General features: G+C 32.6%; 97 protein-coding genes (1 of these 97 only partly in view). 51 read left to right on the forward strand and 46 right to left on the reverse strand.

Going from position 1 to position 115,343, the window contains the following annotated elements:
- Positions 1 to 119 precede the first annotated feature (119 nt).
- Genes IEV77_RS08320 through IEV77_RS08335 form a run of 4 tightly spaced genes read left to right on the forward strand, consistent with a single transcriptional unit; the run spans position 120 to position 5,641 of the window.
- Entirely contained in the window at positions 120 to 398 is a 279-nt protein-coding gene (locus tag IEV77_RS08320; RefSeq protein ID WP_188463731.1) for a DUF4834 family protein, read from the forward strand.
- Between the two features lie 29 nt (positions 399 to 427).
- The gene (locus tag IEV77_RS08325) at positions 428 to 2,866 is read left to right on the forward strand and encodes a YfhO family protein (RefSeq protein WP_188463733.1); all 2,439 of its coding nucleotides are present in this window, start codon (positions 428 to 430) and stop codon (positions 2,864 to 2,866) included.
- Positions 2,867 to 2,891: 25 nt separating this feature from the next.
- Positions 2,892 to 4,181 (forward strand): glycosyltransferase family 4 protein, encoded by a 1,290-nt coding sequence (locus tag IEV77_RS08330; RefSeq protein ID WP_188463735.1) that lies wholly within the window; start codon positions 2,892 to 2,894, stop codon positions 4,179 to 4,181.
- Positions 4,172 to 5,641, forward strand: coding sequence for a lipopolysaccharide biosynthesis protein (locus IEV77_RS08335; protein ID WP_188463737.1), 1,470 nt, complete (start codon positions 4,172 to 4,174; stop codon positions 5,639 to 5,641). Before IEV77_RS08330 ends, IEV77_RS08335 begins: the two co-directional genes overlap by 10 nt.
- A 94-nt stretch (positions 5,642 to 5,735) precedes the next feature.
- On the opposite strand, the gene IEV77_RS08340 is transcribed toward IEV77_RS08335, so the two are convergent.
- Positions 5,736 to 6,770 carry a hypothetical protein gene (locus IEV77_RS08340; RefSeq protein ID WP_188463739.1) on the reverse strand — a complete coding sequence of 345 codons (1,035 nt, stop codon included), beginning with the start codon at positions 6,768 to 6,770 and terminating at the stop codon, positions 5,736 to 5,738.
- 284 nt (positions 6,771 to 7,054) lie between these two features.
- On the opposite strand from IEV77_RS08340, the gene def reads away from it, so the two are divergent.
- Entirely contained in the window at positions 7,055 to 7,702 is a 648-nt protein-coding gene (gene def / locus IEV77_RS08345; protein WP_188463741.1) for a peptide deformylase, read from the forward strand.
- A 61-nt stretch (positions 7,703 to 7,763) separates the two neighbouring features.
- Positions 7,764 to 8,834: a DUF3667 domain-containing protein gene (locus IEV77_RS08350; RefSeq protein WP_188463743.1), complete on the forward strand. Its 1,071-nt coding sequence runs from the start codon at positions 7,764 to 7,766 to the stop codon at positions 8,832 to 8,834.
- On the opposite strand, the gene uvrA is transcribed toward IEV77_RS08350, so the two are convergent.
- Positions 8,831 to 11,614: an excinuclease ABC subunit UvrA gene (gene uvrA / locus IEV77_RS08355; protein WP_188463745.1), complete on the reverse strand. Its 2,784-nt coding sequence runs from the start codon at positions 11,612 to 11,614 to the stop codon at positions 8,831 to 8,833. The two genes, IEV77_RS08350 and uvrA, sit on opposite strands and share 4 nt — an antisense overlap.
- A gap of 235 nt (positions 11,615 to 11,849) precedes the next feature.
- Between uvrA and IEV77_RS08360 the strand changes: the two genes are divergently transcribed.
- Positions 11,850 to 12,434 (forward strand): RNA polymerase sigma factor, encoded by a 585-nt coding sequence (locus IEV77_RS08360; RefSeq protein ID WP_188463747.1) that lies wholly within the window; start codon positions 11,850 to 11,852, stop codon positions 12,432 to 12,434.
- Positions 12,435 to 12,916: 482 nt separating this feature from the next.
- Here the strand turns inward: IEV77_RS08360 and IEV77_RS08365 are convergent, their stop codons facing one another.
- Entirely contained in the window at positions 12,917 to 13,582 is a 666-nt protein-coding gene (locus IEV77_RS08365; protein WP_188463749.1) for an endonuclease III domain-containing protein, read from the reverse strand.
- Positions 13,583 to 13,624: 42 nt separating this feature from the next.
- Between IEV77_RS08365 and bcp the strand changes: the two genes are divergently transcribed.
- Positions 13,625 to 14,077 (forward strand): thioredoxin-dependent thiol peroxidase, encoded by a 453-nt coding sequence (gene bcp, locus IEV77_RS08370; protein WP_188463751.1) that lies wholly within the window; start codon positions 13,625 to 13,627, stop codon positions 14,075 to 14,077.
- Between the two features lie 51 nt (positions 14,078 to 14,128).
- Here bcp and IEV77_RS08375 read toward each other — a convergent pair whose 3' ends face one another.
- Complete coding sequence (locus IEV77_RS08375; RefSeq protein WP_188463753.1) at positions 14,129 to 15,580, reverse strand: TonB-dependent receptor; 1,452 nt, start codon at positions 15,578 to 15,580, stop codon at positions 14,129 to 14,131.
- Between the two features lie 91 nt (positions 15,581 to 15,671).
- On the opposite strand from IEV77_RS08375, the gene IEV77_RS08380 reads away from it, so the two are divergent.
- Positions 15,672 to 16,433, forward strand: coding sequence for an MBL fold metallo-hydrolase (locus IEV77_RS08380; RefSeq protein WP_188463755.1), 762 nt, complete (start codon positions 15,672 to 15,674; stop codon positions 16,431 to 16,433).
- Positions 16,433 to 16,936 (forward strand): hydrolase, encoded by a 504-nt coding sequence (locus tag IEV77_RS08385; protein WP_229736619.1) that lies wholly within the window; start codon positions 16,433 to 16,435, stop codon positions 16,934 to 16,936. The genes IEV77_RS08380 and IEV77_RS08385 overlap by 1 nt, the downstream gene beginning before the upstream one ends.
- On the opposite strand, the gene IEV77_RS08390 is transcribed toward IEV77_RS08385, so the two are convergent.
- From IEV77_RS08390 to IEV77_RS08435, 10 genes are all read right to left on the reverse strand, one after another.
- Positions 16,933 to 18,663 (reverse strand): hypothetical protein, encoded by a 1,731-nt coding sequence (locus IEV77_RS08390; protein WP_188463757.1) that lies wholly within the window; start codon positions 18,661 to 18,663, stop codon positions 16,933 to 16,935. The two genes, IEV77_RS08385 and IEV77_RS08390, sit on opposite strands and share 4 nt — an antisense overlap.
- 8 nt (positions 18,664 to 18,671) lie before the next feature.
- Entirely contained in the window at positions 18,672 to 19,871 is a 1,200-nt protein-coding gene (locus IEV77_RS08395) for a DUF4249 domain-containing protein (protein WP_188463759.1), read from the reverse strand.
- A 10-nt stretch (positions 19,872 to 19,881) separates the two neighbouring features.
- On the reverse strand, positions 19,882 to 21,084 hold the full coding sequence (locus IEV77_RS08400; RefSeq protein WP_188463761.1) for a DUF4249 domain-containing protein: 1,203 nt from the start codon (positions 21,082 to 21,084) through the stop codon (positions 19,882 to 19,884).
- A gap of 99 nt (positions 21,085 to 21,183) precedes the next feature.
- Complete coding sequence (locus IEV77_RS08405; protein WP_188463763.1) at positions 21,184 to 23,976, reverse strand: carboxypeptidase-like regulatory domain-containing protein; 2,793 nt, start codon at positions 23,974 to 23,976, stop codon at positions 21,184 to 21,186.
- A 12-nt stretch (positions 23,977 to 23,988) separates the two neighbouring features.
- Entirely contained in the window at positions 23,989 to 24,642 is a 654-nt protein-coding gene (locus tag IEV77_RS08410) for a hypothetical protein (protein ID WP_188463765.1), read from the reverse strand.
- A gap of 147 nt (positions 24,643 to 24,789) precedes the next feature.
- Entirely contained in the window at positions 24,790 to 25,431 is a 642-nt protein-coding gene (locus tag IEV77_RS08415; protein WP_229736620.1) for an alpha/beta hydrolase, read from the reverse strand.
- Positions 25,432 to 25,445: 14 nt separating this feature from the next.
- A complete protein-coding gene (locus IEV77_RS08420) occupies positions 25,446 to 25,772 on the reverse strand; it encodes a DUF4870 domain-containing protein (protein WP_188463767.1) in 327 nt (108 codons plus the stop codon).
- Positions 25,773 to 25,776: 4 nt separating this feature from the next.
- Entirely contained in the window at positions 25,777 to 27,030 is a 1,254-nt protein-coding gene (locus tag IEV77_RS08425; RefSeq protein ID WP_188463769.1) for a dihydroorotase, read from the reverse strand.
- A complete protein-coding gene (locus IEV77_RS08430; protein ID WP_188463771.1) occupies positions 27,027 to 28,955 on the reverse strand; it encodes a BatA domain-containing protein in 1,929 nt (642 codons plus the stop codon). Before IEV77_RS08430 ends, IEV77_RS08425 begins: the two co-directional genes overlap by 4 nt.
- Positions 28,956 to 29,162: 207 nt before the next feature.
- Positions 29,163 to 30,170, reverse strand: coding sequence for a glycosyltransferase family 2 protein (locus IEV77_RS08435; protein ID WP_188463773.1), 1,008 nt, complete (start codon positions 30,168 to 30,170; stop codon positions 29,163 to 29,165).
- Positions 30,171 to 30,418: 248 nt separating this feature from the next.
- Here IEV77_RS08435 and IEV77_RS08440 point away from each other — a divergent pair, with 248 nt between their 5' ends.
- The 6 genes from IEV77_RS08440 (at position 30,419) to IEV77_RS08465 (ending at position 38,089) form a co-directional block, all read left to right on the forward strand.
- Positions 30,419 to 30,874 (forward strand): hypothetical protein, encoded by a 456-nt coding sequence (locus IEV77_RS08440; RefSeq protein WP_188463775.1) that lies wholly within the window; start codon positions 30,419 to 30,421, stop codon positions 30,872 to 30,874.
- Between the two features lie 76 nt (positions 30,875 to 30,950).
- Positions 30,951 to 33,314, forward strand: a complete 2,364-nt coding sequence (locus IEV77_RS08445; protein WP_188463777.1) for a TonB-dependent receptor — start codon at positions 30,951 to 30,953, stop codon at positions 33,312 to 33,314.
- Between the two features lie 81 nt (positions 33,315 to 33,395).
- Positions 33,396 to 34,274, forward strand: coding sequence for a heme/hemin ABC transporter substrate-binding protein (locus IEV77_RS08450; RefSeq protein WP_188463779.1), 879 nt, complete (start codon positions 33,396 to 33,398; stop codon positions 34,272 to 34,274).
- The gene (locus IEV77_RS08455) at positions 34,258 to 35,292 is read left to right on the forward strand and encodes a FecCD family ABC transporter permease (protein ID WP_188463781.1); all 1,035 of its coding nucleotides are present in this window, start codon (positions 34,258 to 34,260) and stop codon (positions 35,290 to 35,292) included. Before IEV77_RS08450 ends, IEV77_RS08455 begins: the two co-directional genes overlap by 17 nt.
- Before the next feature lie 2 nt (positions 35,293 to 35,294).
- On the forward strand, positions 35,295 to 36,071 hold the full coding sequence (locus IEV77_RS08460) for a heme ABC transporter ATP-binding protein (RefSeq protein ID WP_188463783.1): 777 nt from the start codon (positions 35,295 to 35,297) through the stop codon (positions 36,069 to 36,071).
- 128 nt (positions 36,072 to 36,199) lie between these two features.
- Entirely contained in the window at positions 36,200 to 38,089 is a 1,890-nt protein-coding gene (locus IEV77_RS08465; protein WP_188463785.1) for a M61 family metallopeptidase, read from the forward strand.
- 87 nt (positions 38,090 to 38,176) lie between these two features.
- Here IEV77_RS08465 and IEV77_RS08470 read toward each other — a convergent pair whose 3' ends face one another.
- Both IEV77_RS08470 and IEV77_RS08475 read right to left on the reverse strand, forming a co-directional pair.
- Complete coding sequence (locus IEV77_RS08470) at positions 38,177 to 39,658, reverse strand: S10 family peptidase (RefSeq protein ID WP_188463787.1); 1,482 nt, start codon at positions 39,656 to 39,658, stop codon at positions 38,177 to 38,179.
- 59 nt (positions 39,659 to 39,717) lie between these two features.
- Complete coding sequence (locus IEV77_RS08475) at positions 39,718 to 40,482, reverse strand: TIGR02757 family protein (RefSeq protein ID WP_188463789.1); 765 nt, start codon at positions 40,480 to 40,482, stop codon at positions 39,718 to 39,720.
- 121 nt (positions 40,483 to 40,603) lie between these two features.
- On the opposite strand from IEV77_RS08475, the gene IEV77_RS08480 reads away from it, so the two are divergent.
- Complete coding sequence (locus IEV77_RS08480; RefSeq protein ID WP_188463791.1) at positions 40,604 to 43,633, forward strand: aminotransferase class III-fold pyridoxal phosphate-dependent enzyme; 3,030 nt, start codon at positions 40,604 to 40,606, stop codon at positions 43,631 to 43,633.
- On the opposite strand, the gene IEV77_RS08485 is transcribed toward IEV77_RS08480, so the two are convergent.
- From IEV77_RS08485 to IEV77_RS08495, 3 genes are read right to left on the reverse strand one after another with little or no spacing between them, the layout of a single operon-like run.
- Positions 43,630 to 45,297 carry a DUF8201 family protein gene (locus IEV77_RS08485; protein ID WP_188463793.1) on the reverse strand — a complete coding sequence of 556 codons (1,668 nt, stop codon included), beginning with the start codon at positions 45,295 to 45,297 and terminating at the stop codon, positions 43,630 to 43,632. The two genes, IEV77_RS08480 and IEV77_RS08485, sit on opposite strands and share 4 nt — an antisense overlap.
- A gap of 57 nt (positions 45,298 to 45,354) precedes the next feature.
- The gene (locus IEV77_RS08490) at positions 45,355 to 46,017 is read right to left on the reverse strand and encodes an ABC transporter ATP-binding protein (protein ID WP_188463795.1); all 663 of its coding nucleotides are present in this window, start codon (positions 46,015 to 46,017) and stop codon (positions 45,355 to 45,357) included.
- Positions 46,018 to 46,070: 53 nt separating this feature from the next.
- Positions 46,071 to 48,503 carry a DUF5916 domain-containing protein gene (locus IEV77_RS08495; protein WP_188463797.1) on the reverse strand — a complete coding sequence of 811 codons (2,433 nt, stop codon included), beginning with the start codon at positions 48,501 to 48,503 and terminating at the stop codon, positions 46,071 to 46,073.
- Between the two features lie 224 nt (positions 48,504 to 48,727).
- Between IEV77_RS08495 and IEV77_RS08500 the strand changes: the two genes are divergently transcribed.
- A complete protein-coding gene (locus IEV77_RS08500) occupies positions 48,728 to 49,021 on the forward strand; it encodes a hypothetical protein (protein ID WP_188463799.1) in 294 nt (97 codons plus the stop codon).
- A gap of 38 nt (positions 49,022 to 49,059) precedes the next feature.
- Here IEV77_RS08500 and IEV77_RS08505 read toward each other — a convergent pair whose 3' ends face one another.
- The 8 genes from IEV77_RS08505 to IEV77_RS08540 all read right to left on the reverse strand — a co-directional run bounded on the left by IEV77_RS08505 (position 49,060) and on the right by IEV77_RS08540 (position 56,861).
- On the reverse strand, positions 49,060 to 51,312 hold the full coding sequence (locus IEV77_RS08505) for a TonB-dependent receptor (protein WP_188463802.1): 2,253 nt from the start codon (positions 51,310 to 51,312) through the stop codon (positions 49,060 to 49,062).
- A gap of 50 nt (positions 51,313 to 51,362) precedes the next feature.
- Positions 51,363 to 51,701, reverse strand: a complete 339-nt coding sequence (locus IEV77_RS08510; protein ID WP_229736621.1) for a hypothetical protein — start codon at positions 51,699 to 51,701, stop codon at positions 51,363 to 51,365.
- Positions 51,701 to 52,195, reverse strand: coding sequence for a DUF6787 family protein (locus tag IEV77_RS08515; protein ID WP_188463804.1), 495 nt, complete (start codon positions 52,193 to 52,195; stop codon positions 51,701 to 51,703). The genes IEV77_RS08510 and IEV77_RS08515 overlap by 1 nt, the downstream gene beginning before the upstream one ends.
- Before the next feature lie 28 nt (positions 52,196 to 52,223).
- The gene (locus IEV77_RS08520) at positions 52,224 to 52,661 is read right to left on the reverse strand and encodes a DUF6146 family protein (RefSeq protein ID WP_188463806.1); all 438 of its coding nucleotides are present in this window, start codon (positions 52,659 to 52,661) and stop codon (positions 52,224 to 52,226) included.
- 117 nt (positions 52,662 to 52,778) lie between these two features.
- Positions 52,779 to 53,414, reverse strand: a complete 636-nt coding sequence (locus tag IEV77_RS08525) for a DUF937 domain-containing protein (protein WP_188463807.1) — start codon at positions 53,412 to 53,414, stop codon at positions 52,779 to 52,781.
- Positions 53,415 to 53,505: 91 nt separating this feature from the next.
- The gene (locus IEV77_RS08530; RefSeq protein ID WP_188463809.1) at positions 53,506 to 54,468 is read right to left on the reverse strand and encodes a D-2-hydroxyacid dehydrogenase; all 963 of its coding nucleotides are present in this window, start codon (positions 54,466 to 54,468) and stop codon (positions 53,506 to 53,508) included.
- A gap of 158 nt (positions 54,469 to 54,626) precedes the next feature.
- Positions 54,627 to 55,691 (reverse strand): 3-phosphoserine/phosphohydroxythreonine transaminase, encoded by a 1,065-nt coding sequence (serC, locus tag IEV77_RS08535; RefSeq protein ID WP_188463811.1) that lies wholly within the window; start codon positions 55,689 to 55,691, stop codon positions 54,627 to 54,629.
- A 111-nt stretch (positions 55,692 to 55,802) separates the two neighbouring features.
- Positions 55,803 to 56,861, reverse strand: coding sequence for an acyl-CoA reductase (locus IEV77_RS08540; protein WP_188463813.1), 1,059 nt, complete (start codon positions 56,859 to 56,861; stop codon positions 55,803 to 55,805).
- 167 nt (positions 56,862 to 57,028) lie between these two features.
- On the opposite strand from IEV77_RS08540, the gene IEV77_RS08545 reads away from it, so the two are divergent.
- The 8 genes from IEV77_RS08545 to IEV77_RS08580 all read left to right on the forward strand — a co-directional run bounded on the left by IEV77_RS08545 (position 57,029) and on the right by IEV77_RS08580 (position 63,310).
- Positions 57,029 to 57,382 (forward strand): 4Fe-4S dicluster domain-containing protein, encoded by a 354-nt coding sequence (locus tag IEV77_RS08545; RefSeq protein WP_188463815.1) that lies wholly within the window; start codon positions 57,029 to 57,031, stop codon positions 57,380 to 57,382.
- Between the two features lie 110 nt (positions 57,383 to 57,492).
- Positions 57,493 to 58,056 carry a hypothetical protein gene (locus IEV77_RS08550; protein WP_188463816.1) on the forward strand — a complete coding sequence of 188 codons (564 nt, stop codon included), beginning with the start codon at positions 57,493 to 57,495 and terminating at the stop codon, positions 58,054 to 58,056.
- Positions 58,053 to 58,496: a hypothetical protein gene (locus IEV77_RS08555; protein ID WP_188463818.1), complete on the forward strand. Its 444-nt coding sequence runs from the start codon at positions 58,053 to 58,055 to the stop codon at positions 58,494 to 58,496. The genes IEV77_RS08550 and IEV77_RS08555 overlap by 4 nt, the downstream gene beginning before the upstream one ends.
- Positions 58,497 to 58,583: 87 nt before the next feature.
- Positions 58,584 to 59,699, forward strand: coding sequence for a serine hydrolase domain-containing protein (locus IEV77_RS08560; RefSeq protein ID WP_229736622.1), 1,116 nt, complete (start codon positions 58,584 to 58,586; stop codon positions 59,697 to 59,699).
- Positions 59,700 to 59,861: 162 nt separating this feature from the next.
- On the forward strand, positions 59,862 to 60,944 hold the full coding sequence (locus tag IEV77_RS08565) for an endonuclease/exonuclease/phosphatase family protein (RefSeq protein WP_188463820.1): 1,083 nt from the start codon (positions 59,862 to 59,864) through the stop codon (positions 60,942 to 60,944).
- 8 nt (positions 60,945 to 60,952) lie between these two features.
- Positions 60,953 to 61,486, forward strand: a complete 534-nt coding sequence (locus IEV77_RS08570) for a GNAT family N-acetyltransferase (protein ID WP_188463822.1) — start codon at positions 60,953 to 60,955, stop codon at positions 61,484 to 61,486.
- A gap of 263 nt (positions 61,487 to 61,749) precedes the next feature.
- On the forward strand, positions 61,750 to 62,592 hold the full coding sequence (locus IEV77_RS08575; protein WP_188463824.1) for an aldo/keto reductase: 843 nt from the start codon (positions 61,750 to 61,752) through the stop codon (positions 62,590 to 62,592).
- Between the two features lie 142 nt (positions 62,593 to 62,734).
- The gene (locus IEV77_RS08580) at positions 62,735 to 63,310 is read left to right on the forward strand and encodes a DJ-1/PfpI family protein (protein ID WP_188463826.1); all 576 of its coding nucleotides are present in this window, start codon (positions 62,735 to 62,737) and stop codon (positions 63,308 to 63,310) included.
- Between the two features lie 110 nt (positions 63,311 to 63,420).
- Here the strand turns inward: IEV77_RS08580 and IEV77_RS08585 are convergent, their stop codons facing one another.
- Positions 63,421 to 64,491 carry a methyltransferase gene (locus IEV77_RS08585; protein WP_188463828.1) on the reverse strand — a complete coding sequence of 357 codons (1,071 nt, stop codon included), beginning with the start codon at positions 64,489 to 64,491 and terminating at the stop codon, positions 63,421 to 63,423.
- A gap of 394 nt (positions 64,492 to 64,885) precedes the next feature.
- On the opposite strand from IEV77_RS08585, the gene IEV77_RS08590 reads away from it, so the two are divergent.
- The 12 genes from IEV77_RS08590 (at position 64,886) to IEV77_RS08645 (ending at position 80,487) form a co-directional block, all read left to right on the forward strand.
- Positions 64,886 to 65,782 (forward strand): alpha/beta hydrolase, encoded by an 897-nt coding sequence (locus IEV77_RS08590; protein WP_188463830.1) that lies wholly within the window; start codon positions 64,886 to 64,888, stop codon positions 65,780 to 65,782.
- A 100-nt stretch (positions 65,783 to 65,882) separates the two neighbouring features.
- On the forward strand, positions 65,883 to 66,281 hold the full coding sequence (locus tag IEV77_RS08595; RefSeq protein ID WP_188463832.1) for a hypothetical protein: 399 nt from the start codon (positions 65,883 to 65,885) through the stop codon (positions 66,279 to 66,281).
- A gap of 154 nt (positions 66,282 to 66,435) precedes the next feature.
- Positions 66,436 to 66,888, forward strand: a complete 453-nt coding sequence (locus IEV77_RS08600; protein WP_188463834.1) for a DUF1569 domain-containing protein — start codon at positions 66,436 to 66,438, stop codon at positions 66,886 to 66,888.
- Between the two features lie 208 nt (positions 66,889 to 67,096).
- Positions 67,097 to 67,444 carry a hypothetical protein gene (locus tag IEV77_RS08605; protein WP_188463836.1) on the forward strand — a complete coding sequence of 116 codons (348 nt, stop codon included), beginning with the start codon at positions 67,097 to 67,099 and terminating at the stop codon, positions 67,442 to 67,444.
- Between the two features lie 485 nt (positions 67,445 to 67,929).
- Positions 67,930 to 68,691, forward strand: coding sequence for an acyl-[acyl-carrier-protein] thioesterase (locus tag IEV77_RS08610; protein WP_229736623.1), 762 nt, complete (start codon positions 67,930 to 67,932; stop codon positions 68,689 to 68,691).
- A 63-nt stretch (positions 68,692 to 68,754) separates the two neighbouring features.
- Complete coding sequence (locus IEV77_RS08615; protein WP_188463838.1) at positions 68,755 to 68,925, forward strand: hypothetical protein; 171 nt, start codon at positions 68,755 to 68,757, stop codon at positions 68,923 to 68,925.
- 218 nt (positions 68,926 to 69,143) lie between these two features.
- Positions 69,144 to 70,445 carry a LamG-like jellyroll fold domain-containing protein gene (locus IEV77_RS08620; RefSeq protein ID WP_188463839.1) on the forward strand — a complete coding sequence of 434 codons (1,302 nt, stop codon included), beginning with the start codon at positions 69,144 to 69,146 and terminating at the stop codon, positions 70,443 to 70,445.
- Between the two features lie 328 nt (positions 70,446 to 70,773).
- Positions 70,774 to 71,868, forward strand: a complete 1,095-nt coding sequence (gene ychF / locus IEV77_RS08625; protein WP_188463841.1) for a redox-regulated ATPase YchF — start codon at positions 70,774 to 70,776, stop codon at positions 71,866 to 71,868.
- Between the two features lie 474 nt (positions 71,869 to 72,342).
- Positions 72,343 to 74,202 (forward strand): DNA topoisomerase IV subunit B, encoded by a 1,860-nt coding sequence (locus IEV77_RS08630; protein WP_188463843.1) that lies wholly within the window; start codon positions 72,343 to 72,345, stop codon positions 74,200 to 74,202.
- Positions 74,199 to 74,681: a hypothetical protein gene (locus tag IEV77_RS08635; protein WP_188463845.1), complete on the forward strand. Its 483-nt coding sequence runs from the start codon at positions 74,199 to 74,201 to the stop codon at positions 74,679 to 74,681. The genes IEV77_RS08630 and IEV77_RS08635 overlap by 4 nt, the downstream gene beginning before the upstream one ends.
- Positions 74,681 to 77,344 carry a DNA gyrase/topoisomerase IV subunit A gene (locus tag IEV77_RS08640; RefSeq protein ID WP_188463846.1) on the forward strand — a complete coding sequence of 888 codons (2,664 nt, stop codon included), beginning with the start codon at positions 74,681 to 74,683 and terminating at the stop codon, positions 77,342 to 77,344. Before IEV77_RS08635 ends, IEV77_RS08640 begins: the two co-directional genes overlap by 1 nt.
- A 173-nt stretch (positions 77,345 to 77,517) precedes the next feature.
- Positions 77,518 to 80,487 (forward strand): T9SS type A sorting domain-containing protein, encoded by a 2,970-nt coding sequence (locus IEV77_RS08645; RefSeq protein WP_188463848.1) that lies wholly within the window; start codon positions 77,518 to 77,520, stop codon positions 80,485 to 80,487.
- Between the two features lie 73 nt (positions 80,488 to 80,560).
- On the opposite strand, the gene IEV77_RS08650 is transcribed toward IEV77_RS08645, so the two are convergent.
- Together IEV77_RS08650 and IEV77_RS08655 are read right to left on the reverse strand one after the other, a co-directional pair.
- The gene (locus tag IEV77_RS08650) at positions 80,561 to 81,358 is read right to left on the reverse strand and encodes a TerC family protein (protein WP_188463850.1); all 798 of its coding nucleotides are present in this window, start codon (positions 81,356 to 81,358) and stop codon (positions 80,561 to 80,563) included.
- 1 nt (position 81,359) lies between these two features.
- Positions 81,360 to 81,731, reverse strand: a complete 372-nt coding sequence (locus IEV77_RS08655; RefSeq protein WP_188463852.1) for a DNA topoisomerase IV — start codon at positions 81,729 to 81,731, stop codon at positions 81,360 to 81,362.
- A gap of 249 nt (positions 81,732 to 81,980) precedes the next feature.
- On the opposite strand from IEV77_RS08655, the gene IEV77_RS08660 reads away from it, so the two are divergent.
- From IEV77_RS08660 to IEV77_RS08670, 3 genes are all read left to right on the forward strand, one after another.
- A complete protein-coding gene (locus IEV77_RS08660) occupies positions 81,981 to 84,896 on the forward strand; it encodes a serine hydrolase domain-containing protein (protein ID WP_188463853.1) in 2,916 nt (971 codons plus the stop codon).
- Between the two features lie 73 nt (positions 84,897 to 84,969).
- Complete coding sequence (bshA, locus tag IEV77_RS08665; protein ID WP_188463855.1) at positions 84,970 to 86,109, forward strand: N-acetyl-alpha-D-glucosaminyl L-malate synthase BshA; 1,140 nt, start codon at positions 84,970 to 84,972, stop codon at positions 86,107 to 86,109.
- A gap of 51 nt (positions 86,110 to 86,160) precedes the next feature.
- Positions 86,161 to 87,564 carry a Gfo/Idh/MocA family protein gene (locus tag IEV77_RS08670; RefSeq protein WP_188463857.1) on the forward strand — a complete coding sequence of 468 codons (1,404 nt, stop codon included), beginning with the start codon at positions 86,161 to 86,163 and terminating at the stop codon, positions 87,562 to 87,564.
- Here the strand turns inward: IEV77_RS08670 and IEV77_RS08675 are convergent.
- The 3 genes from IEV77_RS08675 to IEV77_RS08685 form a co-directional block, all read right to left on the reverse strand.
- Positions 87,547 to 88,638, reverse strand: a complete 1,092-nt coding sequence (locus IEV77_RS08675) for a phosphotransferase enzyme family protein (RefSeq protein WP_229736624.1) — start codon at positions 88,636 to 88,638, stop codon at positions 87,547 to 87,549. The genes IEV77_RS08670 and IEV77_RS08675 overlap by 18 nt on opposite strands.
- Before the next feature lie 3 nt (positions 88,639 to 88,641).
- Positions 88,642 to 89,481: a sugar phosphate nucleotidyltransferase gene (locus IEV77_RS08680; protein ID WP_188463859.1), complete on the reverse strand. Its 840-nt coding sequence runs from the start codon at positions 89,479 to 89,481 to the stop codon at positions 88,642 to 88,644.
- Between the two features lie 64 nt (positions 89,482 to 89,545).
- Positions 89,546 to 90,037, reverse strand: coding sequence for a hypothetical protein (locus IEV77_RS08685; protein ID WP_188463861.1), 492 nt, complete (start codon positions 90,035 to 90,037; stop codon positions 89,546 to 89,548).
- A gap of 97 nt (positions 90,038 to 90,134) precedes the next feature.
- On the opposite strand from IEV77_RS08685, the gene IEV77_RS08690 reads away from it, so the two are divergent.
- Complete coding sequence (locus IEV77_RS08690) at positions 90,135 to 93,065, forward strand: FAD-binding and (Fe-S)-binding domain-containing protein (protein WP_188463863.1); 2,931 nt, start codon at positions 90,135 to 90,137, stop codon at positions 93,063 to 93,065.
- Here IEV77_RS08690 and IEV77_RS08695 read toward each other — a convergent pair.
- A complete protein-coding gene (locus IEV77_RS08695; RefSeq protein ID WP_188463865.1) occupies positions 93,062 to 93,904 on the reverse strand; it encodes a UDP-2,3-diacylglucosamine diphosphatase in 843 nt (280 codons plus the stop codon). The genes IEV77_RS08690 and IEV77_RS08695 overlap by 4 nt on opposite strands.
- Before the next feature lie 187 nt (positions 93,905 to 94,091).
- Between IEV77_RS08695 and aroC the strand changes: the two genes are divergently transcribed.
- The 3 genes from aroC to IEV77_RS08710 all read left to right on the forward strand — a co-directional run bounded on the left by aroC (position 94,092) and on the right by IEV77_RS08710 (position 97,527).
- A complete protein-coding gene (gene aroC, locus IEV77_RS08700) occupies positions 94,092 to 95,153 on the forward strand; it encodes a chorismate synthase (protein ID WP_188463867.1) in 1,062 nt (353 codons plus the stop codon).
- A 77-nt stretch (positions 95,154 to 95,230) separates the two neighbouring features.
- Positions 95,231 to 96,676 carry a dicarboxylate/amino acid:cation symporter gene (locus tag IEV77_RS08705; protein ID WP_188463869.1) on the forward strand — a complete coding sequence of 482 codons (1,446 nt, stop codon included), beginning with the start codon at positions 95,231 to 95,233 and terminating at the stop codon, positions 96,674 to 96,676.
- A gap of 14 nt (positions 96,677 to 96,690) precedes the next feature.
- The gene (locus tag IEV77_RS08710; protein WP_188463872.1) at positions 96,691 to 97,527 is read left to right on the forward strand and encodes a sulfurtransferase; all 837 of its coding nucleotides are present in this window, start codon (positions 96,691 to 96,693) and stop codon (positions 97,525 to 97,527) included.
- Positions 97,528 to 97,859: 332 nt separating this feature from the next.
- Here IEV77_RS08710 and IEV77_RS08715 read toward each other — a convergent pair whose 3' ends face one another.
- The 5 genes from IEV77_RS08715 to IEV77_RS08735 all read right to left on the reverse strand — a co-directional run bounded on the left by IEV77_RS08715 (position 97,860) and on the right by IEV77_RS08735 (position 103,077).
- A complete protein-coding gene (locus IEV77_RS08715) occupies positions 97,860 to 98,771 on the reverse strand; it encodes an EamA family transporter (protein WP_188463874.1) in 912 nt (303 codons plus the stop codon).
- Positions 98,772 to 98,982: 211 nt separating this feature from the next.
- Positions 98,983 to 99,663, reverse strand: coding sequence for a hypothetical protein (locus tag IEV77_RS08720; RefSeq protein WP_188463876.1), 681 nt, complete (start codon positions 99,661 to 99,663; stop codon positions 98,983 to 98,985).
- Between the two features lie 41 nt (positions 99,664 to 99,704).
- A complete protein-coding gene (locus IEV77_RS08725) occupies positions 99,705 to 100,445 on the reverse strand; it encodes a DUF3575 domain-containing protein (RefSeq protein ID WP_188463878.1) in 741 nt (246 codons plus the stop codon).
- A 42-nt stretch (positions 100,446 to 100,487) separates the two neighbouring features.
- Positions 100,488 to 100,907: a thiol-disulfide oxidoreductase DCC family protein gene (locus tag IEV77_RS08730; protein ID WP_188463880.1), complete on the reverse strand. Its 420-nt coding sequence runs from the start codon at positions 100,905 to 100,907 to the stop codon at positions 100,488 to 100,490.
- Between the two features lies 1 nt (position 100,908).
- Complete coding sequence (locus IEV77_RS08735; protein ID WP_188463882.1) at positions 100,909 to 103,077, reverse strand: endonuclease MutS2; 2,169 nt, start codon at positions 103,075 to 103,077, stop codon at positions 100,909 to 100,911.
- Between the two features lie 128 nt (positions 103,078 to 103,205).
- On the opposite strand from IEV77_RS08735, the gene IEV77_RS08740 reads away from it, so the two are divergent.
- Positions 103,206 to 104,168 (forward strand): alpha/beta fold hydrolase, encoded by a 963-nt coding sequence (locus IEV77_RS08740; RefSeq protein ID WP_188463884.1) that lies wholly within the window; start codon positions 103,206 to 103,208, stop codon positions 104,166 to 104,168.
- Between the two features lies 1 nt (position 104,169).
- On the opposite strand, the gene IEV77_RS08745 is transcribed toward IEV77_RS08740, so the two are convergent.
- Positions 104,170 to 105,663, reverse strand: coding sequence for a YfcC family protein (locus tag IEV77_RS08745; RefSeq protein ID WP_188463886.1), 1,494 nt, complete (start codon positions 105,661 to 105,663; stop codon positions 104,170 to 104,172).
- Between the two features lie 68 nt (positions 105,664 to 105,731).
- Here IEV77_RS08745 and IEV77_RS08750 point away from each other — a divergent pair, with 68 nt between their 5' ends.
- Positions 105,732 to 106,397: a uracil-DNA glycosylase gene (locus tag IEV77_RS08750; RefSeq protein WP_188463888.1), complete on the forward strand. Its 666-nt coding sequence runs from the start codon at positions 105,732 to 105,734 to the stop codon at positions 106,395 to 106,397.
- A 299-nt stretch (positions 106,398 to 106,696) separates the two neighbouring features.
- On the opposite strand, the gene IEV77_RS08755 is transcribed toward IEV77_RS08750, so the two are convergent.
- From IEV77_RS08755 to IEV77_RS08775, 5 genes are all read right to left on the reverse strand, one after another.
- Positions 106,697 to 107,551, reverse strand: coding sequence for a substrate-binding domain-containing protein (locus IEV77_RS08755; protein WP_188463890.1), 855 nt, complete (start codon positions 107,549 to 107,551; stop codon positions 106,697 to 106,699).
- A gap of 48 nt (positions 107,552 to 107,599) precedes the next feature.
- The gene (locus IEV77_RS08760) at positions 107,600 to 108,466 is read right to left on the reverse strand and encodes a nucleoside phosphorylase (protein ID WP_188463892.1); all 867 of its coding nucleotides are present in this window, start codon (positions 108,464 to 108,466) and stop codon (positions 107,600 to 107,602) included.
- Complete coding sequence (locus IEV77_RS08765; protein WP_188463894.1) at positions 108,456 to 109,397, reverse strand: DUF1835 domain-containing protein; 942 nt, start codon at positions 109,395 to 109,397, stop codon at positions 108,456 to 108,458. The genes IEV77_RS08760 and IEV77_RS08765 overlap by 11 nt, the downstream gene beginning before the upstream one ends.
- Positions 109,397 to 109,729 carry a translation initiation factor gene (locus IEV77_RS08770; RefSeq protein ID WP_188463896.1) on the reverse strand — a complete coding sequence of 111 codons (333 nt, stop codon included), beginning with the start codon at positions 109,727 to 109,729 and terminating at the stop codon, positions 109,397 to 109,399. Before IEV77_RS08770 ends, IEV77_RS08765 begins: the two co-directional genes overlap by 1 nt.
- Positions 109,730 to 109,807: 78 nt before the next feature.
- Complete coding sequence (locus tag IEV77_RS08775; protein ID WP_188463898.1) at positions 109,808 to 110,758, reverse strand: isopenicillin N synthase family dioxygenase; 951 nt, start codon at positions 110,756 to 110,758, stop codon at positions 109,808 to 109,810.
- Positions 110,759 to 110,881: 123 nt separating this feature from the next.
- On the opposite strand from IEV77_RS08775, the gene IEV77_RS08780 reads away from it, so the two are divergent.
- The 3 genes from IEV77_RS08780 to IEV77_RS08790 all read left to right on the forward strand — a co-directional run bounded on the left by IEV77_RS08780 (position 110,882) and on the right by IEV77_RS08790 (position 113,540).
- A complete protein-coding gene (locus IEV77_RS08780; RefSeq protein ID WP_188463900.1) occupies positions 110,882 to 112,888 on the forward strand; it encodes an alpha-ketoacid dehydrogenase subunit alpha/beta in 2,007 nt (668 codons plus the stop codon).
- 185 nt (positions 112,889 to 113,073) lie between these two features.
- Complete coding sequence (locus IEV77_RS08785; RefSeq protein WP_229736625.1) at positions 113,074 to 113,256, forward strand: hypothetical protein; 183 nt, start codon at positions 113,074 to 113,076, stop codon at positions 113,254 to 113,256.
- The gene (locus IEV77_RS08790) at positions 113,244 to 113,540 is read left to right on the forward strand and encodes a type II toxin-antitoxin system RelE/ParE family toxin (RefSeq protein ID WP_188463902.1); all 297 of its coding nucleotides are present in this window, start codon (positions 113,244 to 113,246) and stop codon (positions 113,538 to 113,540) included. The genes IEV77_RS08785 and IEV77_RS08790 overlap by 13 nt, the downstream gene beginning before the upstream one ends.
- 108 nt (positions 113,541 to 113,648) lie before the next feature.
- On the opposite strand, the gene IEV77_RS08795 is transcribed toward IEV77_RS08790, so the two are convergent.
- Entirely contained in the window at positions 113,649 to 114,962 is a 1,314-nt protein-coding gene (locus IEV77_RS08795) for a dipeptidase (RefSeq protein ID WP_188463904.1), read from the reverse strand.
- Positions 114,963 to 115,060: 98 nt separating this feature from the next.
- Here IEV77_RS08795 and IEV77_RS08800 point away from each other — a divergent pair, with 98 nt between their 5' ends.
- Positions 115,061 to 115,343, forward strand: the 5' portion of a protein-coding gene (locus IEV77_RS08800) for a 3D domain-containing protein (RefSeq protein WP_188463906.1). 137 nt of this gene lie beyond the right edge of the window; only the first 283 of its 420 coding nucleotides appear in the window; it begins with the start codon at positions 115,061 to 115,063; its stop codon lies beyond the right edge, outside the window.

Below are 115,343 nucleotides of genomic sequence, written 5' to 3' on the forward strand. Positions count from 1 at the left end.
AAACAATACTAAAATGTTACAGTTTAGTTTGAATCAAATATAAAGATTTTATATTTTTTTTAAGTAATTATTTCAGATTTTAAAAAAGGAGATTTGTATTTTTGTTTAAAATTATATTTATGCTAGAACATGCATCTATAACAGGCGTTTTAAGAGTCATTTTAATTATTCTATTAATTTATTATGGTTTTAAAATTCTTTCAAGAATTTTTGCACCTTTATTATTAAAATATGTTGCTAAAAAAGCTGAAGAGCGTTTTGGTGGTCAATTTGGGCAAAATCAGCAACCAAAAAAGGAACAGACTACAGAAGGAGAAGTAACCATAGATAAAGCTCCTGAAAGAACATCTTCAAATAAAAAGGTTGGAGAATATGTAGATTACGAAGAAATTGATTAATTTTCGCTTTCATTGTATAATCTATTTCCATGCCATTTTCAATTAAAAAATTTCTTCCTCATCTCCTAGTTTTATTAGGATTTGTAATTGTTTCTCTAGCTTATTTTAATCCTGTACTTCAAGGGAAATCTATTTATCAAAGCGACATTGTTCATTATATTGGCATGTCTAAGCAGCAAAAAGATTTTAAAGCGGCCACTGGAGAAGAAACTTATTGGACAAATAGTGCCTTTGGAGGCATGCCAACCTATCAACTTGGTGCACATTATCCAAATAACTTTATTAAAAAACTAGATTTAACACTTCGTTTTTTACCTAGACCAGCAGATTACCTATTTTTATATTTCTTAGGTTTTTACATCTTATTATTAGTTTTAAAAGTAGATTATAAACTCGCGGCCCTAGGAGCATTAGCCTTTGGGTTCTCTACCTATCTTATCATTATTCTAGGGGTTGGACACAATAGTAAGGCACACGCTATTGCTTATATGCCCTTAGTTTTAAGTGGAATTCTCTTGACTTTTAGAAAACGTTATATTTTTGGATTTTTACTCACGGCATTAGCTCTAGCCTTAGAATTAGTCGCCAATCATCCACAAATGACTTACTATTTAATGTTTTTAGTCATTATTTTAGGGATAGTATATTTAGTAGACGCATACAAAAAACAAGAATTTCCACATTTCTTTAAAGCCGTAGGAATTTTAGTTCTAGCCGTTGTTTTAGCTGTTGGACTAAATGCTACTGGATTTCTAGCTACTCAAGAATACGCTAAGGAAAGTACGCGTGGACAAAGCGAATTAACCATCAACCCGGATGGCTCTCCAAAAGAGATGACTACGGGTCTTGATAGAGAGTATATTACGGAATACAGTTATGGAATTCTTGAAACGTTTAATCTATACATTCCTAGGTTCTTAGGAGGAGGAAGTCATGAGGACGTTGGAAAAGAATCTGAATCATATCAATTCTTTTTAAAACAAGGTGTTCCTCCATTAGAAGCTATAGAATACACCAAACAAACGCCTACTTATTGGGGAGAGCAAACCATTGTGGAAGCTCCAGCTTATATAGGAGCTGTGGTGATTTTCTTGTTTGTTTTTGGATTGTTTTTAGTGAAGGGGCGCTTGAAATGGTGGCTTGTTGGTGGAAGTATATTGTCTCTAATTTTATCTTATGGAGACAGTCAGCCTTTTAAGTTTATAACGGATTTCTTTATAGATTATGTCCCATTTTATAACAAGTTTAGAGCAGTAAGCTCTACTCAAGTCATTCTGGAATTATGTATTCCGGTTTTAGCTATTTTCGGACTTGTTAGGTTGTTTAATGATTTTAATAAAGATGAAGAAAAGCTAAAAGCTTTAAAATTTACTGTGATGATTACTGCTGGATTAGCAGTTGTTTTCTTATTATTTAAATCGTCTCTTTTCAATTTTGTAGGTGGAAGTGATGGCTATTATCGTCAGAATTATGGACCCCAATTTATGGATGCCTTAATTGCCGATAGAAAGACCTTCTTTACTGAAGACACGTTTAGAACCCTAGTATTGGTACTACTATCTGCTGGAGCTATTTATTTGTTTTTGAAAAAGAAACTTTCAGAAACGAAGGTTATTATGGCTTTTGCTGTTTTAATTTTAATCGATTTGGTTGGTGTGGATAGACGCTATGTAAACAACGACAATTTTGTGTCATCCATTAAAATGAATAAACCATATCAGGCTACAGAATTAGATATAGCCATAATGAATGATCCTGAACATTTTAGGGTATTCGATTTGGTTTCTAGAGCTCCTGCAAAAGCCTCTTATTTTTATAATTCCTTAACAGGTTATCATGCGGCGAAATTGAAACGCTATGATGAGTTATACGATTTCTACATTTCCAAAAATAACATCAACGTGTTAAACATGTTGAATACCAAATATATCATTGCTGAAGATGAAGAAGGAAAACCATTTCCTTTTACAAATCCAGATGCAAATGGAAATGCATGGTTTGTGGAGAATATCATGCTGGTAAATTCAGCAAACGAAGAAATGATGGCGCTTGATAGTTTGGATACTAGAAGAGTTGCTGTTATGATGGCAGATTCCGATTATGGGTCTTTTTTAAAGGAAGATATCATGATTGATACCACTGCTTCAATTTCGGTTGAAGAATATAAGCCTAATTACATAAAATACCAATCGTCGAGTGGGGTTGAAGGTTTTGCAGTGTTTTCAGAGATATATTATAAAGATGGGTGGAATGCCTATTTAGATGGAGCACTAACGCCGTATTCACGAGTTGATTATTTGTTAAGAGGAATGAATGTACCAGCAGGGAATCACGTCATAGAGTTTAAATTTGAACCACAAGTTGTAAAAACTGGAAGTCGCATTGCTTTAGCAAGTTCCATTGTATTCGTTCTATTATTTTTAGGAGGTTTATTTTATAATTTTAAGAAAAAAGATACTATTAAATAATTTTTCATGACAATGTTCTTGTAAAATGACAAAAACCAAGGTTCTTATAATCACTTACTATTGGCCACCAGCAGGAGGTCCTGGGGTACAGCGTTGGTTGAAATTTGTGAAATACTTACCTGAATTTGGTATTGAACCTATAGTTTATGTGCCATCTAACCCGAGTTATCCAATTATAGATGAAACTCTTCTTCAAGAAGTTTCTGAAGATATTACAGTTTTAAAGCAAGCTATAAAAGAACCCTATAAGTTTGCTGGGTTTTTATCTAATAATAAGTCCAATGCTATTAGTAAAGGAATTATTCCGAAGGAGAAGGAACAAAGTATTATTGATAAATTATTACTTTTTGTACGTGGCAATTTTTTTATTCCTGATGCTAGAAAAAACTGGGTAAGACCTTCTGTTCAATATTTAGACACGTATATCGATGACTATAATATTAAAACAGTTATAACCACTGGGCCACCCCATAGTTTGCATTTAATTGGCTTGGAATTGCAAAAAAGAGCAGGGGTAAAGTGGTTTGCAGATTTTAGGGATCCTTGGACGACTATTGGTTATCACAAACAACTAAAATTAACAGATTTTGCAAAACAAAAGCATAAAGCATTAGAGAAACAAGTACTTCAGACAGCTGATGAAATTATAGTTACTAGTCATGTTACTAAAAAAGAATTTTCCAAATTAACTGATAAGCCCATTTCCGTAATTACCAATGGATACGATAGAAATAATGTAGCCAATTTACCTTTAGATAAAAAATTTACTTTAGCACATATTGGGTCCTTATTATCAAAACGGAACCCAGAAGTACTTTGGCAGGTTTTAAAAGAACTTGTAGCTGAGTACTCAGATTTTGCAAGAGATTTTGAACTTCATTTTGTGGGGTCTGTAAGCGAAGAAGTTTTAATGTCTATAGAAATTAATGGTTTAAGTCTTTATGTAACTAATCATAGTTATGTAACACATAATAAGGCTATTGCATTTCAAAAAAAATCACAAGTATTATTACTGATAGAAATAGATTCCGAAGAAACAAAATGTATAATCCCGGGAAAACTGTTTGAATATATGGTATCCAACAGGCCTATTTTAGCCATTGGTCCAGACGATTCAGATGTTGAATCTTTAATTAAAGAAACTAATTCTGGTTCTTATTTTAAGTATCAAGACCACGACGAAATTAAAAATACCCTTTTAAATTTTTATAAAGCATATCAGGAAGGTAGTTTAAAATCTCATGCTATTGGATTACAAAAATATAGTAGAAAAGCCTTAACTGAATCCTTATCGAAACTGATTTTATGGGAGTAGTTGTAAATCAGTCCATAAAAAATACGGTTATAACCTATTTGGGTTTTGGAATAGGTGCTATTAATGTGCTGTTTTTATACACCTCTTTTTTAAGCGACGAATATTTCGGATTAGTAAGTTATTTGCTTTCTACAGCTAATATTATGATGCCAATAATGGCCTTTGGAGTTCATAATACCATTATAAAATTTTACTCTTCTTTTAAAACAAAACAATCTCAAAATAGCTTTTTAACTTTAATGTTATTTTTACCCTTATTGATTATTATTCCTTTGGGATTGATAGGGAATTTAGCATTTTCATTCATCAGTACGTGGTTAGCTGCAGATAATATCATTGTAGTTGATTACGTGTGGTTAATATATGTTGCCGCAATAACCTTTGCTTATTTCGAAGTGTTTTACGCTTGGTCTAAAGTACAAATGCAAACGGTGTTTGGTAATTTTATGAAAGAGGTCTTTCATAGGTTATGCACAACGGTCTTATTACTCATGTTGCAAGCTGGTTACCTAACTGTAAATCAGTTTATTTATAGTGTGGTTGGTGCCTATATTTTAAGAATGCTAATAATGAAGCTATATGCTTTCAGCCTGCGTTGGCCAAAATTAAAATTTGAAAGGATTCCAAACCTCGTAAGTATCTTAAAATACACGACATTAATTATTATTGCTGGATCTGTAGCTAACGTTATTCTAGAAATAGATACATTTATGATTAATCGTTATGTGGCCATAGAAAATGTAGCATATTATAGTGTAGCCATATATATAGCCACTGTTATTAGTGTGCCTTATCGATCGATGCATCAAATTGTAAATCCATTAACGGCAAAGCTTTTAAATGAAAAGAATAAAGTTGGACTGAAAATATTGTATCAGAAAAGTTCTTTAACCTTATTTATAATCAGTGGTTTTATTTTCTTGATGATTATTTTAAATATCAACGAGTTGTACAAACTAATAAATGAAAATTATGTTGATGGTTTAATTGTGGTTTTCATCATTGGATTAACTCGCTTGTTAGATAGTTTGTTAGGAAATAATAATGCCATTCTTTTTAATAGTGATTATTATAGAATGGTCTTAGTTTTAGGTGTTTCTTTAGCTGTTATGACCGTAGTTTTAAACATGGTGTTTATTCCTCTATTTGGAATTAATGGTGCCGCTTTCGCAACCTTTATCGCCATTCTATTATATAATGTTTTCAAAATAGTCTTTGTGTATTATAAATTCCACATGTTACCATTTTCGGTTAATACCGTTAAGGTTACTTTATTATTATTGACAAGTTTAGGGGTGTTTTATTTCTGGGATTTTTCATTTCATCCCGTTTTAAACATTCTATTAAAAAGTCTGTTAATTTCTATTACCTATGGTTACGTTGTTTATGCTTTTCATTTATCTGAAGATATATCTTTATTGCTAAATAAAATTTTCAGAAGGACCCCAAAGGCTTCTTAAAATAAACCTTACTTCTTAAATGCAGAAAATCCCACAACGTTGCTTTGAGGCAAACTTCTTGCAGGACTTTCCGTACTAACCAACCAAAAACTAATTAACTTCTGCTTCTTGTATTAGAAACAACTTGTTCATTACTGTTTTCATTACTATATGTACGATTATTTGTTGTATTTGGTTTTCTTTCTGATGAATTATTTTTCTCCACTCTTTCTGATTTCGATGGTGTTTTAGGTTGTGATGTTACTTGAGTATTAGCTCTAGAAGTACTCATTTGAGAAGCAGTGCTAGGTTTTATGGTGCTTGTTGTATTTCTAGGACTTGCAACAATCTGATTATTTGTTCTAGGTAAAAATTCCTGAGAACTCTCTCTTGGCTGTATTGTATTAGTTGTACTTCTTAGGTTTGAAGTAGCAACATCTCTTCTAGGTGCATTACTCACACTAGTTGATCTTGTTGCTAAATTACTTTGTCGAGAAATAGAATTTCCATTTCTAGAAGCAACTGAAGTTGTACGTCTATAATTATTAGTATATGGCTTACTGTAAGTGTATCTTACTGGGTTGTAATTCTGTCTGTAAGGTCTATTATAAACTACACATTGGTTATATGCAGGAATGCTGTAATAGGCATGCCAAGGTCTATAAACATAATACGGATTATAGGCATTTATATATCCGGTGTAATAAGAATAGTTTCTATAGTTGTTATAATGAATGTATAGACCTCCAATTCGAGATACATTGCCATAAGCATTGTAGTTAATAAACACATTTCCAATTTGGGTAACACGACCATAAAAATCGTAGTAAACTGGTACATGTTCCACTTGGATAATAGCTCCATATTCGTCGTATTGTAAAAACGGGTTATAATTGTATCCAGAATTAAAACTGATACTAATTCCAGGTGAATATACATTTACATTGGATGCGTAAGAAGGCATATAAAAATCGAATTGCCCATCAGGGAAAACTGAAAACTCAATGTTATTTTCAACAAATATGAAAGAATTACCATAACCTTTATATGTTGTTGAATTATCAATCTGGTTTGGCTTGTTGGTAGTTGTTGCGCTAACAGAAAATCCTCCAAGGATTAAACCTGTTATTAAAAACATAATTTTCTTCATAAGTGTTTAGTTTTAAAATGAAACGTGTTAAGAATAAAACAAACAACATGCCAAACATAAATTCTACCTGTATTTGTTTTTTAACTAATTAAATTTCAGCACTATATGTTGTGAGTAATTCTTCTTAATTACATTTATGTTACTTAAAAAATATTGTTTAAATTAGTCCACTTTCAAAAAACATCCCATTAAATAGAAGGTAAAAAGGTATATTAGAGGAACTTTGGTTACGAGAACTTCTTCTTTTTGAAAAATATAAAAAAAGCATTTTAAAATTTAAATAAATGAAGTTTGGATTAAGATTATTTGGAGCCATCATTCTTATTCTTGTAATGAACGCTTGTTCGGGAACTAAGAATATGAATCAAAATTCTAGTATAAACAGCTCTTTTTCGCAAAGTGAAATTAGCCGTATTATGGAAGCGGATAGCACCGTTCCGATGCGTGTATATAAAATAAATTCAAAAACAGATTCCCTATTATTAAGAACTAAAAGTGAAACCATAATAGCTAATCCAAACGATCCTGTTCTTCAAAATTTTGTAAAAAGGTTGTATAGAACTGTTAGAGATAGTATGTCTTTAGGTGTTGGCATTGCAGCGCCTCAAGTTGGGGTTTTGAAAAATATTATTTGGGTTCAGAGGTTTGATAAAGAGGAATTTCCTTTTGAAGTGTATTTAAATCCTAAAATCACGGAATATTCAGATCAAAAACAAACATATACCGAAGGTTGTTTATCCATACCAAATAGATCTGAAACCTTGTATAACAGATCGTATTCTATTGAAATAGAATACGACACGATGGCGAACGAACATAAAACTGAAACAGTTGAAGGATTTACTTCTGTTATCTTTCAGCATGAAATAGACCATTTAAATGGTATTTTATATTTAGATCATTTAGAGAAAGAAATAAAGGATTCTAAGTAGATTTTATTTTGGGGTTCATATAAATTCTTTTTTATACATTTAACGAAACCAAATAACAGCGATGTCAACCAATCAAACCACTTGTAAAAATTGCGAACAACCATTTGACAGTGACTTTTCATTTTGTCCAAATTGTGGTCAAAAAGACAAAGACGAGTTAACTCTGGGAGTGTTATTTTACAATACTATTACAAATTATTTTTCTTTCGATGCGCGTTTTTTTAAGAGTTTTCTTCCTTTGTTATTCATGCCAGGGTATATAGCCAAGCAGTTTGTAGAAGGTAAACGTTTGCAGTACTTGCATCCAGCACAAATGTATTTATTTGTTGTTGTCGTGTTTTTCTTTTTGTTTTCATTTAAAGCCAACGAACAAGCAAGTGAAATAGACAGAGAAATTGCTAGTGCATTTGAAAGTCATCAAAAAAAAGACTCCCTTTCTATTAAAGGTAAACAGGTCTTAAAAATAATAAACGACTCTTTGGATAGGGAAGAAGCTCGTGATGCGCTAAAAAACACCGCTATTTATACAGGAATGACGAAAGAGCAAATTGACTCCTTGGTTGATGGTGAAAATTTCAATAGGGATAAGTACAATTTTGGTTTAGAAGGCACGGAATTAGATTCATTGATAAAAATAAATGCTTCAGATAAGGATCTTTATAACGCCATGGGTTTAAAAGAGGGTGATGGTGCTTTTAAAAAGCGTCTATATGGGCAAGCTCTAAAGTTTCTGAAATCTAAACGGGGAGGTAGTATTTTACAAACTTTTTATGATACCATTCCCATTGCCATGTTTATTGTTCTTCCACTGTTTGCATTATTACTAAAACTGTTTTATAGAAAAAGTGGGCGATATGCACATCATTTGGTCTTTAGTTTTTACTTTTTCGCCTTTATATTTACTGTTTTTGGTCTTTTGGTAGGAATTAATTATATCACAGATATTCCAGACTGGATAGACACCTTAATTGTATTCTCTATATTTTTCTATTTAATAATTGCTCTCAAACGTTTTTATCAACAAGGTTGGTTTAAGAGTTTTTTTAAAGGTTCTTTAACAACGTTCCTATTTATTCCAATTGTATCTATAGTTGCCGTGGGAGTTGGTTTCTTTGCCTTTATGTTTTATTAGAGTTTATCCTTTAAATATTTACCAGTAATGGATTCTTTGTTGGCAACTATGTCTTCTGGAGTTCCAGAAGCTACAAGATATCCACCATATTCTCCACCTTCAGGACCTAGATCGATAACATAATCGGCACATTTAATCAATTCTAAATTGTGTTCTACAACTAAAATAGAATGTCCTTTTTCAATCAAGGCTTGAAAGGATTTTAAAAGCTTTTGAATATCGTGAAAATGTAAACCAGTAGTAGGTTCATCGAAAATAAACAAGGCATTATCACTTTTGCTCCCTTTTCCTAAAAAGGAAGCTAGTTTAATACGTTGTGCTTCACCACCAGAAAGGGTAGAAGAGCTTTGTCCTAAAGTCACGTAGCCTAAACCGACATCTTGTAAGGGCTGTAATTTGTTTTTAATTTTAGTTTGCTCATGTTTTTCAAAAAAAGCAATGGCATCATCAATAGTTAAATTTAAAATATCATCTATAGACTTATCTTCAAAAGTAACTTCCAAAACTTCCTTTTTAAAGCGTTTTCCATTGCATGTTTCACAAGTTAAATGCACATCTGCCATAAATTGCATTTCAATAGTAACTTCACCTTCACCTTTACAGGTTTCGCAACGTCCACCATCCACATTAAAAGAAAAATGCTTAGGTTGATAGTTTCTAATCTTGCTTAATTTCTGATTGGCGTATAGAGCACGAATATCATCATAAGCCTTAATATATGTTACTGGATTTGAACGAGAAGAGCGCCCAATCGGATTTTGGTCTACAAACTCAATATGTTTGATATTGCTAAAATTCCCTGTCATTTCTGAAAATTGACCAGGTTTATCTCCAAAATCGGTGAGTTTCTTTTGTAATGCCGGAAAGAGAATTTTCTTCACTAAGGTACTTTTGCCACTTCCTGAAACTCCTGTTATAACGGTTAACATCCCAAGTGGAATGGTAACATCGATATTTTTTAAATTATTTTCTCTTGCTCCAAGAATATCTACATGGTATTTGGATGTTCTACGTTTTTTAGGAACTTTAATTTCTAGTTTTCCATTTAAATATTGAGCTGTTAAAGAATTTGAAGCCAAAATATCTTTGAATGTTCCTGTTGCAACAACTTCGCCTCCTAGAGTTCCAGCTTCTGGACCAATGTCAATAATCTCATCGGCTTCTTTCATGATGTCTTCATCATGTTCCACAACAATAACCGTATTTCCTAAATCACGAAGCGATTTTAAAACCCCAATCAATCTTTCGGTATCTTTTGGATGTAAACCAATACTTGGTTCATCAAGAATATACATAGAACCAACCAAACTACTTCCAAGAGACGTTGCAAGGTTTATTCTCTGACTTTCACCACCAGAAAGAGTATTTGATTTTCGGTTTAGCGTTAAATAGTTCAAGCCAACGTTTTCTAAAAATAACAAGCGATTATTTATTTCTTTCAGCAAACGCTTGGCAATAGTTAAATCGTAGTCGTTTAATTCTAATTGCTTAAAGAAAGCAGTCAGTTTATTTAAAGGTAAATCTACCAAATCTGTAATAGTGGCTCCATCAATTTTAATATATTCAGCTTCTGGTCTTAAGCGTTTTCCGCCACAGGCTTTACATTTTGTTTTTCCTCTATAACGAGAAAGCATTACTCGATTCTGGATTTTATATGCTTTGGATTCTAATTCTGAGAAAAAAGCATTTAATCCTTCAAAATATTTATTTCCATCCCAAACAAGCTGTTTTTGTGCATCGCTTAATTGAAAATAAGGTTTATGAATAGGGAAATCGAATTCATGTGAATTGTTCACCAATTGATCGCGATACCAACTCATACTTTCTCCTCGCCAAGCAAAAATGGCATTCTCATAAATAGATAAAGCGGTGTTTGGAATGACTAAATCTTCATCTATACCAATAATATCTCCATAACCTTCACATTTAGGACAAGCTCCATACGGATTATTAAAACTGAATAAATGGACATTAGGTTCCAAGAAATCAATGCCATCAAGTTCAAATTTATTACTAAAAAATCGTTGATTGTTATCTTTTAAAGTTTCTACAGAACATTCGCCTTTCCCTTCAAAAAAACTTGTTTGTATAGCATCTGCCAAACGGTTATAAAAATCTTCTTCATGTTTAGTAATAATCCTATCGACTACTAAAAAAATAGATTCCTTTTTAGGAACGTCTTTGACATCTTCAATTCTTAAAACATCATTTTTAACTTTTACTCTAGCATAACCTTGTTGTTGAAGCACTTTTAGTTTGTCTTCCATAGTGCGACCTTCTTCTAAATGAATAGGAGCGAGGAGGAGAAGTTTTTCACCTTCATCAAAAGTTTTTATATAATTTAAAACATCTGAAACGGTATCTTTTTTCACTTCAAGTCCAGATTTTGGAGAATAGGTTTTTCCAATTCTGGCGAATAATAATTTTAGATAATCGTATATTTCTGTTGATGTTCCAACTGTCGATCTTGGATTGGTAGAATTTACTTTCTGCTCTATAGCAATGGCAGGAGCAATCCCTTTTATATAGTCAACCTTTGGTTTATTAAGTCTTCCTAAAAATTGTCGTGCATAACTAGATAGACTTTCTACATACCTGCGTTGTCCTTCGGCATACAGGGTATCAAAAGCTAAACTGGATTTTCCAGAACCTGATAAACCTGTAATTACCACTAATTTGTTTCGTGGAATAACAACATCTATATGTTTTAAATTGTGCAAACTTGCACCTTTAATAATGATGTTTTCTTTCGGATTTACTTGAGAAATATTTGGTATCATAAATGGCATCAGGAATAATTTCGCAAAGATACCATAAGTATTTCAGCCTAAAAAATAGATGATAAATGAAAATTTATATAAAAAAAGTGAATCATTTTTTGTTATTTTAAAAAGAATGTTATTATATTTGAAACTTATTAAACTAAAAATCACTAATCTAGCCTATAGCATAACTTTACTTTAACAAGCTTTTAACCCCAAACATAAAGGAAACTTTATGTGTTAAGTAATGATTATGCAAAAAGAACTTATCACAGATGCTATATTAGTTAGTAACTACATAAAAGGTCATGAGGCTTCTCTCGAAGTTTTAATTGTCAGGCACAAACAACGTATATACAGCTTTATCTATTCAAAAGTTTATGACAAGGACATTGCTGAAGATATTTTTCAAGACACATTTATTAAAGTTATAAAAACTTTAAAAAGACAAAAGTATAACGAAGAAGGTAAATTTTTACCTTGGGTTATGCGTATTGCTCACAATTTGGTAATAGATCATTTTAGAAAGAACACACGTATGCCAAAATTTAGCAATACGGGAGATTTCAACATTTTTTCTGTCCTGAGTGATAGCACATTGGATGCAGAGCGAAGTCTTATAAAAGAACAAGTAGATTCTGATATTAGAAAGATTATTCTGGAGTTACCAGAAGATCAAAAAGAAGTTTTAATGATGCGAATGTATAACGATATGAGCTTTAAAGAAATATCCGATAAAACAGGTGTCAGCATCAATACGGCTTTAGGTAGAATGCGTTACGCATTAATTAATATGAGAAAGATAATTGATAAGCATAATATAATTTTAACGAATTAAACAATATAAGTTAATTAGTTGCGTTTTAGACAGTAAACAACCCATAATTCATATTAAATGGCAAAACTTTACTCTCAAAAAAACCCCCAAAAACAAATTGATTTAAACCCTAAAGAGGAAACTATTAAATTTCTTCTTGATTATTCGAAGGCTTTAAGTGTTATAAATTGTAATAAGATGAAGTTTGAAGCACTTCTCAACTAAACTTTGGAAAAGTCCTAATTAGTCGTTAGGACTTTTTTGCTTTTAGAGCTTAATCAAATTCTAAAAAAACAAGTTACCCGACTCAGCTTCTTTGTGGCTTTAAGCCTCTTTTAGCCGACTCCAAGGGTTTGCAAGAAACAGGACAGTATTTAATTTATTGTTGCCCACAGATTTCGCAGAATTTTGAACATCAAGCTGCATACTGCGACTGTAACCTGAGACTACTTACAAATTCAATAAACAACAAATCAATGACTTAGATAGTCTAAAAATGCAATCTATATTTTGTCTTCTAGATATTGAGGGTGTGTTCTTAAAACACTTTTTCTTCCAATGGTTTTAGTAATAATATCCTTTTCTAAATTCCAACCTCTTGCTGGAGAATATTGTCGTCCATACCAAATAATTTGAAGATGTAAATCATTCCATAATGCTTCAGGAAACAAACGTTTCGCATCTTTCTCTGTTTGAACCACATTTTTTCCATTTGTAAATCCCCAGCGATACATCAATCTATGAATATGTGTGTCCACTGGAAAAGCAGGAATACCAAAAGCTTGAGATAATACTACTGCTGCCGTTTTATGTCCAACAGCTGGCAGTTCTTCTAAATCTTCGTAAGTTCTTGGAACTTGACCATCGTGTTTGTCAATTAATATTTTTGAAAGGCCAAAGATGCCTTTACTTTTCATTGGAGATAAACCAACGGGTCTAATAATTGCTCTTATTTCTTCCACAGATAATTTTATCATATCATACGGATTATCTGCTTTGGCAAAGAGTAGCGGTGTAATTTTGTTTACGCGAACATCTGTGCTTTGAGCAGACATTAAAACGGCAATTAGTAAGGTATATGGGTCTTTATGATCTAGTGGGACAGGAATTGTTGGATATAATTCGTTTAACGTATTTATAACATAATCTACCTTTTCTTGCTTGGTCATAAGTTGTATTTTTACAAAAATTGAATTTAAAACAAAGATACTATGACAAATTTAAAACCGGGAGATAAAGCACCAGATTTTAAAGCTAATGATCAAGACGGGAATTCTATTTCTTTAGGTAATTTCAAAGGAAAAAAACTGGTTTTGTTCTTTTATCCAAAGGCAAGCACGCCAGGGTGTACTGCAGAAGCTTGTAATTTAAGTGATAATTATACTAAATTTCAAAAAGCTGGTTATGAGATTTTAGGGGTTAGTGCAGATAGTGAAAAAAGACAAACCAATTTTAAAAACAAATATAAATTCCCTTATCCCTTGTTGGCAGATGAGGATAAAAAAGTCATTGAGGCTTATGGTGTTTGGGGACCAAAAAAGTTTATGGGGAAAGAATATGATGGTATCCATAGAACCACCTTTATAATTGATGAAAAAGGTATTATTGAAGAGGTAATTTCAAAGGTAAAAACGAAGGAACATACAGATCAAATTTTAAAATAAAAAAAAGCGACCATTTGGTCGCTTTTTTTATATTTAGGTTATACCTATTTGTTATTCATTTCTAAAAGTTTCTTCAGTTTCACAACCAAACAAACTCTTCTCTTTTATTAATTTCGAAACACCTTCTGGAAGCATTTCTTCCCAGCCTTCTTCTCCTTCATTTATCATTTTTAACACTGTTCTAGAGAAAACGGTTAAATTATTTTGGTCGTAATCGGTAATGTCTATTACCTTTCCATTGTATTTAAAGAATTTATACAATTCTTTCATTCTTGGATGTACTTTCAAGTTCTCGCTATTTGTAAGAGAACCATCATCATTTAACATAGGATACAGATAGACCCGTAAATCTTTAAAGAATAATTTTCCGAATGCTTCTAAAATTCCACCACTTAAATGACGATAATATTTTTCGTCGAAAATATCAACTAGGTTGTTAACACCCATGGCAAGACCCATTCTGCTCTTAGTATATTGAGAGAAGTATTCCACCAATTTATAATATTCTTGAAAGTTTGATATTAAAACTGTCTGACCTAATGAGCAAAGCAGTTTAGCTCTATCCATAAAATCCTGTTCGTCAATTTCTCCTTCTGCTCGTAAATTAGAAAGTGTAATTTCAAAAACAACTTGTGTTTTTTCAATATCCACTTTGTTTTCTTTAATAAACATGTCATAAGATTTATGAAACATGTCCATATTCACCTTAGTTACTGGTCTAAAACTACCACGTAAGGCTAATATGTTTTTTTTGTATAAAACTCTAGCAGGAAGCACGTTATTGCCATCTGGAGCAAACATTACGGCATCTGTCATGCCATTTTTAACCAATTGCAAGCTCATTAATCTGTTATCTACATCTTTAAATGCTGGTCCAGAAAAATTAATGGTATCTATTTCAAGTTGATCTTTATCTAAATGATCGTATAAGTAACGCAATAATTTTTTTGGCTCATTATATTTATAAAAAGCCCCATAAATTAAATTGGTTCCTAAAATGCCTAAGGTTTCTTGTTGTAGGCGCGCATCATTTTCTTTAAATCGAAGGTGAAGAGAAATCTCACTATATTCTTGATCAGGCTCAATTTGGTATCTAATTCCAACCCAACCATGTCCTTTGTATTGTTTTGCAAAATCAATGGTAGTTACCGTATTTGCAAAAGAAAAAAACATTTTATTTGGATGTTTCTCTCTTATTAATCTTTCCTCAATAAGATTTATCTCATGATCCAGCATTTTATGCAACCGAGCCTCGGTAACATAACGGCCATCAGCTTCTATGCCATATATGGCATCACTAAAATCTTTGTCATAAGCCGACATAGCCTTTGCAATAGTTCCAGAAGCGCCACCGGCTCTAAAAAATTGTCTTACTGTTTCTTGACCAGCACCAATTTCTGCAAAAGTTCCATAAATATGTTCGTTTAAATTTATACGAAGAGCTTTTGTTTTTATCGATGGTATTTCGTCAAATTCTTTGTCGCCTTTTAAGCTAATTTCCATTGTTAGTTTGGATTAAATCTTAGCTACAAAGGTATTGAATTACCATGTTAAACAAAAAAATAACCTTATTTTTGTTTTAAAATAAATATCATTGAAAATTACATTTTTAGGCACAGGCACATCTCAAGGAATCCCGGTTATTGGAAGTACACACCCTGTTTGTCTAAGTTCAAATTCTAAAGATAAACGACTAAGAGTTTCTGTTCTTGTAGAGTGGGATTCTTTTAGCTACGTTATTGATTGTGGTCCAGATTTTAGACAACAAATGTTAAGGGTTTCTTGTAATAAAATTGATGGTATTTTGTTTACACATGAGCATGCAGATCATACAGCGGGTTTGGATGATATTAGACCCTACTTTTTTAGACAAGGAGATATTCCTATTTATGCTCATAAACGGGTAATAGGGGAGCTTACACGTAGATTTGATTATATTTTTGTAACTGAAAATAAATATCCTGGAGCTCCAGGAGTAGCTATAAATGAAGTGAAAAATGAACCTTTTACTTTACATAATTTAGAAGTAGTTCCAATAAATGGTATGCATTACAATCTTCAAGTTTTTGGGTTTAGGTTTGATAAATTTGCTTATCTAACAGATATGAAAACGGTTGAAGATAAAGAATTAGAGAAACTTAGAGATTTAGATGTGCTGGTAGTAAACGCTTTAAGGGAAGAATCTCATATATCACATTTTAATTTAGAGGAAGCTTTGGCTTTTATAAAAAAAGTAAATCCTAAAAAAGCCTATTTAACGCATATCAGTCATTTATTAGGATTTCATGATGAAGTGCAAAATAAATTGCCAGAAAACGTATTTTTGGCATACGATAACTTAAAAATCACCATATAATGAAGAATAAAATATTTATGTACCTGTTTGTTTTCACGCTTTTACTTGTTGTCTTTCAATATGTGAATTCTAAAAATATTTTAGATGCTTACAATAAGAAATATGAAAAGAGCTTAGAAAAAATAACTACTTACAAAGATACTATTTCTAATTTGCGCGATCGGGTTTTAACGCTATCCGAATTTAAATTGGACGAAACTGAGGCCGCATTAACTTATTTTGAAGAAAGAGGGTTTAATGTTTCTGAATTAATTCCTTTTATTAAAGACGAACTTTACGAGTTAAATATTATGAAAGGCGAGGAGCATCCGCTAATTCCTTATGCATCTATGACAGGTGGAAAAATGCTTATTAATTCCATTAGAATTCTAAACCATAAATGGATTATTGCCAATTTTTCGGATGGAAAATATTGGGGAGAATTATTTATTAGTTATGAAATTACAGAAGATGAACATTTAAAGTTCAAATTGATGGATTCGTTTTTATATCCTGTTAATTAATTGACATTAAAATAATTAATTGCTTTAATGTGCTTTCCATCGGTTGTGTAACCCTCCAAAACAACTTCGTATAATCCATGATTATCAGAAGTAAAGAAGGTTAACTCTTTAGAGGCATCATTACTCAACGTCAAGTTTGGTTTCCATAGTAATTGTGTTCTGTAGTCTGGAATTCGAGATAACGTATCTGTAAGGTAATCTGGTTGATAATAAATTTTATTTTCTACTGGCTTTAACAACTGAACTTTTTCAATATTTCTGCTTAACGAAAAGTCGCTCTTTTTAGTAGCTATAGAAATAATACCATTGTATATTTTTGAGCCATAAATATAAATACCACTAACTGTACTTATGCTAAATATTTTATCGGCATCATAGTTTATTATTTGATTATTATCCTCAATTAATATACCATCACATAAAACTAAAGGCCTTGAGTCTAATATATTGTTAATATTAAAGTTTTTATAATCTGTTACTTGAAATACATAATTATCTCCTTTTTTGGAGATTGAAGCTGTAAGTATAATTTCAGTAAAAGTTTCTCTAATTGTAGGAAATCTGTTGAAATCGTCTAAAATAAAACGTGTTTGTAAGGAATTAAAAAATGGCTCATGGATAAAATTTTGTGAGATGCTATCAGTTTTACTGATTAAATAGGCATTTTCAATTTGATTTTTAATACTTCTGGTTTTTATCCAATCTCTAATGTTTGGATTTAATTTAATCGATTTAAATGTAAAATCGGTATATTCATCAAAACCTTCTTCATTTAAATGTAAGTTGTAATCTTGATAATTAGATTCTTGAACTTGTAGTAGCGCATTTGAAGCGGTATAATCCTTACTTAAAACAAAATAAAACTCTCCTGAAGCATTCGTTTTACTATTTTTAAATAGAAAATCGGATCCTGGGATAGAAAGAGATACTTGTTTGTTAGATACTGATACATCTGCACTATCTGCAGAAAGTTTTCCAGTAATGATATCTCCACGAAGTTCTGGTAAAAAATAGGTGTTTCGTGGTGGTTTGGAAACGCTTGATGTTTTTAATTCCTTGCTAACTGATACTGAATCCATTTTTCTAACAGACAAGCTATAATTCCCATTGTATGAATTAAACTTGTTTTTTTCTATGTTAATGGTTACTTTTTCTCTGGAGTTATAAGTAGACTTATTGGTTGATACTGAAATTGGATTATTAGAAACTTTTGAAATATCATTAAGTTCTTGATCTCTTTTAGAAATCTCCACACTATTAATATCACTCTCAGTTGAGGGTTTTAATTGATGGTCGTTAGAGAAAGGATTAATAATGTAAATGTCTTTTTCATAAAATGAATCGAGTATGTTGTTTTTTGCCCAATTGGTATATGCAATTAATTTATATTGACCTGTTTTGATTGTAGGAGGTATAAAAAATTCGCTAAATGAAATGCCATTGTCACTTTTTAATTTTTGTTTGAATAAAACTTTTTTGTCCGCGCCAATTAACTCAACATAGGTAATTTTACTAATGTCGCTAAAAGTGCTAGTTTCAGTATTGAGAGCAGTTATTTGATAGTATAAAAACTCTCCTGTAACCAAAAGGTTGGTATTGGTGTGAAGTTGTACTTTTTCTTTTGGAATTTGACTTTCTAAATAGTGGTATTCCTCTTTACTAATTTGACTGTAAAGGCACAAATTGGCAAGGATGAATAGTGATAAGAGTATATTTTTTTTAGTCATAATTATAATTAATCTTCCCAGAAATCTGGTTTTATGTTAGAAGCTACAGAAGTACAATCACCACATTCTGGGTTGACAAGAGTATAAATTTGGCCATCATTAGTTACATAATGATAGTCAGAATTAACAACACTTGAATATATTACTGGTCTATCTGTAAAAGGAAAAACTCCTCCATAATTTAATGAGATTACATCACAACTATATAGATAAGGTGGTTGAACCATTCCATCCTCTATATAATCTGTGTAATCAAAATAAATTCTTTTAGAATCTACCGTAGATACATCAAAATAGCCTATAACCTTTTCAGATGAATTTGATAATGAGTGAATATTTCCAGAAACAAACCCTGGCTGTGTAGGAGATAAAATGCTTCCAGAATCACCAAGATCGTCAATCATTTTATAAAAAGTATACGCTTCTAGACTTTGCACGTATTGCGTTACCAATATGCTATATCTATCTCTTATTACGCCATCATTTTCATCAATAAATCTCATGGGAAAACTAATAATGTTATTTTGATCTAAATCTATGTTTGACGTTTGAATGATTCCAACAGAATTTACAGTTTTATAACAAATACGTTCTTGTTCAATCCTTTCAGAAAGTATGATGTCAAACTGTATATCAGGACCAAAGTATTCAACATTCTCAAGATTTATATCGGTAAAAGTCCAGAAGGGAGCCACTATTTTATAAGTCTCTTCATATTCATATCTAAAATATTGAGCATCAGAGTTTTGGTCATCACTGTCTATAAAAACCTGAATACCATTTTCTCCAGTGCTTTTCGTAATAAATTCAGCATACAGATCTGTTATTTGGGATATAGGAGTAGATTCCACTTGGGTTGAGCTGTATTGTTTCCCATCTTGTGTAGTAATAAACAGCTGATAAGTCCTGTTTTCAATGGCTTGGAACTCTTGGTTTGATAAATAAATTCCTTCTGCGTTTTGCGAAAAAGAATAATTATTTCCAGAGCTGTCTTCTATCCATATATCGGCATTATTTTCATATTCTAGAGTCTGAGAGTCTAAAGCATAGGTTTTAGTAAGACTTACCTCCTGTTGCTTTAATTCATTTGTAATCGTGCTTTCTACAACAAAGGCATTAAGAAAATCTATAGATTCTACTTCAAAAGGCTCCTTACAATTAAATAATGAAATTGAAATCAAGAATAGAACGATATGTGTTTGTTTCATTTTCATTCGCTTAATCTTCCCAGAAATCTGGTTTTATGTTAGAAGCTACAGAGGTACAATCACCACATTCTGGATTGACTAGAGTGTAGTTTAGACCATTATAATTTACATAATTATAGTCAAAATTAACAACACTAGAATACATTGGTATTCTATCATTAAAAGGAAACGGTTTATTATAATTCAATTCCACTATATTACAAGTATATAAATAGGGAGGTTGAACCATTCCCGAATCTATAAAATCTTCATAATCAAAATAGATTCTTTTGCTATCTACTGTAGATACATCAAAATAGCCTATAACTTTTTCAGACTCATTTGAGAATGATTTAATATTTCCAGAAACAAAACCTGGTTGTGAGGGAGATAAAATATTTCCAGAACTACCAAGGTCATTAATCATTTTATAAAAAGTATATGCTTCTAGGCCTTGTACGTACTGTGTTACTAAAATACTGTATCTATCTCTTGATAAACCATTATCCTCATTAAGAAATCTTATTGGGTAGCGCTCAATATTATTTTGTTCTAAATCTGTAGTCGACGTTTGGTTGATTCCAATAGAAAGATCAGTTTTATAACAAATACGCTCTTGTTCAAGCCTTTGGGAAAGTATGATGTCAAACTCTAAACGCCCCAATTCATCATTTCTAGGATTTTCTAGTTTAATATCTGTAGGAGTCCATTCTGGAGCAACTACCATATAAGTTTCTTCATAGTCATATCTAAAATATTGAGCCTCCGAATTCTCATTATCGCTATCTACAAATACTTGAATACCTTTTTCTCCATTACTTTTAGTTATAAATTCAGCATACAGATCTGTTATCTGGGATATAGGAGTAGATTCCACTTGGGTTGAGCTGTATTGTTTCCCATCTTGTGTAGTAATAAACAGCTGATAAGTCCTGTTTTCAATGGCTTGAAACTCTTGGTTTGATAGATAAATTCCTTCTGCGTTTTGCGAAAAAGAATAATTATTTCCAGAGCTGTCTTCTATCCATATATCGGCATTATTTTCATATTCTAGAGTCTGAGAGTCTAAAGCATAGGTTTTAGTAAGACTTACTTCCTGTTGCTTTAATTCATTTGTAATCGTGCTTTCTACAACAAAGGCATTAAGAAAATCTATAGATTCTACTTCAAAAGGCTCCTTACAATTAAATAATGAAATTGAAATCAAGAATAGAACGATATGTGTTTGTTTCATTTTCATTAGTCTAATAAAAATCATTGATAGGCTTATGGCTAAATACTACTAAAGCTAAAAGTAAAAGGATTGATATGTTATGTGATTTCAGAGTCATTTTTAAAACTTAAAATTATAAGTTATAGTTGGTATAGGCATGGCAAAAATGGATGTTTTATAAGCCTGTATATTTCCGTCTTCATTTTCAAAAATTATTGAATATGGATTATCTCTTCCTAAGACATTATAAACCGAAATGTTCCAAAAGCTATGTGCTAACTTTTTTATTTTATGGTTTCCTTCAATGTTAACACCTAAATCTAATCTATAATAATCTGGAATTCTATATTCATTTCTATCACTATAAACCACTTGTTCTTCATTTGCAAAATTAAATTTCCCAATAGGGTAGGTAATAGGTCTCCCGGTTTGGTATGTAAAGTTTGCTGAGAAGCTGAATCTATGGGTTAATTTATAATTCATTATCGCAGTGAAGTCATGAGGTTTATCATAATTAGCAGGAAAAAACTCCCCATTATTTACTTGCTCTTCTTCGATATCACTTTCTAATTTCACAAAAGATCTAGAATATGTATAACTTAACCAGCCATTAAATTTTCCTGCCTTTTTGTTAATTAAGAACTCCACTCCATAAGCTTTACCTTCTCCTTCCAATAAATCTCTTTCTAGGTTTTCATTCAAAATTAAATCGGCTCCAATTTTATAATCTAGAATATTTTCCATTTTTTTATAATAACCTTCCACACTAACTTCAAGATTATTGTTGTCAAAATTTCTAAAAAGACCAAAAGCAATCTGTTGAGCTCTTTCTGGTTTGATGTTTAAATCTGATAGCTTCCATGTGTCTGTTGGAGACTCCGTTGTGTTATTAGATAATAAATGAATGTATTGAATGGTACTACTATAGCCTCCTTTTATAGATAATTCTGGAGTTAAAAAATATCTAAATGAAACTCTAGCTTCAGGACCTCCATAAGTAGTTATAACCTCATTATTACCATATTGATTAACCTCTGTAATTGATGACTCGTCTTTTGGAACACCTTCTTGATACACGAGTTGAGTAGCTGGACCCATGGCCATGTAAAAAGAAAACCGTATTCCAACATCTAAAAGTAGACGATCATTAATTTCGAAAAGATCTGAAATAAAGATAGCAGACTCTAAACCTTTCTCCTTTTGCAAGGAAAGAGGTTCCACATCAGAATTTGGCCCAATGGGTTGGATGCTTCCTGGATCTACATGATAAAGTTTACTGCTTATACCATAATCAAATTTATGCTTTTTGCTAAATAAATATTTCATATTTAACTTCACTTGAGTTTCATTAATTTTATAACCAAAATCAAAATTTAAATTGGCATCCGCATCATATTCAACCTCATTCTTATATTGACTATTTACTAAAGTTAATGAACCTCGATTTTTTTCGTTAAATGTGTGATCCCATTTTAGAGATCCAATGGTGTTACTGTATTTGAAAAGAGAATCGGATGAGATACTAAATTTATCATGACTGTAATATAAGGTTGCCTGTACACTGTTGTTTGGGTCAATGTTATGTTTGTACTTAACAATCCCATCTAAAAATGAGGCTTCACTATTTTTCAAAGACTCCTCATCTAGTTTTTTTAAAATCCAATCGGAATACGTTGCTCTAAATCCTGTCATAATAGAGGCTTTTCCTTTTACAATAGGAGCTTCAACAGCAATATTGGCTGTTACAGAACCAATGGATCCTTCTCCAGAAAATTTATCCATATTTCCATCTTTGGTTTTAATATCAAAAACAGAAGATAGTCTTCCTCCATATTGTGCAGGGATGCTCGCTTTATAAATATCTAAACTTCCTGTAGTAAATGGATTTAAAGCAGTAAAAAATCCAAAAAAGTGAGAGGGATTATAAAGTACTGCATCATCTAATAAAATTAAATTTTGATCTGTTTTTCCACCTCTAACATTAAAACCTGCCGAACCTTCACCAGCTGTTGTTATTCCAGGTAAAGTGGTTGCAACTCTAAGAATATCTCTTTCACCTAAAACTAAAGGAATTGTTTTGATAGTGGTAACATCTAAACTTGTTATCCCTACTACAGCAGATCTTACATTTTTATTTTGGTCTGCTTGAATAACAACTTCATTTAATTGTTCGGCGCCTTCAGCAATAGAAAAATTTAAACTGCCATCTCCGTAAACAATCACATTTTTTATTGAAGATTTAAACCCCATTAATATGGTTTCAATGCTGTTGTATCCAGCAGGAAGACTAATGCTATAATCCCCATTTTCATCTGTAACTGCGTTTATTTTTTTACCTACAACCGATATTACTAAATTTTGTAAAGGTTCGTTTGTTGTTGCGTTTTTCACCTTACCTCTAACGTTATAATACGAATTTGTAGAATTTGAATTTTGTTTTCCGATGGTGATTAACTTGGAATTATTGCTAGATTTAGTATTATCATATTGTTTATGAAAAACAGCCGTTTTAGATTCTGCACTTTCATCGATAGCACTTGGATTGGGATTGTTTATTATTGAATCGTTTTTTTCTCCAAAATACCCTTTGGGAAGGGTTGTAAAAACAACGCTGTTATTAGATAGAATGACTTTATTGCCATAAATTAAATAATTTAAAGGTGTTTCTTGAAAAATGGCATCTAGTATATTTTCTAAAGATTCATTTGTGAATGCGCCTGTTATAGTTTTTTCATCAAACCAATCTTCTTCAAAGTAAAAAGTAAAGGTGGTTTCTTTTTCAAGTTTAAGAATAGCTTCTTTTATAGGTGTATAATTAAAGGTAATTGTATAGGAATCACTTTTACTTTTACTTTGACTAAACACTAAATGTGTGACAAAAAAGAAAAATAGTATTATAATTTGCCTAGTCATCTATTATCTTTATTAATTTAACGTTTCAATCTTATCTAATTCCTTAATAATATTTTTAATAAATGTTTCGGGATCGTATTCTAATAACACCTTATTATTGGAGTAAAAATCGTTGATGATTTTAGTTTGGTTAGGAAAGATCTTTTTCAAATTATTCTTGGAATTGATCTTGTAGAAGGTCTTGTTAAGAAGAATTAGATACGTGTCTTCTCGATAAAAGATATACTCTACTTTTTCTCTGGAAAGTTTATCTCTTTTCCTCTTAATATATTTACTGTATAGTTGAAGGTTTTGGCCGTTGTAAATCTCTTTTAGGATCCCTTCAAAATTGAAATCTGCTATGTTATATTCTTGATGAAAATTAATAAACAGATTATTATTAATACTAAAACTAGATAATTTACTATTATTTAATTGAAGGTTGAAATAACTTCTATCATTTTTTAATTTGACTATTAAAACATCATTAAATAAATCATATTTTAAATCTAAATTATTGAATGCTTGTCCATCATAAACGACATTTCCTTTTGTGAAGTCGTAAAACTCAAAGTATCTATGATTTGTTTTTGTAGTTCTATATTCGTCTATGTATCGCAGCCCGTTGTAGAGTAGTGTGTGGTCGTAACCCACAATAGAATCGTATGCTGCATAGGATCTCTTCAAGCTGGTGTCACCTTGTGAAAACACCATTTGAAAGAATAAAACAAACCAACTAACAAGGAAAAATCTTAACATATAATTAAATAACTACAAAATATTCTATGAATATAGGGAATATGTAGCTAAAATATCACAATATTTAAAATTATGTTAAATTTTATTGACAAGCCATTTCCTTAATTCATAAAAGTTTTGAGGAGTCACGCCATGTCCAACAGGAAATTCGGTATACTCATTTTTAATATGTAATGCATCTAAAAATAGCGGTGCTTTTCTTGCCCATTCCACAGGTAATACTTGATCTACATTTCCATGAGAGCAATAGAAACTTAAATGTGAATAATCTTTTTTGGTTAGATCTTTAGGAATAATATTTTCATTAATATAACCGCTTAAGGCAATAACTTGTTTCACTTTTTCAGGATAGGTTAGAGCTACAGCATAACTTAAAATGGTACCTTGACTAAAACCTAGAAGCGTGACATTGTCTTTGTTTACAGGATACTTTGCACAAGCTTCATCGATAAAATTAGCAACTAAATCTCTAGATGTTATAGCTTGTTCATCGTCGCTCCATTTGTTTTGATCGGCATCGAAATTGATAGCATACCAAGCATTTCCATAAGGTTCTAATTTGTATGGTGCTTTTAAAGAAATTATAAATAATTCTTCAGGTAATTCAGATGCGAAAGAAAACAAATCGTTTTCATCGCTCCCATAACCATGGCATAAAATTAATAAAGGGGCATTTTCTTTTAATGTTGAAGGTCTTGTAATATATGATAAGCTCAAATCTGTAGTTGTTATTAGTTAATGTTTCTAAACCATTCTTGGAATTTTTCTCCAATGACAGGAATAGGTTTTGCTTCACCTTTTACGGCATAAAAGAATCCAAATAACCAACAAACAAACGTGATTATCCAAAAACTGGTTCCCATCAAGCTATTGACGTATTCTTCAACTAAATTTGAAAAAAGTAGCATGATAATTAAGCCCAGCATTTGTCGGATATGAAATAATGTAAAAGGATTCCTCTTTTCAAGATTCATAATGATGGCAATTATTAAGCCAATAAAAGTTAAATAACTTACAAGAGCCAATGTTTTTCCTTCTTGAATTGTTTTATCTGTCATTAATTTAATTTAAAATAAGTTTATTGTTTGCTATAATTCCATAGACCATACCTTTTGTTTCATGGTTTTCGAATATAGCATTTTTGGAAGTCGATTTAATATGGTCTTTCGTAAATTCTTGAATACCATTCGGATTAAATAAGCTCAAATCGGCTTTGTTTCCAATAGCAATAGGTTGAAAATGTATTCCAAACCTGCTCTTTCCTTTAGTTAAAAATTCTATGGTTTTCTTAGTACTAAAATGCTTGTTTAGAATGCCAAAAGCAGATTCTAAACCAATAGTTCCATATTTGGCAAAATCGAATTCAATTTTTTTGTGTTCGATATCTATTGGGTTGTGATCGCTAGTTACCATATCAATAGTACCATCTTTTAAACCCTCTATTAAAGCGTTAATATCATCCTGTGTTCGCAACGGTGGAAGAACTTTATAATTCGTGTTGAATGTAGTTAAATTCTCGTCGGTTAAAATTAAATTATGAATAGCAACACTACAACTTACATTCAATTTCTTTTGTTTGGCCTCGCGGATTAATACCACCGATTTTGCAGTAGAAATAGTAGGAATATGAAGCTTGCCTTCTGTGTATTCCAATAGGAATAAATCTCTAGCAATCTGTAATTCTTCAGCCATATTAGGGTTTCCTTTTAATCCTAAAGACGTACTTGTTACTTGCTCGTTCATGACACCTTTTCCTGAAATTTTGTTTTCCTGAGGAAAAGAAAGTACCAAACCATCAAAATTACTAGCGTATTGCAAAGCTATTTTTAGCAAATTCGGATTTTCAATGGGTCTTTTATAATCTCCAAAAGCGATAGCTCCAGCACTGGTCATATCGAATAACTCAGCTAAATCTATGCCTTTACTTTCTTTGGTTAAAGCGCCAATAGGGTAGAGGTTTACAGCATGTTTTTCTGCCTTTCCTTTAATAAATGAAACATCCGAATTACAATCAATTACAGGATTTGTATTTGGATTGATAGCCAACGATGTAAATCCGGAATGAGCCGCAGTATTTAATCCATTTTCTAAAGTTTCTCTTTCTTCGTAACCAGGTTCTCCAAAACTCACACTACTATCAAACCAACCTTGTGACATATGGAGATTTTCTAAATCAATTTCCTTGACATCATTAGTATTCTTAATGGTTTTTGAAATTTGTGTAATCACACCATTTTCAATTAAAATATCGACTGTCTGATTGTGAAAGTCACTTTTAGAGTCAATAATCGTAGTAGATTTTAAGAGTACGTTCATTTAAAATATTTTAAGATGACCATTTCAATACTTAAAAAGATCAATGCAAAAATAACAAACCATTTCCATAGCTCGTTAATTTTCGAGTCACTTTTTAAGGTGTCGAATAATTCTACAATGGAACTAGAAACCTCTACATGTTCTAAGGTTGAAAGGTCTTGATATGTCATATTACTTTCATCTCTTTTATAGTTATAACTGATGTTTTCTATAAATTCCGTTTTGTTATTTATGCTATAAGTTCCTGCAATATCTGGCATTTCAGTTGTTGTAATTCGCACTTTATTATTGAAATATTGTTGTTGCGGAATCATGTTTTCTTCACCTAAAGCCAAACTTAAAATATCGTCTTGTTGCAGGGTTACTGGAACATCAAAACTGTTTTCTTCGCCTATTACTTGATATAATTGAGACATTTTTAAACTCTGTTTTCCAATATTATAAAATGTTGGAACAATTAAAGGAGAGTTTTTAAAGTTGGAATTTTCATTGTTTAAGGAAGCTGAAAACACATAAACTTGATTTGCACTGCTTAAAAAAGCCTTGCCATCTTCAAATTTTAAAGGAGAAGAGTTATTGCTTGAAATTAACGGATAATAACTTTCAACTTTAGGATATTGAAAATTAGAGACTTCTTTATTAAACACATCCTTAAAAAGAGGATGTGAATAATTGATGGTTGTAACTTTTTTTTCTGAAGTATTCTGAACTCCGAAACGCAAATTGATTGGTAAAAAGAAATCGTTATAGCTTTGTAAATTTATATCGGTTGAAGGGATAACGATAACAAAACCGCCTTTATCCGTAAAGGCTTTTAAGGAAGTTGCAAGAGCATTTGGAATGCTTTGTAACTCGTTTAAAACAATGAGATTCTGATTTTCAATATCGCTATAATTCAATTCATTTAAAGGATCTGAAGTAAATACGAATTCCTTATCTGAATAAATTCGTTTTAGAAAATCATCATTAGCTTCAGAAATGGCTAGTACTTTCGTTTTGTTTGGTTTATTAATATTAAAATAAAGACTGTTGTCAAAATCCAAATTCACAAACACATCATCAATAACAAGGGTTCCACTAATTTCTTTTTCATTATTAATAGTAAAAACGGCAGTTGCTTTTTCTGTGATATCAATGGCTGTTTTTGCTAGTAGTTCTTCACCGCTAAATAAGGAGACTGGCACATTTTTAAGCTCGTCTCCATGATTGGAAATTATGGCAGTTAATTCGATGTTTAAAGGTGTTGTATTGGAAATAAACAAACTATCAACCGAAAGATTATTAGTTGTAACAGGTTGCAATTGTACAGCATTAATACGTATTAAAGAATCTAAAGTAGGGTTAAATCTCGATTCTTTTGTTTGAAAATCTGAAATTAGAACCAATTGTTTCAAATTTCCAGTATTATTTTTAAACAAGTTCTTTCCTTTTAATAGAACAGCATCGTAATTTAATTGGTTCGAGGTATAATCTAGTTGGAGAAGTTCATTTTTAATGGCTCCAATAGTTGTGTTTTTATAGGTATTGTTATTGGTAAAAAGCGTAAGCGATTCTGTTGGGTCCACATTGTTTATGACATCTTGAACAGCGCGTTTTAAAAGAGTTCCTTGTTCGCCTTTGGCTTGCATGCTAAAAGAATTATCCAAGTAAACAACCGTTTCTTTCTTAGTATTTAAGCTATTGGTTTTAGACGTAAAAGGCTGCGCAAAGGCTATTATTAAAGCAGCAAAAAGTAACATTCTGGTGCATAAAATCAACCATTTTTTTAATTGAGAACTTTTTCTAGTTTGAGAGGTGACTTTCTTTAAAAATGCCACATTGGTAAATGCCTGCTTTTTAAATTTTCTAAGTTGAAATAGATGAATTAGAATGGGGATAAGCAGCGCAAATAAAGCGTAAAGAAGTTCGGGATGTTTAAACTGCATTCCTATTAGTTTATTTACAAAAATAGTGTTTACAACGACATAGAAAACCTTTTAACAACAAATTAAATTTTAATAGACGCCAATTCACGAATAATAAATTGTTCTTGAAAGAAGCGAGAGTGTTTGGATATGATATTTTTCTCTGTGCCTCTTAGCGACTTCTCAGTGTATCTCTGTGAAATAATTAGTTTTTAATCAACAACTTATCTAACAAAAGAAAAAATAATCTTTCATTTCATTCTTGTTGTTGCTATTAAAAAAGTCTCTTATGGATTGTTGTTCTTGCTTATTTGCAACGGTTATGATGGTTTGAGTATGTTCCATTTTGTTTATATTCTGAAAACCGAAGAGTTTTTTATCGTAGATATCTTTTCCTATTTTCTTCGAATTATTACAAACCCAAGTAAATGCAATTCCTTTTTCTATAAGAAGTTTGGCTATGGTTTTACCCTTGTTTCCCGCTCCCCAAATTACAAGTGGTCTGGAAACATCAATATCTAACTCAAGAAAATAACTCAGTTTGATGTTTAAAAAGTAATTTTCCGCGTAATGTTCATGTGTTCTGGACGTTCTTTTGCTATAATCTCTCCAAAGATGCAAAACGTGATTGCAGGGAATCACTTTTAATTGCTGTTTGTAAAACCTGAAAGTTAAATCGTAATCTTCAGGATAGTCATTCGGATTAAAAGCATCACAAGCTATTAAATCATCTCTATAAACCATCCAACAAGGAGATGGAATGACACATTCTTTATATATTTCAGAATAATTAGTTCCTGCACGTGTTAAACGGTTTAACCAAGTTTCATAACTTTTATAACCATCGCTAATACCAGCTTCACTAAAATAAGAAACCAAACCGGTTGCGAGATGGTTTTTTCCATGAGCTAATAAATTATTCAATAGCACTTCTAGTTTATTTGGAGTCATGATATCATCGCTATCCATTCTGGATATAAATTCACCCTTACAATTATTAAAGGCTGTTTGAAGGGAAGCGATAATTCCTTCTCCAGTATTTTTATAGAGTTTAATGCGTTTATCTTGCTCTGCAAAGGATTTTACTAGGTGATAACTTTCATCTGTAGAACTATCATCTACAATTACCAGTTCCCAATTGGTGTACGTTTGATTTTGTATGGATTCCAAACATTCGGGCAGAAATCTAGCCGTATTTTTAAAAGGCGTTAATATGCTTATTAAGGGTTTTGGCATATAGCGAAGATAGTTTTTTAAGTAATAAAGGACGAAAGTTAAAATAGAAATACCAGGAATTCTAAATCCTTATTGCTTTATGACCTCTCTATTTATAACTACAATGTTAAAAAGTATAAAACACTTTTGAGTGAAATAAATTTTCTTAATTTTATCCTTTACAAATAATATAACTTTTGAAAAAAGTAGTATCCATTGCCTTCATATTTATTTTTATATTTAACCTTTTTGGCAATTATGTGCTAATAATGGTACATAAATATGAAATAAAACAAGAGTTACTATCTATTTTAAAAACAGGTTCTTCAGATACTAATTTGACCATTATAAAAATTACATCTAAAAATAAAAAGGACATTCATTGGAAAGAAACCAATGAGTTTAAATATAAAGGTGAGATGTACGATGTGGTTAAGATTGAAAAAACAGATTCAAAAACCACTTTGTATTATTGTATCGCAGACAGTAAAGAGCGTGAACTACTTGCTGATTTGGAAAACCAAATAAACAAAAATAAAACAACTAAGAATGGTAAAGTCCGGACTGTAAAAGTAGTTGTAAAAATTATTCCAAAAGAAGAAATTAATCTTACGGACAAACATTCTATTTTATTACTTCAAAATAAAAAGATTTATTCTCATTGTTTAAGTTTTTACAATTCTGTAAAAATGGATATAGAGAGTCCTCCACCCAATTTAGTTTAATACATAACACTTTTTAAATGACTTCCTTTTGCAAGGAAGCCCATTTTCATGTATTAACAAACTAAATAAAATTTCATTGAAAAACACATACTTTTCCCTATTAGGGATACTCATGTCTGTATCTGTATTTTGCCAAACTAAAACTGAAGGAAAAATACTAGATGCAACGACAAACAGTCCGCTTTCTGGAGCAAAAATTAAAAGCAATTATAATCAAATGACTTCTTCTGATGAAGACGGTATCTTTCTGCTTAAATGTGAAGAGAACATGACATTAACCATAAGTTACATGGGTTATGAAACACAAACTATTAATATTAATAATTGTAATACATATCTAAATATTAACATGAAGACTAGTGATAATGTTTTGGATGAAATAAGTCTGGAGGGTGAAAAAGTTCCAATTCAGGATTTAGAAAAGCCTAGATCTGAAGTAGAATTATCTGTTAACGAACTAAAACGTGGTACCGGATTATTTTTGGACGATGCTATTAACGCTAATGTTCCTGGAGTTACCATGTATAGAAGAGGGGTGTCTTCTGGGCAACAATTTAATATTAGAGGTTATGGAAATGGTGTTGGATTTAAAGGGGCCAACAATAATTTTGATGGGCAAGGCTACAAAGTATACTTAAATAATATTCCTATTACAGATGCTGAAGGTGTGACTGTTATGGACGATATTGATTTTGGTTCCGTTGGCCATGTTGATGTTATTAAAGGTCCTGCTGGCAGCTTATATGGATTATCGATTGCTGGTGTGGTGAATTTGCAAACGAATCGTCCAAAAAATGGAGAAACCTCTCTCGAACAGAAAGTTTTAGTTGGTAGTTACGGGTTGGCAAGTTTTATTACACAATTTCAAATGGGACAAGAAAAAACAGCCTTAATGGTTAATTACAGTCACCAAATTGCTGATGGGTTCATGGATCATACTGCGTCAACCAAAGATTTTTTGAATATGGTACTTGATTATAGACCAAGTGATAAGCAGTTTATTTCAACTTATTTTGGGTATAGCAATAGTTATGACGAAAGAGGAGGTGAGCTCACTATTGATCAATACAACGATTTTGATTATAGCGGAAATGCCCGATATATTAAGAACAACGCACATTCTGAAGTGATTAGTTTTCGAGCAGGTTTAAGCTATAATTATCAATTTTTAGATTGGTTAGGTAATACCACATCTGTTTTTGGATCGAGTATTACTAGTAACTCTAGTTCAGCAGCAGGTTGGACTGATAAAAACCCGAACAATTATGGGGTACGATCTACTTTCGATTTAAACTTTGAATTAGGCACTCATTTTATTCTAACTGGGGTTGCAGGTTTTGAATTCCAAGAACAAAGGGCACAAATTACTGGATACAAGATGATTGAAAACCCATCAGATCCTGAAGGCTATAATATGATAGGTGAGACAAAAAGCAACCAATTTTCAGATTCGAAGAACAGTTCTATTTTTACTGAATGGACTTTGAATATGCCTTTAGATTTCTCTGTAACCGCAGGAATAAGTACTAGTAGTATGCGTATCCAATTAGAAAATCGACTTTATATTCCAAACAGTACAAATCCAAATGTAGTAACTGCAAATTATACTGATTTATTTTCACCTCATATAGCTATAAATAAGGTGTTTAATAATAATGTTTCAGTGTATGCTTCCTATAGTAAAGGTTACAAAGCACCAGTAAGTGGTAATATTGTATTGTCTACTTCTGGTACTTTAAATACTGGTTTGGTTCCTGAAGTTGGAAACCAAATTGAAATTGGTACCAAAGGGAATATTTTAAATAATAAACTACAATACCAATTCGCTATTTTTAATGCCATTTTTAAAAATAAATTCACCTCTGTAGCAGTGCCTTTAGATATCAATACTACGGCATATACATACATTGCAAATGGTGGAAAGCAAAATAATAAAGGGATAGAAGTTTTGTTAAAATACACGGCTTACCAATCCACAACTGGTTTTTTCTCGAACATCAGTCCTTATGCCAATACCACCTACTCAGACTTTAAATATGACGATTTTAGCTATCAGTCTTTAAACAGTGATGGCGAAGCCATTATTGCAGATTATAACGGGAATGCTGTTGCTGGAGTTGCACCTTGGGTTGTGAATGCAGGAATTGATTTTAATAGTAATATAGGAATTTATGGTACAATTAATTATGAATATAGAGATACGGTTCCTTTTACTTCAGACAATTTAAATTATGCAGATGCCTATAATTTGTTAAACTCAAAACTAGGTTACAGATTTTCTTTAAATCATTTTGATTTAGATGTTTATGCTGGAGTTAATAATATTACGGGAACCCAGTACTATTATATGTTGTTTTTAAATCAGTTGAACGATGCTTATCTACCAGCTCCTTATGAAGCTAATTTTTATGGCGGTGTCAATTTAAAATACCATTTCTAATTTTTTATTCACTAAGCTGAACATGTTGGCTTACCAAAATAAGCTGACATGTTCGGTAAAAGTGCAAAACCATAATTTTTTATGAAAAACTATCTATATATACTTGTTATTGGAAGCTTCTTGACTTCTTGTGGAAGATTTAAAAATGAAGATAATAAGCAAGAACAGAAACAACGTATTGTTTGTATTTCTAAACAATACAGTGAGATAATCTATGCGCTACAAGCCCAAAAAGAGATTGTTGCTGTAGATGTATCTAGTACATATCCTTCAGAAATAAAAGAATTACCTACTATTGGCTACCATCGTGCGCTAAGTGCCGAAGCTATTTTAGCTATGAAACCAACAATGATTTTAGAGGATAATAATATTGGTCCAGAACATGTGGTCAAACAGTTGCATGACTTGAATATACCAATGAAACAGTTTGGTGCTTATCAAAATACTATTGCAGGAACAGATTCCCTAATTCGTGAAATGGGAACCTATTTTGGTAAACAAGCAATTGCCGAAACCCTTTGTAATACTCTGGATGCCGATATGGATTTGGCTTTAAAAAACACAAATACATTTAAAACAAATCCCAAGATTTTAGTCATTCATTTTGGACAAGCTTCCAATATTTATTTGGTTATGACTAATCATAGCAATGCTTCAAAATTGATAGAATGGGCTGGTGGTACCATGGCTGTGGATGGAGAACGGAGTATGATGCAGTTATCGCCAGAAATAGTAGCACAATCAGATCCTGATATTATTTTACTAACCGATTTTGGATATGACCGATTAGGCTCTATCGAACAAATTGCAGGTTTACCAGGGATATCGACGACAAGAGCTTTTGCAGACAGTAAAATTTATCGTGTGGAAGAACATGACATGGTTTATTTTGGTCCCAGAACAGGTGAAAATGTTTTAAAGCTTCAACAATTAATACATCAGGATGATGAAGCAAAATAACAATTATAAAAGTCTCTTTTTAATATTATTGGTCATTCTTTTTGCCATTTTAATCATTTCCATCAGATATGGCGCAGTATCTATTTCTCTAGAAGAAATGGGTTCTTCCATTCAAAAACAATTTTATGCTTCAGATCAAATGACATTGGTTGAGCGTATTTTTATGGAAATTAGATTGCCACGTGCCATTTTATGCGTGTTTGTGGGTGCAAGTTTAGCGGTAGGAGGGACTTTATTGCAAGCGCTTTTTAGAAACCCGATTGTAGAACCTGGTTTGGTTGGGACCTCTTGTGGGGCTGCTTTTGGTGCGGCTTTGTATTTCGCGCTTGGAGCAACATTTCATTTTAAAACAGGACAATGGACTTTACCTATTGCTGCTTGCTTGGGAGCTTTCGTATCAACAGCTTTAGTCTTTTTATTGTCACAGTCAAGACAAACGGGGAAAAGTTCTATTGTTTCTTTACTGCTTACCGGAATAGCCATTAATGCCTTGTTTTTAAGTGGTGTTGGTTTTTTATCATATATAGCTCGCGATCCACAAGCTCGTTCAATTGTATTCTGGAATCTAGGCACACTTTCTGGTGCTAATTGGGCTTCAGTTGGTATTGTTGGCTTTTCAACAAGTGTATGTGTCATAATAGCATTGCGCTATGCCAAACATTTAAATGCTTTAATGATTGGAGAAGAAGAAGCACAGTTTATAGGTGTTGATCTTAAAAGACTTAAATGGATTATTCTAAGTATCAATGTAATTATGGTGGCTGTGGCAACTGCTTTTGTGGGAGTTATTAGTTTTGTTGGGCTCATTGTGCCACATGTTCTTCGTATTCTAAAAGGATCAGATAACCGGTTTTTAATAATCAATAGCGCAGTTTTGGGAGGTATTTTACTTTGTTTGGCCGATTTACTTTCTCGGATGCTTTTGAGACCTGCTGAATTGCCTATTGGTATTGTGACTTCTGTGGTTGGAGTTCCCATTTTCATCTTCTTATTACAAAAGAAAAATTACTTTTTTTAATTATGATACAAACGCAACAACTTAGCTATGCTATCGGAAATAAAACCATTTTGGAAGATGTTTCTATATCTTTTCAACCTGGAAAATTACACCTTATTATTGGACCTAATGGCGCTGGGAAATCGACCTTAGTTAAATTGATTTCCGGACAAATAATAGCTTCAAAAGGAACGATTCATTACGATTCTAAAATATTAAAGACTTTATCTATTACTGAGTTGGCTAAAATTAGGGCCGTTTTATCCCAAAATATAGAATTGGCTTTTCCTTTAAAGGTAGCAGAAGTAGTCATGATGGGGCGTTATCCACATTTTACTTCAAAACCAAAGGCAAAAGATGAGCAAGCCTGTCAAGAAGCAATGGAATTTTTTGATGTTAGTAATTTAGCACATCGCGATTATATGACTTTAAGTGGGGGCGAAAAACAACGTGTTCATTTTGCTCGCGTTACTGCACAAATTTGGTACCCAATAGAAAATTATTGTAGACATCTTATTTTAGATGAACCTTTGACTTTTTTAGATGTGCACTACCAGTTTCATTTTATGCACAAGCTAATAGAGTTGCTAAAACAAAAAGATATAATAGTGATTGGCGTGGTTCATGATCTGAATTTAGCGGCTAAATTTGCTAATCAAATTTTATTACTTCATCAAGGAAAAGTTTTAGCAAATGGTTCACCAAATGATGTTTTAACCAAACAAAACATTAAAAAAGCTTACCAATTAGAACCTGTTTTCTATAAAACCGAAAAAACGACTTATTTGTTTTTTGAATGAACCTAGTTTTAAAATTAAATTATGCTAGGCGATTTCAACAAATTGTATTTTTAACAAAATGTTAAGGTTTTTGTTTGTAACACATTGTATTTTTGGACGTCATACTTAAAATTAAAATAACCATCATAATGAAGAAATTATTTACCACTCTAGGTTTAAGTTTATTACTTGTCGCCTGTGGCACATCCACAAAAACTACTGCAGATTTAGCAGTAAATACTCCTATTGATACGTCAATAGATTTAACTAAAGTTACTAACGATCAGGTACCTGTAACTATTAATCCAGGTAGATTTACCGTGGAAACTGTTACTTACAGATTACCAAAAGTAGTTCAAGGTACTTATTCTGTAAGTGATTTTGGAAAGTATGTGGACGATTTCAAAGCATACGATTATAATGGAGCAGAATTAGTGGCAAATAAAATAGACACCAATACTTGGACTATTGGCGGAGCTACTAACTTAGATTATATTACCTATTATGTAAACGATACATTTGATATTGAGGTTTCTGGTGGTATTGGTGGAGATACGCCTTTTTCTCCAGCAGGAACAAATATTGAACCAGATAACTATGTATTGAATTTACATGGATTTATCGGGTATTTCGATTCGTTAAAAAACAATCAGTATCAATTAGAAGTGACTGCACCTGCAGATTTTGTACGTACGTCTGCGTTACAAAATATCTCTGAAAAAACGAGTGAAGATGGCGAAACCATCACCACAAGTTATTTTGCTCCTAGATATTTCGATATTACAGATAATCCAATGATGTATGGTAATCTAGATGTTGAAGAATTTGAAGTTGGTGGCATTAAAGTCGTTTTAAGTATTTATTCTCCAAATAAAGTTCATAATGCGAAGCAAATTGGTGAAACAATGAAAACCATGATGGAAGCACAAAAAGCTTATTTAGGTGATATTAATAGCACCCCTCGTTATGATATCTATTTGTATTTATCTCGTGGTGATGAAGAATCTCCTAAAGGATTTGGTGCTTTAGAACATCATACGTCTACGGTTGTTGTTATGCCAGAAGCAATTCCTGATGAAGCCCTTGCCGAAAGTATGGTAGATGTAGTTTCTCATGAATTCTTTCATATTGTAACTCCTTTAAGTGTTCATTCTGAAGATGTACATTATTTCGATTATGCTAATCCAACTTTTTCTAAGCATTTATGGATGTATGAAGGTGTTACTGAATATTTTGCCACGTTGTTTCAAGTAGATCAAGGACTAATTACAGATGAAGCATTTTATGCTAAAATCATGGAAAAAGTGCAAACAGCTTCTGGAATGAATGACACCATGAGTTTTACCATTATGAGTGAAAACATATTGGATGAACCTTATGCAACTCAATATTACAACGTTTATCAAAAAGGTGCTTTAATTGGTATGTGTATTGATATTTTAATGCGTGAAGAAAGCAATGGAAATAGAGGGATTTTATCTCTTATGAAAGAATTATCTCTAAAATATGGTCACGACAAACCTTTTGTTGACGATAATTTAATTGCAGAAATTACATCTATGACCTATCCTTCTGTTGGCGAGTTTTTACAAACACACGTTGTAGGAGATGTGCCAATTAACTACGGAGATTTTTTCTCTATGGTTGGTCTTGAATTAGGAGAAAGTAAAGTAGAAACCAATTTATTACAAAATAGTGGTGCTTTAATTTTTGGAGCAAATCAAGAAAATGGTTCTATTTATTTTAATGGCTTAGTTTCTGAAAATAGTTTTTGGAATGACAATGGTGTAAAACCAAACGATGTTATTAAATCTGTAAATGGTGAAGAAGTTACTATGATGACTGCCAACGGTGTGTTCCAAAAAGTATTCATGTGGGAAGAAGGAGAAGCAATTGAAGTTGTTATAAATAGAGATGGAGAAGAGATTGTTATTAAAACAGCAGTAGCTAAATCTTACACTCTTGGAAAATCCTTAATTAATAATCCAAATGCTACTGAAGCTCAAATAGCTTTACGTAAAGCTTGGTTAAAAGGATAGAATATAATTGAGATTGTAGATGGTTGATCTGCGATTTTAGAATTTAAAAAAACCTGATGAAAATAAATTCATCAGGTTTTTTTTTGTTTAATATTTTGCTGCTTTTCCTTTAGTTTCAGAGTCTTTGATAAACTGTCTAATATCATCTGTCGCAGATATTAAATCTTCACTTCTAAGATACATCATATGGCCACTTCTATATGCTTTAAAGGTAATACGGTCTTTCATTTTACCACTTGGATCCATTTGCGCCACAGTGTATTTTGCAGCAAAATAGGTGGTTGCTCCATCGTAATAACCAGACTGCACCAACACTTTTAAATATGGGTTTTCAGCCATAGCACGACGTAATCCCTCTCTTGTATGGTCATTTTCTCTATCCCAAGGATGCACATCACCAAACATATTGTATTTAATATCTGTTTTAAAATGAAGTTCCTCTCTTAAATAATAATTAATTGCTGGCGTGAAGGAGTGAAGCCATGAGGTTAGTTCGGCATTGTAATCAGGTGAATTTCCTGCTCTCATTTTGTCAATACCTAAATAACGAGAATCCAACCTTCCAATGGTATATCCTTTGTCACGTAAAAGTTCTTTCCAAAAGAAATTGGTAGGCACATTTAAATTATGATCCAAAATGGCCTCTTTATCCAAACCTGAATACAAACTCATTTTTTCTGCTACTTGTTCTTTTTCAGCGTCAGAAATAAACCCTCCTTTTGCAATGGCTGGCATTAAGTTATTAATAGTAAACGTTTCTACTTCTGGTAAGATTTCTAATAAATCTTGTTGTTGAAGAGCTGGTGATAAGGCTTTTTGATGCCAGGCAGCTGCAGTGAAATATGGTAAATTCAAAGAGGAATAAATAGGCTGATCGGTTGAGTATATTTTATAATCGGCAGGAGAAACTAAAATAACACCATTTAAATACATCCATTGATTGTTTTGCAATTCTTTAGATAAGCCCATAACTCTTGGGCCTCCATAGCTTTCTCCAATTAAATATTTCGGAGATTCCCAACGATTTTTTCTAGTTACAAAGGTGTTCATCCATTCGGCTAGATATTTAATATCTGCATTAATTCCGAAAAATGTTTTCCTATCTGGAAATTTCCCATCTTTATCTTCAACCATTCTGGAATACCCCGTATTTACGGGATCTATAAAAACAATATCAGCAACATCTAAAATCGAATGTGGATTATCTTTAACACCATAAGGTTGCACCGGATAACCTTCGTCGTCTATATTCAAAATTACAGGTCCTGTATAGGCAATATGCATCCAAGCAGATGCAGAACCCGGTCCGCCATTAAAAGAAAAGATAATAGGACGTTTTTCTTTTTCGCTATTGCTCTTCTTGTAATAGGTATAAAATAAAGTGGCAATGGGTTCGCCCTTAGCATTCCAAACAGGTTGTGTTCCAGCAGTAGCTTCATAAGACAAGTTTTGTCCGTTAATCATAATAGAATGATTGGTAACAACCATGGTATCTACAGGGATTTTTTTGACTTGAGAAAACAGCAAGCTTGTTGATAATGTAAAAAATAATAAGAAGAGATTTTTCATAGAAAATATTTTAAGTTTTAAAGATAAAATGTTTTATTGGATACTGTTTTCGAAAACTGTTAAAATCCTTCAAATACACCTAAACCAAATAGGGCAAAATCGTATTTTACTGGATCGTTGGAATCTAGTTTTCGTAAGGCTTTATCTAATTCGGCTAAAGCTTTACCATCGTTTTGTTTTCGTGTTAATAACCCTAGTTTTCTAGCTACATTTCCTGAGTGCACGTCTAGCGGACAAGATAATTGTGAAGGCTTGATGTTATTCCAAATACCGAAATCTACGCCAGTATTATCGGTTCTAACCATCCATCTTAAATACATGTTTATTCTTTTTGCAGCCGAATTTTTAAGCGGATCACTAACATGCTTTTGGGTTCTTGGCAAATGGTCAATCTCAAAAAACACTTTTTTAAAGTGATGTATGGAGTTTTGTAACGAATCATTCTTAATTCCCTCTATAAAAACAGATTCCAAACCTTGATGCTGGTTATAAATATGTTGCAAACTCTTTATAAATGTGATAAAATCGGTGCCATTAAAAGTTCGGTGAACAAAAGGCAATAAAGCTTCTAAATCTTGTTCTTGATGGTTTATTACAAAGTCGTAAGGCGATTGATCCATTAACGCCATCATTTTCTTAGCATTATTGATAATACTTTTTCTATTTCCCCAAGCAATAGTTGCCGTTAAAAACCCCGCAATTTCAATGTCTTCCTTTTTGTTAAAAAGATGTGGAATTTGAATGGGATCGCTTTCAATAAAATCTGGACGATTGTATTGAATCACTTTAGCATCCAAAAATTCTTTTAGTTCTGTTTTGTTCAAGGTATCTTTTATTTGAATCCTTAAAAATATGCATATGTTTTTAAAATAGAAAGATTCTCATTTGAATAATTCATTTAAAAAAAAGTAACTTCGTTTATCATATTTTTAACCCAATTTGTGTATGAAGTCTGCTGATTATTCCAACATAAAAATCCAACCAGAACAAGCTAAGGATATTGCAAAAAGTCTTTATAACCTTGTGGGAGAAGTGAAAACCTTACCTGGGGAATTAGATTTTAATTTTTTGATTAAAACGAAAGAAGCCAACTATATTTTAAAAATTAGCAGACCAGACGAAGATTTAAAATATTTAGAATTTCAACAGGAAATCCTTCAATATCTTTCAAAAAGAAATTTGAATGCACCCATTATTTTTCCAGATACTCATGGAAATTTCATTAGTTCTATTCAAGATTCTTCAGGAAATACAAGGTTGGTACGCTTATTATCTTGGATAGATGGAAGGTTGTGGTCTTCTGTGAATCCTATTAAAGACGATTTACTTTTTAATTTAGGTTCTGAAGCTGGGAAAATCACTAAGGCTTTAAAAGGTTTTGAGCACGCAATGGCACATAGAGAATTTGAATGGGATATCGCGCAATCAGATTGGACCTATAATCACTTAGATTTATTTTCATCTGAACAAAAACAGATCCTTTCACATTTTCAGACTCGATTTAAAGGGGTTCAGAATGACTATAATAATCTAAGAAAAAGTGTTGTTCATAATGATGCAAATGATAATAATATTCTTGTTTCATCAAATCTGATTCATCCCGAAGTAACCGCCATTATTGATTTTGGAGATACTATTTACACACAAACCATTAACGATTTAGCCGTTGCCATGGCTTATGCCATCATGGGGAAGCCAGATTTATTGGAAGCCTCTTTACCATTTGTTTCAGGTTATCATAGTCAATATCCATTACAGGAAGAAGAGCTTAAATATCTCTATAATTTGCTAGCCATGCGTTTGGTGATTAGCGTAACTAAATCGGCTTTAAACAAACAAAAAGAACCGGATAACAATTATTTAATGATAAGCGAAAAACCAGCATGGGACGTTCTTGAAAGATGGATGCAAGTGGATGAGAATTTAGCGTATTATAGTTTTCGTGAAGCATGTGGTTTTTCAGCACATCCAAATGAAAACTCTTTTTTGAAGTGGGCGGAAAAGCAACATGTTTCCTTGAACGATTTTTTCCCAACACTTCACTTTAATCAGCTTTATAGCTTAGACATGGGTGTTGGAAGCACTTGGTTGGGCAATGAAAAAGAATATAACGATTTAGAGCTAACAAGTTTTAAAATAAATAGGTTACAAGCTGAAAAACCCAACGCCTTATTTGCAGGAGGTTATTTAGAGATTAGACCCTTTTACAGTACCAATGCATATCAAAAAGAAGGAAATTCTGGGCCAGAATACAGAACCACACATTTGGGAGTTGATTTTTGGGTGAAGAAAAATACGGCAATTCACGCGCCTTTTGAGGGCCATATTTTTAGCATTCATTACAATGGAAACAATAAGGATTATGGGCCAACTTTAATCTTAAAACACCAAACAGATGCTGGAATTCCGTTTTATACCCTTTATGGACATTTGTCTGAAAGCAGTTTAAATTTATTAACGCAGGGTCAAAAAGTTAAGAAAAATGATTTGTTAGCTTATGTTGGTGATGTTAGTGAAAATGGTGATTGGGCGCCACATTTACATTTTCAAGTCATGTTAGATATGCTGGATAATACCCATGATTTTCCTGGAGTCGCATTTCCAAAACGTATGTCTGTTTGGAGTAGTATATGCCCAAATCCAAATGTGTTTTTTAAAGATGAAGGTCTTAGGACATCTCAGAGTACTTCAAATGAAGAACTTCTAGATTTTAGAAAAAATCATCTAGGAAAAAGTCTGAGTCTCTCTTATACAAAACCATTAAAAATATTACGAGGTGCTGGTGTTTATTTATTTGATAATACAGGAAGAAAATATTTAGATACCGTCAATAATGTAGCTCATATTGGCCATGAACACCCAAGAGTAGTAAAAGCTGGACAAGAGCAAATGGCTATTTTAAACACGAATTCTCGCTATTTACATAACAACATCAATGCATTTGCTAAAGAGTTATTGAAAACGTTTCCTAAGGAATTATCAGTTGTACATTTTGTGAATTCTGGAAGTGAGGCCAACGAATTAGCCTTGCGTATGACAAAAGCTTATACCAAAGCCAAGGATATGATAGCTATTGAAATTGGCTACCATGGTAATACAAACGCATGTATTGATATGAGTTCTTACAAATTTGATGGAAAAGGAGGTCAAGGAGCTCCAGAACATACGCATATTGTGCCACTTCCCGATAGGTTCAGAGGTTTGTATCAAGGTGATAACACAGCTGAAAAATATGCCAAACATATAGATAGGCAAATAGATAATATTCATGCTAAAGGTAGAAAAGTAGCTGGTTTTATTTGTGAAAGTATTATTAGTTGTGGCGGACAAGTAGAACTTCCTAAAAACTATTTAAAGCTTGCTTATCAATCCGTTAGAAAAGCAGGTGGTCTTTGTATTGCAGACGAAGTGCAAACAGGTTGTGGCAGAGTCGGACAGACGTTTTGGGGGTTTCAGATGCATGATGTCATTCCCGATATTGTGACTATTGGAAAACCTATTGGAAATGGTCATCCACTAGCAGCAGTTGTGTGTACCCAAGAAGTTGCGAATGCTTTTGCAAATGGTATGGAATATTTTAACACGTTTGGAGGAAACCCAGTTTCTTGTGCCATTGGGAAAGAAGTTTTGCAAGTTATTAAAGATGAAAAGCTTCAAGAAAATGCTCTTAATGTTGGAGGTTATTTGAAAGATGAATTAATAAAACTTCAAAACCCATTTCCCATAATTGGAGATGTTAGAGGACAAGGCTTGTTTTTAGGGTTTGAGCTAACAGATGAACATAGGCAACCTTTAACAGAGAAAGCTTCTTATTTAGCCAATAGAATGAAGGATTTCGGTATTTTAATGAGTACGGATGGTAAAGATAACAATGCTTTAAAAATAAAGCCTCCAATGGTCTTTTCTATAGAGAATGCTAATGAGTTATTAGATAGGTTAAAGCAAATCCTAAAAGAAGATTTTATAAGGTTCTAATCTAATGACTTAAAATAAAATCCATCTTTTAAGTTTTCAGTTCGTTGTTGGGGAATGACTTTAAAATACGTTTTAAAATAATCTAATTGTTGTTTGTTTAAAGCTGGTAATTTGGTGTTTCCTGTTCCCCAGAAAAAGTCGATGTTTGTTGGGTAATTAATCTGTGTGTTTCCAACCTCTATAGTTTGATAATCTGTTTCAAACTGGCTATTTCCATGTGGTTCTATCATATAACCAGTTTCAAATCTGTTTGTTTGAACCTTTGGAATTGCAAAAAATAAAGGAATTAGAATAGCAAGAATACTTACGGCTAAGAGACTTTTTATTACTTTTTCAGATTTAATGACTTCAGCAATAAGAAAAAGGGAAAGGATGATTACAAATGGCACGTAAAATCTAAATTGAGGTGATGTAACAAACAATATTATAAGTTGTAGCAACGAGATGCCATAAATAAATAATATGGCTTTGTTTGTCTTAAAGCGTTTTATAAAGACTAAAAATAGAATTAAAATAAATAATATAGCTTTATTAAGTAGCCCATCCATACCTATTTGTAGTACCCAACTTTTTATTAAACTTAAATACGAGGTATTGCTATAAAATTCAGGAGTAACGCCATAACCATAGGCTTTGGCATAATTATAAAAATATTTCTCTATAGGACTAGGCAAGCTCCAGTCTGTCTTTAAACCTTCAATTCCAGCAAAAGGATAAATAGGATTTCCAGTAATTAAAATGTTTTTAATTAGAATTAAAGCTAGTGTAAAAACGACAATCAAACTTATTTTAAAGGTGTATTGTTTGACGTGTTTATAATGTTTGATGTAAATAATTAAAGGGAATAATACAAAAATGATTGTTGTAGCTTTAATTAGAAATAAAAATGATACCAACATAACTAAAGATACAATCCCATTTCTACTACAGGCATGATAGTTCATTAAAAAGCCATAAAACACAAGCAAGGAAATAACATAAACAGCTAAATCTGGAGAAGGAGCACTAATAAATTGAAACAAAAAAACATTAAAGATCGGGAAGAGGCCAACTACCAAATCCAAAGGATTGTTTTTATTCTTGAAATAATCATTCAGTTTAATAAGTGCATAAAAATTTCCAAGTAGCAAAGTCAGTCCGTTCAAGTTGTTTAATCCTTCGCGTAAAAAACTAAAATTAAAAGCGCTTTGCAAGAGATGCCAACCACTCGTTTGACCCAAAAAAAGATGCAGATTAATCAGTCCTTTTACAAGTCCAAATTCGTTCAGCCAAGCTATGGTTTGAATATAATAGGATTCGTTATCCATTAAGAATGGAGGCGAAGCACTTTGGGCTAAAATTAGAACTAAAATTAGTAGGAATACAATTTTAAAAAACGTGGACAACTTGCAAACTTCTTCTTTAAATAAAGTAGCATATTTAACTGTTAAAGAGTTATTTATAAATGATAAAATAATGGTTATAATCACAATAAAAACATGAAATCTCCAATTAATGGGAAAAAACACAGCCCAAAATCCACTGACTAAAGTGACCGCTAGAAAGCCATGAAATAGTACTAAAATAGGATTGTAATCTTTTAGTTTTAATAACCGATCAAGACTTACTCCGGCAACTAAAGTTATTGCCAGTATATAAACCCAAGAAAGTAGAATAAATAGCATGTAATAAATTTAATTAATTGGCAGCCGATGTCATATTTATGCCTAGATATTTAGTCTCTAATATATAATTTTACCATCAACCATAGTCAGTTTTCTATCTGCCATATCTGCTAATTCCTGGTTGTGAGTAACAATTACAAAGGTTTGTCCAAACTCATCGCGAAGTTTAAAAAATAACTGATGCAAGTTTTCTGCAGATTCACTATCTAAATTTCCTGAAGGCTCATCGGCAAAAATCAATTCAGGATTATTTATTAATGCTCTAGCTACAGCCACACGTTGTTGTTCCCCACCAGAAAGCTCATTTGGCTTGTGTTCGTATCTATTAGACAATCCTAAGAAATCTAGAAGCTCTTTGGCTCTTTTTTCAGCCTCACTTTTCTTTGTTTTCTTAATATAGGCAGGAATACAAACGTTTTCTAAAGCTGTAAACTCAGGTAGAAGCTGATGAAACTGGAAGATAAATCCCAGATGCTCATTTCTAAATTTTGCCAAAACGCGATCGTTCAACGAATTAATATTGGTATTATTTATAATGAATTCACTTTTTTCTTTTGAAGAAGGCGCATCTAAAGTTCCAAGAATTTGAAGTAGCGTCGTTTTTCCTGCACCAGAAGCCCCAACAATGGATACTATTTCTCCTTTTTTAATATCTAAATCTACACCTTTTAAAACGTGTAAATCGCCAAAGTACTTATGAATGTTTTTTGCTTGAATCATATAAAACCAAATGTTGTGGTGAATTTAATACAATAAGACGTGCTGTACAATCATCAGCTGTTTTTCTTATTAAAAATGTTTTTAACATGGTTGTAATCGATATAATAAACAACTCTAATGGAGAAATTATGATCTATAGGTTGCTGGAAAAGATGGTTTACACTGTTAAAATAAGTCTCTCTGGACGCATTCGATAAATCAAATAAACTATTTCTATACAAAGCTGTTAACATACTACCTGGCGCAAATTGCCAAGAATATCCAAAATCTAGATTCCAGGTATTGAAATTTACATTTGGATTATCTATGTCTTCTAAAGTGTAGCCATCTTCAGTAGTCAATCGCCCATTATCTTCCAAGGTATATAGCTGATTATCATAGGTTACCACACTCCAATAATTTCGAAAGGTTAACGAAAGGGCATGAAATACATTAAAATTATAATTACCTGTAATGCTATTTACTAAGGTGTTCCTGTCTCGTAGTCCAAAAATAATATCATTATTTAAGGTTTCAATGTACCCTTGTCCACCATTGGAACTATTGAAGTCTACATCATAGATTAAGGTGAATCTATCGTTAAAACGCACCCTAGGACTTATGCCTATGTTAAAATTAAACATGTCACGGTCTTCCTGAAACATGGTTCCCGCACCTAATGAAACATCGTATGCAAAGGTCTTGTTGTAATTTGAAGAAGCCCAAACATCTGCATTTACCCAATTTTCGTATATAAAATAACGACCTTCAGTTCTGGCTTCGTAATAATCGTACTGCTTTCCCATTTCATAATTAAAACTACCACCATATCCAAGGAGGTTCTTATTTTGGAAGTAAATACTCCCTCCAATATTTTTACCGGTATAAGTGCTTGGGTTATAAAGCATGCTGTAATTAAACCATAAACTATAATCAAAGTCTATCAAGTTGTTAATGGGTTCAAAGATTTCATAAGAAAAATCTGCTCCAAAATTACTATAATTGTTTCTGAAATTTATTCCAAAATCATTTATATCGTAGTTTTCATCAGCAAATTCATAATCCATGCTATACTGATAATTACCACTTATCTTACCAATTCCAAATGCGCCATTAAAGCCACTTTGATTGCCTTCTTCTAAATTTAGAAAACTATGTTTTGCGGCTACATTAAGACCGATGGTATTGTTTTTGTTGGCATAATCTAGCAAGAGAGCGGTTACGTTTGCATCTCTATAATGGCCATTTCTAGTAACGTTTGTATTAATTAAACTCACAGAGGAATTGCCATTAAATTGCTGATCAATTACAAAAATATTATAATTGGTTAAGGGTTCAACAAGTTCTTTTCTTGAGTTATAACTCAATGTGTCTTCAACTGTGGCATAAGTTTTTTCCGTAATGGCATTAAACAGTCCAATTCCTAGACCATTTTTATTTCTTCCTGAAATTTTAAATGCATTCAAGGTTTTTACCTTTTCTGGATAATCTGTAACTATTTCATTGGTGTCTAGATCCGCTTCTCCAGTAGGTGCGTTTCCTACACGTCTGGAATAAAATAAGTTTCCTTTTGTAAATAAATCCACACCTTCAGTAAAAAATTGTCTCTGTTCAGAAAACTGTTGCTCGAAAGGGCCTAAATTTAATTCGACATTATCAAAGCCAACCTGACTAAAATCTGGAATTAAGGTGGCGTCTAAAGTGAAATTATCTGTAATTCCATATTTTAAATCCATTCCAATATGATACTCGTCCGTGATATTGTCATCACCTATTTTACTAATCACCGTGGATGCATAAGGATATAACATCAATCTAGTTGGTGGTTCTATGTCTTTTATCCCAAGCAATTCCCCGTGGTATAAACTCTGGTTTCCAACTTCAGGGTTTATGGGGTTCCAAGAGTATTGAGATCTATCCGATCTAAATTGCCTATGAAACTGCAAGCCCCAAACTGGTTCTTTCTTATTAGAAAAACGCAAAGCAGAGTACGGGATTTTCATTTCAACAATCCAGCCATCGTCTACTATTCTGGCTGCACTTTCCCAAACAGCATTCCAACCAAAATCTTCTCCAATATTTGGAGAAATTATAGCATCAGCTTGGTTTCCTGTAGGAAACACAAAGAATTCAGTATCGTTTTGTGAATCGTTATTTGGGTTTAAAACAACTGCAAAAAAATCGTTAATACCAAAGTTATCTCGACTTTGAAATTGTTTTATAATATCATCTGGATGATCATAAAGATAAGCCGCAAAGTATATGGCATCGTCATCATAAGCAACTCGAACAACTGTTTTTTGATAAGATTTTTCTTCTAAACCAATATTTGGCCTAAATTGTATAAAATCATCTGCCAAATCTGCACCCTGCCAAATCTCATCGTTTAAATGGGCATCAATTTTCGGAGCTATCACAGCTCGTTTGGTATAAAGAGTTTTCTTCTCCTGAGCAAAGATTGCATTTGAAAAAAGTAACGTCAAAACTAAAAGTGAAACATATTTCATTGACAAAAAAGGGTTGGTTTAAAGACAATGAAAATGAGACATTGTTACAATTGGGTTGACAAATCTAAAGCTGTGATTTATATAATCATACTAAGTAAAAGTTAAAAATATCTTAAAAAATGTATTCCAGGTTATCTTAAAATTGTAATAAGTGCTTACTAATCAGTGCTGACATGAATAGTTTGGAACGTTATTTGTATGAGTATGCTTAATAAATACTTTATATGACATTAGAAAAACAATCAAAAAACAAAAAATTACTTATAGGAATTATCTTTGACCTTTTAGGTTATGTTTCCTATGTATTTCCGCCATTCGATTTTGTTTGGGCACCTTTATCAGCTTATTTAATGACTAAGTTGTATCCTGGAAAGAAAGGTAGAATTGCCGCAGTAGGTACTTTTATTGAAGAAGCATTACCAATAATAGACTTTATTCCTTCATTTACAATTATGTGGTTATACACTTTTGTGTTTTCAAGTAGTAAGTCTAAAAAAATAGTAGAAATTAAAAAATAAAGTCTTCTGAAGAGAACCTTCAGAAGACTTTTTAAGAGTTATATTTTATAGCTTAATCCAATGCTAAAGTTTCTCCCCATATTATCTATTCCTAAAGGTTTTAAACGCGACAAATGATTGACATAACTTTTGTCAGTTAAATTGGTTCCCGAAATTGAAATGGATAAATCATTTTTAAAGAGACTAATAGTCCCACCAAACCCAGCACTTAATAGGCTATAACCTGTTGAAGCTGTTTCAAAAATACTCACCTTGTTCTGTTCGAAAGTAGAGCGAAGTTTTACAAAGGCATAGCCTTTATTCAACCATTTTGTGTCATATTCAACACGAATGGTATTAAGAATGGAATTTGCTGGTATTTGTGGTAAATAATCGCCATTATCCTGTTGTCCAGTTACCGATTCGAAACTGCTTTCAAAATGCAACCAGTCTAAAGGATGTGGATGAAAGTGTAAACCTATTTCACCACCATAAAGTTTGGCATTGTCCTGTGTGTAATTGTAAACAGGAACATCATCTATCGTTTCTCCTGTAGGAGCTAAATAGATATAATCGTATATGTAGTTATAAAAACCATTTACAAAAAACTCAAAATGATCACTGTCATATTCAAGGGCTAAATCAAGCTGAATATTTTGCTCATTAACCAAATTAATATTTCCAATTTCATATTGATTGGTTCCATGATGCACCCCGTCTGAAGATAATTCAGAAAGGTTAGGTGCTCTAAACCCGGTGGCTACATTAAATCTTGTAATTACAAAATCAAACAGTGTTGTTTTTAATCCTGCGGCTCCATTAAAACTGGTGTAATTTTTTGAGATGGTTTCATCTATTAAAATATTACGATAATCAAATCGAGCACCTAATTGAACATCTACTGTTTCAAAATGGATGTGAGAGGTTGCTAAAACACCCAAATCGTTAGTTGTAGCATCTGGGATTAGAATTTCTTCTCCATAATTACTGTTTACTTGATTCATACCTTGAACCCCAACAATGGTTTCAAATCGACCGTAATCAGGTAAATTATATTTTAAATCGTAATTAAAAGTCTTTAATTTCATGTTAAGAGCGGCTTCTTCTTCCGCGTGATCGTCATCATGTTCTTCATCTTCTTCATGCTCTTCATGCTCTTCCTCAGTTTCATCATCATGATGATCGTGGTGGTGCTCATCTTCAAACTCTTGTCTGTTATTATAGATATATCCTAAATTTATTTCTAAACTAGAATTATCAAAAAACACAGTCGATTTAGAACTAAAAATGTGATTTGTAATATCTTGATAAGGTAATAAAGGCGTTTTGCTTGTGGATTGTTCCCCAATCTCTTCAGGAATCCCTAAACTTGAATGGTTCATGTTATAACGAAATTCTGTTTTAAAATTTGTGACTTGATAGCCTAAACCTGCTTTAAAATCTTCTTCTTTAAATCGGGTGTTTGTAACACGATAGTCTGGAGCATCATAATCTGAATGACCTGTAACAGATCCACGAAATAAAAACTTAAACTTTTCGCCAGATTCTTTATATCCTACATTCGTGCTGTAACCTAGGGTGTTAGAGAAATAGGTTGCATTAAAATCTGCTGAATTAGTATTGAAAGAAGCAAATCTTTCTGGATTTAAATACAAAACACCACCTAAAGCATCGCTTCCATAGAGTAGGGAAGCTGGGCCTTTTATAACCTCAATACTCTCAACTCCTGCATCATTTAATCCCAAACCGTGCTCTGCTCCAAATTGCTGATTTTCTAATCTAACACCTTGAGCATATACTAAAACACGATTGGAACTCAAACCACGAATTACGGGTTTCCCAACACTTAAACCTGTAGTAATACTTTCTACACCAGCAATATTGTCTATTCCCTCGGTTAATGTAATGGCTCCTATTGCCTTTAAATCGCTTACTTTTTCGTAATCGACTTTCATTACGTTTTCACTTTGAAGTTTATGAAAAGGTGTCGAGAGTATAATCGCATCCATTTCTACGGCACTCGTTACTAAAGTAATTGTAAGTGGTTCTGTATTTGGAAAAGTCATTGTTTGAGACTTTGTCTCATATCCTAAGTAAGAATATGTTATTTTATAATTTCCGTTTGGAATATTATTGAGGATAAACTCCCCATTATCATTTGTACTTGTTCCAGTTTCTAATTCTGGAATATAGATGTTTACAAATGGTAGCCTCGTGTCTGTATCACGATCTACTATGATGCCTGAGATAGAATTTTGTGCAAAAGTATTACAAAGCACAAATACCATCACGGCGCTTAATATATATTTCATGTTTAATTTTTTATAGTTAAATATTTACTGAATGATCAATCTAAAATAAATTAACTAGTACGAGGCGGCCCACGTAAATTAAAATGAAGTTGCTGAAATTCACTTATAAAATAATATTGTGAATGAATTAAGGAATGATTTTCCTGTATTACAAGGAAGTGATAAGCGTTTACGGGAAGGGTAAAAGCTGTGTTAAGCTGAAATTTATGAAATTCACAATTAACATCTAGCGCATGTAAATGAATCTGTTTTTCGCCTAGACAAACTTCGTGTTGGTGATTGGTGTGACTAAAAGCATGTGCCAACTTAAAAGCAGAAGGCATCAACACACAGCCTACCAAGAGTATGGTAAGAATTCTAAATATAATATGTTGTCTAATATATGGCACTAATCTAAAAAACGTTTTAAGCCAAATCTGCTAAGCATTTTCTTTTCAAATTCCCAGAAGAATTTAAACTGTCCAAAGAGCCAGCCTATACTTACTAATAATATCTGATAAAAAATAAGGCCAATTACAATGTACAAAACCCAATAAACCACCACATTTAAGTTTTCTTGAGTAATTCCAATCAGCTTAATAATAGGTCTTCCAACAAATAGAGAGGAAGTTCCTGTAATAGCAAAAACTATAAAAATACGAATGAGTTCCCATCTATATTCTACAACCCATCGGGTTTCTAGTTTTTTAAATAAAAAGAGAATAAACTTTAATAAAATGAAAAATATTAGGGCACTTGCGGCCAAAACAATCCATATTTGATAATCTTTCAAAAAGGCATTTGCTAGCTTAAAGGAACTATAAGCCAATCCTAAGATTCCCAATAAGGGAAAGATAAGTTGCCAATTTTGCTGTATCTCCCAATGTTTTTTGAATGTCTTCATGAACACTTTTTAAAAATGCAAAGATATTCTAAATTCTAGGAATAAAGCTAGTTAATTGCTGTTTATAGGTTAATTGAAAGTATATGAAATAGTTATAGAGTTTGTAATTAACATCGTAACCATAATCTATTGCGCGATCGTAAAAAATTCGTGATTCATATAAACCTGATGGATATTGTAATGGTTGCATAACCCTGTTATTCCAAGATGCCACATAGAGGTTATTTCTAGATTCTAAATAACTTTGTTCGTAATAGCCTTCTGGTTTGGCTCTGGTTTCTAACCATAAGTTATATCCAGGTTCTATTATTAGAATTTCATATTCTAAATCTGGATTAGAGATGGTAACTGTATCATTTTGAGCAATAGCCGTCTCCTCAAGGTTAGAGCCTTGTTTTATGGGTTTTGTCGTATTACAACTAAATAAAAAACCACCCAATAAAATGATGTAAATAATTGATTTCATGGTATGTATTTATGTTTAAAGGTACAAAAATCATGCCTGATATAAATAGTTTTTAATGCCTTTAACAGAAAAAAGTCAAACCGGAGTTTGACTTTTTATTATGATGTTTTATAAGTCTTATTTTCCAAAAAGGCCACCCAGCATACCGCCAATGCCACCTTTCTTTTTATCTCCTCCTAAAACCATACCTGCAACATCATCAATGATACTACCATCTCCATCTGCATCCAATATAGACTCTAAAAAGCTCTGCTCATTATTTGCCGAATTACCGCTTAATAAACCACCAAGTAAACCGTCTAAACCTGAAGCATCGTTTACATTGTTTTCTTTGGTTTGCTTTGCTAACATACCCATTAATATTGGGGCAGCCATTTTTAAGATATTAGCAACCGAACTAGCATCTATTCCAGCTTTCGCTCCAATAGCATTTTCTACACTTTGTTGCTTGTTTCCTAAGACATGACCTAAAATTTTACTCCCATCGTTTAAGACATTGGCATCCACACCACCGTCAAAAAGACCACCAAGGTTATCTAAGATACTTCCATTTTGTTTGCTTTTCAATGCATTCATTAAGCCCTCAGCTCCTTGAGGAGACGCTGCATTGCGTTTCATAGCTTGCATTAAAACGGGAAGTGCCATGGTTAATACGTCATTTGTTTTACTTTCTGGTTGATTGGTTTGTCCTGCAACACCATTTACAATGGCTTTACCCATATCACTATTTAATAAATCTAAAATTCCTGCCATTTTCTTATGTTTTTTATTGAAGGTGTTAAAATACAAAAAAGCCTATAAAAAATAATATTTATAGGCTCTAAAGTCTTATTTGTTAACAAGTTTATGATTTCTCAGTTTTTAAAAGGCTGATTATTTGTGAAGCTAATTCGGTACCAATTCTATCTTGGGCCTCATTTGTTGCTGCTCCAATATGTGGGGTTAATGAAATTCTTCCGTTCATTAAAACTTGGACAGCTGGAGTAGGTTCTTCTTCAAAAGTATCTAAACCTGCAAACGCCACTTTACCACTTTCTAAGGCTTTTACTAAAGCAACTTCATCTATAACACCTCCACGAGCGGCATTGATAATACCTACGCCATCTTTCATTATTTCAAATTGTTTTTCTCCAATAACATACTCTTCTTGAGCTGGTACATGTAAGGTAATAAAATCTGATTGTTTTATAACGTCTTTAGTATGTTCTGTTTCAATTTCAACATTGATAAATTGCCCGTTGTAGAATTCTACTTTAATAGTGGCTTTGCCAACAAACTTATCACTGGCAATAACTTTCATACCAATACCTAAACCTATCTTGGCAACTTCACGACCAATACGACCAAAACCAATAATACCAAGCGTTTTTCCTCTTAATTCAACACCTTTCGCGTAATTCTTTTTTAAGGATTTAAATTGGGTATCACCATCTAAAGGCATATTTCGGTTAGAATCATGTAAAAAACGAACGCCTCCAAACAAATGAGCAAAAACTAATTCTGCAACGGATTGTGAAGATGCTGCTGGTGTGTTTATTACATGAATACCTTTGTCTCTAGCATACTGCACATCTATATTGTCCATTCCAACACCACCGCGACCAATAATCTTAATCGAAGAGCAACCATCGATAATATCTTTACGAACCTGAGTGGCACTCCTTACCAAAATAACATCTATGTGATGCGTATTGATATAATTTACTAATTGTTCTTGAGCTACTGTTGTGGTAAGAACTTCAAAACCTTCTTTTTCTAAAGCCTCGATACCACTTTTTGAAATTCCATCGTTTGCTAGTGCTTTCATTGAAAAATTTATTTTTCATTCCCACGAAGGTGGGAATCTATTATTGTATAATTTTGTATTTATCTTTTATAAGATAAAAAACAGGCTAAATATTTATTTATTTTAACTCAAGTTAGAGTAAGCAACTGAATACTGCGACTGAAAACTGAACACTTATTTTAAGCTTTCGTTTCCAATTCACTCATGACTTCTACTAAGGCTTTAACACTGTCTAAAGGCAAGGCATTATACATAGAAGCTCTATAACCTCCAACACTTCTATGGCCATTTATACCATTGATTCCTGCTTCCTTAAGCATGGTTTCAAATGTGTCCTTTAAATTGTCGTTAATTAAAGTAAACGTCGCATTCATGTTTGAACGATCTTCTTTTACTGAATAACCTTTGAATAAAGGGTTTAAATCTATTTCAGAATACATAACTCTAGCTTTCATTTCGTTCACTTTTTCAATAGCTTTGATTCCACCTAGGTTTTTAAGCCATTCTAAAGTTAACATAGTCGTGTAAACAGCAAAAACTGGAGGCGTATTATACATACTACCTTTATCGATATGTTGCTTATAATCCATGATTGAAGGGATTTTTCTAGATACTTTTCCTAAAATATCTTCTTTAATAACCACTAAAGTCGTTCCTGCTGGACCCATATTTTTTTGAGCGCCTGCATATATTAAATCGAATTTTGTAAAATCTAAAGTTCTAGAAAAAATATCGCTACTCATATCACAAACCATAGGAATATCGCATTTAGGAAATGCTTTCATTTGCGTTCCAAAAATGGTATTGTTAGAGGTACAGTGAAAATAATCGTAATCTGAAGGAATATCATATCCCTTAGGAATGTAATTAAAACCAGCGCTTTTAGAAGACGCGACTTCATAAACATCATCATAGATTTTAGCTTCTTTAATAGCTTTATCGCTCCAAGTTCCTGTATTTAAATAACCTGCTCTTTTTTCTAATAAATTAAGGGCCACCATTAAAAACTGTGTGCTTGCTCCACCTTGTAAAAATAAGGCCTTATAACCTTTTCCTTCAAGACCTAAAAGCTCTAATGCTAAAGATCTTGCTTTCTCCATAACATCTACAAAAGGTTTGCTTCTATGTGAAATTTCTAATAAGGATAAGCCTTCATTATTAAAATCCATTACAGCTTCTGATGCTTTTAATAGTACTTCTTGAGGTAAAATGCATGGTCCTGCACTAAAATTATGTTTTTTCATAGAAAATATATTTTTTCATTTCCATATAAATGGAAACCTAAAGTTATTTTAAGAGTAGCAAAGGTGCTAAATTCCTATAAATTATAAGGAACTAATCAGATTTTTTATCAACTAAATTTTCAACAAAAAACTTAGAGTATCAACGCCATCGGCATAATCACCTAACTGTGGATTTTGTGTTTCTCCAAAGACTATGGTGTTGTCTACCAGGTTGTCGGACACAACACATTGTATTTTTTCTGAATCGGTATCCAGCTTCTTTTTTAAGCTTTCCAAAGATTCATAATGTTCATAAAAAACGGTGGCAATAGGAGAGGCGTAACTTGCATCTTCCTTAATCATTAAAAAACCATTTTCTAACATATCAAATTCGCTCATTAAATAAACGGCTTTGTTATAGTCGTAGTTATTGGCGTATTTAGACTCATTGATAATAGGATGCCAGTTATACATGGCTTTAAAGAAATTCTCGAAATCGTAATTTTTTGGAAGAAAGATCTTAGACACGTTCCTACAGCCCAGCCCGTAATATCTAAAGATATCATTGGAGAGGCGCGACAACTGGTCTTCTGTTTCTTTACCAGTTAAAATGGCTACAGAATTTCTATTTTTTCTTATAATAGAAGGTTTCCCTTTAAAATAATATTCAAAATACCTAGCTGTATTATCGCTTCCTGTAGCAATTACGGCATCGAAATTTTCTAATTTTCCTTCGGTAAATGTTATTTTATCCTTAAAACCTGGAGCAGCATATTCTAGATATTTAGCTAAATAAGGTAGTAGATGTTTGTCGTTACTAGACTGCTTAACCAATACGTTATGACCGGAAAGTAACACACAGAAAAAATCGTGAAAACCTACCAAAGGGATGTTTCCAGCCATGATAATGGCAACTTTTTTAGAATCAATTTCTTTAAAGCTATAGTTTTGAACAAACTGTTTAATATTGCTATTTGTCAATGCATTAGACCAATTATCTAAAGTAAATAAAATATTTTCGTTTGTAAACCAACCGTTGTGTTCTTTCGCAAGTTTTAATTGGTGTTTAAAGCCTTCAAAAAATAAATCGTTATAAGGGATTGATTCCTTTTTTACAATCCCGTTTGTTGAAAACTGACTTAAAAAATCGCCCAATGTTGCAAAGGCTTGGATTCTTTCTTCTAAATTCATTATAAGGTTTGGTTATGAATTGTTTTGGCTTTATTTTTGCATCGCAAATTTACGTAAAGCAAATGAGCAATAAAAGGTTTTGAAACTGATTGTATTTTTTATTTCAACAAGAATCTAATGTCGCCTTTTAATAACTTAAATCTAAAAGATTAAAAATATAGCATGTTATGGCAATAATTATAACAGACGAATGTATAAACTGTGGAGCTTGTGAACCTGAATGTCCTAACACGGCCATTTATGAAGGTGCAGACGATTGGAGATACAAAGATGGTACGCTTTTAAATGGCAAGGTTGTTTTACCAAACGGCAAAGAAGTAGATGCAGAAGAGGCTCAAGAACCAATAAGTGACGAAATTTATTTTATTGTTCCAGATAAATGTACAGAATGTAAAGGCTTTCACGACGAACCACAATGTGCTGCAGTTTGCCCAGTGGACTGCTGTGTTCCTGATGACTCCCATGTAGAAACCGAAGAGGAACTTTTAGGGAAACAACGCTTTATGCACCCAGAAAATTAAAAACGTTTTAATTAAATGATATACCTCAAGGCTTTTCTCTTGAGGTTTTTTATTTTCAAAAAATTCAAATTAAGAATCGATACAGTGACTTTTAAATATATGTTTGAAAAATGAAAGGACACAGAGTCTTAAGAGTTTTTTCTGTCTTATCCATTTTGCTTTTACAAATTGCTTTTTTATCCCTGACGCTAAAAGAGAAATATGAATCAGAAAACTATGTAGCCATTCTTTCTATTTTAGGAATATGCTTGACTATGTATTTAGCATACCTGTATTTAGATTTCCATTATGAAGACTATGTATATGAAAAAATAACGGTTGCAATTTGGGTTCCAATAGGTGCTATTATATGCTTCGCTTTAAATGTATATACTGGCTTGGGCAGCGTGTTGGCTGCTTCCATAACCGGTGTATTAGCTTCATTTATTCCTTGTCTTAATAAAAAATCTTATTATTTAAAAGACTTGCCTCCAGCTATTTATTGTGGGACGTTTATAGGCATGTCTAGTATGGAAATATCTTCGTCATGGAATTTTGTTCTCGCGGCGGGAGTTTTATCCGGAATTTATTATATACTATCTAAAAATTTATATATAGGTATAGGAGGGAAGCTTGGTACTATTGCATTTGGTGGAGTTATTTCAGTTTCTTTAATATATTGGTTGGTACAATGAACATTTTTATCATAATACTTACTGGAGTTTTTGGTGCAACGCTAACCTTTTATGTTGGGTCAAAATTAAATCAAGGTGCTGTTAGAGCTTCTGCCTTACTATCTTTAATTGTAGGACTTTTTTTTTATTGTTTTCCTGTTTTACTCAATGAGTATCTAACAAATAATATCCCTGTTGTATTTTTTGGTACTTCTTTTATCGGAATGGTTTCCCCAAAAATGAAAGGGAGTTATCTTCATTTAGCCTTGGCCGGTATGTTGTTCTCTATAGTATATTTTAATGAAAGTATGTTTTTTGAAGGTTATGGTGGCGCTCTTGGAGCCTTAGCTTTTATTACATTGATTGCAACTATGGGAAGTGCTGTATTGTTCTCTAATAATAGTAAAATTGGATCAAGAATTTCGGCTTTAAAAAAGTGGATGTCTAAGGATTCAATATAAAATAGGATTCAATTTGTAACATTTTAGGTCTCCTGACGTCTCATATCCAAATTCATCAATCAATCAATCAATCAATCAATCAATCAAATGAAAAATCTATCTCTATTAGCTGTTGTGGCTATTTTTAGTGTATCACTTCATGCTCAAGACAATCCATCAACAACTTCACAAATCCAGAATAGTTGGAAAACCGAAAATTCACTTCAGAATAATGTGGCTATTCAAAAAATGGATAGTCTCATTACTGTAGGAAATTATAAAGAAATTTCTAGTGTGGTTATTGCCCATAGAGGGAAGGTTGTTTTTGAAAATTATTATAACGACAATCAGATTACTACCAAGCATAACACACGTTCAGCTACTAAAACCATTACTGGAACTCTAATAGGTTGCCTGCTTCAAGATGGCATTATAAAATCTGTTTCAGAAAATGTTTCCACCTATTCTAAACCAGAAAATATTCAAAATCCAGATCCTAGAAAAGATTTAATTACAATCGAAGACTTACTCACGATGTCTTCTTTATTGGAATGTAACGATTGGGATCAAAACTCAAGAGGCCAAGAAGAACGTATGTACCTTATTGAAGATTGGGTGAAGTTTTATTGGGATTTGCCCATTAAAGGCTTTCCAGAATGGATTCCAAAACCTAAAGACTCAAAATATGGACGGAGCTTTAGTTATTGTACTGCCGGAGTTGTGGTTTTAGGAGATCTTATAAATAATGCTTCAGGGTCTTTAGAAAGCTATGCAGATAAAGCATTATTTTCTAAATTAGGCATTACAGATTACCATTGGCAACTAACCCCAACAGGTTTGCCAATGACGGGAGGAGGTCTCGGACTAACTAGCAGCGATTTATTAAAAATAGGGCAATTATACTTAAACAAAGGACGTTGGAATCAAGAGCAAATTATCTCTGAAGAATTTGTTGAAATGTCAACAAGTCCCAAGGCTGAAGTTGGTATGTTTGATTATGAATACGGGTATTTATGGTGGCTTTCTGAATTTGGGACTAACAATGAAAAAGTAAAAGCTTATTTTATGACAGGAACAGGAGGGAACAAAGTAGCCATCTTTCCAGATTTAGAGCTGGTAGTTGTTTTAACGAGTACTTATTTTAATGGCGGTATGGAATCTCATAATCAAACCGCAGATCTTTTAAATGATTATATAGTTCCAGAAATTAAGAAATTAAAGTAGTCTTTTGATTGGTATTTCTTGTTAACAGGTCACGTAGGTTCCAATTCTTTTGTTAAATTAGATGCTTTAAAGTATAGCAACATGTATCCGTATTGGCTACTATAGCTAAGTTAATCAATATTAATTAGTAAAATTTATCAGGATCAAACCAACCAACAAGTCATGTTACTAACCTATTATATAGTATCGGGTCTTTTTATTTTAGCCTCAGTATTACCGTTTATTCCTCATCAACATTGGATGTTTCGCGTGTGGGAGTTTGGAAGAATTCAATTGTTTTTTCTTCAGTTACTCATGCTAATTTTAGGATTAGTACTTATAAATACCAAAAACACCCTTTTTTGGGTTACTATTTTTCTTTTGGGTATTTTAATGATTCATAATTTAATAGTATTACTTCCTTTTACGCCTGTATATAGAAAACGAAACAATAAAGAGATTCCTAAAGACTCTGAAACCATTTCGCTTATTTCAGCAAATGTTTATCAGTTTAACAAGCACTATAACCTATTAATAAATTTGGTTCAAGAAGTGAAACCGGATATTTTATTGACTATGGAATCTAACCAGGCTTGGGAAGATGCTCTAGCAGAAATAGAAACAGATTACCCCAATTATAAAAAAGTAGCTTTAGAAAATACCTACGGCATGCATTTTTACACCAATTTAAAAGTGACATCTTTAAAGGTAAATTATTTTGTTGCAGACGATGTGCCAAGTATTGAAGCCTCTTTGATTACGGATAGCGGTATTCCTTTTACCTTTTTTGGAGTCCATCCACCGCCTCCAAGTCCTACGGAAGAAGACACTTCTAAAGAAAGAGATGGCGAGTTGCTTTCCTTAGGAAAACGAGTTTTAGAAACGAAAGGAGCTAAAGTGGTAGTTGGCGATTTTAACAATGTGGCTTGGGCTAAGGCTTCCATTCTTTTCAGAAAAACCTCCAAATTATTAGATCCTAGAATTGGGCGTGGTTTTGTTTCTACCTATCATGCTAAATATAAATTACTCAGGTTTCCTATTGATTTAAGTTTCCATTCTCCAGATATTTTAATTAAAGATTTTAAAGCTCTAAAATATATTGGGAGCGACCACTTACCGCTATTTTGTAGTTTTCATATTTCTAAAAAGGATGAGAATAAAGAAGAAGTAGAAACTTTAGATAGAGAAGAAGCCGAAGAAGTAGATGAAATGATTGAAGATGGAAAGAAGGAAGAAGGCGAACGTCCGGATGTGGCACAAGAATAATCTATAAATTGAAACCTCAAACCCTACAGATAGCTAGCTTGATTACGGATAGATTAATTCTTATCCCATTTACCATTCAAATTTGCGATAATTTATTGAAAGCCGATTTTAGTGATTTGGATAAATTAAATCTAATAAAAGGAAAAAGCTGGCCAGATCAAGATGTTTTAGAAACCTTACCAAGAATTATTACTAATTTATCTCAAGAGGGTTTGCCTACCGGTTTTGAATCTTGGATGCTTGTTAAAAAAGAAACATCTGAAGTCATTGGCGATCTAGGCTTTAAAGGTTTTAATAGTAAGGAAAATAACGCAGATCTTGGTTACGGCATCATTAAAGAAGAAAGACAAAAAGGCTACGCGCTAGAAGCTACTAAGAAACTTATATTCTGGGCCTTTTCAAACAAGATTCTAAGGGAGATAACAGCTAAATGCTTAGTAGAAAATCAAAGCTCTATAAATTTACTCCAAAAATTAAATTTTAAAGAAGTGCAGAAGGATAATGATATGATTTATTGGTCTTTATTGAAACCCATTAAATAAATATAAACATCCTACGTTTTTATTGTACAACTAAATTTCTTTCCGGAAAAGTAAAATTGGTTGGGACAGATCTTATCGCAAATCTTAAACAATTTGTTAATTTATAACGCAGTTATGTTAAGGCCATACTATTTCCCACATCGGTTTTGTATTTTTAACAAGTGTCACGAAAAACAACTGATATATCAATGATATAAATACAAAACATTTTTTACGTCTGTAGAAATCAATCTAAAAAAGAAGATTAAAAATTAAATTAAACAATGGAAAAATATTTCAAACTAAATAACAAGGTTTCAATTCCTTCTGTAGGTTTTGGCACTTGGCAAACACCCGACGGAGAAACAGCTATAAATTCTATAAAAATAGCAGTAGAAAGTGGGTACAGACATATAGATGCTGCCGCAATTTATAATAACGAAAAAGGAGTTGGAGCAGGTATTAAAGCTTGTGGTATACCCCGTAAAGACCTTTTTATAACTAGCAAACTTTGGAATACCGAACGTGGTTATGAAACAACTTTAAAAGCCTTCGAAAAAACCTTAAAAGATTTAGACTTAGAATATCTAGATTTATATTTAATCCATTGGCCAGCTACTTCTAATCAATTCAAAAATTGGCAGGAGTTAAATTCAGAAACGTGGAGAGCCATGGAATTCTTGTATTCTGAAGGTAAAATCAAAGCCCTTGGAGTTAGTAATTTTCTAGAGCATCATTTGGTGCCTTTAATGGAATTTGCTACAATTCAACCAGCAGTTAATCAGTTAGAATTTCATCCAGGATTTATGCAAAAAGACTGCGTGGCATTTTGCATTAAAAATAACATCCAAGTGGAAGGGTGGAGTCCTTTGGGGAGAGGAGAAGTGCTAGAAAACGAACTTTTAAAAAGTATGGCCACTAAATATAATAAGTCTGTGGCTCAAATATGTATTCGATGGGCCTTACAAAATCAGGTATTACCATTACCAAAATCGGTGACGCCTAGTAGAATTAAAGAAAATTTCCAGGTTTACGATTTTGAAATTTCTGAAGCAGATATAACCGCCATAAATAACATGGATGATTTTGGAAGTTCTGGCTTGCATCCTGATTCTGTAGATTTTTAATCTCAAGATTTTTTTACCGAAATCCTAAAAATGTTATAATGACATATTATCTTATAGTTAATAAGGGTTTTGAAGTTTGCAAGACAGAGATTTTAAAAGTAAATTTATAATAAATAAGGTAGTAACTTTAAACATTAAAACAATGAAAAAAATATTATTTTTAACAGGAGATTTCACTGAAGATTATGAAACTATGGTACCTTTTCAAATGCTAGAAATGGTAGGTTATGAAGTACATACTGTGTGTCCAGATAAAAAGAAAGGTGATATTGTTAAGACAGCCATTCACGATTTTGAAGGCGATCAAACCTATACAGAAAAACCAGGCCATAATTTTGTTCTAAATTATACATTTGCTGATGTAAATTTAGAAGATTACCAAGGTTTAGTGATTGCTGGAGGTAGAGCGCCAGAATATTTACGATTAAATAAAGATGTTTTAGAGATAGTAAAATACTTTTTTACGGAAGATAAGCCCGTAGCGGCCATTTGCCATGGAATTCAAATATTAACAGCAGCCAATGTTGTAAAAGGTAGAAAATTAACAGCCTACCCAGCAGTTGGACCAGAAGTAACACTTGCAGGAGGAGAATTTCAATCCATTCCAGCCGATGGTGTTTTTGTTGATGGAAATTTGGTAACATCTCCAGCTTGGCCAGCACACCCAAGTTTTATAAGAGAATTTTTAAAAATTATGGGAGCTAAAATAAAAATTTAAGTCTCTTTTAAAATCTATATAATAAAAAAAGCCCAATCTGGGCTTTTTTTTTATTTTAGTTAGAATTAGCTAAATATAATAATATCAAAATATTTCAATTCACTTAAACCCTACTTATTTGTTAGAATCCAAAGTTCTACTTCTTCTTTGGAGCGCCAGTTTAAATCTCTTTTTGTTTTATCTGAAGCCGTTTTTACAGATCTAGTTAAACGTGCTTCCAATTGAAATCTCCCACCAGAAGCTAATTCCTTTTCAATAGGATGTGCTTTAGTAACTTCAGTTATTTGAGCCAAATTAGAAAACATAATAACAAGTTTACCATCGGGCAAAAGTCTTTTCTTAGCTTCTTTAAAGAAACTAGGAAATAGATTTTTATCATAATAAATAGCACCATCAAGATTGTCTAATGGTTGCTTAGCTGGTAACCACGGTGGATTAAAAACAATTAATTCAGTTGGATTATCCCAAGCCCCAAAAAGAGTACCATAATCTAATGCTACTTTTCTAGACATTTTACTATCTCCCATAAATTCTTGCAGACCAACTATGGCATTTGGATTGTTATCTGTACCAAATACCTTTTGAAACCCATGTTTTACCATTTGAAAAGCAAGGACACCACTACCAATTCCAACATCAATAGCTGTTTTTTTAGGACCTTCATAACGCTTTAACCAATTGTCAAAAAGGATTAAATGATCGAAACGGGTTGGAAAATAAGTTCCATAATAGGGGTGGAGTTTGTTACGCAAAACTGGAGTATTAATCCCATTTTGATACCACTGCCAAGAACTATTTAATCCCTGAACCTGAGGGAAAGTCAATAAAAAGTTACTTGTTTCTGGATATAGTTTTTCTAACCAACCAATAGAAGGTGCTTTTTTTACGTCTAATTTATGATCTACAATTTCTAAGAGAATAAGATTAGATAATTTATGGTAAGCGGCACGAAACTCACGCTGCTCTTGAAACGTTTTACTTGGCATGCGTCTTTTAAGGTGGATTTGTAATTCCTTTAAAAGTACTAAGCCGTTGCTGTAAAATGCAGTTATTAATACAGCTTTTCCAGCTTCTAATCGTTTAATTGTCTGCTTAACATCTGAGGAACGTTGAAACAATTCCAATCGTTTTTCAGTTTTAATAATGGGTTCTGGCTTATTTATCTGGATATCTGTAATCATTCTTCTCATTTTTTAGAAGCTCCAAGAACCTCTATTTAAAATAATATTATACGTTTTATGTGTTGAAATTAGTTGTAATATCATAACATCAACAACTGGTAAAATGGTATTCAGGGTAATGTAAATATGTTTACAAAGATACCTTTTAAAACATGTTAAGAGCTATTTCAGCTCTAATATCTAATCCTATAGAATATATCGATTTATTGTTTATTTAAACTTGCTAAATGCGTTATTATAAATTACTTAGGTGGCAATCTTAGTACCGGTATTAAAAATAACGACTATATTAGGTTTATATAAAGTTTGTTGTACTTTTGCCGCTTCAAATTTCCTTACGGAATAAAAACAACATTTTTAACCAAATCTTTACCTACAATTAATTTCAATTCCCATGAATAGAACCATTCTCTATTTTTCAATTATTAGTTTTCTGTTTTTTTCTTCATGTTCCACCAAACTCTCTAACATAGAGGATAAAACCCCAGAGCAAATTAAAGAGACTTACCGTATTTTAAAAGATGTTGCTTATGGTCCAGATGGAGACCAAAAAATGGATGTGTATCTTTCTGATATAGCCAAATCTTACGGAGATTCTAATTACACAATTATTTTTTTACATGGTGGCGGTTATTATGTAAGCGACAAGAGCGAAGAAGAGAATTACATAGAACCTTTTTTAAAGAAAGGCTTAAATGTTATTAATTTAAATTATAGATTAAAACGTGGAGTTCCTATTGCTACAAGTGATTTAACGAATGCCTTAAACTTTTTAATAAAGCATAATATCGTGTATGATATGGATATTGAAAACGTTATCCTTACTGGTTTTTCTTCAGGTGCAAATATTGCGACCAACGTGGGATTGACTCAGAACAATCCGGAATACCCACATCCCCTTAATGAAGGAATGAATATTACTGGAATTATTAATTTTTCTGGACCTGTTGATGGCTTAAATCTGGTTGAAAAGATTTTTACAGAAAGCGAAATTCCATTTCTTGGTGAAATAGGAAAAGCACTTTTTCCTGGAACAGAAGGTTTTGAATCTAAAAAAATGACGTCAATTTACGAACCTATTACTTACTTTGACAAAAACGATCCACCTATATTTTTGTGGCATGGAGGGAAAGATTTTCAAATTCCACCTGTAACCTTCGACAAATTCATTCCTATGTTAGATGAAGAAAAAGATGTTATCATTTTTTCGCCTAATGGAAAACACGCTCCAAACAAGGAGGAAATGAAAGAAGCTTATACGCAAATCTTTACTTTTTTAGATAATTTATAAACGTTATGCAGTTTTAACTCATCTGATTCAGTCAATTAAATGTCATATGACATCTAATTTAGAATTGATTATATAACCATCGACTTCTTAAAATCACGCAATGATAAAAAGAGTAAAACTCCTGGCCTTAATTCCTGCTTTATGGGCTAGTTTATTCGATGCAGTAATAACCATTGCGCATCAGCCCAAAGCATATTGGGATGGCGATCTAAATCTTGCAAACGAAGCAAATACCATTGGTCATTTTGTAATGAACCAACACGTTTCTGGCATCTTTGTTCTCTGTGCCTTTTGGTTAATTCTAATTGGCTTCATAGGATATTATTTACCAAAAAAATATGCTAGAGTCTTTTTGCTTTTCGTATTGATAGCTCATAGTTTTGGTGCTGGAAGCTGGTTGTCTATGTATTATGGATTTTGGTATGCTCTAGTTTTTATTATGTTTAATGCCATCTTATTCTATAAGGTTGAAGATGTAATTACCAAGCAAACAGCTTAAAATAAGATTTCAAAACTAACTCTAAATTCTTCAAAATCTTTTGTTTTTTATCATGCAATTTGGCTTGGTAGCTGATCAGGTTTAAGAAATATGGTTATATTTATGGCATGTTCAACTTGCTATCTTAAAGCTGAAATAACCAAACTTTAAAATAATGAAAGATATCTTTAACAAAACCGTTTCAGAAGAAGTCATAAACCGAATTAATTCGCTGAGTCCAAAGTCTGAAGGCCTCTGGGGAAAAATGACTGTAGACCAAATGCTAGCACATTGCAATGTGGCTTACCACGCTATCTACAGCGCCAATTACACAAAACCTAAAGGATTAAAAAAATGGATGCTTAAAACGTTTGTAAAAAAAATAGTTGTTAGCGAAAAACCATATAAAAGGAATGGGCGTACAGCACCAGAATTTCTTATTGTAAATAAGAGGGATTTTGAAAAAGAAAAGGAGCAGTTAAATTCTTATATAAAAAAAACACAGGAATTAGGAGGTCACCACTTTGATAATAAAGAAAGTCATTCTTTCGGGGTTTTGACTAAAACAGAATGGAATAACATGTTTTATAAACACCTTGATCACCATTTAAACCAATTTGGAGTATAACGAAAAAAGAGCTTTTTTTACAATTTAATCGATCAAGGAATAGAGAATGCCAAACAAAGCGCATGGAAATCTTATTAAAAAATAAAACGGTTATCATGTAGTACAATGATTATTAAAACTGTAGATTATTAAAAACTATTTCGATAACACTATACAAACATCTCTTTTTTTTTCATAACTTAGTGTATCACAACTAATTATTGTTAAAATGGCTAAGCAAAAAGGAATCATATGGCTACAAGGCAAATTAAACGGTAAAAGCTATTACCTACTTAAAGGCGAGTGTATTTCCCTTATGGCATCCAGCGTATCAAAAGCCATAAGAACAGGGTTTTTAGAAACTGCAAAAGACTTTCAAGACACCAAAATGCCAAGTCACTTAACCGTTGCCTATTATCAAATAATCCAAGAGGGGAGCGGTCCCAGTCTAAAAAGAGAGGTTTCTTCAAATGTATCTCTAGTGCCTTGGTTCGGAATTCAGAACCTAAAACAAGAAGGCACGCAACCATCCAATTTAAAAAATATGCAGGTTATGCTGTGCAAACATGCACTATAAACCCATATAGAATGGGGTTTACAAGGGGTTCCCTCGTAGCTACTCCATATCTACTCCATGGTAACTCCATGGTGTCTCCATATAAACCCTATGTCAAACCCATGTCATACCCATTTCAGATCATCAAATACCTTTAGCTTCCGGCTTTATAGGCAAGTTTATTCCATGCGGTAATATCCATTGTGCATCAGCCAAAAGCCTATTGAAATGGAGATTTAAATCTTGCAAATGAAGCAAATACCATTCTATTTTATAGGGATTAAAATTTGATCTGGAAAGAACAGTAAAAACTGGAATGAAATCTTTCAAAACATGATGTTATCTCCCAACAAATTTTTAAACATGTTTAATAACATTTATTTTTTTTAGTCTAATAATTTTCCATGATTTCTCCCATCAGTTTTTGGAAATATGGTTATATTTATTGTCTATTACCACAGTGATACTTCATGACTAATCGAAATCCCCAAATTAAATAATTTCAAATGATTAAAAACTATTTCGATAAACAATTTGAGTTAAGATACTTTGAAATGAATGAGTTTGGTGTGGCATCTCCAACAACCATCTTAACCTTATTGGAAGAAACCGCTGCAGACCATTGTTATTCCATAAACCACGGTTTATATCAATTAGCAGAACAAAATGTTGGTTGGGTTTTAATTTCTGGTATGATGCAAATGGAGCGTTATCCTAGTTATAAAGAGAAGATTACTATTAGGACCTGGTTGTCCAAATATTCAACCATTAAAGGTTTTAGAGAAAATATTATTTACGATGAACAAAATAATATCATAGGAAGAGCCAGAGGCTTGTGGATTTTCTTTGATATAGTTCGAAGACGTCCTGTTAAAATATTTAATGAAATAATGGAAAAATGGTCTTTCTGTAGCGAAGAAAGTATAAATTATAACATTACTCAAAAGATTCACCCAGTTGAAGATTCAGATTACAAATTAAATTTCAAAGTAAATAGATACGATACAGATATGATTAAGCATGTCAATAATATTAGATATTTACAATGGGTCGTGGAATCCATTCCTGAGGAAGTTATTGATAATTATTATTTACACACCATAGACGGGAGGTTTATTGCAGAAGCACATTATGGCCAAACCGTTGTTTCATTAACAAAAAATGATATCCTAAACAAATCGTTTATACACTCCATAAAAATTGAAGGAACAGATAAAGTTTGTGCCACAGCAAAGACTATTTGGAAGAAAACAAACAAATCAACCTAGAGTAATTATTATGGAAAGCTCAAGCTTTTTATACAGCACCTATCAGCAATTTAAATTTCTTAAATGAAGATAGTAAAAAAAGACTCTTTACCAATTGCAATTCGGATGGTGTTGATGGTGGAACAGCTTTCTGCAGATTTCATTGAAAAGTTTAGTGGTTCAGGTGCTGAATTTATTTGGTCTACCAACGTTATTTTGGATAATGAAGTGATTATTCGTTATACGGTGAAATAAAAACTAATACTGTGCTTTGCTTGGATGGTCCAAACTCAATCCAATTTAATTAAGGAAACTATCTTTTTAATAATTTATAAAATGTAGAATAACTCACTAGTAATTAGTTTATTACTAGAATCTCATTTAATTCTTAAAGTTTCCTACTTAATGTTTAAACAACATATTATAATTTGAATCAGTATATTTAGAAACTGTTAGAATAAATAAAACAAATAATGAATAAACTTAGACTAGTATCATTGATCTTTTTAGGATTAATCTTTTCTTGTACAAATAGTACTGAAGAAATAAATGATTTCAATGAAACCAATGACGCAATCATTACTATTTCAGATTTTGAAATAACAATTAATGAAAACCCTAATGCGAATCAATATTTAGGAACTGTTTACGCTTCAACTAATCAAGGAAACATCGTATTTTCAATTGCAGAACAATCTCCAATTGGAGCTTTCGAAATAAATTCTAATTCTGGAGATATAAGTGTATTAGATGATACCCTTTTTAATTTCGATACCCATCCAATAATTACTGGGGTTATTAAGGTAGAAAATGCAGACCTTTTTGAAACAGCAAATGTCACCATTAATCTGAAAGACATAAACGAAATTAATGCTTCCGATTTTAGTGTAACTCTCCAAGAAATGCCTTCCATTAATCAATCTTTAGGGCTAATAGAAGCAACTACAGGTGAAGGAAGTTTAACATTTTCAATTATTGAACAAAGTCCAAATAATATATTAGAAATAAACCCTTCAACTGGAGAATTGAAAGTGTTATATGTGCCTAATTTTGTAGGAAACCCAATTATTTCTGCTACTGCCAGAGTTGAAAATAACGAAACATTTAAAGAAATCAATATTACAGTTAGTTTAAATATCCCATGCAATCCCAACACCGTTCCAGAATTAAACGCCTTCTACCCAATGAATGCTAATGCCATGGATGAAAGCGGTTTTAATAATAATGGAACTGTTTCTGGAGCCATTTTAACTACAAATAGATTCTCAGAAAGTAATTCGGCTTATTATTTTGATGGCGTGGATGATAACATACAAATTGAAGACAACGATCAGTTATATTTAGATAATGAGTTCACGATTTCTGCTTGGGTATATCCAGAAGAAATAAAATCACAACAAATCCTTAGAAAAGGAAGCCATGTAAATGGAACGTCTTCTGCGCCATTCGGATTGTCTTTGAGCAATACCAACGATGTCATTTTTTCTATAACTGCTGGAGGAACTCTTGTACAAGCAAGAAAACAAGGTTATAATATAAATGAGTGGTTTCTTGTAACAGGTGTTCTTATAGATCAAACCATGTATTTATACGTCAATGATGAACTTGTAGCCATGGAGACAATTGAAGGAGATATTTACAACGACGAACTTCCTTTAGTTATAGGCACAAGATTAAGTTTGCCTTCTAGTACATTTAAAGGTAAAATTGATGATGTCAGAATTTTTAATGCCGCTCTTTGTCCAGAAGATATCACAGAATTATTTAATAATTAAATTTCTCCAAAAAGAACTCAGAATTATGGAGAAAAAATAGACTTAATAATAGTCATACACAAGATCTTATTTATAACAAAATATCATATGGTTGAAGTATAAGGAACAATATAAATGCAGTAGGATAAAGTTTATGAATACAATCTAAACAGCCCAGAAACATTTCCCAATTCCTTATTCAAACTAATCAAGGAAATAGTTATCTTTGCAGCTTCAAAAAATAAGTACAACCTTTAAACAGATTCCTGCTAACTTGTCTATTGATAGGCAGACGCAGGATTTAACAATAACAGATTTCCACCTTTGTGGGAATGAAAATAAGTTTTCAATGAAAGCAGGCATCGTAGGATTACCAAACGTAGGGAAATCAACCCTTTTTAATTGTTTATCTAATGCAAAAGCGCAAAGTGCCAACTTTCCGTTTTGTACTATAGAACCTAATATTGGAATTGTAAATGTACCAGATCCAAGATTAGAGAAACTTGAAGAACTAGTAAATCCAGTTCGCGTTCAACCCGCTACCGTAGAGATTGTAGATATTGCAGGTTTGGTAAAAGGAGCAAGTAAAGGTGAAGGTTTAGGGAATCAATTCTTGGCTAATATTCGTGAAACAGATGCCATACTTCACGTGTTACGTTGTTTCGATAACGATAATATCATCCATGTAGATGGTAATATTAATCCCATTCGCGATAAGGAAACCATTGATATGGAATTACAGTTAAAAGACTTAGAAACTGTAGATAAAAAATTAGAAAAAGTAAAACGTGCAGCTAAAACAGGAAATAAAGAGGCTCAAAAAGAAGAGGCTGTTTTATTAAAGATTAAGGCTGCTTTAGAAGCTGGAACTTCAGTGAGAACTTTGGAGTTTTCAGAAGACGATTATAACGATTTTGTTGTGCCCTCACAGTTTATTACAGATAAACCTGTTATGTATGTTTGTAATGTAGATGAAGGTGCTGCCGTAACTGGAAACAAGTATGTAGACTTAGTAAAAGAAGCTGTAAAAGACGAAAATGCTGAAGTTTTAGTATTAGCTGTTGGTACAGAAGCAGATATTAACGAGTTAGACGATTATGAAGAGCGTCAGATGTTTTTATCAGATATCGGTTTAGACGAGCCTGGTGCTTCCAAATTAATTCGTTCGGCATACAAGTTATTAAAACAACAAACCTATTTTACTGCGGGAGTTAAAGAAGTACGTGCTTGGACTGTTGATATTGGAGCAACTGCACCACAAGCAGCTGGAGTAATACATACAGATTTTGAAAAAGGTTTTATTAGAGCAGAAGTTATTTCTTATAATGATTTTGAAACTCTTGGTAGCGAAGCCAAAGTAAAAGAAGCTGGTAAAATGCGTGTTGAAGGAAAGAATTATGTTGTTAAAGATGGCGATGTCATGCACTTCTTATTTAACGTGTAGGTTGTAATTTATAGTTAAGTCATTTATTTTCAAGTGTTTTTAGTGTCATCCATACATGGGTTAAACTGGACGTATTAGAAACTTAAATCACTTAAGATATGACTAGTTTTGTAGTATATGCATCAACAATTTTCTGATTGAGCACATTTTTATTCATACCTTTATTATCATAATAAAAATTCAAACTTTATGAAAGGTAAAATTATATTGGCACTAATATTAGCAATAATTTTCTTTGTAGTGCTTTTTTACGTGTTTAAATTTGTGCTTATCACCTCGCTAATTATAGCCTTGGCTATTCTTATTCTACCCATCTTGTATTTTACTTTTAAGAGTGAAAATTAAAATTTGAGTTGTATTAAATTCTTCAAGGGCCACTCTTAAAAACTTTGTTAATTACTTTAGCACATTGCGGTTTTATGTTTTCTACCGAAACCTTATATTAGCAACGTATCTAATAAAGGCGCCAATTTTATGACTGAACAATCCAATTATACCGAAGATAACATACGCTCACTTGACTGGAAGGAACATATTAGAATGCGTCCGGGAATGTATATCGGGAAACTTGGAGATGGATCATCGCCAGACGATGGTATTTATATTCTATTAAAGGAGGTATTAGATAATTCCATTGACGAATATGTTATGGGAGCTGGTAAAACCATTGATATTTCCATTCAAGGAAGTAAAGTCATTGTACGTGATTACGGACGTGGAATTCCCTTAGGAAAGGTTGTAGACGTGGTTTCCAAAATGAATACTGGTGGAAAATACGACTCCAAAGCCTTTAAAAAATCGGTAGGACTTAATGGTGTTGGTACCAAAGCCGTAAATGCCTTATCATCTTTTTTTAGAGTAGAATCTACACGTGATAATAAATCGGCTTCAGCAGAATTTGAACAAGGTAACTTAATCAATCAAGATTTACTTGACGATACTTCTAGAAGAAAAGGAACCAAAGTTTCTTTTGTTCCAGATGAAATTATCTTTAAAAACTACAAATATAGAAATGAGTATGTTATTAAAATGCTCAAAAACTATGTGTATCTAAACACCGGTTTAACTATTGTTTTTAATGGCGAAAAGTATTTTAGCGAGCATGGTTTGAAGGATCTTTTATCCGAAAACATTAAAGATACAGATAGACTTTATCCTATTATTCATTTAAAAGGAGAAGATATTGAAGTAGCCATTACCCACAGTAAAACGCAATATAGCGAAGAATATCATTCTTTTGTCAACGGGCAAAATACAACGCAAGGTGGAACTCATTTAGCAGCTTTTAGAGAAGCTCTTGTAAAAACCATTAGAGAATTTTATGGTAAGAGTTATGAAGCTTCAGATATTAGAAAATCCATAGTTTCTGCAGTTTCCATAAAAGTAATGGAACCTATTTTTGAAAGTCAGACCAAAACTAAATTAGGGTCTACAGACATGGGAGGTAAGCTGCCAACGGTTAGAACTTTTATAAACGACTTTCTAAAAACACAATTAGACAACTATTTACATAAAAATCCGGATACTGCTGAGAAAATTCAGCGTAAAATCCTTCAAGCAGAAAGAGAAAGAAAAGAACTTTCCGGTATTAGAAAATTGGCTAAGGATAGAGCTAAGAAATCAAATCTTCATAATAAAAAATTACGTGATTGTAGAGTTCATTTTGGTGATATAAAAAATGAAAGATACCTAGAAACTACCATGTTTATTACAGAGGGAGATTCGGCTTCTGGAAGTATTACTAAATCTAGAGATGTGAATACGCAAGCGGTTTTTAGCTTAAAAGGGAAACCTTTAAACTGTTATGGCTTAACTAAAAAAATTGTATATGAAAATGAAGAGTTTAATCTCCTACAAGCCGCTTTAAATATTGAAGAATCTTTAGAAGATTTACGGTATAACAATGTGGTAATTGCTACAGATGCCGATGTGGATGGCATGCACATTCGTTTGTTATTAATTACGTTCTTTTTACAATTCTTTCCGGAAATTATTAAAGAAGGGCATTTATATATCTTACAAACTCCTTTATTTCGTGTAAGAAACAAGAAGGAAACCATCTATTGTTATTCTGAAGAAGAACGAAGAAACGCCGTTGAAAAATTAAAACCAAAACCGGAAATCACCCGATTTAAAGGACTTGGAGAAATTTCACCAGATGAATTTGTACATTTTATAGGTGAAGATATTCGTCTAGATCCAATCATGTTGGATAAAGAAATGTCCATTGAAGAGTTACTTGCTTTTTATATGGGAAAAAACACGCCAACCAGACAAGATTTTATTATTGATAATCTAAGAGTTGAATTAGATATTGTAGAAGAAGCCATATGAGAACCAACAACGATAAAGTAAGAAATATTATTATTTCAGTATATTTTATATTGATTGTATTGGCAATTATTTTAGCGACAGTATTTAGTGCTTTTAGTCATTTAACACCAAATCCTTTAGTCACGTTTTTTATACTAGTATTTAGTTTTGGACTCCTTTTTTTTATTGTTCATTTTATTTCAAAATATTTCGAATACGATAGCGATGGCCTAAAAGTAGTTGTAACTAATAAAGGTCTGCTACTTTCAGATCATTTCAATTATAGAGAACATAGAGTCGAGTTTTCAAAAGACGGTCTTATCGGTTTTAAGTTTAATAATTATTTAGCATATAAAGAGCTAGTTTTGTTGGTAAAGGACAAACATGGTCATACAAAAAAAGAACGTTTTAATGTGTCTTTGGTTTCTAAGAAAAAGAGAAAATATATCAGACAATCATTAACAAAAATGATAAAATTAAATAGAAAACCTACCGATTAATGAGTGAAGAGAACGACAATTTGTTAAATGAACAAGAAGACAGTCAGGAAACTATCAAAAAGGTTTCTGGCATGTTTAAAGATTGGTTTTTAGATTATGCATCCTACGTTATTCTGGAACGTGCTGTGCCAGCTATTGAAGACGGTTTTAAACCGGTTCAACGTCGTATCATGCACTCCATGAAGGATTTAGACGATGGACGCTACAATAAAGTAGCCAACATTGTTGGACATACCATGCAATATCATCCACACGGAGATGCTAGTATTGCAGATGCTATGGTTCAAATTGGTCAGAAAGATTTACTAATTGACACCCAAGGAAACTGGGGTAATATATTAACAGGAGATAGTGCAGCAGCATCTAGATATATCGAAGCGCGTTTATCCAAATTTGCGTTAGACGTTGTTTATAATCCTAAAATAACAGAATGGCATGCCTCTTATGATGGCAGACGAAAAGAACCCGTAAATCTTCCAGTCATGTTTCCTTTGCTTTTGGCACAAGGAGGAGAAGGAATTGCTGTAGGACTTTCAACAAAAATACTACCTCATAATTTTATTGAACTTATCGATGCTTCTGTAAAGCACTTAAAAGGAAAGCGTTTTATTATCTATCCAGATTTTCCAACAGCAGGAATTATAGATATTACCAATTACAACGACGGATTACGAGGTGGAAAAGTTCGGGTTAGAGCTAAAATTTCTCAGTTCGATAAAAATACCTTAGTTATTACAGAAATTCCTTTTGGCACCAATACCTCTTCTTTAATTGATTCCATTTTGAAAGCCAATGATAAAGGTAAGATAAAAATCAAGAAAATTGAAGATAATACGGCTGCCAAAGTAGAAATCTTAGTGCATTTACCAGGAGGTATTTCTCCAGATAAAACAATAGATGCTCTATATGCTTTTACCAGTTGCGAGAGTTCTATTTCTCCTTTAGGGTGCGTTATTGAAGACAACAGACCACTATTTGTTGGTGTTTCTGAAATGCTTCGTCGTTCAACCGATAACACAGTTGTATTATTAAAAAATGAATTAGAAATTCAACTTGGTGAATTTGAAGAACAATGGCATTTTGCTTCTTTAGAACGTATTTTTATTGAAAATAGAATCTATCGCGATATTGAGGAAGAAGAAACTTGGGAAGGCGTTATTATAGCCATCGATAACGGATTGAAACCTCATACAAAACATCTTAAACGAGCTGTTTTAGAAGAAGATATTGTTAGGCTAACGGAAATTCGAATCAAACGTATTTCAAAATTCGATATAGATAAAGCCCAACAAAAAATAGATTCGCTTGAAGAGCAAATAGCAAAAGTAAAACACCATTTGGCGAACTTAATTGATTACGCCATTGCCTTTTTTGAAAGACTTAAAAAAGAATACGGAAAAGGAAGAGAAAGACTAACAGAAATTAGAACTTTTGAAGATGTAGATGCTACGAAAGTCATTATAAGAAACACGAAGCTTTATGTAAATAGAGAAGAAGGTTTTATAGGAACATCTCTTAAAAAGGACGAGTATGTTTGCGATTGTAGCGACATAGACGACATTATTGTTTTTACGGCAGAAGGAAAAATGATGGTTAGCAAAGTGGACGCAAAAACCTTTGTTGGTAAAGATATCATCCATGTTGCTGTGTTTAAAAAGAAAGACAAGCGCACCATTTACAACCTAATTTATAAAGATGGAAGTAAAGGACCATCTTATGTGAAACGTTTTGCAGTTACATCCACCACCAGAGATAAAGAATACGATTTAACAAATGGAAATAAAGGATCTTCCGTTTGGTATTTTTCTGCAAACCCAAATGGCGAAGCCGAAATGGTAACTATTAATCTTAGACAAGTTGGTAGTATCAAAAAACTAAGATGGGATCTGGATTTTTCTGAAGTTTTAATTAAAGGACGTGCTTCAAAAGGAAATGTGGTAACCAAACATGCCATTAAAAAAGTAGAACTTAAGGAAAAAGGGGTATCCACATTAAAACCACGAAAAATATGGTTCGACGATACAGTGCAACGCTTAAACGTTGATGATCGAGGGGAACTAGTTGGAGAATTTAGAGGTGAAGATAGAATTTTAATCATCACACAATCGGGAATGGTAAAAACAATCACTCCTGAAATTACCACGCATTTTGATGACGATATGATTGTCATGGAAAAGTGGATTCCTAAAAAACCAATTTCGGCCATTTATTTCGATGGAGAAAAAGAACGCTATTACGTCAAGCGTTTTGTGATAGAAAATGAAGCGCGAGAAGAAAGTTTTATTTCTGAACACCCTAATTCGCAACTTGAAATTGTTTCCACAGAATGGAGACCTATTGCAGATGTCGAATTCACTAAAGAAAGAGGTAAGGATCGGAAAGATAATTTACAAGTAAATTTTGAAGAGTTTATTTCTGTAAAAGGGATTTCTGCCTTAGGAAATCAGTTAACTAAAGATAAAATTAATCAAGTAAGCTTGCTAGAATCTTTACCATACGAAGCTCCAGAAGAAATTCCTGCTGAAGACATAGAAGTGGTTGATGAAACAGATGTTTCTAAGGATGATAATCCTCAAAATAATTCTGGAAATTCAAAGAGCGAAGTAGATGATGACGGCTCCAAAGATGCTTTAGATGATAAAGGACAAACAACCTTGTTTTAATTAATATTTAATTTCTAAGAGCCTGATTTTATTTCACAAAAGAATCCGGCTCTTTTTCTTATTAGCGTGATAATTTGCTTGTTGTGAACAATTTAAGGCCAACCATTTTTGAAATGTTCGTTGTAATTCAATTTTTATTTTGTATTTTTAGGTATTAATCAATACTTATAAATATGAAAAACACTACACTTAAAACGCTGTTTTTTCTTACTGCTACGTTGTTTATAACGTCAGTATACTCTCAGACAGCTAGAGAAAGGTACGTTCCTACTGAGGTGGAAAAAGTACTAGAGAAAGTTCAATCTGCCGCAAACTTAACTTTAAGAGAGCCCGCAAATCTCCTTACAAAAGAAGAACAGAAAGTTCTAAGAGATTATTATCAAACTCCAGAAATTTCAAATACAGCCTTTAGAGCAACAGGAGATGTTTATGCTTTAGATGTTAGAAATGGGGGAGACTATGGAAGTTTTCCACTAACAGGACCTTTCAATATTGCTAGCGTGGCAGTGATTACCAATGATATATACGCATCAGATTTTGATGTTACAGGAACACTATATGCTTTAGCTACTACCGATGTTAATTTAGTGTCTGTTGAACCTGATACAGGTGCCATAACAATTGTAGCTCCTCTAACTGGAGCTGCTACAGATGTTACATACTCTGGTTTATCTTGGAATCAAACAAATTCTACAATGTATGCCCTTACCACAGATGGAACAACAACTAATTTATATACCTTGGATTTAACTACTGGGGCCATGACACTTATTGGTGCAACCGGAACGACTCTTGGTATTTGGCTTGCCATAGATAATGCTGGTATTATTTACATGGCAGATATTGGTAACGATAATTTTTACACTCTTAATCCAACTACAGGAGCGGCAACATTGGTTGGCCCACTTGGTGTTGATATCTCATTTGCTCAAGATGCAGATGTAGATCCAGTATCAAATACCTTGTATATGGCAGGATATATTGGAGGTGGCGTTAATAATATTTATTCCGTAGATGTCACCACAGGAACTGCTACATCTTTGGGGACTGTAAATAATAATGATGCTGAGTTAGGAATGTTTTCTATTGATGGACCAATAGCAATTGATAATAATTTTGTTTGCGATGATGCCATCACTATCGGATTAGGTATTATTAACTCTAATGGTCCTTCTAATGCCGGCGGCGGAGCTTCTAATGTTTGTTTATCGGGAGCTACAAATTCTGAATGGTATGCTTATACAGCAACAAATTCAGGAGATTTAACCATCTCTTCAGATTTAACATCTAATTCGGGAGTAGATACAAGAGTCTCTGTTTATAATGATGACTGTATGAATTTAGCTTGTATCGATTCAGATGATAATTCAGGAGCTAATAATACATCAACAGTTGTTATTCCTGTAATTAGTGGGATGACATATCTTATAGAATGGGATGATGCCAATAATGCGGATGCTTTCGATTTTGAATTGTCTCTTGCTATTTCTTGTCCAGACCCTATAAACTTTGCTATAGCATCCTTTGATGATACAACGGCAGATTTTAGTTGGGATGCTGTTGCAGAAGCAACCAATGGGTATGTGCTTAATGTATTTAATGCTGGCGATGACCCAGATGTGGATAGCCCAGTTTATACTGAAAATATTCCTTCTGGAACATTAACGGCAACTGCAACTCCTTTAATGCCACAAACCATGTATGATGTTTATTTAATGGCAGACTGTGATACAAGTGTTTCTAATTCTGTTTCTTTAAGTTTTGAAACGGATATTGCTCCTCCAGTATGTGGCGGCACTTATGCTGATGTAGGTGGTGCAACTGGTCCTTATTTACCAAGCGAAAATACCACAACTACCATTTCTCCAGATGTTTCTGGTGATGTAGTAACTGTTACCTTTACTTATGTGGATATAGAAAGTTCTACCGGTGTTGGAACTCAAGATGGTTGTTGGGATTATTTAACTGTTTACAATGGACCAGATGCTAGTTATCCAGTATTAGCTCAAACGCTTTGTGGAGAAGAAAGCGGAGATGGAGGTGTGTCTTCTGTTCCAGGTAGTATATTATCTATAGGAATGTCCTTTACATCAACCGATGCTTCTGGAGCCTTAACCTTTGTATTTACTTCTGATGGAAGTTTACAAGAAACGGGTTGGTTAGCAGATGTTACTTGTGGACCACCGCCAAGTTGTGTTACTCCAGGGAGTTTTTCTAATACAATGACTACAGATACCATGGCTACTTATACTTGGGATGAAACCGCGAATGCAAGTAACGGTTATGTGTTTAGTGTATTTAACGACGGAGATGATCCAGACACTGCTACTGCTGTATATACCGAAAATATTGCATTTGGAACAAACACTGCTACAGCCACAGGTTTAATGCCAGCAACGGCTTACGATGCTTATATAATGGCTGATTGTGATACATCTGGAATGTCTACAACAGATTTAGATTCTTTTACAACCGAAGCCGCGCCACCTGTCTGTGGTGGAAGTTTTGTAGATTCAGGAGGCGTTTCTGCAGGATATTCACCAAGTGAAGTGACAACAACAACAATTTCTCCAGATGTTGCTGGTGAATATGTAACTGTAACATTCACTTATGTTGATATTGAAAGTGCTACTGGCGAAGGAAATCAAGAGGGGTGTTGGGATTACTTAACAATTTATGATGGTCCAGACGCTTCGTATCCGGTTTTGGCACAAACCCTTTGTGGGGAAGAAAGTGGTGATGGCAGTACGCCTACCTTATATCCTGAAAGTTTGCTTTCTGTAGGTAATTCTTATACTTCTACAGATTCTTCAGGAGCTTTAACTTTTGTGTTTACCTCCGATTCTAGTGTTCAGGAAACTGGCTGGATTGCAGATGTTACTTGTGGTGCTTTATCTATTGATGAGTTTTCTGAAGCACAATTTAGTTATTATCCGAATCCAACTTCAGGGTTATTGCATATCAATGCAAAACAGACTATTGATACTGTTCAAGTATTTAATCTGTTAGGTCAAGAAGTTATGAGTTTAAGCCCTAGAGCTATGGAAGTTACATTAGACTTTTCAAGCTTAAGTCAAGGAGCTTATTTCTTGAAATCTTCTGTTAATGGCAATCTATCAACTCATAAAATAATTAGGAGATAATTTATTTTAATATTTAAAAGACCATACATTCATACTGTATGGTCTTTTTTTATGTTCTAAATCTATTTTAAAATTATTTCTTTGAAACTTTTCCCTTCTGAATTTTAAAATTAATAAACTCTACTAGTAAGGAGAATGCAATGGCAAAATATAAATAACCTTTTGGCACAGCTCCAACAGTTTGACCAAAAAATGACGTGTGGGATAGATGTGCTGCTTCAGTAATTAACATAAAACCTATTAGTATTAAAAAAGCCAAACCTAAAATTTGCATACTTGGATGAGCATTTATAAAATTTCTAATGGGATTCGCAAAAGTGATCATAATACCTATGGAAATTACCACAGCAATAATCATTAATACTAAGGCATAATTATGGTTTGGATGTAACCCATTGGTCATCCCAACAGCTGTAAGAATAGAATCTATCGAGAATATAAAGTCAATAATCACAATCTGGGTGATGGCTTGAGACAAAGTATTAATTTTCTTCCCTTTTATTTCATCTTCATCATGAGAAGGTGTTTCAACTTTTTCTCTTATTTCAGAAGTACTTTTATAAATTAAAAAAAGACCTCCTAAAAAAAGAATAATAGCTTGTCCACTAATAGCTATATGTAACCAGCTTGTTTCAATCGTGTAAAAGGGCTCTTTTAACCCAACCAAAAACGATACGAAAAACAATAATATAATACGTTGCACCATGGCTAGCAAAAGACCAATATTTGTTGCTTTAGCACGTTGATGCTCAGGTAATTTATTGGCAGCTATAGAAATAAATACAATATTATCAATTCCAAGAATAATTTCAAGGAACGTTAATGTTAACAGTGCCATGATGGCATCTCCAGACAATAAAAAGTCTATCATACTATTGTATTTTGGTTGCTATTCCTTTTTGTTTCGTTTTTTCACCTACGTAAGAATATTCAAAAGTATAAGTAGAATCTGTTGTTACTAATATTTTTAGATGCACGTCTTTTTGTTCAGCCATACTTTTTGGATTAATAGTTTTGAAAATAACTTCACAATCGTTTATCCATCGTACTTGAGAGGAGTCTACTTTGTTATTATATGTTTCTATTTGAATGTCTTTTTTTCTTGTGAAATTAGATTTATAAACAACACCTTCAATGGTGATTTCACTGTGAAAAGTGCCAATCTGAAAGTTAGCACACTCGCGTTCCCTTTCATAACAACTTGTCAATAACAAAAGGATACTAAAACTAAGGAGATATTTCATATGTTTTTTCCAAGAAAGTGGATGCTTATTTTAATTTGAAATAATTATTCAAAAATACTAAAAAGTAAGATCAAAAAACCAGGGGAGCAATTGTTTTTAAATTTCAAATAAAATGATTCTCTAACCGTTTGTTTGGTTGATATTATCTTTATAAAACTATCTTAAAGTCTTTTAATTTTACCTTTAAAAGCTTTAATTTGGCCTAGTTTTTATAAACATTCAATAACTGCTTTTTAAAGCCTATCATTTATGCGTCACTTTTGTTATCTAATAACATTTCTCTCTCTCTCCACAAGTCTTTTATCTCAGACAGGAAATCCTTTATTATCTAAAGATGTTCTGGCTCAGGAAATTTGGGTGGATAGTCTATATAACAACATGTCTTTAGAAGAAAAGGTTGGACAGCTTTTTATGGTTCAGGCCTTCTCAAATCAAGGCTTGGCACATGAAAATATAACAAGTCAGTTAATTACAGACTATCATATAGGGGGAATTATCTTTTCTAAAGGAGATCCAGTTAACCAGGCAAAAATGAATAATGTTTTGCAAAAAGCCTCAAAAATCCCTTTATTAATAGGTATGGATGCTGAATGGGGACTGAGCATGAGATTAGATAGCACTTATGCATTTCCGTGGAATATGACTTTAGGAGCCATCAAAGACAACAAACTAATTGAACAAGTTGGGAAACAATTAGGCGAACATTGTAAGCGTCTTGGAGTGACTTTTAATTTTGCTCCAGTTGTGGATATCAACACGAATCCAATAAATCCAATTATTGGAAATAGGTCTTTTGGGGAAGACAGAGATAATGTTACAGAAAAAGCGCTTGCTTTTATGAAAGGCATGCAAGAAGCCGGAGTTATGGCAAATGCCAAACATTTCCCGGGACATGGAGATACAGATACCGATTCGCATAAAACCCTGCCTACCATTCATTTTGATGAAAAACGCATAGACTCAGTCGAATTATACCCTTACAGAAAGTTAATTGATAACGGTTTATCTAGTGTCATGGTGGCGCATTTAAACGTGCCTGCCTTAGAGCCAAGAGATGGATTTCCTTCATCATTGTCTTATAATATAGTGACAAATATTTTGAAAAATGAGTTGCATTTTAAAGGGTTGATTTATACAGATGCTCTTAATATGAAAGGGGTAGCAAACTACAGTGAGCCTGGAGATATTGATTTAGCTGCATTTTTAGCAGGAAATGATGTCTTATTGATTTCAGAGGATGTCCCAAAGGCTGTAACAAAATTAATGGAAGCTTATAATGCGGGTATTGTTACAGAAGAACGTTTGGCTCTTTCTGTTAAAAAAATCCTTCAAGCTAAATATAAAGTGGGTTTAAACAATTATAAACCTATTGAAACAAAGCATCTGGTTGAAGATTTAAATAGAATTCAAGATGAAGTTCTTTCTGAAATACTTTTTGAAAATGCCATAACAGTAATTAAGAATAAAGAAGATTTACTTCCTATTAGAGCTTTAGAAAAAAAGAAAATTGCTTATGTGAAGTTGGGAGATGATGACGGTTCTATATTTCTTGATGAATTGCAAAAATACACAAAGGTTCATGAAGTTTCTGCCGATAATTTAGATGAACTTATTACCAAATTATCTGCATATACCACAGTAATCGTTGGATTTCATCGATCTAACGAGTCTCCATGGAAAAGTTATGAATTTACAGATAAAGAGCTTGTTTGGCTTTACGAAATTGCAAGAAACAATAAAGTTATTTTAGACATTTTTGTAAAACCTTATGCCTTACTCAATTTAACAACAGTCGAAAATATTGAAAGTATTGTAGTAAGCTATCAAAACAGTAAAATTTCGCAGGAAAAATCGGCACAACTAATTTTTGGAGCTATCTCGGCAAAGGGTATGTTACCGGTTTCCGTTGGAAATGGTTTTGTTGCTGGAGATGGAATTACCTATGCTAATCTCTCTCGTTTAAATTATGGTTTGGCAGAACGTGTAGGGATGAGTACCGAAAAACTTAACAAACTCGATTCTATTGCAAACTATGCAATCTCTGAAAAAATGACCCCTGGAATTCAGCTATTAGTTGCTAGAAAAGGAAAAGTTATTTACAATAAAAATTTTGGGACCCATACCTATGCTAAAGATTCAGAGCCAGTAACCTTCGATGATATTTATGATGTGGCATCGCTTACAAAAATACTTGCAACCTTGCCATTATTAATGGAGTTAAATGAAAATAAAGTCATCTCCTTAGATACCAAGTTATCAGAGATTTTACCCGAATATCTTAATTCTAATAAGAAAAACATCACTTTAAAAAAGATGCTTTCTCATTATGCTAGATTAAAACCGTGGATTCCATTTTATTATGCCACATTGGATTCCTCAAAACACCCAGATGAAAAATATTATAGAAAAGAATATAGCAAAAAGTTCAGTGTAAAAATTGCTAACGATTTATACATGAGAGCCGACTATCAAGATTCCATTCAAAAAATAATTTTAGATACAGATCTCTTAGATAGAGATGCTTACAGGTATAGCGATCTGCCTTATTACATTTTAAAGAAATATATTGAAACTTATTACGACAAAGGTTTGGACGAACTGGTACAAGACCATTTTTACGAGTCGTTAGGAGCTAATTACACAACATATAATCCGTATAATAAGTTTAGTGGTAAAAAAATTGTACCAACAGAAATTGACGATTATTACAGATATCAAGAAGTTCATGGATATGTTCATGATATGGGAGCAGCCATGCAAAATGGAGTAGGTGGTCATGCTGGAATTTTCAGCAATGCCAACGATGTTGCTAAAATCATGCAGTTATATTTGCAAAAAGGCTTTTATGGCGGGAAACGTTATTTCAAACCAGAAACAGTAGATCAATTCAATACTTGCTATTTCTGTGAAAAAGACAACAGACGCGGTATTGGTTTCGATAAACCGCAATTAGGAGTGGAAGGACCAACTTGTGGCTGTGTTTCCATGACAAGTTTTGGGCATTCAGGTTTTACGGGTACCTATGCATGGGCTGATCCAGAATCGGAAATTGTTTATATATTTTTAGCCAATAGAACTTATCCTAAAGCAACGACTAATTTGTTGCTTAAAGAAAATATTAGAACAGATATTCAACGCTTAATTTATGAAGCGATTATAGATTAGAAAGTACTTAAAGTTAGAACTAATAAGTACTTAAAGTTTATAAATATTAGTATTTAACTTTAGAAAATAAAAAATGAAAATAGGAATTGTATGTTATCCAACTTTTGGAGGAAGCGGCGTAGTAGCTACGGAACTTGGTATTGAGCTTTCAAAAAGAGGTCATGAAGTTCATTTTATTACTTATAAACAACCAGTAAGATTAGAACTTTTAGGAAATCATGTGCATTTTCACGAAGTAAGCGTTCCTGAATATCCTTTATTTCATTATCAACCATATGAATTAGCCTTAACTAGTAAATTGGTTGATATGGTGAAACTTCATAAAATAGAGCTTCTACATGTCCATTATGCCATTCCTCATGCCTATGCCGCCTATATGGCTAAAAAGATGCTTCAAGAGGAAGGCATTTATATTCCCATAGTAACCACTTTGCATGGTACAGATATTACTTTAGTTGGATCTCATCCGGTTTATAAAACGGCAGTGACATTTAGTATTAATAAATCGGATGCCGTAACCTCTGTTTCAGAAAGTTTAAAACGCGATACCTTAAGGTTATTTGATATTAAAAATGACATCCATGTCATTACTAATTTTATAGATATTGCAAAACATACCAATAATTTCGTGGATTGTCAGCGAGGCATGTTAGCAAATGAAGATGAAAAAATAATCACGCATATTAGTAATTTCAGATCTGTGAAACGTATTCCAGATATTATTAAAGTATTTTATAATATTCAGAAAGAAATTCCTTCCAAATTAATGATGGTAGGAGAAGGCCCTGAAAAGGAGCCAGCTGAAGAACTTTGTAGAAAGTTGGGTATTGAAGATAAAGTTGTTTTCTTCGGGAACAGTAATGAAATTGACCGTATTCTATGTTATTCAGACTTGTTTATGCTTCCTTCAGAAACTGAAAGTTTTGGTTTGGCTGCCTTAGAAGCAATGGCTTCTGGAGTTCCAGTTATTTCAAGTAATTCTGGCGGTATTCCTGAAGTAAATGTACATGGCGTTTCTGGTTATTTAAGTGATGTTGGAGATATTGAGGATATGAGCAAAAATGCGCTTGCTATCTTAAAAGACGAAAAAACTTTGAATAAATTTAAAGAAAACGCTAAAAAACAAGCTTGTAATTTCGATATCTATCAAATTGTACCTCAATACGAAGCTATTTACGAGGAAACACTGCTCAAATGTAAAACGCTATTGTAGGATTTCTAAATAAATTTTTTACCTTTCTGTTCTAATTCAAAGTTTTTCAAAATGAACAGAAAATCCTTTTTAAACTTAACAGCTAGAGCAGGCCTTTTCTTAGGCTTAGCGCCAAGCATGCTTTCAGGCAGAAATAGCGATATCGCAGAAAAAGACTTTGTTAATGAGCTTTTGAGCCAAAAAAAAGCTTTAGGAAATTGCGTTGGGTTAACTGCGCCACCAATAGAAACAGTCCGTGTGGGGATTATTGGCATGGGAAACAGAGGAAGTGTTCTCATCCAAATGTTCGATTATCTTATTAAAAACAACCATGCCCAAATAGTAGCACTTTCAGATTTAAAACAAGATAAAGTTGAAAAGAACAACGAATATCTTAAAACCATTCAAACAACCGGAGCCGATTTATATTACGGAGATGAACATGAATGGAAAAAACTAGCCAAAAGAGACGATATTGATATCATTTTAATTGCCACGCCTTGGGATTCACATACAGAAATGTCAGTTTATGGCATGGAACAAGGTAAACACGTGGCTTGCGAGCAACCTATGGCTATGACGCTCGAAGATTGTTGGAAACTCATTGAAGTAGCCGAGCGTACTCAAAAGCACTGCATGTACATGGAGAATTGCTGTTTTAATGGCGAAGAACTTTGGGTGCTAAACATGATAGATCAAGGGGTTTTTGGTGAAGTGAATCATGCGGAAGGCGCTTATATTCACGATTTACGCAAACACATGATGGATGCAACATATTACGAAAATCAATGGCGAATAAAGCATCATGAAACCCAAAACGGCAATTTCTATACAGGACATGGTTTAGGTCCAACAAGCTTTTATATGGATATTGGCCGTGGCGATAATTACGATTATTTAACCTCCATGAGTTCCAGAGATGATAGTTTAAAACTTGGTGCCGAAATAGAAAATTTTCCAGTTAAAAATTTCGCCTGTGGCGACATGAATACTTCTTTGATTAAAACTAAAAAAGGAAAAACCATCATGTTACAATTCGATACGCATACGGGTAGACCTTATACCAGACTAAATAATGTGTTTGGCACCAAAGCGGCACATGAAGGTTATCCTTCCAGATTATATGTAGGCCATAATGAATTACAATGGGGGCATAGTTGGCTTAATGAAGCTGAATATAAAGATTATAAGGAACGCTACGACCATCCACTATGGAATAAATTAAAAACCCAAATAGATGCAAATGCTGTTGGTCACGGAGGGATGGATTTTGTCATGGTTTATAGAATGATGCGTTGTTTAAACGAAGGCTTACCATTAGATATTAATTTATACGATAGCGTCCTTTGGAGTTCTATAACACCTTTATCAGAATTATCCGTAGCCAATAGTAGCGCCAAAACCATTGTTCCAGATTTTACAGGAGGAACATGGGAAACACCTAGAAAAAATGAAGTTTTAAGAGATATTATTTAAGTTGAAACTAGAATAAGTTAGACTTTTAATCTCATCAAAATTGTGAATGACACTTTTTAAAAGTGTCATTTGGTTTTTAGCACGAACCAAATTATGATCTGAGTGCCCTGTTTTATAATAGACATCGTTATTTAGATAATCTGTTAAGAAACGTAATCCCATAATATATATAAGGGTTTTAACCCCTAAAGGTAAATAGAGGATTTCTTCTAAAGTTAACAAATTGGACGTTTCAGAAGCAAAGCCTTTGCAGTAAGCTTCGTAATACTTTAGATTAAGAGTGGTGTTTTCATAATCATCAGAATCTTCAACGGTATTCGAGCAGATAGAACGGATGGAATCTCCAAAATCAAAATGCACGATTCCTGGCATAACCGTATCTAAATCGATAACAGCCAAGCCATTATCATCAGTATCAAATAAAATATTTGAAAGCTTGGCGTCGTTATGTGTAATTCTTATTGGAAAGCTGTTGTTTTCTTTTAATTCAGAAAGCTGAAACATCTCCATTTGAAGTTCTAAAACAAAGGAAATAAGCTCTTGAGCCTTTGTTTTTCTAGAAGCTTTAGCTTTTTTAAGTGCTTCTTCAAATTGAAAAAACCTAAAAGGAACGGAATGAAATTTTGGGAGCGTTTCAGAAACGCTATTTATTTCCAGAGAGGAAGTGCTAATAATAAAATTTCCAAATAGTTTTCCTGCTTCAAATACTTGTTTCGCATTTTCCGCTCGAGCAATGGTTTTAGAATTTGGAATGTATTCCATTAAAGTCCAGCAACCATTATAAGCTTCAATAAAATAATCGTCACTTTTAGATTTAATAAAACCGGCAACTTGATAATTTAATTCGGAATTATCAAATATATTTTTCAAATGATTGCTAACTACAACCTTGTTTAAAATGATCTCATTTAAATTAGTAAATACTTGACTGTTAATTTTTTGAAGCACATAATGTGAATTATCCCTACAAGTAACAAGATAGGTGTCATTTATATGGCCAGAAGCCAAAACTTGAATATTAAGTATAGCATGTTCTATCTTAAATTGCTCAGAAATATGTTTAAGTGTTTCCAAAAGCTACCATAATTTAGTTGGGTAAACAGCTTCCGAAATAAGTTTTAGAAGTTGTTGTTTTACCATTAATTCATCTTTTTTATAGGTTACGCCAAACCAATTAGAATTGCTTTCAAGCATTCTAAAAATGCCTTTATGCTCATTAATCATAGAATCTACTATCATCGGAATATAGAACTCTGCAGTTTGTGAGTCTTTATTTTCTTTTAGAAATGTTTCAAACAAGTTATCTGCAATTTTAAAAACATCAGCTGAAAATCCCCAGAAATTCATGGAAACAATCGTATTTAAAGGCATCAAAAGATTGTCTTTATTAATATTAGTATGTTCAACTATATGAATAAGCTCCTGATTTTTATTTAAAAAGCATTGGCCTCTAGAGACGGCCCCAAAATCTGATAAGGTATTCTTTAACTGATAACCTATAAAGTAATTGTGCTTATTTACATCTTCATATAAAGCATCATGCATCAATTTATAAGCTTCTCTCCCATAGAAATCGTCTGCATTTATAAGAGCAAAATGATTGTTAATGCTGTGTTTTAAAGAAAGTAAAGCATGTCCAGTTCCCCATGGTTTTACTCTTGTAGGTGTTTTTGAGGCGTCTTGAATTACAAAATCTACTTGAACATGTTCAGGGAGTTCATTTTCATATCGCTCTTGAAAAATCTTTAGAATATCTTCTCTAACAATAAAAACAAGGTGATTAAAACCAGCTTGAAGGGCATCATAAATAGAAAAATCTAATATGGCATAGTCATCTACAACAGCATGAATCTGTTTCAGGCCTCCAAATCTAGATCCCATCCCAGCGGCCATAATGGCTATTGTTTTTTGCTTCATATTACAAAGCTATATAAAAAAACACCTTAAAAAAGGTGTTTTATATATTATTTCAGAAGCTATTTTAAAATTGATATCGAACGCCCAAACCTAGATCAAAATCTAAATCGTTATTATTGTAGGCATTGGCTCCAAAACCTAGTTCTGGTCTAACATCTAAAGATAAAAGTAAAGGAAAATCGAAGCTGTATTCAATGCCAACAGTTCCAGTTAAAATTACAAACCCATCTTTATGGTCGTGCCCGTAGTAATCTTCGAACGTATAAGTGGCAAAGCCAGCTCCAGGTCCTGCGTACCAATTAAAACCACCATCAATGTTCCAAACCCATTCATACAAACCAATAAACTTAATGCCATCATTATTATCGCTATTGCTCCAACCAAAATTAAATTCCAATCTGTTGCTCTCCATAATGGCACGCTGATAGGAAATAGAAGCTCCAACACCATTTGCGTCTCCAAGCCTTAATCCTATAGCGTTTTTAGAAATTTCTTGTGCATATATGTATGTCGTAAATCCGAAAAACACACATGCTATTAAAACTACTTTTTTCATTATAATTCTTATTTTTTTAATTTAAATAAATAACATTGTTTTGTTAAAAGTCATAAACTAAGCTTAAATTTATGGCTATCATTCAAACTACAAATCTTTGGAATTATTGCAAGCAGAATCATTTTTTAAAGAATTAAAAAATAAGCTCGAAGGCGACTTACACTACGATGATCTAACAACATCTATTTATGCAACGGATGCATCAGTGTATCGAATTATACCTCAAGCTGTTGCATGTCCAAAAACGGTAAAAGACATTAAGCTTCTTATCGCTTTTGCTAATAAAAATAAGACTTCGTTAATTCCTAGAACTGCAGGTACTTCTTTAGCGGGACAATGTGTTGGAAATGGTATCGTGGTCGATGTTTCCAAATATTTCACCAAGATTTTAAACATCAACGAAAAACAAAAAACAGTTACTGTTCAACCTGGCGTGATTAGAGACGAATTAAACAATTTCTTAAAACCCTTTGGTTTGTTTTTTGGACCAAACACTTCTACGTCAAATCGTTGTATGATAGGAGGGATGGTTGGAAATAATTCCTCTGGTACAACTTCAATTCAATACGGTGTTACCCGAGATAAGGTTTTGGAATTAAAAACCATTTTAAGCGATGGATCAGAAGTTGTTTTTAAGAATCTTACTAAAAATGAATTCAGAGAGAAACTAGAAATCGATTCTCTTGAAGGTCATATTTATAAAGCGATCTTTAAAGAGTTAGATTCTGAAGAAATTCAAAATAACATTTCAGAGCAGTTCCCAAAACCAGAAATTCATAGAAGAAATACAGGTTATGCGATTGATGAATTAATAAAAACGAATGTGTTTTCTGATAATCCAGAAAGCTTCAATATGTGTAAATTACTTTCTGGTAGTGAGGGAACACTGGCATTCACAACAGAAATCACCTTGCAATTAGATGTACTTCCTCCAAAAGAAAGCATCATGGTTGCGGCGCATTTCAAATCCATTCAAGACTGTTTAAATGCCGTGGAAACGGTTATGAAATACAATTTGCATACCTGCGAAATGATGGATAAAACTATTCTGGACCTAACCAAACATAACAAAACACAACAAGAAAACAGACAGTTTATAGTTGGTGATCCACAGGCTATTTTAATGTGCGAAATTAAGGAAGACACTAAAGAAGAAGCGCAAACTAAGGCAAATTCACTGATAGAGGCAATTGAAGGCTTAAAACTAAGCTTCGCCAATCCCATTCTTAAAGATGAAGACATTGACAAGGCAGTAGAATTACGAAAAGCTGGTTTAGGCTTGTTAGGCAATATGATTGGCGACAAAAAAACAGCCGCTTGTATTGAAGATACGGCAGTTTCTTTAACAGATTTAGCTAACTACATAAAAGAATTCACCCAATTAATGACTTCCTACAATCAAGAAGCTGTCTATTATGCACATGCTGGGGCTGGAGAATTGCATTTACGCCCAATCTTAAATTTGAAGAAAAAGGAAGATGTGGTTTTATTCCGTAAAATAACAACGGACGTTGCACATTTAGTCAAGAAATATAGAGGCTCAATGAGTGGAGAGCACGGGGATGGCATTGTTAGAGCCGAATTTATTCCATTAATGATTGGCGATGCTAATTACCAGATTTTAAAGCGGATTAAATCTGCTTTCGATCCAAACAACATCTTCAATCCCGGTAAAATTGTAGATGCTTTTCCAATGGATGAAAGTTTACGTTATGTGCCAGGTAGAAAAGATCCTGAAATAAATACATTTTTAGACTTTTCAGAATCTCTTGGAATTCTTCGTGAAGCTGAAAAATGTAATGGTTCTGGAGACTGTAGAAAACTTCCTGAATTTGGAGGAACCATGTGTCCTAGCTATCGTGCCACTAGAAATGAAAAAGATACCACTAGAGCTAGAGCCAATGCATTGAGAGAATTTTTAACCAATTCTGATAAATCAAATAAGTTTGACCATCACGAATTAAAAGAGGTTTTCGATTTATGCCTAAGTTGTAAAGCATGTGCTAGTGAATGTCCAAGTAGTGTAGATGTGGCTACTTTAAAAGCAGAATTTTTATACCAATATCAACAAGCAAACGGGGTTTCACTAAGAACTAAATTATTTGCACACAACAATCAATTAAACAATTTAGGAAGTCAGTTTTCAGGGCTTACAAATTTCATATTTTCTAATGGTCTAACCTCCTCTTTATTAAAGAAATCTTTAGGAATTGCATCTAAAAGAAGCTTGCCATTAATTTCAAGTAAAAGTTTAATTAAACATTACAAAACATCTAAAAATCAAAGTGATGGTAATAAATATATAAAAACAATTTATTTGTTTAATGATGAGTTTACCAACCATCTAGATACCCAAGTGGGTTTAGATGCCTTGGCACTTTTAACAGCCCTAAATTACCAGGTTATCATTTTAAATCATCATGAATCTGGACGGGCCTTTTTATCCAAAGGTTTGTTGCAACAAGCAAAGAAATTTGCCAATAAGAATATTGAAATCTTTAAAGATAAAATCACTTCAGAAACACCTTTAATAGGAATAGAACCTTCAGCTATTTTAACTTTTAAGGATGAATATTTAAAATTGGCAGACGATGTTTCTTCAGCCAAAAGCATAGCTAAAAACACGTATTTAATTGAAGAATTCCTTCAGCAAGAAATTGCTTTAGGACATATAAAATCGGAACAATTTACCAACCAAGCCAAAACCATTAAGTTTCATGGTCATTGTCATCAAAAGGCATTAGGCAATCAAAAGTCTAGTTTTGATATCCTTAATTTACCCAAAAATTATAAAGTCACCATTATTCCTAGTGGCTGTTGTGGTATGGCAGGCAGTTTCGGTTATGAAAAAGAGCATTATGAAGTGAGTATGCAAATTGGTGAACAAACCCTATTTCCTGCCGTTAGGAACGCTAAACCGGATGTTTTAATTTCGGCAAATGGCACTAGTTGCAGACATCAAATTAAAGATGGCACTCAAAAAGTAGCACAACATCCAATAACAATACTCAAGGAAGCGTTACTTTAAGTATTTTTCTTGGCATCAAAAATAGTGATGGCGGCAATTAAATCTGTCATTTCCATTTCTTTAATATCCTGATCTGCAAAAAAAGGGGATAATTTATCTTCATTATAATGATACACTTTCCAGCGTTTAAATTGATATTCCAAAGCCGTAAAATTTTCTATCCAATCTCCAGAATTCAAATACATGGTTTTTCCATGTTTGTTTTCCTTCAGTAACATTTTGGGTTGATGTATATGTCCACAAATTACATAGTCATAGCCATTTTCAATAGCTAAATCTGTAGCCACTTGTTCAAAATCACCAATATACTTTAAGGCGCCTTTAACGCCGTTTTTAATTCGTTTTGATAAGGAATATTTTTCTTTTCCCATACGTTCTAAAACCCAATTTATCAATCGGTTAAAAACAATAAGCATATCGTAGCCATAACCTCCCAACTTGGCTAACCACTTCGCATTTTGGATGGAGGCATCAAAAACATCGCCATGAAAAAACCAAGCTTTTTTTCCATCTAATTCTAATACAATTTTATCTACAATAGAGATATTTCCAATAGTCGTATCGCTAAATTTCCGTAACATGTCGTCATGATTTCCAGTTATATATATAACTTCTACACCATCAGAAGCCATATTCATAATTTTTTTTATAACTTTCAAATGCGATTTAGGAAAGTAACGTTTACTAAATTGCCAGATATCAATGATATCGCCATTTAGAATAAGTTTTTTTGGCTGGATGCTATTTAAATAAGTAAGTAATTGTTTGGCATGACATCCGTAGGTACCTAAATGAACATCAGAAATAACAGCAATTTCAACTTTTCTTTTTAATTTCAAAACATTATTTAATTATGAATCAAATTAAACACTTGAATATGAGTTAAACATCACGGTTTAATTAATTAAATGTGAGGCAATTGTTATTAAATTGTTACTCCAAATGGAAATTTTATGGCTAGGCTTTTTTTAAAACCATTTTTGTTTCTCTGATAATACAATTACATTAGCAAATAAAATATTTTTTATGGCTGGAAATACCTTTGGTAAATTATTTAAACTAACCACATTTGGGGAATCCCATGGCGTAGCAATTGGAGGCATTATTGATGGTTGTCCTTCTGGGTTGAAACTGAATTTAGAAGCCATTCAATATGAATTAAACAGAAGAAAACCTGGACAATCTGAAATTGTTACACAACGTAAAGAACCAGACACAGTAGAATTCTTGTCAGGTATTTTTGAAGGTGTTACCACAGGAACTCCTATTGGTTTTACCATTAAAAACACAAATCAAAAATCGAATGATTATTCACATATAAAAGATGTGTATCGACCAAGTCATGCGGATTATACCTATGAAAAAAAATATGGTGTTCGCGATTATAGAGGTGGTGGCCGAAGTTCTGCAAGGGAAACAGCAAGTAGAGTAGTAGCTGGAGCCATAGCGAAACAAATGCTTGAAAATATAGAAATACATGCTTATACCTCTTCCGTTGGAGAAATTTTTCTTGAAAAACCATACCAGGATTTAGATTTCTCACAAGTTGAATCGAATATTGTACGTTGTCCAGATAGTGAAACTGCGGACAAAATGATTGCAAGAATTAAAGAAATAAAAAAACAAGGAGATACTATTGGTGGTACAATTACATGTGTCATCAAAAACGTACCAGTGGGACTTGGAGAACCTGTCTTCGATAAATTGCATGCCGATTTAGGCAAAGCCATGCTTTCCATAAACGCTGTTAAAGGTTTTGAATATGGTAGTGGTTTTTGTGGCGCTAAAATGAAAGGTAGCGAACACAACGATTTGTTTAATGCCGATGGAAGTACCAAAACAAACCTCTCTGGCGGTATTCAAGGTGGTATTAGTAATGGCATGGATATTTATTTTAGAGTTGCTTTTAAACCTGTAGCTACAATCATTCAAAAACAGGATGCGTTGGATAGTTCTGGAAATATTGTAGAAATGCAAGGAAAGGGACGTCACGACCCATGTGTTGTGCCAAGAGCTATTCCTATCGTCGAAGCCATGGCTGCTCTAGTTATAGCAGATTTTTGGCTTCTGAATAATATAAATAATTAAATTTAACTGACAAATTCTTCCCTTCCTGTGCTGAGCGCAGTCGAAGTATGGAAGGTGTCCGAAGGACAGATGGAAATATGAAAAAACTAGCGCTACATTGGAAAATTATTATTGGAATGTTACTTGGTGTCATCTGGGCATTACTATCAAGTTCGATGGGCTGGAGCGCATTTACCATTAATTGGATTGATCCATTTGGAACTATTTTTATTAATTTATTGAAACTTATTGCTGTGCCATTGGTTTTGTTTTCTATTATAGGTGGGGTTGCCAATATTGGAGATCCTTCCACTTTAGGAAGAATGGGAGGTAAAACTCTTGGAATCTATTTACTTACTACCGTAATGGCCATTTCTTTAGGTTTATTACTAGTAAATACGTTTCAACCAGGGAAGCTAATTGACGAACAAAGCAGGATAGACAATAGAATTAGTTATGAAATATGGGCGAATTCTGAAGGTTATCAAATCAAGGATGGTGTTAATTACCTGCAAGATCCTAAGTTTTTTCAACGCGCTCAGGAGATTTCAGATTTATCTAAAAGCGAACTAAGAGAAGCAGCTGTTTCAGATAAATTAGAGTCTGTTAAAAAGCAAAAAGAGACTACGCCTCTGCAACCCTTAGTAGATATTGTTCCTAGCAACTTTTTCCATTCCTTATCAAATAATGGCTTGATGCTCCAAATTATCTTTTTTGCAGTGTTTTTTGGGGTTTGTTTATTGTTTGTACCTGCAGATAAAGCAAAACCTGTTTTAAACCTGGTAGATGGCATCAATGAAGTGTTTTTAAAAATGGTCGATATTGTGATGCAAGCTGCGCCGTTTTTTGTATTTGCGCTTTTAGCTGGAGTAGTAAGTAAAATGGCAGGAGACGACATAGGTAAAGTAGTGGAGATTTTTAAAGGTTTAGGCTGGTATTCCTTAACCGTTTTAATAGGATTACTATTAATGATTTTTGTAGTTTATCCTATTATTCTAAAAGTCTTTGTGAAAAAAATTCCTTACAAAGGATTTTTCAAGGCCATGAGTCCTGCACAAACCTTAGCCTTTTCAACATCTAGTAGTGCTGCAACACTTCCAGTAACTATGGAATGTGTGGAGCAAAATTTAGGGGTAAATAAAAAAATCAGCAGTTTTGTTTTACCAATTGGAGCAACAGTAAATATGGATGGAACCAGTATGTATCAGGCCATTGCCGTTATATTTTTAGCTCAAATGCATATGATAGATTTAACTCTAGGCCAACAAGTAACCGTTGTTTTAACAGCTACCTTAGCCTCTATAGGTTCTGCTGCTGTACCAAGTGCAGGATTAGTTATGCTTATCATTGTTTTGGATTCAGTAGGCTTAAACCCGGCTTGGATTGCTATTATTTTTCCTGTGGATAGAATTTTAGACATGTTTAGAACCGTTGTTAACGTTACTGGAGATGCTACAGTGTGCTCTATTATTGCAGATGGTGAAAACATGTTAGATTACGAAGATGCTAAAAATCCCACCGAAACTTTTGATTTAGATTCTTAAAATATCGTTTATAAATGATTAATGAATTGAAATTGCCTACGCCTATAGTTTCAGTTGGTTGGTTACATGACCATTTAAATCATCCAAATTTGGTTGTTTTAAATGCGACCATTCCAAAAGTTACAGAGAATAGAAGTAATACAAAAGAAAGTCAGATTCCTTCAACGCGGTTTTTCGATTTAAAAAATAAGTTTAGCGATGTTTCTGCACCATTTCCAACCACGTTTCCTTCTGTAACACAATTTGAGAAAGAAGTCCAAACCTTGGGAATCAATAAAAACAGCGTTCTTGTGGTTTATGACGATAAAGGTATTTTCTCCAGTCCGAGAGTTTGGTGGTTGTTTAAAGCTTTTGGTTTTAATAATGTGGCTGTTTTAGATGGTGGTTTTCCTGCCTGGAAACATGCTGGATTTAGAACTGAAGAGAAACAAGTTTTTAATGGTGATAATGGTGATTTTCAAGCCAAACTTCAACCTAAATACATGAAGTTTTTCGAAGATGTGAAAAAGGAATCGATAGATAGAAAACACTTAATAATAGATGCTAGATCAGAGAACAGATTCAACTCTCTTGAAGTAGAACCTAGAGAAGGCTTAAGAAGTGGAACCATTCCAAATTCAGTAAACCTTCCTTTTGAAAACTTATTAGATAATCAAGGGTTGTTAAAACCTATATCCGAAATAAAAAGAATGTTTCAACCTTTAGCCGAAACAAATCAAGCCATAACTTTTTCTTGTGGCTCTGGGATTACAGCTTGTGTCTTAGCTTTGGGAGCAGAATTGGCTGGTTATAATAATCTATCCGTTTATGATGGCTCTTGGACGGAATGGGGAAGTTTAACTGCGGGATAATATTTTTTAATTAAGAGTTATCGGTTACTAATTATCAAACTAAAGTAACTAAAGAAAAACACTTATTGCATTTCAATTACTTATACCTTCATATGACAGCTAATTATCAATTAGTTATGTATTTGATAGAAGATTTTTGCATATTATTTGTTTAAAACAAATAATTCTATCAGTTCATCGAATAATTAATTATACTTCCTAAATACTTAGTAAGTTTACATCAACAAAATAAATGTGCTATTTATTTCATATTAAAATTTATTAAGTTTTTGGTTAGTTTTTAAGTTTACAAAAAGGTCTTGATGTGGTTCAAGACCTTTTTTTTTGCCTATTTATTGTATGTGTGCGGCTCGTCTTCTATGTATCCTATTTTTTAAAGCCGGTATATTAAATATAACAATAGATATTATAATCAGTAAATAACTCAGACCTTGTAATAAGGTGATTTCTTCATGGAAATAAAATATGGCTAGGAAGAAGTTGATTATTGGATTTAAGTAAATAAAAACACCCACAACAGAAGACGGCAGGCCTTTAAGTGCATAGATGTTTAAATACATTGGAATGATTGTAAAAACAACAGCAATTAACAAAATCGTTCCATAAAAAATGGATGTTTTTACGGTGTTAAATTCATAGGTCATAAAAAAGGGAAAGAGTAATACAACCGCAAAACAAATTTGAGCAGTTAGTACTAAAAATCGCCCTAGTTCTTGGTTTTTTCGTTGCATCACTAAATAAATAGCATATGAAAAGGCAATAACCATACTATAAAATAAATCCATAAAATTCCCTAAAGAAAGCAGCAGGCAACCAACAAAACTTAAAATTACAGAAAACCATTGAAGCTTGAAAAGCTTTTCCTTTAGAATTAAATAAGCTAATACCATTGTAAGAATAGGACAAATAAGATAAGCTAAAGAGGTGGCTTTGACACTTACGTTGTTCATAACATAAATAAAAATGTACCAATTAAGTGCTAAAAATAAACCACTTAGCATATTTATGCCAATAATACGATATTTTACTTTTTTTGTAAAAGACATAAACAATGCCTTATTTTCTTTTAAGGCTTTAGGTCGAAGGAAGAGCGTAATTACCAACATAATGGCCGCAGAAAACACAGATCGATAACTTAAAATATCGAATGCAGGAAAACTATCTAAGGACTTTAAAATGACACTAAAAAAACCCCAAATGGTAAAGGCCGAAATAACTGCAAGATAATATTTTGTTGCGTTCATTTTTTTGATTTTAAGAAGTTGCAAATGTATCTTATTAAAAAAACTAAGACTATAAAATTATGTAAATTTTTCTGGTTGATTTTATAATTAAAATAGAGGTTGTTTAGGCCGAAGAACTTGTTGTTTAATAGAGATAAGCTACATTATTAAACAAAAAAAAGACCTTGAATTTCTTCAAGATCTTTTTAAAAATTTATGCTAAATGCGTTTATTATTTTTTCTTTTTTTCAAGACTTTCTGCTACTTTTTTAGCATATAACTGAGCGTTCTTTGTAACATCCTGAGGATCTACAATTTGTGAAGTTACCACTGCAACCAATTGTTTGTCTTCAGGTTGTGCTAAATCGTAAACAACAGTTTCAACTATATAAGTCTCAATGGTCTCTGTAGTATAAGAAGCAGGAACATAAGATCCAAAAGTAGAATAAGACATTGGATGTGCATAATAACCATAAAAACCACCATAATAAGCTGGATAGTAACTTGGGAAATAACTAGCTCCTGCATAATATCCACCATCTTGAGTAGTTTCTGTAGATTCTTTTTTGTTTTTTACAACAGTTACTGCAATTCCATTATAACCTTCGTTATCTAAAAAAGCTCTAAAGTTCTTCATTTTCTCTTCACTAAGCTTTTCATCAGGTAACATGTTTGGGAATTTTCTAAAACTTTCAGTAGCCTTAATTCCATTAGTTCTAAATTCGTCAGCTATAGCTGTTTCGAAAGCAATTCTAGCTTGCTTATCTTGTGTTCTAGCAATAACCAAAACGTTATTGTCCTTTATAGAACTAGCCGTGTCAGACTCCCAAGAATCTAAAACTTTAACGCCTGAGCAACTGGAAAAGACAACGACTAAAGCAAGTGCGAAAAATAATTTAAATGTGTGTTTCATAGTAATTTTTAAAAATAATTGATTGTTAATATAATTGTTTGTTAAAATGTATAACCCAATGCTATTCCATATCTCCAGGATAAAGCTGAGAATTTAGTTTTGTTATTGACTTGAGAAAATCTGAAATCAGAATTAATCAAGTCGAATAAGCTATAGTTTTCTAATGCATCGTTTAAATCATCATAAAACTCATTAGGTAAATCTTTTTCGTTTTTTATTTGAAAATTATAATTACCAGACCCAGGACCTGCAATTAAAAAATCAATATTCAAATGTTTTGTTATAGGTAATTTATATCCTAAGAGGAATCCAACAGAAGTAACATCTAATTCCATTTTAAATTCTAAATCGTAATCTACACCTTCATTAACATAAGATCCGCTTAGGTTAGAACTGTAATCGGAATGTTTTAAATAGATTCCAAAATAAAAGCCATCTAAATAATTTTTTGAAGTACTTCTTAAATAATATCTTATTTCTGGTGCAATTTGATACCCTGTATAGAAAACATTTCCTGTTTTAAGTTTATCCGTATCTATTCCTGATAAACTTAAAATTCCTTCTTTTCCCTTATATCCAAGAGATAAAGATGCTGAAAAATTATTCCATATATACCTTTCGTAAGTTAACTGATAAGCTCCATTAATTACTTGTAACAGCTCAAATGAAATTTCGTTTTTAACTTGTTTTCTTTGTGGTGCTGTTTCTAGCTCTTGGCTAAAAGATATGGTAGACATTAGAAAAAATGTCAGTAAAAGGGCAGAATTAAATGTGTTTTTCATAGCGCCTCCAAATGTATTATAAATTTACAAATATTTATAACTCTAATTTAGAAATTTCGCTTTTAAATTTTCATTGGGAATCATGCATTCATTTTGCTTTCCAAACCACTTATAACGGTTCTTTGCAATATAATTATAAACGCCATTTCTCAAGAAAACGGGAACTACTAAAAATATTCCTAATAAATTTCTGGGAAAACCAAGTTGACTCGCTATTTTTAAAGCGGCGGAAGATTTATATGAAATCTCTTTTTGCTTAGAATAGAGCAGTATAGAGTCTATTTTAATAGGATCTATCTGATATTTGTCAAGAATAAATTTCCCAGTTTCACCTTGTAAAGGAGCAAACATAAAAACATTGTTTTTGTCATGATTTATGACATATTGCACGCTCGAATTACAAAGATTGCAGACGCCATCAAAGAGAATTAATTGTTTATTTTCAGGTAAATTAATTTTCATTTTATTTTTTTGCTTCAACCAATTCAAGTTGCTCTATACTTACATTTGTAGTAAACATGCCATAGTTAACAATGGCTTTGTTTTTCTCAATTTTATCAATACTACCTACGGCACGACCATCTTCCATACGTACACGATCCCCAATTTTTAAAGCTACTTTTGGCGTAGGTGGTTTTGAAGCCAATTTTTCCTTAACAGCTTTTTTCTTTTCTCTTATAACTTCAACAGATTTTTCAACTTCTTGTTTTACCTGTTTTTCTTTAACCTTTTCTACTTTTTTCTGCTTAGCTGAAACCTTTTTACGTTTCGAATTTTCTACTTGAACTACCTTAAAAAGTTCATCCATGAGGACGCCTTTCTTTTTATTTTCGAAATATTTCTCTGAAAGATCGTTTAATTTTTGACCTAAGTAAATTAGTTTCTGATTGCTATCATATAACTCCTGATAGCTTTCTAGTTTTCTCTGAATCTTTACATTAGTTTCCTCTAACTTTTCAGCTTCAGATAGTTTTTTGCGTTCATTAACTTTTAACGATTGCTCTGTTTTTTCTAGCTTGGAACGTTCTTTTTGAAGTTTGGCAATGGTTCTATCAAAACGAACTTTCCCTTTTTCTATTTTCTTTTTAGCTCTGTTAATCAAACCAAATGGGATGCCATTTTTCTGAGCCACTTCAAACGTAAAGGAGCTACCTGCTTGTCCTAAAGCCAATTTATAAATAGGCTCCAAGGTTTTCTCATCAAACATCATATTAGCATTTTGCATATATGGCAACTCGTTAGCTAAAATTTTCAAGTTGGAGTAGTGGGTTGTAATGATGCCATAAGCTTCTCGATGGTAAAACTCTTCTAAAAAGGTTTCGGCCAAAGCGCCACCTAATTCTGGATCACTTCCAGTACCAAATTCATCTATAAGGAAAAGGGTGTTTTTATTACATTTCTTTAAGAAGTAATTCATTTGTTTTAACCTATAGCTATAGGTGCTTAAATGATTTTCTATAGATTGGTTATCTCCAATATCTGTAATAATTCTATCGAATAAAAAGACTTTACTGCGTTCGTGCACCGGAATTAATAAACCGCTTTGCAACATTAGTTGTAATATTCCAACTGTTTTTAAGGTGATACTTTTTCCACCAGCATTAGGTCCGGAAATAACAATGATTCGGTTTTCAGGTGTTAATTCAATACTTTGAGGAAAGGTTTTAACTTTCTTTTTCTGATTGCTTAAATACAATAACGGATGATAAGCATCTCTTAAAAGTAAATCTCTATCTTCATTTATTTCTGGTAAAATAGCATTTAAGGATCTAGCATATTGCGCTTTAGCAAAAATAACATCCAATTCAGTTAAAAACTCTTGATATTGCTTTAAAAGAGGTAAAAATGGACGTATAAAATTGGTAAGTGTTTTTAATATCCGAATCACTTCTTCGTGCTCTTCGTATTCCAGATTGTTTAATTCTCTGGTATGTTGTAAGGTAGTTTCTGGTTCAATATAAACAATACTTCCAGTTTTGCTTCCCCCCATAATTGCTCCTTTAACCTTACGTCTGTACATAGCTTTTACTGCCAACACCCGTTTGTTATCTACAACTGACTCTCTAATGTCGTCTAAATAATCTAATTGATGATAGGTGTTTAGAGCTGAAACAAAACTATGGTTGATTTTACCCTTTAATTTGTTTATTTCTTGTCTTAATTCTGAAAGAAAAGCTGAAGCATTATCTTTTACATCTCCAAACCGATCCATAATGCTATCTATCTGTTCAATAACCACTTTGGTGACTTCAATTTCTGAAGCATAGGCATATAATTTAGGATAGTATTCGTCAAACTTTTTTAAGAATTTAATTATCTCGTTTGCAGTAATAGAAATAGCTACAATTTTTTTTAAACTGTGAGATTCTAGATAGGTGTTTTCTATCTTTAAAAGCTTTAATTCTTTGGCTATTGTTTCAAAACCATGATTTGGAATCCTATTATCGTTATAAAATGAAGCTAAAAATTCATTGGTTAGGGTTAGGCTATTTAAAACAGCCTCTTTATTATTAAGGGGTTCAATTTTTAATGTTTGTTCATGGCCTAGTGCTGTTGTGCATAGTTCACTTACTTGTTGTAAAACAGTTGAAAATTCTAAATCCTGAAGGGTCTTTTTTTGAATGTGTATCATGTATTTTGCTTCTAAAAAGCAACTAAATTTGAAGCTGCTAATTTACGCATTATGTTTTAAAATTAATAGTCAACACATTATTTGATACCATAATATTGATTAATTTTGAATTTTTAAAATAGAAAAATATGACGGTTAAAAAAATCTTTTGTTTACTACTAATTTCAATCTTTTTATTTAATTGTAAAAAAAGCTATTTTAAATATACTGAAAAACCAGAATATATAACAAACCCATCAATTGATACTAAGCCTTATTTTGATGCTTATGATGCTACTTTGAAAATTTGGGATGTTCCTTTTGAAGAATTATATATCCCAACAACTTTTGGAACGGCTCATGTTATTGTAAGTGGACCTGAATCTGGCGAACCATTGGTTTTATTACATGGTATGAATGCTAGTTCAACCATGTGGTATCCAAATATAAAAGACTTTACCAAAGAATATCGTGTTTATGCTATCGATTTTATTTTAGAACCTGGAAAATCTTATATATTAAACGATATTGAAAGTGTTGACCAAATTTCCGCATGGTACCATGAAATATTTAGTAAGCTAAAATTAGAATCTTTTCATATAATTGGTGCATCTAGAGGTGGTTGGTTGGCTGTTAATCTAGCCCTTCAAAACCAAGAACAAATAAAAAGCATGACGTTATTAAGTCCAGCCCAAACTTTTATTTGGATTAGACCAAGTACGGATTTACTCAAGAATATTGTTTTGGCTTTATCATCTCAAGAAAAACAAATTGAGCAAAGCTTAAAATCGATGTCAAGTAACGTGGATCACATTAATAAAACATATTTGAAGCAATATTACATTGGGGTTGAAAAAGATTCCATTAACAAATTTGTAATGAAAATGCAACCTTTTTCGAAACGCGATTTTGAATCTCTAAAAATGCCTGTTTTGGTATTAATTGGTGATGATGATATGATTAACAATGATAAAACAATATCAATGGCAAAGAAATTAATTCCCTACGGGCAAGGAGAAACCATTGAAAATGCAGGGCATTTTTTATCTGTTGATCAACCGGAAGTCGTTGATCAAAAAATTCTTCAGTTTTTAGAAAGCACTAAAAAGTAATTTATATATAGACCTGAATGGTTAAAGAAATCATTGTAAAAATAAGTAGGATCACCACTAAAGGAATAATAAATTTAAGCCATTTATCGTAACCCACTTTTACAATTGCTAACGATGCTAATATTAAACCCGTAGGATTTATAAAGGAAAACAAGCCCATTCCATATTGATAACAATTAACAATTATTTCTCTTCCAAAACCAACAGTATCGGCTAGCGGAGACATGATTGGCATGGTTAAAACAGCCATTCCAGAAGAACTTGGAATAAAGAATGATAACCCACCATAAATAAATAACATGACGTTTGCAAAAACACCTTTATTCATGCCTTCGGTAATGTTGCTGGAATGATATAATAAAGTATCGCTAATAAATCCATCTTCCATTAATACCGAAACACCTCTGGCAATTCCAATAATAATGGCAACACCTAATAAATCGCCAGCACCTTTAACAAAGGTATCAACAAAATTAGCTTCCTGTATTTTACCTATAAACCCAATTAGAATGGCTCCAACAAAAAATACGGTTGTCATTTCTAAAAACCACCAATCTAGTTGTGATACACCATATATCATAACCACAAAACACATAGAAAACACAAATAAAATAAGACGTAAACGCGTTGTTAATTTAACTGTAGCATTATTGGACGTTCCAAAAATGGCTTCAATTTGTTCTTTCTGACTGTAGATAATCGATTTCGAAGGATCTTTTTTCACCCTACTAGCATATCGTAAAATGTATATGATGCAAATAAGCGTTCCTAGAAATAGCATGATCAATCTGCCTGTTAAGCCTGTTGTCCAATTAATTCCTGCGGCATCTGAAGCAATAATTACGCTAAACGGATTAACTGTAGAACACATGGTTCCAATGGATGAGCCAATATAAATAGCGGCTAATGGCACAATAGCATCATATTTTGCTGCTAAAAACATGGGGATTAAAATAGGGTAGAAGGCTATGGTTTCTTCAGCCAGACCAAAAGTTGTTCCTCCTAAAGCGACTAAACTAGTGACTAAAATAATAAGTACATATTCGTAACCCTTCAAGGTTTTTGCTAACCAAGAAATACCAGCATCAAAAGCACCAGTAAGATTCATAATTCCTATTAATCCTCCTATAATTAATACTAAAAAAATAATATCGGAGGCTGCAATAATGCCTTTTATAGGAGATTCAAAAAAGGCTAAAACCCCTTGAGGTCTTGCTTCAACTTCCTGATAGGTATTTGGAATTGATATGGGTTTACCAATATCTCCATTTGTAAACTTTTCCAAAGGAATTTTAATATGCAAATCTTCCAACGTTTTTTGACTAGCTTCTAAAGTGGTTGTATTTTCTATGTTGCTTCTAGTAAAGGTATTTGCTTCTTTATTATAAGACAGAGAGTCGTATTTTCCAGCAGGTATAATCCATGTTAAAAGTGCTACAATGGCAGCAATTATTAATAAAATGGTTTGTGCTGTTGGGAATTTAATCTTTTTCAAGTGCCTATTATTTTAATTAGAATAAAGATAGTATTAATTTAGTATCCTCTTAAAAGCGAAGATATAAAATGACTTCAAATATTGATACTAGTTGGGAACCTTTTTTAAGCAAAGAATTTAACGCCACGTACTTTAAAGCCTTAAAACAATTCTTGAATGAGGAATACAAAAACGATACATGTTTTCCTCCGGAAACTGAGATTTTCAATGCATTTAAACATTGTGACTTCAATAATTTAAAAGTTGTTATTATTGGGCAAGATCCTTATCATGGTTTGGGCCAAGCTCATGGATTGTGCTTTTCGGTTAATGAGGGTGTTTCATTTCCTCCTTCACTTAAAAATATTTTTAAAGAATTAGAACAAGATTTAGGAATTCCTTATCCCGAAAGTGGAAATCTTACAAAATGGGCAGATCAAGGGGTGTTTTTATTAAATGCTACTTTAACTGTTAGGCAAGGCGAGGCTGGGAGTCATCAAAAAAAGGGATGGGAACAATTTACAGATGCTGTTATTAAAACTATTAATGAGGAAAAAGAAAATGTTGTTTTTTTACTTTGGGGTGGATATGCAAAAAAGAAAGCGAAATTAATAGATAAAGAGAGACATTTTGTTTTAGAAACAGGTCATCCATCTCCTTTAAGTGCGAATAGAGGTTATTGGTTCGGAAATAAACATTTTAGCAAAACTAACTCCCTGTTGGAGCAAGTTGGGTTGCGTTCTGTAGACTGGTAGTTTCAGTATTTATAACTAATGTTGGTTTGGTTTGTACATTTTCAGAAGTTCGACGCGTTGTTTTGTTACAACTAAAAAATAGCAATAAAAAATTTACGGCAACTAGAGAAGAAATGATTATAGTAATTGTTAATAGCATAAGTAATTAGTTCTTTTAACTCTTTATGAAAACAAATATAAGAGATTAGATCTTAAAATCTAAATATTTTTTAACATAATTGAAAATCCCGTTATTATAAAGTGGTGATATTTAGTCTATTTTAAAATATTTTAAGGAATATTTATGTTAAAAATTTCTATTAAATTACAGTTACCAAATCATCAAAACCTATCTTTTTTGGGATAATATTTAATGCTAGTAATTGCTCTTGTATGTTATTTATGGTTGCTTCACTCATTTGGTTTTGAGACCATTCTGTAAGTGATAACCATTCTTGTACATCTTCAATTTTTTGATGATATCTTTCAGCAATAATTTTATCTATGTCTGGAATATTTTTAAAATTCTTGGTAATGTTGTTTATGATATCAAGAATCGTATTTATTTCATTTTGATAGATGCTTAAAGATTCATCTCTTCCGGCAATTACAAAACATGGCCATGGAGTAGGACATTTTCCGATGCGTCTAAAAACACCTTTGTCTACAAGAGGTTTGGTCATGAATTTTTCCCACATAAAATAATCAGCTTTTCCTTCAGTTAAACCTTCAACAGCACCATCCAGATTTTTAATTACTTCAAAATGCAAATCTGTTTCTAAGTTCCAATCATTATTTTGAGCATTTATATATGCCATTAAATGGGAACCAGAACCATAACGACTTATAGCAGCCTTTGTCCCTTTTAAGTCTTCTAAAGAATTATAAGTTGAATTTTGAGCTACATGAATTCCCCAAATTAAAGGAGTTTCTACAAAAGTTTGAATAATTTTACTTGGATTGCCATCAACAATATCCTTTATAATCCCTTCTGTTAAAATAACCGCTAAATCTATATCGCCTTTTCTTAAAGCTTTAGCCATTGCGCCAGTACCACTAGGATAATCTTCCCATCTTAAATTAATACCCGCTTTTTTAAAAGCACCTTGTTTAAGAGCTAAATACCAAGCAAGATTAAAGTGTTCTGGAACGCCACCAATATGAATTGTTTTCATTGAAATAGTTTGATTTTGTATTCCTTTCTTAAAAAGAATTATAATTGATTATGCTATTTTATTTAAAGTATAGGTAATTAATTTTTCAACTACAGCTTTAGGGTCTTTACTAAATTCGCCTGAGGCTCGATTGGCTATTATAGCATTTAACGATAAAGCTTGATGACCTAATAATTTAGACAAACCGTAAATAGCTGATGTTTCCATTTCTAAATTGGTAATTCTTATGCCTTCAAAAGCAAAGGAATCCATTTTATGGTTTAATTCGGGATCTTGTAATGCCAATCTTAAAACACGCCCTTGAGCCCCATAAAAACCACCAGCAGTAGCTGTTAAACCTTTATATGTTTGATTACTTTCGAATATTTTTTCAAGTTCCTGACTGTTACCTACTACTATGGGACGCGCTTTATTGGAGCTCCAATTTGTATAGTTTATGAATGCATCTTCCATTGCTTTATTTCCAATAGAATCTAATTGATAAGAATGAAGCATTCCATTCAAATCTAATCCATGAGAACTTATTACTAAGGAATCTACAGGCACATCCGCCTGTAAAGAACCAGAAGTTCCAACTCTCACAAAATTTAAGCTGGTATGAGTTTCTTTAGGAATTTTTGTTACTAAATCAATATTGACTAAGGCATCCAACTCATTTAAAACAATGTCTATGTTATCTGGTCCAATTCCTGTAGAAATTACCGTTAAACGTTTACCTTTATAAATACCTGTTTGCGTTTTAAATTCACGTTTTTGAGTCGAGAATTCGATGCTATCAAAATGCTTGGTAATTTTTTCAACTCGATCTTGGTCTCCCACTAAAATGATATCGTGAGCTATATGTTCTGGTTTTAAATTTAAATGATAAACGCTACCATCTGGATTTAAAATTAATTCTGAATTTTTAATTGACATTAAGTGGTGTTTTAATTAATTTGTTTGTTTCACTATCGTAGGAATAATCTAAGCGATTGACACCTCCAAAAGTCAAATTGTTGTTTATTTCATAGGAGAAATTATGATTTCCTAATAAAGCTTCGTGTCCTTTTCTATTTAAAGTTATTTCATTTTCTTCTACTGTATAAAACATGTGAAGTAATTCTATTTTCCTTAATAATTGCATGTCTCCAAAGCCGTAATATCCTTGATAGTTCATCACATAACCCATTAAATGGTTTATAGATTTTATGTTTTTTTCTTTGATAAGAATCAAAATATTTTCTTCTAAGACGTTAAGTCCTGATTTTATATTTGGAAACCTATTGATATGGGCCTTTAAACAATTACTCAAATATTTAAAGGAAGATTTCTCTATAATATAAGGCTTTAGTAAATTATGATCCTTGCCACAGTAAATTTCCCATACATTAATAGCTAATTCAATATCACTAGCTTTTAATTCTGTTTTTTCTTTATAATGTTGAAGTAATTGAGGAGTTGATAATTCTGAAAGTGCTTTTAAGTCAGATTTACCTTTAATTCTACCACTACATACCAAATACAAAGGTAATTTAACCTGCTTCTCTTTTAGTAATTTGATAACCGCTATCATGTTGATATGACAAAACAAATCATATTCAAACCAGAGTACAATTTCGGAATATGCTTCCGTATGATCTAAGATACTTAATTCCTCTTTAAACTCTTCCTCATTAATTTCAATTTGATAAAAATCGTTTAAAAAAGCCTTTCGCTTAGATAGAAATTCTTCTGAATCTATTTCACTTGTTGTTGGCCCTTCACACAACATTTCTTGCCATGTTAAAATATCACCAGGAATATTGAGGTCTTTTAGGCAATCTGTAAAACTATTACCATTGGTTATATGCAATATTTTTTTTACCATCAACCTCCAACCCGTTTTACTTGAAACCCTTTTTCTTTAAGAATCGTCATGATTTTATCTCTATAATCTCCTTGAATGATGATTTTATCGTCTTTAAAACTACCTCCAACACTAAGGGTTGTTTTTATCTCTTTTGCAAGTATTTTAAAATCTTCTGTAGCTCCAGTATATCCTTCTAAAATAGTAATAGGTTTTCCTTTTCGCTTTTCATACTTACAGATTATAGGCTCGTCTTGAATCCATAAATCGGTAGCTTTCTCTTCAGAATCTTCCATAGAAGGATCTGGTTCATGCTCCGGAAAGAGATTTTTTAATTGGTCTTGTAAATCCATAGTTTTAGTTGACAGGCTCAGTAAACAGTCTCAGCTTGTTACAAAACAAGCAAATGATTGCGTCTGAAACCAAATAACTTATTTTTTAATTAATCCAAGCTCGATTAGACGTTCGGTTAAGAATTCGCCAGCAGTAATATCTTCGAATTGTTTTGGATTATTTTCATCTATACAACTTTCAAGCACGTCTAATTTCATGTCACTAATAGGATGCATGAAAAACGGAATAGAATATCGTGACGTTCCCCAAAGTTCTCTTGGCGGATTGATAACGCGATGGATGGTGGACTTTAATTTGTTATTAGTATGTCTAGAAAGCATGTCTCCCACATTAATCATTAATTCGTCTGGTTCTGCTATAGCATCTAGCCATTCTCCTTCATTGTTTTGCACTTGTAACCCACGACCTTGAGCTCCCATCAATAAGGTAATCAAGTTGATGTCTCCATGAGCAGCCGCGCGAACAGCATTTTTAGGTTCGTCCAAAATAGGAGGGTAGTGGATAGGTCTTAAAATACTATTTCCATTATGAATGTAATTATCAAAATAAGTTTCTTCCAAACCTAAATGTAAAGCCAAAGCACGTAATACATACTTGGCGGTTTTCTCTAGCATTCTATAAGTCTCTTTTCCAACTCTATCAAATTCCGGAAGTTCTGTTACTTCCACATTTTTAGGGTATTCAGCTTCAAGTTTTGGGTTGTCTTCAACATATTGACCAAAATGCCAAAACTCTTTTAAATCGCCTTCTTTTTTACCTTTAGCACTTTCTTTTCCAAAGGAAATATAGCCACGTTGTCCACCAATGCCTTCTATTTCATATTTTCGTTTGGTATCTACTGGAAGGGAGAAAAATTCTTTGACTTCTCCATACAAATTATCTACCAAAGCATCGTCTAAAAAATGCCCTTTTAAAGCCACAAAACCTATGTCTTCGTATGCTTTACCAATTTCATCTACAAACTTTTGCTTTCTTACTGGATCGCCAGAAGTAAAATCTTTTAAATTAACACTAGGTATATTATTCATGGTATTTATTTTAATATGTAAGTATTACAAATGTACAAAAACATTATAAAGATTGGAACACTAATTATTCTAAGAATTTCATTTGAAATTATCAATTTATATTATATTTGACAAACGATTTTTATGAGTACGCAAGTGACTACACCTACTGAAATACAATACAATAAAGCAAATCTAGATTCTACCGAATTACTAGAGTTATATAAAAACATGCTAAAGCCTCGAATGATAGAAGAGAAGATGCTCATTCTATTACGTCAAGGAAAAGTCTCTAAATGGTTTTCTGGAATAGGCCAAGAAGCCATCTCTGTTGGCGTGACCATGTCTTTAAAAAAAGAAGAATATATCTTGCCAATGCACCGGAATCTAGGTGTTTTTACTACAAGAGACATTCCATTATACCGCCTATTTAGTCAGTGGCAAGGAAAAGCCAATGGCTTTACTAAAGGTCGTGACAGATCATTTCACTTTGGAACTCAAGAGTTTAAAATTGTGGGAATGATTTCTCATTTAGGACCACAACTAGGTGTTGCAGATGGTATTGCATTAGCAAGTAATCTACAAAACAAAAAACAAGTAACTGCTGTGTTTACAGGGGAAGGCGGAACAAGTGAAGGCGATTTCCACGAAGCACTTAACGTGGCTTCCGTATGGAATTTACCCGTCATGTTCTGTGTTGAGAATAACGGTTATGGTTTATCTACACCTACTAGCGAACAATACAATTGTAAAGATATTGCAGACCGAGCTTTAGGCTATGGTATGGAGTCTCATATTATTGATGGAAATAATATTATTGAAGTTTACACGAAAGTTAGAGATATTGCCGAAAGCTTAAGAAAAGATCCTCGTCCTGTGTTACTGGAATTTAAAACTTTTAGGATGCGTGGTCATGAAGAAGCAAGTGGAACTAAATACGTGCCTCAAGATCTATTAGATGCTTGGGCTAAGAAAGATCCTCTTGAAAATTTCCAAGCTTTTCTTAAAGATGAAGGGGTTTTAACAGAAACTCAAGAAGTTGCTTTTAGATCTGAAATTCTTAAAGAAATTAATGAGCATCTTCAAATTGCAAACGAAGAAAAAGCAATTACTCCAAGTGAAAGTGAAGAATTAAATGATGTTTACAAACCTTTTGATTATAAGGAGGTTACTAAAAATAAAGAAACTAAAGAAGTTCGTTTTATAGACGCACTTTCTGATGGTTTAAAACAATCCATGGAACGTCATGAAGACTTAGTTATTATGGGTCAAGATATTGCAGAATATGGAGGAGCCTTTAAAATAACTGATGGTTTTGTCGAGCAATTTGGAAAAGACCGTGTAAGAAATACACCTATTTGTGAGTCGGCCATTGTGGAAGCCGCCATGGGATTATCTATTTCTGGAATTAAGTCTGTGGTTGAAATGCAATTTGCGGATTTTGTAACTTCAGGATTTAATCCTGTGGTTAATTATTTAGCCAAATCGCATTACAGATGGAATCAAGAAGCGGATGTGGTAGTAAGAATGCCTTGCGGTGGTGGCGTTGCTGCTGGTCCATTTCATTCTCAAACCAATGAAGCTTGGTTTACTAAAACGCCAGGACTAAAAGTTGTTTATCCTGCATTTCCAGCAGATGCCAAAGGATTATTAGCAACAGCAATAAACGACCCCAATCCCGTATTGTTTTTTGAACACAAAGCTTTATATAGAAGTATTAGACAAGAAGTTCCAACAGATTATTTTACACTTCCTTTTGGAAAAGCATCTCTTTTAAAAGAAGGAAACCAAGTTACCATTATTACTTATGGGGCAGGAGTCCATTGGGCTTTAGAAATCTTGGAAAAGAATCCTGAAATTCAAGCAGACTTATTAGACTTAAGAACCTTACAACCTTTGGATATAGAAGCTATTTATGCTTCGGTTAAGAAAACAAGTCGTGCTATAATTCTGCAGGAAGATTCGTTGTTTGGTGGTATTGCATCAGATATTTCTTCTATGATTATGGAAAACTGTTTCGAAGCTTTAGATGCACCTGTTAAACGTGTAGCAAGTATGGAAACACCCATTCCTTTTATTAATCAATTGGAAGAGCAGTATTTGGCCAAAGGGAAGTTTGAAAGTGCTTTAAAAGAGTTATTAGCTTATTAAAAAAATAGAGAGAGAACAAAAAGAGAGCCAATTGGCTCTCTTTTTTAATTTATAGAATCTAGATAAGCTTTCACTTCGTTTATACCACGCAATAAATTTCCACTTCAAAGTATAATAAATTTTGAAAATTTATTATACTTTGTATTAAAAATCTTAACTTTATAGGAATGATAATTAAATGAGTTATGTTGACAAAGACAAAATTAATTGAACATATTGAGAGTTTTCCAGAGAATTTTTCTTTAGAAGAGTTATTTGAAAGATTGATTTTATTAGATAAAATTGAAAAAGGCAATCTTCAATCAGTAAAAGGCAAGGTGATTTCAGAATCAGAACTTGATAAAGAAATTGAAAAATGGTTCGAATAAATTGGACAATTCAATCTCTATCCGATCTTAAAAGTATTGCTAAATATATTGCAAAAGACTCTAAACATTTCGCTAAACTTCAGGTTTCAATAATAAGACAAAGAACACAAATATTAAAGTCTCAAGTTTATTCAGGTAAAGTTGTTGAAGAATTAGCTAAACAGGATATAAGAGAATTAGTTGAAGGAAATTACCGTATTATATATAAAGTTGTCACAGAGAATCATATTGATATTATAACAATTCATCATTCTGCAAGAAATCTTCACAAAAGGAAAATTTAAAAAGGAAAGTTTGGAATTGCTGTGAAAGAATTAATTATTTATTTGAAAAAAGATAAACGAAAAGAGAGCCAATTGGCTCTCTTTTTTAGTTCTATAGAAACTGTCAATTTATTTTAAAGCATCTGAATAAGCTTGCACTTCATCCAGTACACGCAATAAATTCCCACTCCAAATCATCTGAATCTCTTCTTCGGTATAACCACGTTTTACCATCTCCAGAGTGACATTAAAGGTTTCTGAGGCATTGTTCCAGTCTTCAATACCACCGCCACCATCAAAATCGCTACTAATTCCAACATGTTCTATACCAATTTTATCGACTATATAATCGATGTGATCTACCAAGTCGGCAACATTAACGTTAGGAGGGAAGCCCTCAATTTTATTGGCTCTGGTATTTGCTAAATCCAGAACCTTTTTATAATATCCAAAAAATGATTCTTGTTCTTCAGGAACCAGAGCCATCACTTCCTTTTTAGTTGTATACCATGTAACACCTAATGAATCTGCAACCTCTTGTTGTATGGCTATTATTTCAGCATTTCTTTTATTCATTTTATTAATATTCAAATAATCGTCTAAAGCAACTACTTGCACAACACCTCCATTTTCTTTTAACCATTGCAATTGCTCATCATCTAAATTTCTACTAACATCGCTAAGTGCTCTTGCAGAAGAATGTGAAGCAATAATTGGCACTTGACTTAACTCAATCATTTGTTTCATGGCTTCTTTTGAAGGATGTGAGACATCTATCATCATACCCAATCGGTTCATTTCAACAATCACTTCCTTTCCTAAAACACTTAATCCATTATGCAACCAAATACTATCATTTTCACCTGTATTGCTATCGCTTAACTGACTGTGTCCATTATGAGCCAAAGACATATATCTTGCGCCAAGATTATAGAATTTTTCAACATTTGTAATATCTAGTCCAATTGGATAGCCATTTTCAATACCAATCATCGCGATTTTTTTGCCAGAGTCATTAATGCGTCTTACATCGTTCGAGGTTAAAGCTAACTCTATTTGATCTGGTGCTAATTCTTCGGTTAGTTTATGAATGGCTTCAAATTTAGCCATAGCATTCGCATAAGCCTTTTCATAACCTTCATCTGTTAAGGTGTCTTGCCCTGTGTAAACAATAAACCAAACGGCATCCAAGCCTCCAGCTTTCATTTTTGGTAAGGTAATTTGCGAGCTAAGATCTTGGGTGTAATTAATGGAATCTGTAAAATTACTTACATCTATATCATCATGCGTATCAAGGGTAATAACGCGTTCGTGAATCACTTTTGCTCGTTCTATTAATGCTAAGGAATCCTTTTTAATGCTTGAATCTTCCGGTTGTTTGACGTCTTGTTTACAAGAAATAAAAGTTAGTATGGAAGCTAAAATTAAAAGATTGGTTTTCATGATTTTATTTGTTTGGTTTAGAGTAGAAAGTTACAAAAAAGAAAATCAAGTTTTAGATATCCTTAAAAATTGTATATTTATTCATCAACTTATAAAAAATGATTATAAAAATATTTTTATCACTATCGTTACTTATATGGAATTCAAGTTGCAAAAAAGATGAAGATCCTTATACTTGGAAATCATTAAAGGTTTCTGCATCCGCTTATAATTCAGTAAGTTATCAGACAAGTGAAAATCCGCACATCACTGCATTTGGGGACAGTCTTATTCCAGGGAAAAAATATATAGCCGTTTCAAGAGATTTGTTAGCACTAGGTTTAGACCACAATACGCCTGTGAAAATTACAGGTTTAGAAGGTGTTTATTTAGTAAAAGATA

The sequence above is a fragment of the Xanthomarina arctica genome, assembly GCF_014638915.1.
Taxonomy (GTDB): Bacteria; Bacteroidota; Bacteroidia; order Flavobacteriales; family Flavobacteriaceae; genus Xanthomarina; species Xanthomarina arctica.

Excerpts from the sequence above, each read along its gene's own strand:
- IEV77_RS08320 (WP_188463731.1), top strand. The coding sequence starts at position 120 with ATGCTAGAACATGCATCTATAACAGGCGTTTTAAGAGTCATTTTAATT.
- IEV77_RS08325 (WP_188463733.1), top strand. The coding sequence starts at position 428 with ATGCCATTTTCAATTAAAAAATTTCTTCCTCATCTCCTAGTTTTATTA.
- IEV77_RS08330 (WP_188463735.1), top strand. The coding sequence starts at position 2,892 with ATGACAAAAACCAAGGTTCTTATAATCACTTACTATTGGCCACCAGCA.
- IEV77_RS08335 (WP_188463737.1), top strand. The coding sequence starts at position 4,172 with ATGGGAGTAGTTGTAAATCAGTCCATAAAAAATACGGTTATAACCTAT.
- IEV77_RS08340 (WP_188463739.1), bottom strand. The coding sequence starts at position 6,770 with ATGAAGAAAATTATGTTTTTAATAACAGGTTTAATCCTTGGAGGATTT.
- def (WP_188463741.1), top strand. The coding sequence starts at position 7,055 with ATGAAGTTTGGATTAAGATTATTTGGAGCCATCATTCTTATTCTTGTA.
- IEV77_RS08350 (WP_188463743.1), top strand. The coding sequence starts at position 7,764 with ATGTCAACCAATCAAACCACTTGTAAAAATTGCGAACAACCATTTGAC.
- uvrA (WP_188463745.1), bottom strand. The coding sequence starts at position 11,614 with ATGATACCAAATATTTCTCAAGTAAATCCGAAAGAAAACATCATTATT.
- IEV77_RS08360 (WP_188463747.1), top strand. The coding sequence starts at position 11,850 with ATGCAAAAAGAACTTATCACAGATGCTATATTAGTTAGTAACTACATA.
- IEV77_RS08365 (WP_188463749.1), bottom strand. The coding sequence starts at position 13,582 with ATGACCAAGCAAGAAAAGGTAGATTATGTTATAAATACGTTAAACGAA.
- bcp (WP_188463751.1), top strand. The coding sequence starts at position 13,625 with ATGACAAATTTAAAACCGGGAGATAAAGCACCAGATTTTAAAGCTAAT.
- IEV77_RS08375 (WP_188463753.1), bottom strand. The coding sequence starts at position 15,580 with ATGGAAATTAGCTTAAAAGGCGACAAAGAATTTGACGAAATACCATCG.
- IEV77_RS08385 (WP_229736619.1), top strand. The coding sequence starts at position 16,433 with ATGAAGAATAAAATATTTATGTACCTGTTTGTTTTCACGCTTTTACTT.
- IEV77_RS08390 (WP_188463757.1), bottom strand. The coding sequence starts at position 18,663 with ATGACTAAAAAAAATATACTCTTATCACTATTCATCCTTGCCAATTTG.
- IEV77_RS08395 (WP_188463759.1), bottom strand. The coding sequence starts at position 19,871 with ATGAAACAAACACATATCGTTCTATTCTTGATTTCAATTTCATTATTT.
- IEV77_RS08400 (WP_188463761.1), bottom strand. The coding sequence starts at position 21,084 with ATGAAACAAACACATATCGTTCTATTCTTGATTTCAATTTCATTATTT.
- IEV77_RS08405 (WP_188463763.1), bottom strand. The coding sequence starts at position 23,976 with ATGACTAGGCAAATTATAATACTATTTTTCTTTTTTGTCACACATTTA.
- IEV77_RS08420 (WP_188463767.1), bottom strand. The coding sequence starts at position 25,772 with ATGACAGATAAAACAATTCAAGAAGGAAAAACATTGGCTCTTGTAAGT.
- IEV77_RS08425 (WP_188463769.1), bottom strand. The coding sequence starts at position 27,030 with ATGAACGTACTCTTAAAATCTACTACGATTATTGACTCTAAAAGTGAC.
- IEV77_RS08430 (WP_188463771.1), bottom strand. The coding sequence starts at position 28,955 with ATGCAGTTTAAACATCCCGAACTTCTTTACGCTTTATTTGCGCTGCTT.
- IEV77_RS08435 (WP_188463773.1), bottom strand. The coding sequence starts at position 30,170 with ATGCCAAAACCCTTAATAAGCATATTAACGCCTTTTAAAAATACGGCT.
- IEV77_RS08440 (WP_188463775.1), top strand. The coding sequence starts at position 30,419 with ATGGTACATAAATATGAAATAAAACAAGAGTTACTATCTATTTTAAAA.
- IEV77_RS08450 (WP_188463779.1), top strand. The coding sequence starts at position 33,396 with ATGAAAAACTATCTATATATACTTGTTATTGGAAGCTTCTTGACTTCT.
- IEV77_RS08455 (WP_188463781.1), top strand. The coding sequence starts at position 34,258 with ATGATGAAGCAAAATAACAATTATAAAAGTCTCTTTTTAATATTATTG.
- IEV77_RS08460 (WP_188463783.1), top strand. The coding sequence starts at position 35,295 with ATGATACAAACGCAACAACTTAGCTATGCTATCGGAAATAAAACCATT.
- IEV77_RS08465 (WP_188463785.1), top strand. The coding sequence starts at position 36,200 with ATGAAGAAATTATTTACCACTCTAGGTTTAAGTTTATTACTTGTCGCC.
- IEV77_RS08470 (WP_188463787.1), bottom strand. The coding sequence starts at position 39,658 with ATGAAAAATCTCTTCTTATTATTTTTTACATTATCAACAAGCTTGCTG.
- IEV77_RS08480 (WP_188463791.1), top strand. The coding sequence starts at position 40,604 with ATGAAGTCTGCTGATTATTCCAACATAAAAATCCAACCAGAACAAGCT.
- IEV77_RS08485 (WP_188463793.1), bottom strand. The coding sequence starts at position 45,297 with ATGCTATTTATTCTACTTTCTTGGGTTTATATACTGGCAATAACTTTA.
- IEV77_RS08490 (WP_188463795.1), bottom strand. The coding sequence starts at position 46,017 with ATGATTCAAGCAAAAAACATTCATAAGTACTTTGGCGATTTACACGTT.
- IEV77_RS08495 (WP_188463797.1), bottom strand. The coding sequence starts at position 48,503 with ATGAAATATGTTTCACTTTTAGTTTTGACGTTACTTTTTTCAAATGCA.
- IEV77_RS08500 (WP_188463799.1), top strand. The coding sequence starts at position 48,728 with ATGACATTAGAAAAACAATCAAAAAACAAAAAATTACTTATAGGAATT.
- IEV77_RS08505 (WP_188463802.1), bottom strand. The coding sequence starts at position 51,312 with ATGAAATATATATTAAGCGCCGTGATGGTATTTGTGCTTTGTAATACT.
- IEV77_RS08515 (WP_188463804.1), bottom strand. The coding sequence starts at position 52,195 with ATGAAGACATTCAAAAAACATTGGGAGATACAGCAAAATTGGCAACTT.
- IEV77_RS08520 (WP_188463806.1), bottom strand. The coding sequence starts at position 52,661 with ATGAAATCAATTATTTACATCATTTTATTGGGTGGTTTTTTATTTAGT.
- IEV77_RS08525 (WP_188463807.1), bottom strand. The coding sequence starts at position 53,414 with ATGGCAGGAATTTTAGATTTATTAAATAGTGATATGGGTAAAGCCATT.
- IEV77_RS08530 (WP_188463809.1), bottom strand. The coding sequence starts at position 54,468 with ATGAAAGCACTAGCAAACGATGGAATTTCAAAAAGTGGTATCGAGGCT.
- serC (WP_188463811.1), bottom strand. The coding sequence starts at position 55,691 with ATGAAAAAACATAATTTTAGTGCAGGACCATGCATTTTACCTCAAGAA.
- IEV77_RS08540 (WP_188463813.1), bottom strand. The coding sequence starts at position 56,861 with ATGAATTTAGAAGAAAGAATCCAAGCCTTTGCAACATTGGGCGATTTT.
- IEV77_RS08545 (WP_188463815.1), top strand. The coding sequence starts at position 57,029 with ATGGCAATAATTATAACAGACGAATGTATAAACTGTGGAGCTTGTGAA.
- IEV77_RS08550 (WP_188463816.1), top strand. The coding sequence starts at position 57,493 with ATGAAAGGACACAGAGTCTTAAGAGTTTTTTCTGTCTTATCCATTTTG.
- IEV77_RS08555 (WP_188463818.1), top strand. The coding sequence starts at position 58,053 with ATGAACATTTTTATCATAATACTTACTGGAGTTTTTGGTGCAACGCTA.
- IEV77_RS08560 (WP_229736622.1), top strand. The coding sequence starts at position 58,584 with ATGAAAAATCTATCTCTATTAGCTGTTGTGGCTATTTTTAGTGTATCA.
- IEV77_RS08565 (WP_188463820.1), top strand. The coding sequence starts at position 59,862 with ATGTTACTAACCTATTATATAGTATCGGGTCTTTTTATTTTAGCCTCA.
- IEV77_RS08575 (WP_188463824.1), top strand. The coding sequence starts at position 61,750 with ATGGAAAAATATTTCAAACTAAATAACAAGGTTTCAATTCCTTCTGTA.
- IEV77_RS08580 (WP_188463826.1), top strand. The coding sequence starts at position 62,735 with ATGAAAAAAATATTATTTTTAACAGGAGATTTCACTGAAGATTATGAA.
- IEV77_RS08585 (WP_188463828.1), bottom strand. The coding sequence starts at position 64,491 with ATGATTACAGATATCCAGATAAATAAGCCAGAACCCATTATTAAAACT.
- IEV77_RS08590 (WP_188463830.1), top strand. The coding sequence starts at position 64,886 with ATGAATAGAACCATTCTCTATTTTTCAATTATTAGTTTTCTGTTTTTT.
- IEV77_RS08595 (WP_188463832.1), top strand. The coding sequence starts at position 65,883 with ATGATAAAAAGAGTAAAACTCCTGGCCTTAATTCCTGCTTTATGGGCT.
- IEV77_RS08600 (WP_188463834.1), top strand. The coding sequence starts at position 66,436 with ATGAAAGATATCTTTAACAAAACCGTTTCAGAAGAAGTCATAAACCGA.
- IEV77_RS08605 (WP_188463836.1), top strand. The coding sequence starts at position 67,097 with ATGGCTAAGCAAAAAGGAATCATATGGCTACAAGGCAAATTAAACGGT.
- IEV77_RS08610 (WP_229736623.1), top strand. The coding sequence starts at position 67,930 with ATGATTAAAAACTATTTCGATAAACAATTTGAGTTAAGATACTTTGAA.
- IEV77_RS08615 (WP_188463838.1), top strand. The coding sequence starts at position 68,755 with ATGAAGATAGTAAAAAAAGACTCTTTACCAATTGCAATTCGGATGGTG.
- IEV77_RS08620 (WP_188463839.1), top strand. The coding sequence starts at position 69,144 with ATGAATAAACTTAGACTAGTATCATTGATCTTTTTAGGATTAATCTTT.
- ychF (WP_188463841.1), top strand. The coding sequence starts at position 70,774 with ATGAAAGCAGGCATCGTAGGATTACCAAACGTAGGGAAATCAACCCTT.
- IEV77_RS08630 (WP_188463843.1), top strand. The coding sequence starts at position 72,343 with ATGACTGAACAATCCAATTATACCGAAGATAACATACGCTCACTTGAC.
- IEV77_RS08635 (WP_188463845.1), top strand. The coding sequence starts at position 74,199 with ATGAGAACCAACAACGATAAAGTAAGAAATATTATTATTTCAGTATAT.
- IEV77_RS08640 (WP_188463846.1), top strand. The coding sequence starts at position 74,681 with ATGAGTGAAGAGAACGACAATTTGTTAAATGAACAAGAAGACAGTCAG.
- IEV77_RS08645 (WP_188463848.1), top strand. The coding sequence starts at position 77,518 with ATGAAAAACACTACACTTAAAACGCTGTTTTTTCTTACTGCTACGTTG.
- IEV77_RS08650 (WP_188463850.1), bottom strand. The coding sequence starts at position 81,358 with ATGATAGACTTTTTATTGTCTGGAGATGCCATCATGGCACTGTTAACA.
- IEV77_RS08655 (WP_188463852.1), bottom strand. The coding sequence starts at position 81,731 with ATGAAATATCTCCTTAGTTTTAGTATCCTTTTGTTATTGACAAGTTGT.
- IEV77_RS08660 (WP_188463853.1), top strand. The coding sequence starts at position 81,981 with ATGCGTCACTTTTGTTATCTAATAACATTTCTCTCTCTCTCCACAAGT.
- bshA (WP_188463855.1), top strand. The coding sequence starts at position 84,970 with ATGAAAATAGGAATTGTATGTTATCCAACTTTTGGAGGAAGCGGCGTA.
- IEV77_RS08670 (WP_188463857.1), top strand. The coding sequence starts at position 86,161 with ATGAACAGAAAATCCTTTTTAAACTTAACAGCTAGAGCAGGCCTTTTC.
- IEV77_RS08680 (WP_188463859.1), bottom strand. The coding sequence starts at position 89,481 with ATGAAGCAAAAAACAATAGCCATTATGGCCGCTGGGATGGGATCTAGA.
- IEV77_RS08685 (WP_188463861.1), bottom strand. The coding sequence starts at position 90,037 with ATGAAAAAAGTAGTTTTAATAGCATGTGTGTTTTTCGGATTTACGACA.
- aroC (WP_188463867.1), top strand. The coding sequence starts at position 94,092 with ATGGCTGGAAATACCTTTGGTAAATTATTTAAACTAACCACATTTGGG.
- IEV77_RS08705 (WP_188463869.1), top strand. The coding sequence starts at position 95,231 with ATGAAAAAACTAGCGCTACATTGGAAAATTATTATTGGAATGTTACTT.
- IEV77_RS08710 (WP_188463872.1), top strand. The coding sequence starts at position 96,691 with ATGATTAATGAATTGAAATTGCCTACGCCTATAGTTTCAGTTGGTTGG.
- IEV77_RS08715 (WP_188463874.1), bottom strand. The coding sequence starts at position 98,771 with ATGAACGCAACAAAATATTATCTTGCAGTTATTTCGGCCTTTACCATT.
- IEV77_RS08720 (WP_188463876.1), bottom strand. The coding sequence starts at position 99,663 with ATGAAACACACATTTAAATTATTTTTCGCACTTGCTTTAGTCGTTGTC.
- IEV77_RS08725 (WP_188463878.1), bottom strand. The coding sequence starts at position 100,445 with ATGAAAAACACATTTAATTCTGCCCTTTTACTGACATTTTTTCTAATG.
- IEV77_RS08730 (WP_188463880.1), bottom strand. The coding sequence starts at position 100,907 with ATGAAAATTAATTTACCTGAAAATAAACAATTAATTCTCTTTGATGGC.
- IEV77_RS08735 (WP_188463882.1), bottom strand. The coding sequence starts at position 103,077 with ATGATACACATTCAAAAAAAGACCCTTCAGGATTTAGAATTTTCAACT.
- IEV77_RS08740 (WP_188463884.1), top strand. The coding sequence starts at position 103,206 with ATGACGGTTAAAAAAATCTTTTGTTTACTACTAATTTCAATCTTTTTA.
- IEV77_RS08750 (WP_188463888.1), top strand. The coding sequence starts at position 105,732 with ATGACTTCAAATATTGATACTAGTTGGGAACCTTTTTTAAGCAAAGAA.
- IEV77_RS08755 (WP_188463890.1), bottom strand. The coding sequence starts at position 107,551 with ATGAAAACAATTCATATTGGTGGCGTTCCAGAACACTTTAATCTTGCT.
- IEV77_RS08760 (WP_188463892.1), bottom strand. The coding sequence starts at position 108,466 with ATGTCAATTAAAAATTCAGAATTAATTTTAAATCCAGATGGTAGCGTT.
- IEV77_RS08765 (WP_188463894.1), bottom strand. The coding sequence starts at position 109,397 with ATGGTAAAAAAAATATTGCATATAACCAATGGTAATAGTTTTACAGAT.
- IEV77_RS08770 (WP_188463896.1), bottom strand. The coding sequence starts at position 109,729 with ATGGATTTACAAGACCAATTAAAAAATCTCTTTCCGGAGCATGAACCA.
- IEV77_RS08775 (WP_188463898.1), bottom strand. The coding sequence starts at position 110,758 with ATGAATAATATACCTAGTGTTAATTTAAAAGATTTTACTTCTGGCGAT.
- IEV77_RS08780 (WP_188463900.1), top strand. The coding sequence starts at position 110,882 with ATGAGTACGCAAGTGACTACACCTACTGAAATACAATACAATAAAGCA.
- IEV77_RS08785 (WP_229736625.1), top strand. The coding sequence starts at position 113,074 with ATGTTGACAAAGACAAAATTAATTGAACATATTGAGAGTTTTCCAGAG.
- IEV77_RS08790 (WP_188463902.1), top strand. The coding sequence starts at position 113,244 with ATGGTTCGAATAAATTGGACAATTCAATCTCTATCCGATCTTAAAAGT.
- IEV77_RS08795 (WP_188463904.1), bottom strand. The coding sequence starts at position 114,962 with ATGAAAACCAATCTTTTAATTTTAGCTTCCATACTAACTTTTATTTCT.